Source organism: Streptomyces sp. NPDC001153 (assembly GCF_053598315.1).
Genome location: NZ_JBSFJZ010000004.1, coordinates 182,053 through 297,395 on the forward strand (window position 1 = coordinate 182,053; position 115,343 = coordinate 297,395).

At 71.8% G+C, this 115,343-nt stretch carries 92 protein-coding genes, 2 tRNA genes, 1 other RNA gene and 2 pseudogenes (2 of these 97 only partly in view); 34 read left to right on the forward strand and 63 right to left on the reverse strand.

Going from position 1 to position 115,343, the window contains the following annotated elements:
• Positions 1–106, reverse strand: partial view of a transglycosylase domain-containing protein gene (locus ACWDEN_RS06125; RefSeq protein ID WP_450857647.1) — the beginning only. 2,723 nt of this gene lie to the left of the window's left edge; the window shows 106 of its 2,829 coding nt (coding positions 1–106); its start codon is at positions 104–106; its stop codon lies off the left edge, out of view.
• Positions 107–1,292: 1,186 nt separating this feature from the next.
• Here ACWDEN_RS06125 and ACWDEN_RS06130 point away from each other — a divergent pair.
• The 4 genes from ACWDEN_RS06130 to ACWDEN_RS06145 are packed head-to-tail and all read left to right on the forward strand — an operon-like array spanning position 1,293 to position 4,579.
• Positions 1,293–2,093: an ABC transporter permease gene (locus ACWDEN_RS06130; RefSeq protein ID WP_450857538.1), complete on the forward strand. Its 801-nt coding sequence runs from the start codon at positions 1,293–1,295 to the stop codon at positions 2,091–2,093.
• A 37-nt stretch (positions 2,094–2,130) separates the two neighbouring features.
• Positions 2,131–2,907, forward strand: a complete 777-nt coding sequence (locus ACWDEN_RS06135) for an ABC transporter permease (protein ID WP_351619786.1) — start codon at positions 2,131–2,133, stop codon at positions 2,905–2,907.
• Positions 2,908–2,911: 4 nt separating this feature from the next.
• The gene (locus tag ACWDEN_RS06140; protein ID WP_351619724.1) at positions 2,912–3,880 is read left to right on the forward strand and encodes an ABC transporter ATP-binding protein; all 969 of its coding nucleotides are present in this window, start codon (positions 2,912–2,914) and stop codon (positions 3,878–3,880) included.
• A 9-nt stretch (positions 3,881–3,889) separates the two neighbouring features.
• On the forward strand, positions 3,890–4,579 hold the full coding sequence (locus tag ACWDEN_RS06145; protein ID WP_450857541.1) for a DUF1707 SHOCT-like domain-containing protein: 690 nt from the start codon (positions 3,890–3,892) through the stop codon (positions 4,577–4,579).
• Positions 4,580–4,606: 27 nt separating this feature from the next.
• On the opposite strand, the gene ACWDEN_RS06150 is transcribed toward ACWDEN_RS06145, so the two are convergent.
• The 3 genes from ACWDEN_RS06150 to ACWDEN_RS06160 form a co-directional block, all read right to left on the reverse strand.
• On the reverse strand, positions 4,607–4,999 hold the full coding sequence (locus ACWDEN_RS06150; RefSeq protein WP_450857543.1) for a hypothetical protein: 393 nt from the start codon (positions 4,997–4,999) through the stop codon (positions 4,607–4,609).
• A 116-nt stretch (positions 5,000–5,115) separates the two neighbouring features.
• A complete protein-coding gene (gene rph / locus ACWDEN_RS06155) occupies positions 5,116–5,853 on the reverse strand; it encodes a ribonuclease PH (protein WP_450857545.1) in 738 nt (245 codons plus the stop codon).
• 75 nt (positions 5,854–5,928) lie between these two features.
• Positions 5,929–6,162, reverse strand: coding sequence for a glucose PTS transporter subunit EIIB (locus ACWDEN_RS06160; protein ID WP_030782705.1), 234 nt, complete (start codon positions 6,160–6,162; stop codon positions 5,929–5,931).
• Between the two features lie 192 nt (positions 6,163–6,354).
• Between ACWDEN_RS06160 and ACWDEN_RS06165 the strand changes: the two genes are divergently transcribed.
• Positions 6,355–7,671: a PTS transporter subunit EIIC gene (locus ACWDEN_RS06165; protein WP_450857547.1), complete on the forward strand. Its 1,317-nt coding sequence runs from the start codon at positions 6,355–6,357 to the stop codon at positions 7,669–7,671.
• Positions 7,672–7,829: 158 nt separating this feature from the next.
• Positions 7,830–9,095, forward strand: coding sequence for a PTS transporter subunit EIIC (locus tag ACWDEN_RS06170; protein WP_351619738.1), 1,266 nt, complete (start codon positions 7,830–7,832; stop codon positions 9,093–9,095).
• Positions 9,096–9,311: 216 nt separating this feature from the next.
• Here ACWDEN_RS06170 and ACWDEN_RS06175 read toward each other — a convergent pair whose 3' ends face one another.
• A complete protein-coding gene (locus ACWDEN_RS06175; protein ID WP_351619741.1) occupies positions 9,312–10,064 on the reverse strand; it encodes an MBL fold metallo-hydrolase in 753 nt (250 codons plus the stop codon).
• 228 nt (positions 10,065–10,292) lie between these two features.
• Here ACWDEN_RS06175 and ACWDEN_RS06180 point away from each other — a divergent pair, with 228 nt between their 5' ends.
• Positions 10,293–10,751, forward strand: coding sequence for a type II toxin-antitoxin system PemK/MazF family toxin (locus ACWDEN_RS06180; protein WP_351619743.1), 459 nt, complete (start codon positions 10,293–10,295; stop codon positions 10,749–10,751).
• Here ACWDEN_RS06180 and ACWDEN_RS06185 read toward each other — a convergent pair whose 3' ends face one another.
• The 9 genes from ACWDEN_RS06185 to clpS form a co-directional block, all read right to left on the reverse strand.
• Complete coding sequence (locus ACWDEN_RS06185) at positions 10,752–11,252, reverse strand: hypothetical protein (protein WP_351619746.1); 501 nt, start codon at positions 11,250–11,252, stop codon at positions 10,752–10,754.
• Between the two features lie 127 nt (positions 11,253–11,379).
• A complete protein-coding gene (locus ACWDEN_RS06190) occupies positions 11,380–13,449 on the reverse strand; it encodes a putative Ig domain-containing protein (protein ID WP_351619749.1) in 2,070 nt (689 codons plus the stop codon).
• A 286-nt stretch (positions 13,450–13,735) separates the two neighbouring features.
• Complete coding sequence (locus ACWDEN_RS06195; RefSeq protein WP_351619752.1) at positions 13,736–14,686, reverse strand: PLP-dependent cysteine synthase family protein; 951 nt, start codon at positions 14,684–14,686, stop codon at positions 13,736–13,738.
• A gap of 17 nt (positions 14,687–14,703) precedes the next feature.
• Positions 14,704–14,982 (reverse strand): MoaD/ThiS family protein, encoded by a 279-nt coding sequence (locus ACWDEN_RS06200; protein WP_351619755.1) that lies wholly within the window; start codon positions 14,980–14,982, stop codon positions 14,704–14,706.
• 114 nt (positions 14,983–15,096) lie between these two features.
• Positions 15,097–15,192, reverse strand: a complete 96-nt coding sequence (locus ACWDEN_RS06205; protein ID WP_309550412.1) for a putative leader peptide — start codon at positions 15,190–15,192, stop codon at positions 15,097–15,099.
• 79 nt (positions 15,193–15,271) lie between these two features.
• Positions 15,272–15,694 carry a M67 family metallopeptidase gene (locus tag ACWDEN_RS06210; protein ID WP_351619758.1) on the reverse strand — a complete coding sequence of 141 codons (423 nt, stop codon included), beginning with the start codon at positions 15,692–15,694 and terminating at the stop codon, positions 15,272–15,274.
• A gap of 134 nt (positions 15,695–15,828) precedes the next feature.
• Positions 15,829–17,265: an amino acid permease gene (locus tag ACWDEN_RS06215; protein ID WP_351619761.1), complete on the reverse strand. Its 1,437-nt coding sequence runs from the start codon at positions 17,263–17,265 to the stop codon at positions 15,829–15,831.
• A gap of 346 nt (positions 17,266–17,611) precedes the next feature.
• A complete protein-coding gene (locus tag ACWDEN_RS06220; protein WP_351619763.1) occupies positions 17,612–18,217 on the reverse strand; it encodes a DUF2017 domain-containing protein in 606 nt (201 codons plus the stop codon).
• Positions 18,218–18,259: 42 nt separating this feature from the next.
• Positions 18,260–18,577, reverse strand: a complete 318-nt coding sequence (gene clpS / locus ACWDEN_RS06225) for an ATP-dependent Clp protease adapter ClpS (RefSeq protein ID WP_351619766.1) — start codon at positions 18,575–18,577, stop codon at positions 18,260–18,262.
• 57 nt (positions 18,578–18,634) lie between these two features.
• Between clpS and ACWDEN_RS06230 the strand changes: the two genes are divergently transcribed.
• Together ACWDEN_RS06230 and ACWDEN_RS06235 are read left to right on the forward strand one after the other, a co-directional pair.
• Positions 18,635–19,981 (forward strand): nicotinate phosphoribosyltransferase, encoded by a 1,347-nt coding sequence (locus ACWDEN_RS06230; protein ID WP_450857553.1) that lies wholly within the window; start codon positions 18,635–18,637, stop codon positions 19,979–19,981.
• Between the two features lie 98 nt (positions 19,982–20,079).
• Positions 20,080–20,673 (forward strand): nicotinamidase, encoded by a 594-nt coding sequence (locus tag ACWDEN_RS06235; RefSeq protein ID WP_351619772.1) that lies wholly within the window; start codon positions 20,080–20,082, stop codon positions 20,671–20,673.
• Positions 20,674–20,676: 3 nt separating this feature from the next.
• On the opposite strand, the gene ACWDEN_RS06240 is transcribed toward ACWDEN_RS06235, so the two are convergent.
• Positions 20,677–20,997, reverse strand: a complete 321-nt coding sequence (locus ACWDEN_RS06240; RefSeq protein ID WP_228621922.1) for a hypothetical protein — start codon at positions 20,995–20,997, stop codon at positions 20,677–20,679.
• Positions 20,998–21,118: 121 nt separating this feature from the next.
• Positions 21,119–23,479, reverse strand: coding sequence for an immune inhibitor A domain-containing protein (locus tag ACWDEN_RS06245; RefSeq protein ID WP_450857556.1), 2,361 nt, complete (start codon positions 23,477–23,479; stop codon positions 21,119–21,121).
• Between the two features lie 282 nt (positions 23,480–23,761).
• Here ACWDEN_RS06245 and ACWDEN_RS06250 point away from each other — a divergent pair, with 282 nt between their 5' ends.
• Positions 23,762–24,064 (forward strand): hypothetical protein, encoded by a 303-nt coding sequence (locus ACWDEN_RS06250; protein WP_351619778.1) that lies wholly within the window; start codon positions 23,762–23,764, stop codon positions 24,062–24,064.
• A 77-nt stretch (positions 24,065–24,141) separates the two neighbouring features.
• Here ACWDEN_RS06250 and ACWDEN_RS06255 read toward each other — a convergent pair whose 3' ends face one another.
• Positions 24,142–24,927 (reverse strand): RDD family protein, encoded by a 786-nt coding sequence (locus tag ACWDEN_RS06255; protein ID WP_351619780.1) that lies wholly within the window; start codon positions 24,925–24,927, stop codon positions 24,142–24,144.
• A 74-nt stretch (positions 24,928–25,001) separates the two neighbouring features.
• Entirely contained in the window at positions 25,002–26,648 is a 1,647-nt protein-coding gene (locus ACWDEN_RS06260) for an RDD family protein (RefSeq protein ID WP_450857558.1), read from the reverse strand.
• A 245-nt stretch (positions 26,649–26,893) separates the two neighbouring features.
• Between ACWDEN_RS06260 and ACWDEN_RS06265 the strand changes: the two genes are divergently transcribed.
• On the forward strand, positions 26,894–27,307 hold the full coding sequence (locus ACWDEN_RS06265; RefSeq protein WP_351620357.1) for an SsgA family sporulation/cell division regulator: 414 nt from the start codon (positions 26,894–26,896) through the stop codon (positions 27,305–27,307).
• Positions 27,308–27,324: 17 nt separating this feature from the next.
• On the opposite strand, the gene ACWDEN_RS06270 is transcribed toward ACWDEN_RS06265, so the two are convergent.
• A complete protein-coding gene (locus ACWDEN_RS06270; RefSeq protein WP_351620354.1) occupies positions 27,325–28,740 on the reverse strand; it encodes an FAD-binding oxidoreductase in 1,416 nt (471 codons plus the stop codon).
• A 170-nt stretch (positions 28,741–28,910) separates the two neighbouring features.
• On the reverse strand, positions 28,911–30,056 hold the full coding sequence (gene hppD, locus ACWDEN_RS06275; RefSeq protein WP_351620352.1) for a 4-hydroxyphenylpyruvate dioxygenase: 1,146 nt from the start codon (positions 30,054–30,056) through the stop codon (positions 28,911–28,913).
• A 122-nt stretch (positions 30,057–30,178) separates the two neighbouring features.
• Here hppD and ACWDEN_RS06280 point away from each other — a divergent pair, with 122 nt between their 5' ends.
• Entirely contained in the window at positions 30,179–30,655 is a 477-nt protein-coding gene (locus ACWDEN_RS06280) for an Lrp/AsnC family transcriptional regulator (protein ID WP_351620363.1), read from the forward strand.
• A 15-nt stretch (positions 30,656–30,670) separates the two neighbouring features.
• On the opposite strand, the gene ACWDEN_RS06285 is transcribed toward ACWDEN_RS06280, so the two are convergent.
• Genes ACWDEN_RS06285 through ACWDEN_RS06295 form a run of 3 tightly spaced genes read right to left on the reverse strand, consistent with a single transcriptional unit; the run spans position 30,671 to position 33,356 of the window.
• A complete protein-coding gene (locus ACWDEN_RS06285; RefSeq protein WP_351620349.1) occupies positions 30,671–31,462 on the reverse strand; it encodes a S16 family serine protease in 792 nt (263 codons plus the stop codon).
• A 32-nt stretch (positions 31,463–31,494) separates the two neighbouring features.
• A complete protein-coding gene (gene menC / locus ACWDEN_RS06290; protein WP_450857562.1) occupies positions 31,495–32,604 on the reverse strand; it encodes an o-succinylbenzoate synthase in 1,110 nt (369 codons plus the stop codon).
• Entirely contained in the window at positions 32,601–33,356 is a 756-nt protein-coding gene (locus ACWDEN_RS06295) for a chorismate synthase (protein WP_450857564.1), read from the reverse strand. Before ACWDEN_RS06295 ends, menC begins: the two co-directional genes overlap by 4 nt.
• A 101-nt stretch (positions 33,357–33,457) precedes the next feature.
• Between ACWDEN_RS06295 and ACWDEN_RS06300 the strand changes: the two genes are divergently transcribed.
• Positions 33,458–35,011, forward strand: coding sequence for a PucR family transcriptional regulator (locus tag ACWDEN_RS06300; protein WP_450857566.1), 1,554 nt, complete (start codon positions 33,458–33,460; stop codon positions 35,009–35,011).
• On the opposite strand, the gene dapE is transcribed toward ACWDEN_RS06300, so the two are convergent.
• The 5 genes from dapE to ACWDEN_RS06325 all read right to left on the reverse strand — a co-directional run bounded on the left by dapE (position 34,992) and on the right by ACWDEN_RS06325 (position 42,040).
• Positions 34,992–36,047 carry a succinyl-diaminopimelate desuccinylase gene (gene dapE, locus ACWDEN_RS06305; RefSeq protein ID WP_450857568.1) on the reverse strand — a complete coding sequence of 352 codons (1,056 nt, stop codon included), beginning with the start codon at positions 36,045–36,047 and terminating at the stop codon, positions 34,992–34,994. The genes ACWDEN_RS06300 and dapE overlap by 20 nt on opposite strands.
• Positions 36,044–37,504, reverse strand: coding sequence for an amino acid permease (locus ACWDEN_RS06310; RefSeq protein WP_450857570.1), 1,461 nt, complete (start codon positions 37,502–37,504; stop codon positions 36,044–36,046). Before ACWDEN_RS06310 ends, dapE begins: the two co-directional genes overlap by 4 nt.
• Positions 37,505–37,628: 124 nt before the next feature.
• The gene (locus ACWDEN_RS06315) at positions 37,629–38,270 is read right to left on the reverse strand and encodes an IclR family transcriptional regulator (protein WP_351620333.1); all 642 of its coding nucleotides are present in this window, start codon (positions 38,268–38,270) and stop codon (positions 37,629–37,631) included.
• A gap of 307 nt (positions 38,271–38,577) precedes the next feature.
• Complete coding sequence (locus tag ACWDEN_RS06320) at positions 38,578–40,377, reverse strand: DEAD/DEAH box helicase (protein WP_450857573.1); 1,800 nt, start codon at positions 40,375–40,377, stop codon at positions 38,578–38,580.
• A 232-nt stretch (positions 40,378–40,609) separates the two neighbouring features.
• Positions 40,610–42,040 (reverse strand): MFS transporter, encoded by a 1,431-nt coding sequence (locus tag ACWDEN_RS06325; protein WP_450857575.1) that lies wholly within the window; start codon positions 42,038–42,040, stop codon positions 40,610–40,612.
• 177 nt (positions 42,041–42,217) lie between these two features.
• Between ACWDEN_RS06325 and ACWDEN_RS06330 the strand changes: the two genes are divergently transcribed.
• Both ACWDEN_RS06330 and ACWDEN_RS06335 read left to right on the forward strand, forming a co-directional pair.
• Positions 42,218–42,315 (forward strand) — tRNA-OTHER (locus ACWDEN_RS06330).
• A gap of 18 nt (positions 42,316–42,333) precedes the next feature.
• Positions 42,334–42,405 (forward strand) — tRNA-Cys (locus tag ACWDEN_RS06335).
• A gap of 89 nt (positions 42,406–42,494) precedes the next feature.
• On the opposite strand, the gene ACWDEN_RS06340 is transcribed toward ACWDEN_RS06335, so the two are convergent.
• From ACWDEN_RS06340 to ACWDEN_RS06385, 10 genes are all read right to left on the reverse strand, one after another.
• The gene (locus tag ACWDEN_RS06340) at positions 42,495–42,743 is read right to left on the reverse strand and encodes a hypothetical protein (protein WP_450857577.1); all 249 of its coding nucleotides are present in this window, start codon (positions 42,741–42,743) and stop codon (positions 42,495–42,497) included.
• Positions 42,740–44,074: a S8 family peptidase gene (locus ACWDEN_RS06345; protein WP_450857579.1), complete on the reverse strand. Its 1,335-nt coding sequence runs from the start codon at positions 44,072–44,074 to the stop codon at positions 42,740–42,742. The genes ACWDEN_RS06340 and ACWDEN_RS06345 overlap by 4 nt, the downstream gene beginning before the upstream one ends.
• Before the next feature lie 372 nt (positions 44,075–44,446).
• Positions 44,447–44,686: a hypothetical protein gene (locus ACWDEN_RS06350; RefSeq protein WP_351620319.1), complete on the reverse strand. Its 240-nt coding sequence runs from the start codon at positions 44,684–44,686 to the stop codon at positions 44,447–44,449.
• Between the two features lie 273 nt (positions 44,687–44,959).
• The gene (locus tag ACWDEN_RS06355) at positions 44,960–46,120 is read right to left on the reverse strand and encodes an SUKH-4 family immunity protein (RefSeq protein WP_351620316.1); all 1,161 of its coding nucleotides are present in this window, start codon (positions 46,118–46,120) and stop codon (positions 44,960–44,962) included.
• 165 nt (positions 46,121–46,285) lie between these two features.
• The gene (locus tag ACWDEN_RS06360) at positions 46,286–48,595 is read right to left on the reverse strand and encodes a xanthine dehydrogenase family protein molybdopterin-binding subunit (protein ID WP_351620313.1); all 2,310 of its coding nucleotides are present in this window, start codon (positions 48,593–48,595) and stop codon (positions 46,286–46,288) included.
• Positions 48,592–50,529, reverse strand: a complete 1,938-nt coding sequence (locus tag ACWDEN_RS06365) for a 2Fe-2S iron-sulfur cluster-binding protein (RefSeq protein ID WP_450857582.1) — start codon at positions 50,527–50,529, stop codon at positions 48,592–48,594. Before ACWDEN_RS06365 ends, ACWDEN_RS06360 begins: the two co-directional genes overlap by 4 nt.
• Complete coding sequence (locus ACWDEN_RS06370) at positions 50,526–51,419, reverse strand: FAD binding domain-containing protein (RefSeq protein WP_351618419.1); 894 nt, start codon at positions 51,417–51,419, stop codon at positions 50,526–50,528. The genes ACWDEN_RS06365 and ACWDEN_RS06370 overlap by 4 nt, the downstream gene beginning before the upstream one ends.
• A 258-nt stretch (positions 51,420–51,677) precedes the next feature.
• On the reverse strand, positions 51,678–53,348 hold the full coding sequence (locus ACWDEN_RS06375; RefSeq protein WP_351618422.1) for a beta-N-acetylhexosaminidase: 1,671 nt from the start codon (positions 53,346–53,348) through the stop codon (positions 51,678–51,680).
• 223 nt (positions 53,349–53,571) lie between these two features.
• Entirely contained in the window at positions 53,572–53,850 is a 279-nt protein-coding gene (locus ACWDEN_RS06380; RefSeq protein ID WP_069780555.1) for a DUF3039 domain-containing protein, read from the reverse strand.
• Positions 53,851–54,348: 498 nt separating this feature from the next.
• On the reverse strand, positions 54,349–54,921 hold the full coding sequence (locus tag ACWDEN_RS06385; protein WP_351618428.1) for a YqgE/AlgH family protein: 573 nt from the start codon (positions 54,919–54,921) through the stop codon (positions 54,349–54,351).
• Positions 54,922–55,201: 280 nt separating this feature from the next.
• Here ACWDEN_RS06385 and murA point away from each other — a divergent pair, with 280 nt between their 5' ends.
• Positions 55,202–56,542 (forward strand): UDP-N-acetylglucosamine 1-carboxyvinyltransferase, encoded by a 1,341-nt coding sequence (gene murA / locus ACWDEN_RS06390; protein ID WP_450857585.1) that lies wholly within the window; start codon positions 55,202–55,204, stop codon positions 56,540–56,542.
• A gap of 117 nt (positions 56,543–56,659) precedes the next feature.
• Here murA and ACWDEN_RS06395 read toward each other — a convergent pair whose 3' ends face one another.
• The 10 genes from ACWDEN_RS06395 to ACWDEN_RS06440 all read right to left on the reverse strand — a co-directional run bounded on the left by ACWDEN_RS06395 (position 56,660) and on the right by ACWDEN_RS06440 (position 68,468).
• A complete protein-coding gene (locus ACWDEN_RS06395; RefSeq protein WP_023550134.1) occupies positions 56,660–56,941 on the reverse strand; it encodes an HU family DNA-binding protein in 282 nt (93 codons plus the stop codon).
• 393 nt (positions 56,942–57,334) lie between these two features.
• Positions 57,335–58,750, reverse strand: a complete 1,416-nt coding sequence (locus ACWDEN_RS06400; protein WP_351618434.1) for an NAD-dependent malic enzyme — start codon at positions 58,748–58,750, stop codon at positions 57,335–57,337.
• A 390-nt stretch (positions 58,751–59,140) separates the two neighbouring features.
• Entirely contained in the window at positions 59,141–61,495 is a 2,355-nt protein-coding gene (locus ACWDEN_RS06405; protein WP_450857587.1) for a HelD family protein, read from the reverse strand.
• Positions 61,496–61,564: 69 nt separating this feature from the next.
• Positions 61,565–62,347, reverse strand: coding sequence for an anti-sigma factor family protein (locus ACWDEN_RS06410; RefSeq protein ID WP_351618439.1), 783 nt, complete (start codon positions 62,345–62,347; stop codon positions 61,565–61,567).
• A gap of 50 nt (positions 62,348–62,397) precedes the next feature.
• Positions 62,398–62,982 carry a sigma-70 family RNA polymerase sigma factor gene (locus tag ACWDEN_RS06415; protein ID WP_030167252.1) on the reverse strand — a complete coding sequence of 195 codons (585 nt, stop codon included), beginning with the start codon at positions 62,980–62,982 and terminating at the stop codon, positions 62,398–62,400.
• A 237-nt stretch (positions 62,983–63,219) separates the two neighbouring features.
• The gene (locus ACWDEN_RS06420) at positions 63,220–63,813 is read right to left on the reverse strand and encodes a CGNR zinc finger domain-containing protein (protein WP_351618442.1); all 594 of its coding nucleotides are present in this window, start codon (positions 63,811–63,813) and stop codon (positions 63,220–63,222) included.
• Positions 63,814–63,918: 105 nt separating this feature from the next.
• Complete coding sequence (locus ACWDEN_RS06425; protein ID WP_450857590.1) at positions 63,919–64,662, reverse strand: SAM-dependent methyltransferase; 744 nt, start codon at positions 64,660–64,662, stop codon at positions 63,919–63,921.
• A gap of 50 nt (positions 64,663–64,712) precedes the next feature.
• Positions 64,713–65,873 (reverse strand): uroporphyrinogen-III synthase, encoded by a 1,161-nt coding sequence (locus tag ACWDEN_RS06430; protein ID WP_450857591.1) that lies wholly within the window; start codon positions 65,871–65,873, stop codon positions 64,713–64,715.
• A gap of 86 nt (positions 65,874–65,959) precedes the next feature.
• The gene (locus tag ACWDEN_RS06435; RefSeq protein ID WP_351618448.1) at positions 65,960–67,339 is read right to left on the reverse strand and encodes a nitrate/nitrite transporter; all 1,380 of its coding nucleotides are present in this window, start codon (positions 67,337–67,339) and stop codon (positions 65,960–65,962) included.
• A 157-nt stretch (positions 67,340–67,496) separates the two neighbouring features.
• A complete protein-coding gene (locus ACWDEN_RS06440; protein WP_450857594.1) occupies positions 67,497–68,468 on the reverse strand; it encodes a LysR family transcriptional regulator in 972 nt (323 codons plus the stop codon).
• 96 nt (positions 68,469–68,564) lie between these two features.
• Here ACWDEN_RS06440 and ACWDEN_RS06445 point away from each other — a divergent pair, with 96 nt between their 5' ends.
• Positions 68,565–69,809, forward strand: a complete 1,245-nt coding sequence (locus tag ACWDEN_RS06445) for an MFS transporter (protein WP_450857596.1) — start codon at positions 68,565–68,567, stop codon at positions 69,807–69,809.
• 81 nt (positions 69,810–69,890) lie between these two features.
• On the opposite strand, the gene ssrA is transcribed toward ACWDEN_RS06445, so the two are convergent.
• The 5 genes from ssrA to ftsE all read right to left on the reverse strand — a co-directional run bounded on the left by ssrA (position 69,891) and on the right by ftsE (position 73,793).
• Positions 69,891–70,259, reverse strand: a transfer-messenger RNA (tmRNA) gene (ssrA, locus tag ACWDEN_RS06450).
• Positions 70,260–70,351: 92 nt separating this feature from the next.
• A complete protein-coding gene (gene smpB, locus ACWDEN_RS06455) occupies positions 70,352–70,831 on the reverse strand; it encodes an SsrA-binding protein SmpB (protein WP_351618455.1) in 480 nt (159 codons plus the stop codon).
• A 56-nt stretch (positions 70,832–70,887) separates the two neighbouring features.
• Entirely contained in the window at positions 70,888–72,060 is a 1,173-nt protein-coding gene (locus ACWDEN_RS06460; protein WP_351618457.1) for a S41 family peptidase, read from the reverse strand.
• 91 nt (positions 72,061–72,151) lie between these two features.
• On the reverse strand, positions 72,152–73,069 hold the full coding sequence (gene ftsX, locus ACWDEN_RS06465) for a permease-like cell division protein FtsX (protein WP_351618460.1): 918 nt from the start codon (positions 73,067–73,069) through the stop codon (positions 72,152–72,154).
• A 34-nt stretch (positions 73,070–73,103) separates the two neighbouring features.
• Positions 73,104–73,793 (reverse strand): cell division ATP-binding protein FtsE, encoded by a 690-nt coding sequence (ftsE, locus tag ACWDEN_RS06470; RefSeq protein ID WP_031159396.1) that lies wholly within the window; start codon positions 73,791–73,793, stop codon positions 73,104–73,106.
• A 260-nt stretch (positions 73,794–74,053) separates the two neighbouring features.
• Here ftsE and ACWDEN_RS06475 point away from each other — a divergent pair, with 260 nt between their 5' ends.
• Positions 74,054–74,245, forward strand: coding sequence for a hypothetical protein (locus ACWDEN_RS06475; protein ID WP_023550109.1), 192 nt, complete (start codon positions 74,054–74,056; stop codon positions 74,243–74,245).
• A gap of 121 nt (positions 74,246–74,366) precedes the next feature.
• Here the strand turns inward: ACWDEN_RS06475 and ACWDEN_RS06480 are convergent, their stop codons facing one another.
• From ACWDEN_RS06480 to ACWDEN_RS06495, 4 genes are all read right to left on the reverse strand, one after another.
• Positions 74,367–75,299, reverse strand: a complete 933-nt coding sequence (locus ACWDEN_RS06480) for an LPXTG cell wall anchor domain-containing protein (RefSeq protein ID WP_450857599.1) — start codon at positions 75,297–75,299, stop codon at positions 74,367–74,369.
• 297 nt (positions 75,300–75,596) lie between these two features.
• A complete protein-coding gene (gene prfB, locus ACWDEN_RS06485; RefSeq protein WP_351618465.1) occupies positions 75,597–76,703 on the reverse strand; it encodes a peptide chain release factor 2 in 1,107 nt (368 codons plus the stop codon).
• A 216-nt stretch (positions 76,704–76,919) separates the two neighbouring features.
• On the reverse strand, positions 76,920–78,146 hold the full coding sequence (locus tag ACWDEN_RS06490) for a serine/threonine-protein kinase (RefSeq protein WP_450857601.1): 1,227 nt from the start codon (positions 78,144–78,146) through the stop codon (positions 76,920–76,922).
• Between the two features lie 144 nt (positions 78,147–78,290).
• The gene (locus tag ACWDEN_RS06495; RefSeq protein ID WP_450857603.1) at positions 78,291–79,982 is read right to left on the reverse strand and encodes a protein kinase domain-containing protein; all 1,692 of its coding nucleotides are present in this window, start codon (positions 79,980–79,982) and stop codon (positions 78,291–78,293) included.
• A 381-nt stretch (positions 79,983–80,363) separates the two neighbouring features.
• Here ACWDEN_RS06495 and ACWDEN_RS06500 point away from each other — a divergent pair, with 381 nt between their 5' ends.
• From ACWDEN_RS06500 to ACWDEN_RS06530, 7 genes are all read left to right on the forward strand, one after another.
• A complete protein-coding gene (locus tag ACWDEN_RS06500) occupies positions 80,364–83,885 on the forward strand; it encodes an FtsK/SpoIIIE domain-containing protein (RefSeq protein ID WP_450857605.1) in 3,522 nt (1,173 codons plus the stop codon).
• A gap of 182 nt (positions 83,886–84,067) precedes the next feature.
• Positions 84,068–85,453, forward strand: a complete 1,386-nt coding sequence (locus tag ACWDEN_RS06505; protein ID WP_450857607.1) for an ABC transporter substrate-binding protein — start codon at positions 84,068–84,070, stop codon at positions 85,451–85,453.
• Between the two features lie 73 nt (positions 85,454–85,526).
• A complete protein-coding gene (locus ACWDEN_RS06510) occupies positions 85,527–86,807 on the forward strand; it encodes a carbohydrate ABC transporter permease (protein WP_351615731.1) in 1,281 nt (426 codons plus the stop codon).
• On the forward strand, positions 86,804–87,643 hold the full coding sequence (locus tag ACWDEN_RS06515; protein WP_351615728.1) for a carbohydrate ABC transporter permease: 840 nt from the start codon (positions 86,804–86,806) through the stop codon (positions 87,641–87,643). The genes ACWDEN_RS06510 and ACWDEN_RS06515 overlap by 4 nt, the downstream gene beginning before the upstream one ends.
• 157 nt (positions 87,644–87,800) lie before the next feature.
• Positions 87,801–90,029 carry a bifunctional glycosyltransferase/CDP-glycerol:glycerophosphate glycerophosphotransferase gene (locus ACWDEN_RS06520; RefSeq protein ID WP_450857609.1) on the forward strand — a complete coding sequence of 743 codons (2,229 nt, stop codon included), beginning with the start codon at positions 87,801–87,803 and terminating at the stop codon, positions 90,027–90,029.
• A 139-nt stretch (positions 90,030–90,168) separates the two neighbouring features.
• Positions 90,169–92,379 carry a CDP-glycerol glycerophosphotransferase family protein gene (locus ACWDEN_RS06525; RefSeq protein WP_450857611.1) on the forward strand — a complete coding sequence of 737 codons (2,211 nt, stop codon included), beginning with the start codon at positions 90,169–90,171 and terminating at the stop codon, positions 92,377–92,379.
• Between the two features lie 5 nt (positions 92,380–92,384).
• Positions 92,385–94,595, forward strand: a complete 2,211-nt coding sequence (locus tag ACWDEN_RS06530) for a bifunctional glycosyltransferase/CDP-glycerol:glycerophosphate glycerophosphotransferase (protein ID WP_450857613.1) — start codon at positions 92,385–92,387, stop codon at positions 94,593–94,595.
• 58 nt (positions 94,596–94,653) lie between these two features.
• On the opposite strand, the gene ACWDEN_RS06535 is transcribed toward ACWDEN_RS06530, so the two are convergent.
• Entirely contained in the window at positions 94,654–95,067 is a 414-nt protein-coding gene (locus ACWDEN_RS06535; RefSeq protein WP_351615717.1) for an organic hydroperoxide resistance protein, read from the reverse strand.
• Positions 95,068–95,191: 124 nt separating this feature from the next.
• On the opposite strand from ACWDEN_RS06535, the gene ACWDEN_RS06540 reads away from it, so the two are divergent.
• A complete protein-coding gene (locus ACWDEN_RS06540) occupies positions 95,192–95,758 on the forward strand; it encodes a MarR family winged helix-turn-helix transcriptional regulator (RefSeq protein ID WP_450857615.1) in 567 nt (188 codons plus the stop codon).
• 889 nt (positions 95,759–96,647) lie between these two features.
• Here the strand turns inward: ACWDEN_RS06540 and ACWDEN_RS06545 are convergent.
• A pseudogene (locus tag ACWDEN_RS06545) lies at positions 96,648–97,166 on the reverse strand (glycosyltransferase family 39 protein); the annotation flags it as partial.
• Between the two features lie 176 nt (positions 97,167–97,342).
• Here ACWDEN_RS06545 and ACWDEN_RS06550 point away from each other — a divergent pair.
• The 4 genes and pseudogenes from ACWDEN_RS06550 to ACWDEN_RS06565 all read left to right on the forward strand — a co-directional run.
• Positions 97,343–98,620, forward strand: a complete 1,278-nt coding sequence (locus ACWDEN_RS06550; RefSeq protein ID WP_351615713.1) for a glycosyltransferase family 87 protein — start codon at positions 97,343–97,345, stop codon at positions 98,618–98,620.
• 42 nt (positions 98,621–98,662) lie between these two features.
• The gene (locus tag ACWDEN_RS06555; protein ID WP_450857618.1) at positions 98,663–100,354 is read left to right on the forward strand and encodes a glycosyltransferase family 2 protein; all 1,692 of its coding nucleotides are present in this window, start codon (positions 98,663–98,665) and stop codon (positions 100,352–100,354) included.
• A gap of 118 nt (positions 100,355–100,472) precedes the next feature.
• Positions 100,473–101,453, forward strand: coding sequence for a UDP-glucose 4-epimerase GalE (gene galE, locus ACWDEN_RS06560; RefSeq protein ID WP_351615707.1), 981 nt, complete (start codon positions 100,473–100,475; stop codon positions 101,451–101,453).
• Positions 101,417–101,885 (forward strand): annotated as a pseudogene (locus ACWDEN_RS06565) (ADP-ribosylglycohydrolase family protein); the annotation flags it as partial. The gene galE and the pseudogene ACWDEN_RS06565, both read left to right, overlap by 37 nt.
• A gap of 63 nt (positions 101,886–101,948) precedes the next feature.
• Here ACWDEN_RS06565 and ACWDEN_RS06570 read toward each other — a convergent pair.
• Positions 101,949–102,575, reverse strand: coding sequence for a TetR/AcrR family transcriptional regulator (locus ACWDEN_RS06570; RefSeq protein ID WP_351615704.1), 627 nt, complete (start codon positions 102,573–102,575; stop codon positions 101,949–101,951).
• Between the two features lie 210 nt (positions 102,576–102,785).
• Between ACWDEN_RS06570 and ACWDEN_RS06575 the strand changes: the two genes are divergently transcribed.
• From ACWDEN_RS06575 to ACWDEN_RS06590, 4 genes are all read left to right on the forward strand, one after another.
• On the forward strand, positions 102,786–103,700 hold the full coding sequence (locus ACWDEN_RS06575) for an ABC transporter permease (RefSeq protein ID WP_351615701.1): 915 nt from the start codon (positions 102,786–102,788) through the stop codon (positions 103,698–103,700).
• Entirely contained in the window at positions 103,693–104,529 is an 837-nt protein-coding gene (locus ACWDEN_RS06580) for an ABC transporter ATP-binding protein (protein WP_351615698.1), read from the forward strand. Before ACWDEN_RS06575 ends, ACWDEN_RS06580 begins: the two co-directional genes overlap by 8 nt.
• A gap of 175 nt (positions 104,530–104,704) precedes the next feature.
• Positions 104,705–106,912 (forward strand): CDP-glycerol glycerophosphotransferase family protein, encoded by a 2,208-nt coding sequence (locus ACWDEN_RS06585; protein WP_450857621.1) that lies wholly within the window; start codon positions 104,705–104,707, stop codon positions 106,910–106,912.
• Complete coding sequence (locus ACWDEN_RS06590) at positions 106,909–108,573, forward strand: glycosyltransferase family 2 protein (RefSeq protein ID WP_351615692.1); 1,665 nt, start codon at positions 106,909–106,911, stop codon at positions 108,571–108,573. The genes ACWDEN_RS06585 and ACWDEN_RS06590 overlap by 4 nt, the downstream gene beginning before the upstream one ends.
• A gap of 304 nt (positions 108,574–108,877) precedes the next feature.
• Here ACWDEN_RS06590 and ACWDEN_RS06595 read toward each other — a convergent pair whose 3' ends face one another.
• The 3 genes from ACWDEN_RS06595 to ACWDEN_RS06605 all read right to left on the reverse strand — a co-directional run.
• A complete protein-coding gene (locus ACWDEN_RS06595) occupies positions 108,878–110,389 on the reverse strand; it encodes a hypothetical protein (RefSeq protein ID WP_351615689.1) in 1,512 nt (503 codons plus the stop codon).
• Positions 110,370–110,771, reverse strand: coding sequence for a GtrA family protein (locus tag ACWDEN_RS06600; RefSeq protein ID WP_351615686.1), 402 nt, complete (start codon positions 110,769–110,771; stop codon positions 110,370–110,372). Before ACWDEN_RS06600 ends, ACWDEN_RS06595 begins: the two co-directional genes overlap by 20 nt.
• 257 nt (positions 110,772–111,028) lie before the next feature.
• Positions 111,029–115,343, reverse strand: the 3' portion of a protein-coding gene (locus ACWDEN_RS06605) for an NAD-glutamate dehydrogenase (RefSeq protein ID WP_351615683.1). 620 nt of this gene lie beyond the right edge of the window; 4,315 of the gene's 4,935 nt are visible here — the last part of the coding sequence; the start codon falls outside the window, past its right edge; its stop codon occupies positions 111,029–111,031.

Below are 115,343 nucleotides of genomic sequence, written 5' to 3' on the forward strand. Positions count from 1 at the left end.
GCCGGAGCACCTGCGTGGTCTCGGGCGCCTGGGCCTGCTCACCGGGCTTGCCGGGTTCCTTCGAGGACGCCTGGGGTCCCCGGGGCGGGGTGATGCGCCGGAGCACCTGAGTGCTCTCCGGCGACTGCGGCTCCTCGGGCGCGCGGGCTCCGGGAACCTGCGGCTTCTCCGAGGTGCCCGGGTTGCCGAAAATTTCCCCCTTGCCGGAAACGCTCTGATTGACGGAAGCACCGCGTTTGTCGGATTTTCCGTGCTCGGCCGCCGAAGCCGCACCCGAGGCCGACGCGTTCCCGGACACCGACGCGCCACTGGAGGCCGACGCGCGGCGGGAGTCGGAAGCGCCGCGGGAGTCGGAGGCACCGCGGGAGGGCGAGGCGCCATCAGAAGCCGACGCCCCACGCGAGGCCGAAGCGCCACCAGAGACCGAAGCGCCACCAGAGCCCATGGCCCCACCAGGGGCCGAAGCGTCACCGGAGGCGGAAGCGTCACCGGAGGCGGAAGCGCCGCCGGAGGGCGAGGCGCCACCAGGAGCCGACGCCCCGCGCGAGGCCGAAGCACGGCCCGAGGGCGAAGCGCCCCCAGAGGCCGGCGCACCGCCAGAGGCTGACGCGCCACCAAGCGCCGAAGCCCCACCCGAGGCCCCCACGCCACCCGAGGCCCCCACGCCACCCGAGGCCCCCGCCCTACCCGAGGCCCCCGCGCCATCCGAGGCCGGCGTGTCGCCGGACGGCGGCTCGTCAGTGGGTGCCGTCGGTCCGGGCTGGTCCGTGCGGGCGTCCCGGGCCGCCTGGCGGGCGCGGGCGATGGAGGCCGTGCGGTCCTGGGGCGCGGCAGCGGGACGCTTCCCGGCGGGCGCCTCGTCCGCGGGCTTCCGAGTCTCCGCGCGGTCGCTGTGGGCGCCCTCGGCGTTCCCGGCCCGCGGTGCGCCGGGCTCTGTCGCCCCCTTCACGTCGGCTGCGTTCCTCGTCCCCTTGTCCGGGGCGGCGGCCGTCTCCTCGTGGCCCCCCGGGTCGCCGGGGCCTTCAGCCGGCAGCGGCTTTCTCGGCGGCACGCCTTCGGTCGGCTGCTGCGGCTGCGGCTCGTCGCTCATGTCGTGCACGGACTCCTGTTTCGTCGTACGTTCCGGTACGCCTCGTACGCTCTTCTGCGCCCCCGGTTTGAAGACTCTCGCACCTGGCGTTCCGTTCCCGGATTCCAGCACGCTTCGGGCACGAAATTGCGTGGCCGGTCGCCGGGCCCCGGGACTAGGCTCCTGCGCTTCGGTGTCGAGCGGTCCCGGGAGGTTGACTGGCGTGGGCGCGGGACGGTTGTACGTGGCCGTCGCGGCGGGGGGATTCAGACGGTACGCGACGTATCGGGCCGCCACTGCGGCAGGGGTGTTCACCAACACGGTCTTCGGACTGATCCTCGTCTACACGTACCGCGCCCTGTGGGACGAGCGGCCGCACCTGGGCGGGTGGGATCAGGCACAGGTCGTGACGTACGTGTGGCTGGGGCAGGCGTTCCTGTCGACGCTCGCGATCGGCGGCGGGGGCGTGGAGAACGAGTTGATGGAACGCATCCGTACGGGGGACGTGGCGATCGACCTGTACCGGCCCGCCGACCTGCAGCTGTGGTGGCTGGCGACGGACCTGGGCCGGGCGTTCTTCCAGTTGCTGGGGCGGGGGCTGGTGCCCTTCGTCTTCGGTGCGCTGTGCTTCCCGGTGTACTTGCCGACGGACGTGGGCACCTGGCTCGCCTTCTTCGTCGCCGTTCTGCTGGCGATGATCGTCGGGTTCGGCCTGCGGTACCTGGTGGCGCTCAGCACGTTCTGGTTCCTGGACGGTACGGGTGTGACGCAGATGTCCTGGCTCGTCGGCTACTTCTGCTCGGGCATGCTGCTGCCGCTGAACATCTTCCCGGGGGCGCTCGGTGAGGTCGTACGGGCGCTGCCGTGGTCCTCGCTGCTGCAGGCGCCGGCCCAGATCCTGCTGGGGCAAGCGGATCCGCTGGGCACGTATGTGTTCCAGGGGGCGTGGGCGGTGGTGCTGCTGGGTGCCGGGCGGCTGGTGCAGTCGGCGGCGACGCGCAGGGTGGTGGTCCAGGGTGGGTGAGCACGGCCGGCTGCAGGAGGGGCTGCGGGCCTATCTGATGATCGCCGGGATGTGGATCAGGTCCACGATGACCTACCGCGCCTCGTTCGTGATGACCACGTTCGGCAACTTCTCGGCGACCCTCCTCGACTTCGTCGGGATCATGCTGATGTTCTCGCGGGTGAACGCGCTCGGCGGCTGGTCGCTGCCCGAGGTGGCCTTCCTGTACGGCCTGTCCGGTACGGCCTTCGGTCTGGCCGACCTGGTGATCGGCTCGATGGAGCGGCTGGGGCGGCGGGTGCGCGACGGCACGCTGGACACGCTGCTGGTGCGGCCGGCGCCGGTGCTGGCGCAGGTGGCGGCCGACCAGTTCGCGCTGCGCAGGCTGGGCCGGGTGGTGCAGGGCCTGCTGGTGCTCACCTGGGCGGTGGCGCGGCTGGACATCGCCTGGACGCCGCTGAAGCTGCTGCTGATGCCGGTGGTGGTGGTGAGCGGCTGCGGGATCTTCTGCGCGGTGTTCGTGGCGGGGGCGGCCTTCCAGTTCCTGGCGCAGGACGCCTCGGAGGTGCAGAACGCCTTCACGTACGGCGGTACGACGCTGCTGCAGTATCCGCCGACGGTGTTCGCGAAGGAGCTGGTGCGCGGGGTGACGTTCGTGCTGCCGCTGGCCTTCGTCAACTGGCTGCCCGCTACCTATGTGCTGGGGCGGCCGTATCCGCTGGGGCTGCCCGGGTGGCTGGCGTTCGCTCCGCCGCTGGTGGCGGCGGGGTGCTGCGGGCTGGCGGGGCTGGCCTGGCGGGCGGGACTTCGTTCGTATCGGAGTACAGGGAGCTAGCGCGGTGGCGGACGGCGATTTCATCTCACTGGAGAAGGTCGAGAAGGTCTTCGAGGTGCGCAGGAAGACCGGGTTCCTGAAGCGGGAGCGGCGCGAGGTGCGGGCGGTGGACTCACTCTCGTTCACGGTGGCGCGCGGGGAGATGGTCGGGTACATCGGGCCGAACGGTGCCGGGAAGTCGACCACGATCAAGATGCTGACCGGGATTCTGACGCCGAGTGCGGGCCGGCTGCGGGTGGCGGGCATCGATCCGTCGCGGGAGCGGCGGCGCCTCGCGCACCGGATCGGGGTGGTGTTCGGGCAGCGTACGACCCTGTGGTGGGACCTGCCGCTGATCGACTCCTACCGGCTGGCGCACCGCATGTACCGGATCCCTCAGGCCCGTTACCGCGAGAACCTGGACCGGTGCGTCGAACTGCTGGAGCTGGGCGCCCTGTTGGACGTGCCGGTACGGCAGCTCTCGCTCGGGCAGCGGATGCGCGGGGACATCGCGGCGGCCCTGCTGCACGACCCGGAGGTGCTGTACCTGGACGAGCCGACGATCGGGCTGGATGTCGTGTCGAAGGCGAAGGTCCGTGGTTTCCTGCGGGAGTTGAACGCCGAGCGGGGCACGACCGTGCTGCTGACCACGCACGATCTGCAGGACATCGAGCAGTTGTGCTCGCGGGTGATGGTGATCGACCACGGCCGGCTGGTGTACGACGGTCCGCTCGCGGGGCTGCACGAGGCGGGGGAGAGCGAGCGGACGCTGGTGGTGGACCTGGAGCGGGAACTGCCGCCGGTCGAGGTGCCGTCGGCGCGGGTGGTGCGGGTGGAGGGGCCGCGGCAGTGGCTGGCGTTTCCGGCGGGGCAGTCGGCCGCGCCGCTCGTCGCGTATCTCGCGGCGGAGTATCCGCTGGTGGACCTGTCGGTGCGGGAACCGGACATCGAGGCGGTCATCGCGAAGATGTACGCGGAGAAGGCGGTCTCGTAGGCTTCTGTCATGACCGACGACGCAAGTCCGGACCTCCGGGCGTCCGACAGCGACCGGGAACGGGTCGCCGAGGTCCTGCGGGACGCTCTGGCCGAGGGCCGGCTCGACATGGCGGAGTTCGAGGAGCGGCTGGAGGCGACGTACAAGGCGCGTACGTACGGCGAGCTGACGCCGCTCACCCGCGACCTTCCGGCGTCCGGCATACCGGCGCCCGCCCCCGTCTCCTTCACCAAGGAACCGGTGCAGGACGGGAGCTGGGCGGGGCGGATCGTCGGGGGTGAGGGGTCCTCGGCGGGTGCGGTCGCCATCATGTCGGGCTTTCAGCGCAGGGGTCGCTGGACGGTGCCGAAGCAGTTCAACTGCTTCGCGTTCTGGGGTGGCGGCGAGATCGACCTGCGGGAGGCGGACTTCGCGGACCGCGAGGTCGAGATCAACTGTGTCGCGATCATGGGCGGTGTGCAGGTCATCGTGCCGCCGGGGGTCGAGGTCGTCGTCCGCGGCATCGGCATCATGGGCGGCTTCGACCATCCCCGCGACGACGGCCCGCAGGGGCCGGGCGCTCCGCGGGTGGTCATCGGGGGTCTCGCGTTCTGGGGCGGGGTGGATGTGACCCGCAAGGTCACCCGCGCGGAGCAGCAGCGGCTGAAGGAGCAGCGCCGCCAGGAGAAGCTGGAGCGGCGCCGGGAGCCGGGGCACTGAGAGCACCGGCGTCCGCGGGTGCTGCGGCTACTTCGTGCAGACCTTGGTCAGTTCGCCGGCCGCGTCGGTCACCGGGTTGACGTCCGGGGTCCTGTCGCCGTTCCTGATGGCCGTACGCACGTTCCCCACGGCCTTCCGCAGATCGTCGACCGCCTTGTTGACGTCGGCGTTGTCGGTCCTGTCGCCGATCTTGTCGAGGTTCTTGTCGATGGCGTCGAGGGATCGGCCGGCCTGGGTGGGGTCGTTGGCCGCGTTCTCCACCGCCTGCTGGAGGTCGGTGACGCTGTCGGCGATGGAGTCGGCGGTCTGCACGCAGTCCAGGGCCTTGTTCACGGCGTCGCAGCCGGTGGTGAGGCCGGCGGTGAGCGCGGCGAGCGCCACGGCGGCGACGGCGGTGAGACGGCGTCGGCTGACGGCCATGGTGGTGTTCCCCTCCCGTGGCAGGGCCCCTGTGGCCCGGTAAGGCTGCCGTACCCCTAGGACGCCGGGGAGGGCGCGCGGGTTGCCCGCGCGCCCTCGTCCTTTTGGTCCGCCCTTTACTTCGCGAGCGTTGCTTCGAGGGCCGCGCGCTGGTGGGCGGTGAGCTCGGCGCAGCCGGTGACGGCGAGGTCGAGCAGGGCGTTGAGCTCGTCGCGGGCGAAGGGCTCGGCCTCGGCGGTGCCCTGGACCTCGACGAAGCGGCCGTCGCCGGTGCAGACGACGTTCATGTCGGTCTCGGCGCGCACGTCCTCCTCGTAGCAGAGGTCGAGCAGCGGGATGCCGCCGACGATGCCGACGGAGACGGCGGAGACGGTGCCGGTGAGGGGCTGCCGGCCGGCCTTGATCAGCTTCTTGCGCTGGGCCCAGCCGACGGCGTCGGCGAGGGCGACGTAGGCGCCGGTGATCGCCGCGGTGCGGGTGCCGCCGTCGGCCTGGAGGACGTCGCAGTCGAGGACGATGGTGTTCTCGCCGAGCGCCTTGTAGTCGATGACGGCGCGCAGGGAGCGGCCGATGAGCCGGGAGATCTCGTGCGTACGGCCGCCGATCTTGCCCTTGACGGACTCGCGGTCGCCGCGGGTGTTGGTGGCGCGGGGCAGCATGGCGTACTCCGCGGTGACCCAGCCCTCGCCGCTGCCCTTGCGCCAGCGTGGGACGCCCTCGGTCACGGAGGCGGTGCAGAACACCCTGGTGTCGCCGAAGGAGACGAGGACGGAGCCCTCGGCGTGCTTGCTCCAGCCGCGTTCGATGGTGACCGGGCGGAGCTGTTGGGGGGTACGGCCGTCGATGCGAGACATGGCAAGGAGCCTAGCCGTACATGGTGAAGGGGCTTCTCCCGCCTCGGGAGGAGCCCCTTCGTGAGCTGGCGGGGCTCACATCATGTCTTCGATCTCCGCGGCGATCGGGTCGGCGTCGGTGCCGATGACGACCTGGATGGCGGTGCCCATCTTGACGACGCCGTGGGCGCCGGCGGCCTTCAGGGCGGCCTCGTCGACCAGGGAGGGGTCGGACACCTCGGTGCGCAGCCGGGTGATGCAGCCCTCGATCTCCTCGATGTTGTCGATACCGCCGAGGCCGGCGACGATCTTCTCAGCCTTGCTGGCCATGTCCTGTCTCCCTGAATTCCCTGATGCGAACCGCTTTGTCGCAGTAACCCACAGTTGGCCCATCTTCGCGAGCGGTCATGCCGTGGGTGCCCCATGATGGCGATCACGACAGCGGAACCGTCCGCCGACTGGTCTACACCACAGGGGGTACGGTCGCCAAACCGCGTCCGAGTCGAGTGGCCGGAGGACGCCATGAGTGCCGAGAGCGCATCCGCCGACAGCACGGTCAGCCCGGCAAGGGAGCGCTGGAACCGCCTGTTCCAGGGCCTGCAGAAGATGGGCCGCAGTCTGCAGCTGCCGATCGCGGTGCTGCCGGCGGCGGGCATCCTCAACCGGCTCGGCCAGCCGGACGTGTTCGGCGACCAGGGCCTGGGCTGGACGGCCGTCTCCAAGGTCATGATGGGCGCGGGCGGCGCCCTGCTGGACGGCTCGCTCGGCCTGCCGCTGCTGTTCTGCGTGGGCGTGGCGATCGGCATGGCGAAGAAGGCGGACGGTTCGACGGCGCTCGCCGCGGTGGCGGGCTTTCTCGTCTACTACGGGGTGCTGCACCAGTTCCCGAAGTCCTGCCCCGGCGGTTCCAAGGCGATCCCGCAGGTCGGCTGCCAGGTGAGCGTCGGCGCGGGCACGGGTTCGGTGACGCCGTTCACCTTCCAGAACCCGGGCGTCTTCGGCGGCATCGTCCTGGGACTGCTGGCCGCCTTCCTCTGGGTCCGCTTCCACCGCACCCGGCTCGTGGACTGGCTGGGCTTCTTCAACGGCCGCCGGCTGGTGCCGATCATCATGGCGTTCGTCGCCATCTTCTTCGCGGCGGTGTGCCTGTGGATCTGGCCGCCGATCGGCGCCGGCCTGGAGAGCTTCAGCCGCTGGCTGCGGGACATCGGCTCCTGGGGTGCGGGCGTCTTCGGCGTCGCCAACCGGTCGCTGCTCGTCGTCGGCCTGCACCAGTTCCTGAACGTGCCCATCTGGTTCCAGTTCGGCAGCTACACCAAGCCCGACGGCACGGTGGTGCACGGCGACATCAACATGTTCCTGGCCGGGGACCCGCACGCGGGCCAGTTCACCTCGGGCTTCTTCCCGATCATGATGTTCGCGCTGCCGGCCGCCGCGCTGGCCATCACGCACTGCGCCAGGCCCGGCCGCCGCAAGGAGATCGGCGGGCTGATGCTGTCGGTGGCGCTGACGTCGTTCGTGACGGGCATCACCGAACCGATCGAGTACTCCTTCCTCTTCATCGCGCCCCTGCTCTACGCCGTCCACGCCGTGCTCACCGGTGTCTCGATGGCGGTGACGTGGGGGCTCGGGGTGCACGACGGGTTCAGCTTCTCGGCCGGCCTCATCGACTACGTGATCAACTGGAACCTGGCGACGAAACCCTGGGCGATCATCCCGATCGGCCTGTGCTTCGCGGCGGTGTACTACGCCGTCTTCCGCTTCGCGATCACCAGGTTCGACCTGCGGACACCGGGCCGGGAGCCCGAGGAGGAGGTCGAGGACGTGACCAAGGTCTGACGGCACACGGGGCGTAGCGCAGTCGTAGCGGATTTCGTGGTTCCTTATCCCGCCTTCATCGTGCTACAACAGGTCTACACCACTGGGTGGTGTAGACCAGAGACGCTGCCGTCCCCTTCCATGGTTCCCGGGCGGCGCCCTGCCCCCTGGAGGAACTTGTGACCACGGCGACCGCCGCTCCCGCGGCCGAGAAGAAGAAGGGCGCCGGCGTGATGGCCGTGCTGCAGCGCATCGGCCGCAGCCTGATGCTGCCGGTGGCGGTGCTGCCGGCCGCCGCGCTCCTCGTCCGGCTCGGCAACACCGACATGCTGGGCCGTCCGTCCTTCCCGGCGTTCCTGACGAAGATCGCGTCGTTCATGGCGGCCGGCGGCAACGCGATCCTCGACAACATGCCGCTGCTGTTCGCCGTGGGCATCGCGATCGGCTTCGCGAAGAAGTCGGACGGCTCCACGGCGCTCGCCGCGGTCGTCGGCTACCTCGTCTTCAAGAACGTGCTGGCCACGTTCACCGACAAGAACCTGCCGAAGGTGGCCACGGTCGTCGACGGCAAGATAGTCATGGCCAACGCCCCCGCGGACGCCAAGGTCCTCGGCGGTGTGGTGATGGGTCTCGCCGTCGCGCTGATCTACCAGCGCTTCTACCGCACCAAGCTGCCCGACTGGGCGGGCTTCTTCGGCGGCCGGCGGCTGGTGCCGATCCTGTCGGCACTCGCGGGCCTGGTCCTCGGTATCGTCTTCGGCTACATCTGGCCGGTCCTCGGCACCGGTCTGCACAACTTCGGCGAGTGGCTGGTCGGTTCGGGCGCCGTCGGCGCGGGCATCTTCGGCGTCGCCAACCGTGCGCTGATCCCGATCGGCATGCACCACCTGCTGAACTCCTTCCCCTGGCTGCAGGCGGGCACGTACCACGGCAAGAGCGGTGACATCGCGCGCTTCCTGGCCGGCGACCCGACCGCGGGCCAGTTCATGACCGGCTTCTTCCCGATCATGATGTTCGGCCTGCCGGCCGCCTGCCTGGCGATCGTGCACTGCGCCCGCCCGGAGCGCCGCAAGGTCGTCGGCGGCATGATGCTCTCGCTCGCCCTGACCAGCTTCGTCACCGGCGTCACCGAGCCGATCGAGTTCACCTTCATGTTCATCGCGCCGGCCCTGTACGCCATCCACGCGGTCCTCACCGGCGTCTCCATGGCGCTGACCTGGGCGCTGGGCATGAAGGACGGCTTCGGCTTCTCCGCCGGCGCGATCGACTACTTCCTGAACCTGGGCATCGCGCACAACCCGTGGGGCCTGGCGCTGATCGGCCTCTGCTTCGGCGCCGTCTACTACGTCGTCTTCCGCTTCGCGATCACCAGGTTCAACCTGCCCACACCGGGCCGGGAGTCGGACGAGGAACTCGCCGAACTCCAGAAGGCCGAGGCCAAGTAGCACTCTCGGGCCACGACCCGACACCGGATTCCCCGGCCACCACCGCACGGCCGGGGAATCCGGCGTTCCCGCACAGGGCGCGGACGCCACCTGCCGCCCGGACGCGATCTCGTCGTCTCGCCCGTGATCGCCGACCGCGGCGACCCGAGAAGGTGCGAAGGTGCGCTCGACGCTCGCGCTCGCCGGCGGGGTCGGCGGCCGGCCCCGCCCGGTCGGCTAGATCTCGTACGTCGTGCGTGGCACGGCCAGTTCCACCGGGCCTGCGAACACCTCGCGCGCGTCGCGGAGGTTGACCTCCGGGTCGGTCCACGGCGGAATGTGGGTGAGCACCAGGCGCCGCGCACCCGCCCGCGCGGCCGTCTCGCCCGCCTCGCGACCGTTGAGATGCAGGTCGGGGATGTTCTCCTTGCCGTGCGTGAACGCGGCCTCGCACAGGAACAGGTCGGTGTCCCGGGCCAGCTCGTCCAGCGCCTCGGTGACCCCCGTGTCGCCGGAGTACGTCATGGACCGCCCGCCGTGCTCGACGCGGATGGCGTACGCCTCCACGGGATGGCGGACCCGCTCGGTGTGCACCGTGAACGGGCCGATCTCGAACGTGGACGGCTTGAGCGTGTGGAAGTCGAAGACCTCGCTCATCGCGGAGGCGGAGGGCGTGTCGTCGTACGCGGTGGTCAGGCGGTGTTCGGTGCCCTCGGGGCCGTAGACCGGTATCGGGGCGCAGCGGCCGCCGTCGTGGCGGTAGAAGCGCGCGACGAAGTACCCGAGCATGTCGATGCAGTGATCGGGGTGCAGATGGCTCAGAAAGATCGCGTCGAGGTCGTAGAGACCGCAGTGGCGCTGCAGCTCGCCCAGGGCGCCGTTGCCCATGTCGAGAAGCAGCCGGAAGCCGTCGGCCTCGAGGAGGTAGCTCGAGCAGGCCGATTCCGCGGACGGGAACGACCCCGAGCAGCCGACGACGGTGAGCTTCATGAAGCAGAAACCTCCGTTGGCGGAAAGATCGAACGGCAAGATCGAAAGGGCAGGAAACGGGGGTCGTGCGGTTCGTCGAGCGTAAGGCGCGAAAGCGCGGGTCGCTCCTCCGCCAGGGGCCGTTGTGGGCGAACTCACCTGCGCTGTCACCGGTTCGGCTGGACCGGGGGGCGTAGAAGGATCCGCAGAGGGCGCGCAATCCTCGGCGCGCGCCGGTAACGTCGTCGTATGGACACGTCCTGGTGGCTGGCACTCGCGGCGGTGATACTGCTCGCGCTGGTCGCCACGCTCGTCGACGGCTGGGGGCGCGGCCGCCGGTACGCCGGACGGCGCCTGAGGCCGCTCGGCCGCGCGGGAACCCGCCCGGCGCGGGCCGCCCGGCCGGCCCCCGGGGACATCTGGTGGGCGGACGTCCCCTACGAGGACCGCGCCGACGCCAAGGACCGGCCGTGCCTGGTGCTGGCCGTGCGCGGGAACCGGGCCACGGTCGCCAAGATCACCAGCAAGTACCACGACGAGCGCGCGGGCGTGATCCCGCTGCCGCCGGGCGCCGTCGGTGACGCCCGGGGCCGGCCGAGCTTCCTGGAGACCGACGAGCTGCGCGAGGTGCCGGTGGGCGACTTCCGGCGCCGGGTGGGTGTGGTGGACCCGGTGCTGTGGGACCAGGTGCGGCACCTGGCCGGCTGATCACTTCACGTTCACCGTCACCGTCCACTCCTGGATGCCCTTGCAGGACATCTGGCCGGGCGCCGTCGGCTGGGCACACAGCGGCCGGGAGGACGTCAGTTTCTCGGTTCCCGTGGCCACCGCCCGGTACGCGGCCGTGGCCTGGCCCGGCAGGATGACGAAGCCCGCGTTGATGCCCCGCAGGGCCGTGCCGCTGGCCGTGACCGGCTTCCACGGCCGGGACTTGCTGCCCTCCAGGGTCAGACGGACCTCGCCGCCCTTGGCCACGCACACGGTACGGCCGCTGTCGGCGGCCTTGAGCTGGACGAGGGGGGCGCAGCCGGCGCCGCTCGGGGACGCGGACGGTGAGACCTTGCCGGACGGTGAGACCTTGCCGGACGGTGAGACCTTGCCGTCACCGCCGCCGGTGGCCTTGCCGCTCTGGGAGCCGCAGCCGGCGAGCAGCAGCGCGGTGGCCGCGAGGGCGCAGAGGGTCGTACGGCGCATGGGGGTGGGGCGCATGGGGGTTCGCCTTTCTGCCGTGGCCGTGAGGGGTCGGCCGCCTGGTGCAGATGTGACGTGCCGGCTGTCAAAAAGGATCCCGCACGCGGACGGTTTCCGCGTGCGGGATCCGGGGCCGTTCGGAGGATCAGCCGGTCGTCAGGGCGGTGTCGTCCACGACGAAGCTGGTCTGCAGCGAGGAGTCCTCCACGCCGTTGAACTTCAGGGTGACCGTCTGGCCCGCCAGCGAGGACAGGTCGAGGGTCTTCTGCGCGTACCCGGAGTTCGCGTTGAGGTTCGAGTACGTCGCCAGGGTGGTCGAACCGGCGGTCACGGTCAGCTTGTCGTACGCGGTGCTGCCGGTCTCGGCGGTGTCGACGTGCAGGTAGAAGGTCAGCGTGGCCTTGCAGCCGGCCGGGATCGTCACCGACTGGGACAGGCTGTCGGTGTGCGAGGAGCCGTAGCCGTCGAGCCAGGCGTAGTACGAGCCGCCGTGGGCCGCCTCACCGGTGTCGTTGGTGATGACGCCGCTGGAAGCGCTCCAGCCGGTGTTGCCGGACTCGAAGCCCGGGTTGGCCAGCAGCTGGGAGGAGGTGCAGCCGCCACCGCCGGAGCCGACGGTCCAGGTGAAGGAGGTCGAGCCGGAGGCGCCGGTGGAGTCCTGCGCGGTGACCGTCACCTGGTAGGTACCCGCGGTGGACGCCGTACCGGAGATCAGGCCGGTGGAGCTGTTGATGGACAGCCCGGTCGGCAGGCCGCTCGCGCTGTAGGTGAGGGCCGCGCCCGCGCTGTCGGTGGCCTGGATCTGCAGGCTGACCGAGCCGCCCGCGGTGGTGGACTGGCTGCCGGGGTTGGTGACGCTCACCGTGTTGCCGCCGGTGCTGCCGCCGGCGGTGAAGGCGGTGGTGCCGTTCGGGGTGCCCCAGCCGGTCGGGCCGTCGTAGCCGGTGCGGGCGGTGCAGAAGTACGAGGTGGAGCAGGAGCCGTTGGAGCCGCTGGTCACGTCGTACAGGTTGGAGGTGTGGGAGTACGGGTACTTCGCCGGGTAGTCGCTCGCGCCCGGGGTGCCCGCGAGGGCGTAGACGGAGGCGATGATCGGCGAGGAGGCGCTGGTGCCGCCGACGACGCCCCAGCCGGAGCCGCCGTAGGTGTCGTAGACCGCCACGCCGGTGGCCGGGTCGGCGACCGCGGAGACATCGGCCTCCATGCGCTTGGAGCAGCCGGTGTCGGTCTGCCAGCTCGGCTTCGGGTCGTAGGCCGAGCAGCCGGAGCCGGTGCCCTCGGTGGAGTTGGTGTACCAGACGGACTCGCTCCAGCCCCGGGAGTTGGAGGACTGGGAGAGCGCGGTGCCGCCGACGGCGGTCACGTACTGGGAGGTCGCCGGGTACTCGGCGCCGTAGGCGGAGTCACCCGAGGAGACCGTGATCGCGACACCCGGGTGCTTGAAGTACGAGGTGTCCTCGCTGGTCTGCGAGGACGACTCGGAGCCGCCCCAGCTGTTGGAGACGAACTTGGCGCCGAGCGAGACCGCCTCGTTCTCGGCGATGCCGAGGTCGGTGTCGTTGGCGGAGTTGGCCTCGACCAGGATGATGCTGCAGTTCGGGCAGACGGCGCTGACCATGTCGAGGTCGAGCATCTCTTCACCGGCCCAGCCGGTGTCGTTGGTCGGCAGCGAGGTGGTGGAACCGGTCTGGCTGACCTGCTTGAAGCAGCCGTTGGCCTTGGTGCAGGACGACAGGCCGTACGTGGAACGGTAGGTGGCCAGGTCCGACTCGGCGTTGGGGTCGTTGTAGGCGTCGACGATGGCGACGGTCATGCCCGAACCGCCCGTGGTGGGCAGGTTGTAGGCGCTGTGCAGGTTGGCCGGGGAGAGGCCGGAGGGCGCGGCGGCGGCGAGCGCCGAGGCGAGGCGCTGCTTGATGTCCGTGCGGCGCTGGGCGAAACAGGACGCGTAGCCCGGCCTGGCCTGGGCGCACAGGTGCTCGGTCGGCACCTTCTGGCCGGCCTTGCCGGTGGAGTGGAAGGTCTGCCGCTTCGGGTCGGTCAGCGCCTTGGCGTTCTGTGTGACCTTGGTGGTGTGCGGGTGCGCGCTGGTGGGCTGCGCCCCTGCCGTGGGCGCCGCGGTGAATCCGGCGACGGTCAGGGCGAGGGCGGGGAAGGCGACGGCGACGAGTCTTCGCAGACTCCGTCTCCGGCTGCTCGGGCGTGACTCACGCATGGGGTACTGCCTCCGGTTGACGTGGGGATTCGCACTGGATTGGCAGGCCCGTGACGCGCGTAGCGGCGGCAGAACCGCGCAGTCATGAGCATGACACTCTCAGGCACCTGTCATCGCCTGGTGAGCGTGACATGACAGGGTGCGGGAGGGACGGTAGCTCTGCCCTGAGCACCACTGGCAGTGGTGAAAGAATTTCTTTGCCTTGCCATAGGAATGGCTTAGCCCCCTCATAGGAGGGGGCTGGTGACCGCTTGATCCGCGTTAATGCGGTGTTACGGAAACCGTGCTACGCCCAGAGCTGGCCCTGCAGCGTCTCGATGGCCTCCTCGGTGGTGGCCGCCGTGTAGACGCCGGTGGACAGGTACTTCCAGCCGCCGTCGGCCACGATGAAGACGATGTCGGCGGACTCCCCCGCCTTGACCGCCTTCCTGCCCACGCCGATCGCCGCGTGCAGGGCGGCGCCGGTCGAGACGCCCGCGAAGATGCCCTCCTGCTGCAGGAGTTCACGGGTGCGGGTGACCGCGTCGGCCGAGCCGACCGAGAAGCGGGTGGTGAGGACCGAGGCGTCGTACAGCTCGGGGACGAAGCCCTCGTCCAGGTTCCTGAGGCCGTACACCAGGTCGTCGTAACGCGGTTCGGCGGCGACGATCTGGACGCCCGGCCTGTGCTCGCGCAGGTAGCGGCCGACGCCCATCAGAGTGCCGGTGGTGCCGAGGCCGGCCACGAAGTGGGTGATCGAGGGGAGGTCGGCGAGGATCTCGGGACCCGTGGTGGCGTAGTGGGCGCCCGCGTTGTCCGGGTTGCCGTACTGGTAGAGCATCACCCAGTCGGGGTGCTCCGCGGCCAGCTCCTTGGCCACGCGTACGGCGGTGTTGGAGCCGCCGGCGGCCGGGGAGGAGATGATCTCGGCGCCCCACATGCCGAGCAGGTCCCGGCGCTCCTGCGAGGTGTTCTCCGGCATCACGCACACCATGCGGTAGCCCTTGAGCTTGGCGGCCATGGCGAGGGAGATGCCGGTGTTGCCCGAGGTGGGCTCCAGGACGGTGCAGCCCGGGGTGAGCCGGCCGTCCTTCTCCGCCTGCTCGATCATGTGCAGCGCGGGACGGTCCTTGACAGAGCCGGTGGGGTTGCGGTCCTCCAGCTTCGCCCAGATGCGGACGTCGGCGGACGGCGAGAGCCGCGGCAGGCGCACCAGAGGGGTGTTGCCCACCGCGGCCAGCGGGGAGTCGTAGCGCATCGCTGCTCAGCGACCGATCAGCGCATGCCGCCGGCGACGGCCGGCAGGATCGTCACGGTGTCGCCGTCCGACAGCTTGGTGTCGATGCCGTCGATGAAGCGCACGTCCTCGTCGTTCAGGTAGACGTTGACGAAGCGGCGCAGCTTGCCCTCGTCCACGATGCGGGCCTGGATGCCCGCGTGCCGGGTCTCGAGGTCGGCGAACAGCTCGGCGAGGGTGTTCCCGCTGCCCTCCACCGCCTTCTCACCGTCGGTGTACGTGCGGAGGATGGTCGGGATGCGGACCTCGATGGCCATGGTTGCGGGCTCCTGTCGGAAGGTGTGTGGTCTGGGGGCGCACGGCTGGGGGTCCCCCCAGGCGTTCAGCACTGGGGGAGCGCCGCGGCCACGGCCGTACGGCGGCAGGGAACGTCAACAGATGGCGCTGTTCAGCCTGCACAGGTCGACGTGCAGCCGCGCCACGAGCAGCGTGCCCGGCGCCTTCTCGCTCACGTCGTTCAGAACCATGGGGTCATCGTATCGATTCCCGGTCCGGGTTCCCGAGTGTGATCTCGCATGCTGGATGAATTCCGGCCGGATCGCGAGATCAGTACGCCTCTACGATCCTGACCTCCTCCTCCGTGACCTCGCCTTCCACGATCCGGAACGAGCGGAACTGGAAGTCGCCGAGGTCGTCGGTGTCGCGGGTGGAGACCAGGACGTAGTGGGCGCCGGGCTCGTTGGCGTAGGAGATGTCGGTGCGCGAGGGGTAGGCCTCGGTGGCGGTGTGGGAGTGGTAGATGACCACCGGGTCCTCGTCGCGGTCGTCCAGCTCGCGGTAGAGCCTCAGCAGGTCGCCCGAGTCGAACTCGTAGAAGGTCGGCGACATCGCCGCGTTCAGCATCGGGATGAAGCGCTCGGGGCGGTCCGAGCCCGCCGGGCCGGCCACGACGCCGCACGCCTCGTCGGGGTGGTCCTTGCGCGCGTGGGCGACGATCTGGTCGACGAGGGCCTGGGTGATGGTCAGCATGCCGTCAGGATAAGCAGAAGGGCCGTTCCGTACCGAGGGTTGGTACGGAACGGCCCATATGCCGGACGTCCTGAGCGGCAGCCGCAGCGGGGCACCACGAGAGCCCCGTGCGGCTGGACGTCCCGGAGGGATGGTCAGCGCTTGCGGAAGGCCGCGGCCCCCGGGTTGCGGCGCCGGAGCACCCAGTAGGAGACGCCGAGGATCGCGGCCCACAGCGGTGCACAGTAAAGCGAGACCCGGGCGTCCTTGTCGATGCCCATGAGCACGATCACCATGAAGATGAACGCCAGCGCGAAGATGCTCGTGTACGGCGCTCCCGGCGCGCGGAACTCGCTCTGCGGCAGCAGCCCGACCCTTGCCCTGGCCCGGTACCGGATCTGGCAGACCAGGATGACGATCCAGGCCCACATGCCGGAGATGGTCGCGAAGGACACCACGTAGTCGAACGCCTTGCCCGGCCACTGGTAGTTGATCCAGACACCGACCAGCATCAGCGCGGCGGAGAACGTCGTGCCGAACAGCGGGGTACCGCTGCGCGTCAGCCTGGTGAAGACCTTCGGGCCCTGGCTGTTGAGCGCCAGGTCGCGCAGCATGCGGCCGGTGGAGTACATGCCGGAGTTGCAGGAGGACAGCGCGGCGGTCAGGACGACGAAGTTCACGATGCCGGCGCCGACGGACAGGCCCATCTTCTGGAACGCCGCGACGAAGGGGCTCACGCCCGGGTGGAACTCGGTCCACGGCACGACCGACAGGATCATGATCAGCGCGCCGACGTAGAAGACGGCGATACGCCACGGCACGGTGTTGATCGCCTTCGGCAGCACCGTCCTGGGGTCCTTGGACTCGCCCGCCGTGACGCCGACCAGTTCGACGGCGAGGAAGGCGAACATGACCATCTGCAGGGTCATCAGCGTGTTGCCGACGCCGTGCGGGAAGAAGCCGCCGTCGTTCCACAGGTGACTGACCGAGGCGGTCTTCCCCGCGTCGGAGAAGCCGACCGTGAGGATGCCGGCGCAGATCAGGATCATGCCGATGATCGCGGTGACCTTGACCATGGAGAACCAGAACTCCAGCTCGCCGAAGAGCTTCACGGAGATCAGGTTGGCGCCGTACAGGACGATCGTGAAGATCAGGGACGACACCCACTGCGGGATGTCGAACCAGTACGTCATGTAGGCGGCCGCGGCCGTGACCTCGGTGATGCCGGTGACCACCCAGAACAGCCAGTACGTCCAGCCGGTGACGAAGCCCGCGAAGGGGCCGATGAACTCGCGCGCGTACTCCGAGAAGGAGCCCGACACCGGGCGGTACATCAGCAGTTCGCCGAGCGCGCGCATGATCAGGAAGATGACGAGGCCCGCGACGGCGTAGGCCAGGATCAGACTGGGGCCCGCCTTGGAAATGCCCTTGCCCGCGCCGAGGAACAGGCCGGTGCCGATGGCCCCGCCGATGGCGATCATCTGGATCTGGCGGGAACCGAGCCCGCGCTGATACCCCTCGCCGCCCTCGCCGTCCGCGGTCCGCGCGGCCTCTTCGCCGTCGCGATGCTGGTCGACCTGCGCTGAGGTCATGTGTGGTGCGCCTTTCTCCATGCCGACCCGGGCCTTCGTCGCGTCGGCCGCGGATCGGGTTTCGATCCCCCCGGATGGATGGAGCAGGGCGGGATTCGCGGTCCCGCCCCCTGCCTGGCCGACGGTCGTCGGCTCGGTGGCGCACCCGGCCGGACATGGGTGGTGTCGGCCGGGCGGTCGTGAAGATTTATCACGGCCGCAATATTGATCACGGAGAAGGGTTGTGACGCACCCCACAGGAAAAGACGGACAAAGACCCCTCGAATGCGGCAAACCAGGCCGCAACGGTGACGGGATCGTTATCCGGATTTGAGCGTCCGCTGAGCGAACACGAAAACGGTCGGGACTATGACATAAGGGTCGTCACCAGGGTCTCCTGGAGGCCGCCCAGCCACAGATAGGCCATCACCATCGGCTTGCGTGGGTCCTCGTCCGGGAGCCGGTAGAGCAGGTCGGTGTCGTCCTCGTCGGTGATCTCCAGCCGGGCACCGATCGCGAGCCGGAGATCGTTGAGGGCGCCCAGCCACCGCCGGGACTCCTCCGGCGACAGGTTCAGCACCGCCCCGCCCTCGTCCACCGGCGCCAGCGCGTCCAGGCTGCGGATCACCGCGAGCGCGTTCTCCCGCTTGCCGGCCCTCAGGTCGTTCTCGGTGTAGCGGCGGAACTCGGCCGAGTGGGCCCGCTGCTCCTCGGCCTGGGCGGGCGAGTCCGGGGCCTGCTCGGGGTCGCTGTAGGCGTCCGGGAAGAGCCTTCTGAGCACCGGATCGGCGGGCGGCTCGCTCGGACCCTCCGCGAACAGCTCGGCGAGCGGGTCCTTCGGGCTGTCGGCGCCCGGCCCGGGGCCGATGAGCTCCAGCAGCTGGACGGCCAGCGACCGGATGATGGAGATCTCGACGTCGTCGAGTGCGACGGCCGCGCCGCCGCCGGGGAGCGGTTCGAAATGTCCGGGCATGTAAATGGGTTCGCTACTTCCGGTCCTGCGGACGGGGGCGGGTCATTTCCGGTCCTGCTGAAGGGTGGCCCACAGACCGTAACCGTGCATCGCCTGCACGTCGCGTTCCATCTCCTCGCGCGTGCCACTGGAGACGACCGCCCGGCCCTTGTGGTGGACGTCGAGCATGAGCTTGGTGGCCTTGTCCTTGGAGTAGCCGAAGTACGACTGGAAGACGTACGTCACATAGCTCATGAGGTTGACCGGGTCGTTGTGCACGATCGTGACCCAGGGGACGTCGGGCTCGGGTACGGCGAAGACCTCCTCCGCCGACTCTGTGCGTTCGATCTCTAGGGGCGCGGGTGACGTCACAGTGCCCATGCTGCCACGGCGAGGAAAAATCGTCACACCGACGAAAAGGGAGTACGATCAGTTGCCATGAACACAGCGGACCTTCGGCTGCCGGTGGATGTTCCCTCGACGGCGCTCTTCACGGACCAGTACGAGCTGACGATGCTGCAGGCCGCCCTGAAGGCGGGTACGGCCGAACGGCGGAGCGTGTTCGAGGTCTTCACCAGGCGGCTGCCGGACGGGCGCCGCTACGGCGTGGTGGCGGGCACCGGGCGCGTGCTGGACGCGGTGGAGAACTTCCGCTTCGACGCGGACGTCCTCGGCTTCCTGCGCGAGCGGAAGATCGTCGACGAGCAGACCCTGGAGTGGCTCGCCGGCTACCGCTTCGCCGGGGACGTCTGGGGCTACCCCGAGGGCGAGGTCTACTTCCCCGGCTCGCCGGTCATGCGCGTCGAGGGCACCTTCGCCGAGTGCGTGCTGCTGGAGACGGTGATCCTCTCCATCCTCAACCACGACTCCGCGATCGCCGCGGCCGCCTCCCGGATGGCCTCCGCCGCGGGCGAGCGCCCGCTGATCGAGATGGGCGCCCGCCGCACTCACGAACTGGCCGCGGTCGCCGCCGCGCGCGCCGCGTACGTCGGCGGCTTCGCGACCACCTCCGACCTCGCGGCAGGCTTCCGCTACGGCATCCCGACGGTCGGCACCTCGGCCCACGCCTTCACCCTGCTCCACGACCGCGAGCGGGACGCCTTCCAGGCCCAGGTCGACACCCTCGGCCGGGGCACCACCCTGCTCGTGGACACCTACGACGTCGCCGAGGCCGTCCGCACGGCGGTGGAGGTGGCCGGCCCCGAGCTGGGCGCGGTCCGCATCGACTCCGGCGACCTGCTGCTCGTGGCGCACCGGGTGCGCCAGCAGCTGGACGAGCTGGGCGCCACGAACACCAAGATCGTGGTCACCTCCGACCTGGACGAATACGCGATCGCCTCGCTGGCCGCCGCCCCGGTGGACGCGTACGGCGTCGGCACCCAGCTGGTCACCGGCTCCGGGCACCCGACCGCCTCCATGGTCTACAAGCTGGTCGCCCGTGCCGAGACCGCCGACCCGAAGGCACCGCTCGTGCCGGTCGCGAAGAAGTCCAGCGGCGGCAAGACCTCCCTCGGGGGCCGCAAGTGGGCGGCCCGCCGGCTGGACGCGGACGGGGTGGCCGAGGCCGAGGTCGTGGGCACCGGCGCGGTACCGGCGGAGCTCGCCGACCACCGGCTGCTGGTCCAGCTGATCAAGAGCGGGGACGTCGTCGCCCGCGAACCCCTGGACGTGCCCCGGGACCGCCATATCGCCGCCCGCGCGAACCTTCCCCTCTCCGCCACCCAGCTCTCCCGAGGGGAACCCGTCCTTCCGACGGAGTACGTCCAGGGGCCCTCGGGTAGCTAAAGCGGGACCGCCGCCCGTCCACGCCCCACGCCCCCTCCCCTACGGGGCCGTAAGTCTCTAGGCTCAGTTACTTGGACCTCAGTCGAAGGACACCCACCATGCGCCGCGCCTTGATCGTCGTAGATGTGCAGAACGACTTCTGCGAGGGGGGCAGCCTCGCGGTGGCCGGAGGTGCGGACGTCGCCGCCGCCGTCACCGAGCTGATCGGCCAGGCGGCGGGCACCGGATACCGCCATGTGGTGGCCACCCGGGACCACCACATCGCGCCCGGCGGCCACTTCGCCGACAACCCCGACTTCGCCCACTCCTGGCCCGCGCACTGTGTCGCGGGCACGGAGGGGGTGGGCTTCCACCCCAACTTCGCCCCCGCCGTCGCCTCCGGCGCGGTCGACGCGGTCTTCTCCAAGGGGGAGTACTCGGCGGCCTACAGCGGCTTCGAGGGCAAGGAGGAGAACGGCACCTCCCTGGCCGACTGGCTCCGCGCCCGCCACATCGACGAGGTCGACGTGGTCGGCATAGCCACGGACCACTGCGTGCGCGCCACCGCACTGGACGCGGTGCGGGAGGGCTTCCGCACCCAGGTCCTGCTGGACCTCACGGCCGGGGTGGCTCCGGAGACGACGGAGAGGGCCCTGGAGGAGATGCGGGAGGCGGGGGTGGAGCTGACGGGCAAGCCCGTGGTCAGTGGCTAGAGATCACTGCACCACCGCTGACCTGCGAAGAAGTGCCCGGATGGGATGCCACAGCTCGTTCACGATGACACCGTTGTCGGCCGGTGCCGTGCGCCATATCAGGCCGTCCGGGTGGTGCAGTACGGCGGTGATCTCGTCCGGTGTGGGAGGCGCGGCGTTCCCCCGGAGGTAGATCGCACGCAACCCCAGGTTGCGGAGCCTGGTCAGGGCTCGGGCGCGGTTCTGGGCGTGCACCAGTACCCGCACCGCGGCGGAGCCGTAGGGCAGGTTCAGCGCCACCACGACCGTGCCGTTCGGCAGCTTGCAGAAGCCTCCAGCGGCCATGCGGTCACATCCCCGTTTCGGTCGGTGTCAATAAGCGATCCACAGCACGCACCTAAACACGATCGGCGGCGACCCGCCAAGGGGTTGCCGCCGATACGCGTCTGACCTGCGAAAATGCGAACTACTTCACCGCTGGACCAACCTTGAGCAAGATCGTCGAGCCGTTCTTGGCCTGCTTGACGATGGTGATCCTGGTGTTGGTGTCAGTGACCCTCACACCCCCCGTGGGGTTCGACGGGTCGTAGTAGGTGCCGGTGTGGTCGTCGAAGACCGGCACCCCCTTCGACGCCTTGATCACCGTCGCGACGTCGGCCTTGTTCAGGGTGATGCCGTCCGTGCCGTACAGGCTGAACGGGGAGTCGTAGGCCTGCATGCGGTTGCGCATCAGCGTGCCGTCGGACCACTTCAGGGCCGTCGGGTGCGAGTCGATCGGCAGGATCAGACCGGAACCCGGGTGGCCGTTGGCGCTGTTGGTGTTGTTGTCCGCCTCGGAGGTGTCCCACTTCCAGATCAACAGGCCGTTCTGGTACGGGTAGTGCTCCACCCAGCCCGGACGGGTCGTGGAGAAGCCGAAGTTGTACGGGCCCGTCCTCAGCGTCCTGTCGTACGACACGTACTGCCGGTTCTCGGCGATGTAGTACTGCTTGTAGTCCTTGGTGAAGGACGCGCCGATGCGGGAGAAGCCCGCCGCGGTCCAACCGGCGTCCTGCGTCTCGGCGTTGTCCGAGAAGAGCGGCGTGCCGTCGGCGGTCACGGTGATCTCGTCGGCCGTGAAGCCGTTCCCCGCGACACCGCTGTCCGTGGCGTAGCGGAAGCGCAGGTCGATCTTCCTGCCCGCGTAGGCGTCCAGCGAGTACGACAGCTTCTTGTGGGTCTGCGAGAAGCCGGTCAGCGCCGGCTTGCCGCTGCCGTCACGCCCGATGGCCCGACCGTCCGCCGTGCCGTCCAGGGCGGTCCAGTTGGCACCGCCGTCGGTCGACGCCTCGGTGTAGACGAAGTCGTAGCCGTCCTCGGTGGCCCACCAGCCGTCCAGGTCCAGCTTCGCCGAGGACCTGCCGGTGAGGTCGACGGACCGGGTGAGCGTGTTCTTCAGGTCGTTGCCGCTGCCGCTCCACCACTGGGCCCTGCCCTCGGCGGGCTGGGTGATCGTGGTGGTGACCGCCTTGTCCGGCAGGTTGACCACGAGGGCCTGCTTGTCCCAGGTGTTGTACTCGGCGACGCCCAGCTTGTGCGTGGACTGCGTACCGGCCTCGGCGGTGTCGTAGTTCAGCCAGCCGAGCTGCAGCTTGTCCCAGGCGTTCATGTCGCCGGGCAGGTCGCCGATGGACTCCCGGCCGGTGCCGAGCCAGGAGCCGGAGGACATCAGGGTCCAGAAACCGGTGGAGTTGTCGCCGCCGGCGGTGTCGTACTCGTCGGGCAGGCCGAGGTCGTGGCCGTACTCGTGGGCGAAGACGCCGAGGCCGCCGTTCTCCGGCTGGATGGTGTAGTCGCCGACCCAGATGCCGGTGTCGCCGACCTGGGCGCCGCCGAGCTTGTTGTCCGCCGGGCCGGTGGAGCCGGCGTCGGTGCCGAAGGCGTACCAGCGGTGGGCCCAGATCGCGTCCTTGCCCTGCGCGCCGCCGCCAGCGGACTCGTCCTCACCGGCGTGCACGATCTGGAAGTGGTCGATGTAGCCGTCGGGCTCGTTGAAGTTGCCGTCGTGGTCGTGGTCGTACCGGTCCCACTGGTCGTACTGGGCGAGGTCCTTCTTGATGTCCGCGTCGGTCCGGCCGGCCGCCTTCTGCTGGGCGACCCAGGCGTTCAGGCCGTCGCTGACCACGTTCCACACGCTCGGGCAGTTGGTCTGACCGCAGGCGTTGTTGCCGTAACGGGCCTCGTTGTACGGGACCTTGACCCAGTCCGTGACCTCGCCGTCCACCGAGTAGCGGCCCGAGGACTGCTTCTCGTAGTACTTCTTCAGCGACTCGGTCTTGTTGCGGGTGCCGAAGTAGAGGTCCTGGTAGTGCTTCTGGTTGTAGTCCTGCTGCCAGGCCGTGGAGTTGTCCTTCTTCCGGTCCGGCGCGGCGATGGTGTTGTGCAGCGGGCCGGCCGTGCCGCCGAACTTCGGGTCGGTCCTGTCCCCGAACTCCACCAGGATCGTGAAGATCCTGTCGGTCTTCTCGCGGCTCAGCTCGACGTACTTGCCCTTGCCTTTACGGCTCTTGAGCTGGACCACCTTGGAGCCGTCGCGCTCCTGCGCCGTGGCCTTCCCCGATATGAGCTGGTTCAGCGCCTCTTGGCGCTGGGCCGCCTGGGTCTTGCTGAGCGGGCCGTCGAGGTCGTGTGCCCGCTGGTTCACCGGGGCCGGGTCGTGCCGGCCTGTGGCCGCGGACCGGGTCGGGGTGCTCGCCTCCGCGACGGCGAAGGTGGCGAACGTGGCGGAGGCCGCGGCGAGCGTCACGCCGATCGCGGCCGCTCTGAACGTCCAGGATCTGCTGGTCACTTGAGTTCCTCCCCTGCGCCTGTTCGGCGCATGTCAAGTGACGACATTTGACTAGAGGTTTAGAAGAAAAGACAGATCTTGACTCGGCCACTTCCTCTGCACTATGCGCAGATGGCGTCCGCTTTACGGTTACCGTGCTTCCTGTGCGCCCCCCGTGCACCGGTACCGTGGGTTAGGTCACGCTTACCGGGGGTCCCCTTCGGGCATGCACGCGAAGAGAGTCGAATGGCACGCCCCGATCCCCCGAAGAATCCCCCGAAGAGTTCCGAGGACACGATTGCCATGCCTCGTCCGACTGCCGCACAGCTCGTTTACGGTTCGTGCACCGTGATCTTCTCGACGCTCGCCATGCTGCTGCTGTCCCAGACGAGTTCAGGCCTCGGGGTCACCGTCATCGCCCTCGCGGCGCTGGCCCTCGGGCTGCTCGTGGCGATGACGGTGCCGCTGCCGAAGGTCCGTACGACCGAGGCGACCACCGAGGCAGCCACCGACGCACCGGCCCAGGCACCGGCCGACGACCGGCCTGTGCGGGGGCGCGGCGCCGAACCCGCGCCCCAGGAGCAGCCGGTGTCCACCGCCCTGTGAACAGCGGGCACACGAAAGCGGCGGGTCCGTGACGGCGCGGACCCGCCGCTTTCGCATGGGCACCCAGGACGGTTCGCTCAACCGGTGCTGACCACCACCGTCCTGGCCGCCTTGTCGTGCAGCCCCTGCTTGTAGGGCTTGTCGAAGTAGCTCCAGCCGCCGCAGATCGCCGTCCAGATGCAGGCACAGCAGAAGGCGAACGGCACCCACAGCACCAGGGCGCGGATCAGGTTCGTCTGCACCGAGGGGGTGGCGCCGTTGTCCAGGTTCGCCACCCGCATGTTGAACCACTTCTTGCCGAGGGTCTGGCCGTACCGGGTCATCATGAACGTGTCGTACGCGACGTACAGCGCGACCGCGATGAAGGACTGTCCCACGGACTTGCCGACCTCGACGTGATCGCCGTTGACCTGGTACTCGCGCACTCCGAACGCCCAGGTGAGCAGCCAGACGACGATGCCGACCAGGATCATGTCGACGATCCGCGCGACCGTCCGCCTGGCGCTGTCGGCGAGCGGGGGCATGCCGGCGAGCGGGTCGGCGGGGTAGCCACCGGCACCCGCGCCGTAGGGGCCGGTGCCGTAGGGCCCGCCTCCGTGGGGGCCGCCGCCGTAGGGAGGGGGCTGGTCCCCGCCGTACGGGGGCGGTGGCTGGTCGCCGTACGGCGGCGGTGGCTCGCCGCTCCCGTACGGGGGTGGCTGGCCGCCGCCCGGGGGTTGCCCGCCGCCCGGCGGCGGCTTCTGCGCACCGCCGTACGGGGCGTCGTACGGCGAGCCCGGCCCCTGGTCCGACGGGGGCCGCTTCCTGAACGGGTCGTCCTCGGGGGGCTGCTCTCCGGAGCCGGGGGGCGGTTCGCTGCTCATGGCCCGAGTGGACCGCGAACGCCCCGGCTCCGCACCCGGCGGACGGCCGTACGGAGTACGGCCGTGCCCCGCGCTCAGCCCGCGACGAACGTGTGCGCCGCCTTGTCGTGCCAGCACTGGCGCCAGGGCCGGTCGAACAGGCACCACAGCACGCCCACGATCCCGATGCCGAGCAGCCCGGGCACGCTGTACACCAGCCAGCGGCGCAGCGCCGGGCCGAAGGTCGGAGGCTCGTGCGCCTCGATGTCCCGGACCTCCAGACCGAGCAGCTTCTTGCCCAGGGTGCGGCCCCACTTGGCGGTCGGCAGCACCTCGTACCCGACGCCGGCCAGCAGCAGCACGGCGAGCACGATGCCGAGGCTGGTGGCGGTCGTGCCGTCGAGCAGCCAGACGGTGACCTCGCGGCCGGACAGCCTGGCCGCGTCGATCTTCTGCTGGACATGGTCGAGGGCCTTGGTGCCGAGCGGTACCGCGGCGGCGGCCATCACGGCGCCCACGACCAGGGTGTCGATCAGCCGGGCGGCGCACCGCTTGCCGAGCCCGGCGGGACGGGCGGCGGCCTGCCGGCGCGCGGCGGCCTGGAACAGGTCCTCCACCGGCGGTTTCCACGGCGCCACGGGCTGCTCGTCCCCGCCGCCGGCCAGCTGGTGCACCTGCTGCGCCCAGGACGCCTGTCCGCCACCGGGCCCGCTGGTCACCGGGGTGACCGGGACTCCGCCCTGCGCCGGTACCGAGGGCGCGACGGCCGCCTGGGCGGGGGGTGCGGGCTGGGCCTGCGGTGCCTGCCCGGCGGCGGCACGGGCGGCGGCGGCCTTGCCGGCACCGAAACCGGGGCCTCCGGCCGGGGAGGCGGGGTTCGGGGAGGCAGCGGCGGGGTTCGCGGTGGGCGGGGTGGGAGCGCCGACGGGGCCCTGGGGGCCGAAGCCGCCGGGCGCCGGCCCCGCGCCGGAGGCGTGCGGGCCGAAACCGGCACCGGCGCCGGGGGTCTGCGGCCCGAAGCCGCCGGGCGCCGCGGGCGAACCGGCCGCACCCGCGTCGTGGCCGGCCGCGCCCGTGCCGGAGCCCGCCGGTCCCGTGTCGGACGCGGGCGTGGCGAAGCCGGGGCCCTGGGCCGCGCCGTGCGGTCCGAAGCCGGGACCTGCCCCGGCTTCGGCGCCGGAGGCCTGCGGGCCGGACCCGGGCTGCCCGCCCCGCCGGCTCTGGCCGGGCACCGGGCGGAACGTCATCGTGCCGTCGTCCCTCACGGCCGCGGGCCCCGGGACCGGCCGGCGGAAGATGAAGGTACCGCCGGGGTCCTGGTCGTCGCCCTCCCCCGGCGGTACCGAGGCCGTGCCGTCGGGGCGGCCTGCCTGGCCGCCCGGCCCGGCCGAACCCTCCGCGGGCACCCGGGGGTCGGCGCCCCAGGCGGTACGACCGTCGCCGTCACCGGCGGAACCGAACCGGCCCGCGGACCGGCCGGCACCACCGGCACCGGGCTGCCCGGAGGGAGCCGGGGCCGGGTCCTCGTCGAAGAAGTGCGGGCCCGTCTCCTCGACGGCCGGGGCCGCGGGACGGACACCGGGCGGCGCGGTGAGCCGTTCGCCGTCCTTCGGCGCCGGACGGCTGGTGCCGGGCACCCAGGAGGCGCCGTTCCAGTACCGGACGTATCCGGGGATGGACGGGTCCGGGTAGTAGCCCTCGCGGGGCGTGTCGTCACCTGGGGCCGGGGTTGGGGCGCTCATGTCCGTCGTCCCGTATCTGCTCGGGGGTGGGATGGGGGCCTCCACATCTATCAGACCGCGGCAGTCCGCAGCGCCAGTCCCGCAGGACCCACCCCTTTCCGGGCAACGCCGTACCCGGCTCTCACCCGGGCCCGAAAAAAAATTTCCCCGAACCCGCGTAATGGCCCGGCCCCTGCCCCCTCTCCCCCGGCGCGGGCCCGTTCCGAGGGGCCCCGGCAGGACCCCGACAGAAAGGACAGCAGGTCATGCATCACACCGTGGTGGAGCGGGAGCTGGAACTGAGGCTCATCCTGTCGCCGGAACGCGGCATCCCGGTTCCGGCCCGGCTGAGCTACCGCTCCGACGATCCGTACGCCGTCCACATCGCCTTCCACATCAACTCCGCCTCCCCCGTCACCTGGACGTTCGCCCGCGACCTGCTGGTGGAGGGCGTGTTCCGGCCGTGCGGGCAGGGGGACGTGCGGGTGTGGCCGTCGAAGGCGGAGGGGCGCGGCGTCGTGCTGATGGCGCTGAGCTCACCGGACGGGGACGCTCTGCTCCAGGCGCCGGTCCCGCAGGTGTCGGCCTGGCTGGAGCGGACACTGCGGGCCGTGCCCCCGGGGACCGAGGGCGGGCAGCTGGGCATCGACGACGCGCTCGACCAGCTGCTCGCCCAGTGAGTGGCCGTACCGAGGGCTCAGAGGACCTTGCCCGGGTTGAGGAGGTTCAGCGGGTCGAAGGCGTGCTTCACGGCCCGCTGCATCTCGACCCCGACCGGGCCGATCTCCCGGGCGAGCCACTCCTTCTTCAGTACGCCGACGCCGTGTTCGCCGGTGATGGTGCCGCCGAGCCGCAGGCCGAGGGCCATGATCTCGTCGAAGGACTCGCGGGCCCGCCGGGACTCGTCGACGTCCTGGGCGTCGAAGCAGACCGTGGGGTGGGTGTTGCCGTCGCCGGCGTGTGCGCAGACGCCGATGGTCAGGCCGTAGGTGGCGGCGATCCGCTCGACGCCTTCCAGCATCGCGCCGAGCTGCGAGCGGGGCACGCACACGTCGTCGATCATCGTCGTGCCCTTGACCGCCTCCAGCGCGGTCAGCGAGAGCCGCCGGGCCTTGAGCAGCAGCTCGGACTCGGCCGCGTCCTCGGCCGGGACCACCTCGGTGGCGCCGGCGGCCTCGCACAGCGCGCCGACGGCGGCGAGGTCGGCGGCCGGGTCCGGGGTGTCGAAGGCGGCCAGCAGCAGCGCCTCGGTGGTCTCCGGCAGGCCCATGTGGGCCAGGTCGTTGACCGCCTTGACGGTCGTACGGTCCATCAGTTCGAGGAGGGAGGGGACGTGACCGCCCTCCATGATCCGGCACACGGCGTCGCAGGCGGCCGCTGCGGAGGGGAACTCGGCGGCCAGCACCAGCTGCTGCGGCGGCTTGGGCCTGAGCGCCAGCACGGCCCGTACGACGATGCCGAGCGAGCCCTCGGAGCCGACGAACAGGCGGGTGAGGTCGTAGCCGGCGACGCCCTTGGCGGTGCGGCGGCCGGTGGACAGCAGGCGGCCGTCGGCCAGCACCACGTCCAGGCCGAGCACGTACTCGGCCGTGACCCCGTACTTCACACAGCACAGGCCGCCGGACCCGGTGCCGATGTTGCCGCCGATGGTGCACATCTCCCAGCTGGAGGGGTCCGGCGGGTAGTACAGGCCGTGTTCCTCGACCGCGCGGGACAGCGTCGCGTTGATCACTCCGGGTTCGACCACCGCGATCCGGTCGACGGGGCTGATCTCCAGGATGCGGTCCATCTTGGTGAGGGACAGCACGATGCAGCCGTCGGTGGCGTTGGCGGCGCCGGACAGGCCGGAGCGGGCGCCCTGCGGGACCACCGGGACGCGCAGTTCGGTGGCGGTACGCATGACGTGCTGCACGTGTTCGACGGTGCGCGGCAGGACGACGACGGCCGGGGTGCCGGCCGGGCAGAAGCTCGCCATGTCGTTGGCGTAGGCGGCGGTGACGTCGGGGTCGGTCAGGACGGCCTCGGCGGGCAGGCCGGCCAGGAGCCGGTCGGTGAGGCTGCCGGTGTCCATGGCGTCTTCGGAGCGGGGCGCTTCGATGCGGCTCATGATCAAAGGGTCGCACTCACGGCCATCGGTGTGAACCGTTCCTGGAGACTGAGTCACGCTCCGGGATCGGGCCCGCCTGATGCGCGGGCCCGCCCCGACCGCGGCGAGGCCGACCGGGCGAGACGGCCACGCGATCAACCGCGCGATGGCCCTCTTCTACGCCTGGCGGCCACGGCTCACAGGTTGCCGCGCTTGGCCTGCTCCCGCTCGATCGCCTCGAACAGGGCCTTGAAGTTGCCCTTGCCGAAGCCCATGGAGCCGTGGCGTTCGATGATCTCGAAGAACACCGTCGGGCGGTCCTGGACCGGCTTGGTGAAGATCTGCAGCAGGTAGCCGTCCTCGTCGCGGTCGGCGAGGATCTTCAGCTCGCGCAGCGTCTCGACGGGCACCCGGGTGTCGCCGACCCACTCGCCGAGGGTGTCGTAGTAGGAGTCGGGGGTGTTGAGGAACTCCACACCGGCCGCGCGCATGGTGCGGACCGTCTGCACGATGTCGTTGGTGTTCAGCGCGATGTGCTGGACGCCGGGGCCGCCGTAGAACTCCAGGTACTCGTCGATCTGGGACTTCTTCTTGGCGATCGCGGGCTCGTTGAGCGGGAACTTGACCTTGAGGGTGCCGTCCGCGACGACCTTCGACATCAGCGCGCTGTACTCGGTGGCGATGTCGTCGCCCACGAACTCCTTCATGTTCGTGAAGCCCATGACCCGGTTGTAGAACCCGACCCACTCGTCCATCCTGCCGAGTTCGACGTTGCCGACGCAGTGGTCGATGGCCTGGAAGGTGCGCTGGGCGGGCGGGGCGACCATCGGCCGCGCGGCGACGTAACCGGGCAGGTAGGGGCCGTCGTAGCCGGAGCGGTCGACCAGGGTGTGGCGGGTCTCGCCGTAGGTGGCGATCGCGGCGAGGACGACGGTGCCGTGCTCGTCCTTGACCTCGTACGGCTCGGCGATCGAACGGGCGCCGTGCTCGACGGCGTAGGCGTGCGCGGCGCGGGCGTCCGGGACCTCGATGGCCAGGTCGATGACGCCGTCGCCGTGCTCGGCCACGTGCCGGGCGAGGAAGCGGCCCCAGTCGCTGCTCTGCTTGATCACCGAGGTGAACACGAAGCGGGCGGAGCCGTTCTCGAGCACGTAACTGGCGGTCTCGCGGCTGCCGTTCTCCGGTCCGGAGTAGGCGACCAGCTTCATGCCGAAGGCGGTGGAGTAGTAGTGCGCGGCCTGCTTGGCGTTGCCCACGGCGAAGACGACCGCGTCCATTCCCTTGACCGGGAAGGGGTCGGCCTGCCGGGCGGTGTCGGGAGTGTGGTGTGTGGTCTGCGTCATGGCGGAAGCGTGGACCCGCTCTGCAAGGTGCGCAATAGTTTCCGTATTCACTGGGCAATCTGTTCAGTGATATGACCGAACTGGCGGTCTTTCTGTACAGGATGCTCATCCCTGGGGGTGCCGTGGCGATCGATCATCTGGACGGGCGGATCATCGTGCTCCTCGCCCGGGAGCCGCGCATCGGCGTGCTGGAGATGTCCCGGCGGCTCGGGGTCGCCCGGGGCACGGTCCAGGCGCGCCTGGACCGGCTTCAGTCGAACGGCGTCATCCGGGGATTCGGCCCCCAGGTGGACCCGGCGGCCCTCGGCTACCCGGTCACCGCCTTCGCCACGCTGCAGATCCGGCAGGGCCAGGGCGCCGACGTCCGCGCACACCTGGCGACCGTGCCGGAGGTGCTGGAACTGCTCACCACCACCGGCAGCGGGGACATGCTGTGCCGGCTGGTGGCCCGCTCGAACGCCGATCTGCAGCGGGTCATCGACCGGGTCGTCGGTTTCGACGGCATCGTCCGGGCGTCCACGGCGATCGTGATGGAGAACCCGGTTCCGCTGCGGATCATCCCGCTGGTGGAGCAGGCGGCCGGGCACGATGACGCGTGACGCGCCGGCTGAGGCTCAGCAGCCCGGCACGGACCCCTTGCCGCTCTCCAGCGCCTGAAGGGAGTTCACGGCATCCTTGAGCGTGGTCACCGGGACCAGGCGCAGGCCCTTGGGGAGTTCCGCCCGGGCGTCGGTGCACTCGGCCCTAGGGACCAGGAAGACCGTGGCGCCGTCGCGTCGGGCGGCCTGGGTCTTCAGGGCCACCCCGCCGACCGCGCCGACGGTGCCGGAGGCGTCGATCGTGCCCGTACCGGCGATGGTGCGCCCGCCCGTGAGGTCGCCGCCGCTGCCGTCGCCGTGCAGCTTGTCGATGATCCCCAGGGTGAACAGCAGGCCCGCGCTCGGCCCGCCCACGTCGGCGAGCTTCAGCGTGACCTTGACCTTGTCGGCGCTCAGCCCGAGGTACTTCAGCGCCGCCTGGGTCGCCGCGTCCTGGGACTGCTTCATCTGCGCCGCGTTGTGCTTCTCGATCTCCTTGACGGTGTTGCCGCTCGGGTAGACCGCGTCGCGGGGCATGACGGCCCGGTCGGTGCGGAACCAGTTGCCGGCCACGTCCCCGAGGGTCACCGTGGCGTCCGGGCCGGTCGCCTCGATCGTCACCATCCGCAGCTGCCCGCTGGTCCTGCGGGCCTGCGCGCCGGAGACGGTGATCACCTGTGCGCCCTTGTTCTCGCCGAGCACGTTCGCCGTCATCCCGGGCTGCGCCACCGAGAACGGCAGCGGCGCGAACGCCGCCGTGGCCAGCAGGGCCACGACGGGCAGCGCACAGACTGCTACGGCCTGGAGACGCGTGAGACGTGAGAGCACGGGATCAATCTAACGCGACCACAGGTCGTGCCTTATGCCGCGTACAGGTCCCGTCGCCGACGGGTGAAGCGGCGCAGGGCCTCCGGAAGGGGCTCGATGCCGATCCCGGGGGCGGTCGGCACCGGCAGGTGGCCGTCCCGCAGCACGAACGGCTCGGTGATGTCCTCGGCGAAGTAGCGGGCCGAGGCGGAGGTGTCCCCGGGGAGGGTGAAGCCGGGCAGGGCTGCCAGGGCCAGGTTGGGGGCGCGGCCGATGCCCGTCTCCAGCATGCCGCCGCACCACACCGGGACGCCGTGCGCGTGCGCCACGTCGTGGACCCGGCGGGCCTCGAGGTAGCCGCCGACCCGGGCGGGCTTGACGTTCACCACCCGGCAGGCGTCCATCGCGATCGCGGCGGCGGTGTCGGAGGCGTGGTGCAGGGACTCGTCCAGGCAGACGGGGGTGCGCAGGCGCTTCTGCAGCTGGGCGTGGGCGTACAGGTTGTTCTCCTCCAGCGGCTCCTCGATCAGCAGCAGCCCGAAGTCGTCCAGGCGCCGCAGATGTCCGGCGTCCGCGAGGGTGTACGCGGTGTTGGCGTCCACCTGGAGGGGCAGGGCGTCGCCGAAGCGGTCGCGGACCGCGCGCACCGGCTCCACGTCCCAGCCGGGCTCGATCTTCAGCTTGATGCGCACATACCCCTCGGCGAGGTAGCGCTCGACGTCGTCCAGCAGCTCCGGCACCGAGTTCTTGATGCCGACCGACACCCCGGCGGGCACCCGGTCCCGCACCGCGCCGAGATACGTCGCGAGCGGCATGCCGTACGACCGCAGCTCGGCGTCCAGCAGCGCCGTCTCCAGGGCCGCCTTCGCCAGCTCGTGGCCCTTGATCTTCGCCACGGCCGGGGCGAGGGCGGCCGCCGTGACCTCCCCCAGCGCCGCCACGCGCGGGATCAGGAAGTCGCGCAGCACGATCTCGGCGCCGGCGACGAACTCCGAGCAGTACAGCGGCTCGGGGTCGGCGGCGAACTCCGACCAGCCCTCGGCGGAGTCGGTGACGACGTGCAGGAGGAAGGTGTCCTTCGTCGTCATCGTCCCGAAGGACGTACGGAACGGGGTGACCAGCGGGATCGCCACGTGCACGATCTCGACGCGCTCCAGCTTCACGCGGCCTCCTCCGTCCGGGTCAGGGTGTACCAGCCGTCGCGGGACATCCCGGTGGCCCGGAACCCCTCCGCGAAGGCCGTCAGCAGCACCTCGCGCACCGCGTGCCGCCAGCGCAGCGCCAGCGCCGGGTCGGCGGCGCGCAGCTTGACGACGTCCTCCGGCACCCGGCACCAGACGTGCCGCTCGTCGCGGCGGGCGAGGGGGTCGCCGTCGGGCGCGGTGGCGGTGACCGGTCCGCGGGGTGCGTACGGCGCCGCGGGCGTGCGCGGGTCCCCCGCCAGGTCCCAGGTCACCGTCAGCCGGTCGCTCTCGTCGCCGTCGTTCACGCCGTCGGTCATCGGGCCGTAGAAGTCGACCAGGTACTCCGTGCCGGTGGCCCCCAGCTTGGCCAGGTTGAAGCGGGCGTTGCGGCCGACCAGCGGGTCGAAGGTCCAGCGCATGGTGCGGGCGCCCGCCCCGAGGGCCCAGTCCCGCTGGGCCTGCTTCACGGCGTGCCCGAGCCCCCGCTCGGCCGCGGCCACCAGCGAGTACGTGCTGCGCTCGGCGCCGAGGACGGCGACGGAGGCGCCCGCGAGCCGCTGCCCGTCGTACGCGCCGTGCACCGCGCCGCCGGCGTGCACCAGGCTGTGCAGAACCTCGGCCGGGTAGGGCGGGGCGGTGCGGGGGGTCCGCCAGACGTCGCTGAAGTAGTCGGCCACGGCCGCGAGGGAGGCGACGTCGTGGACGGTGCGGATGGTGACTCCTGCTGTCATGGCACGAGTCTCGAAGGAGCCGGACCGGCGTGTGTTGTGCGAGCGGCCAACGCCCGCGTACGTTCGTTTCACCATCCGCCAACCGCCCGCTGGGACCCCTCATGAGCGCCTGCACCCTCGGTGACCTCCTGGACGTCGTCGGCGGCCCCGCCCTGCGTCTGCACACGGCCCCCGCCGGGCAGGCCGTCCCCGTGACCGAGGCGGTGCTCCACGACGGCCGCACCCCGCTTTCCCGGCAGCCCGGCGCACTCCTGCTCGCGGTCGGCGTCCCGGCGGCGGAATCCGGGCCGCTGCTGCGGGCGGCGGCCGAGGCCGGGCTGACCGGAGTGGTGGTGCGCGGCGCGGACGGCCCGGTCGCGCAGGCGGAGGCGCACAGCGTGGCCCTGCTGTCGGTCGCCGAGGACGCGGCCTGGCACCACGTCCATCTGCTGCTGGCCTCCGCCATCGCCGCCGAGCCCGCCGCCGTGCCCTCCGACACCGGGCTCGGCGACCTGTTCGCGCTGGCCGACGCGATCGCGACGGCGACCGGCGGGGCCACCGCCGTCGAGGACCCCCGCCAGCGCATCCTCGCCTACTCCACCGTCCCCGGACAGCCGGTGGACGAGGACCGCCGGCAGGGCATCCTCGGCCGCCAGGTACCGGCCAGCGCGGAGAACACCGAGCAGTACCGCCGGCTGTTCGCCGCCGACCGGCCGGTCCGGCTGCCCGCGCTCTCGGCCGGAGACCTGCCCCGCCTCGCCATGCCGGTGCGGGCCGGCGGGGAGACGCTCGGCTCGGTGTGGGTGATCGACGGCGGCTCGCTCGCCCCGGACGCCGAGGACACCCTCACCCAGGGCGCCTCCACGGCCGCCCTGCTCCTGCTGCGGGCGCGCGCGGCCCGGGAACTGGCCCGGCACCGGGGCAGCGAGCTGCTGCGCCGGCTGCTGGACGGCTCGGCGGCGGACGCGGCGACGGCCGCCGAGCGCCTGGGCCTGGCCGGTCCCGCCCGGGTGGCGGCCTTCGTGCTGGACTCCGCCGTCGGCGTCCCGGACGCCGAGCGCACGGCGCTGCGTCTGCTGGACGTCGTACGCCTGCAGTGCGAGGCGCGCTACGGGCGGCACGCGGGGGTGCTGGTGGACGGGGTGGTGTACGCGGTGCTGCCCGGTTCCGGTGAACGGCACAAGCGGCTGGCCGAGGACATCGTGGCGCGGGCGGGGCAGGCGCTGCGGGTGCCGGTGCGGGCGGCGCTCGGCGAGGTCGTGCCGGACGCGGCGGGGCTGGCCGGCTCACGGGCGGACGCGGACCTGGTGCTGCGGGTGCTGGACGCGGACCTGCCGGTGGCGGTCGTGGACGAGGTACGGCCCCGCGTCACGCTGCTGCGGCTGGCCGAAGTGATGGGTGAGCGGCGGGAGTTGAGCGCGGGCGCCTGGCGCCGGGTGCTGGCGTACGACGCCGCGCACGGCACGGAGTACGCCCGCACCCTGGTCTGCTGGTTCGACGCGGGCTGCGACATGGCGGGCGCGGCGAAACTCCTCGCCGTCCACCCCAACACCTGCCGCTACCGCCTCCGCCAGCTCCAGCAGCACGCCGGGGTCGACCTGGACGACCCCGACGAACGGCTGGTGCTCTGGCTGCAGTTGAGGGCACTGGGCGGGCTCAGCTCAGCCACGCCCTGAGCCTGGATTCACAGCGCTCGAGGTGCTCCACGGGGACGTACTCCCCCGCCGTGTGGGCGAGGGAGGGGTCCCCGGGGCCGTAGTTGAGCGCGGGCACGCCCAGCGCGGCGAACCGGGCGACGTCCGTCCAGCCCAGCTTGGGCCGCGGCTCGGCGCCGAGCGCGGCGACGAGGTCGCCGACCCGGTCCAGGTGCGGCGGGGCACCGCCGACGGCCTCGGTGACACGCACCTCGTACTCCGGGAAGAGCGAGCGCACGTACGCCTCCGCCTCCTGGGGCGAACGGCTGGGCGCGAAGCGGCAGTTGACGGTGACGACACACTCGTCCGGTACGACGTTCCCGGCGACCCCGGCCCGTACGGCGACGGCGCTGAGCCCCTCCCGGTACTCCAGCCCGTCGACGCGGATCCGCTCGGGCCGGTGCGCGTCGAGCCGCTGAAGGACCCGGCCGGCCTTGTGGGCGGCGTTGACGCCCTGCCAGGCGCGGGCGGTGTGGGCGCGGGCGCCCTCGACCACGATCTCGGCGGTGAGGATGCCCTGGCAACCGGCCTCCACACCCGCGTCGGAGGGTTCCATGAGGATGGCGAGTGAGGCGTCGGCGAGCAGCTCGGGCCGCTCGGCGCCGATGCGGGCGAGCCCGTTGCGGTCCCCTTCCACCTCCTCGCACTCGTAGAAGACGTAGGTGAGGTCGCGGGCGGGCGCGGACACGGTGGCCGCCAGCCGCAGGGCGACGGCCACCCCGCCCTTCATGTCACAGGCGCCGAGCCCGTGCACGCGGCCGTCGGCCAGCCGGGAGGGCAGGTTCCCGGCGGCCGGCACGGTGTCCAGGTGCCCGGCGATCAGGGCGCGTTCGCCGCGTCCGAGGTGGGTGCGGGCGACGACGGAGTTGCCGACCCGGTCGACGGCCAGGTGGGGCAGGGCGCGCAGGGCGGTGTGGACGGCATCGGCGAGCTCCGCCTCCCGCCCGCTCTCCGAGGGCAGGTCGACCAGGGCGCGGGTGAGGGTGACGACGTCGGCGGTGAGGTCGAGGGCGGTCATGCGAGGTCTTCCGGGGAGGTCCGGGCGAGCTTGGAGTGCCGGATGCCGTAGAGGCCGTAGATGACGAGCCCGGCCGCCATCCAGGCGCCGAAGGCGATCCAGGTGTCGGCGCCCAGGCTGCCCAGCATGTAGACGCAGAAGCCGACGCCGAGCAGGGGCGTGACGGGCGAGAACGGCACCCGGAAGGAGCGCGGGATGCCGGGGCCGCGCCGGCGCAGCAGTACGACCGCCAGGTTGACCAGCATGAACGCGAAGAGGGTGCCGATGCTGGTGGCGTCGGCGAGGCTGCCGAGCGGGACGAGGGCGGCGAGGACGGCGATGAACACCGACACGATCACGGTGTTGGCGCGGGGCACGCCCGTGCGCGGGTGCACCTTGGCGAACAGGGGCGGCACGAGCCCGTCCCGGGCCATGGCGAAGAGGATGCGGATCTGCCCGTACTGCACGGTGAGCACCACGCTGGTGGTGGCGACGACCGCGCCGACGGACAGCAGGATCGGCCACAGGTTCCCGCCGCCGACGGACCGTACGAGCACCTCGCTGAGCGTGGCCTCGGTCCCCGCGAACTGCTTCCACGGCATGGCGCCGAGCGCGGCCACGGCCACGAGCACGTACAGGGCGGTGACCAGGATCAGCGACAGGATGATGGCGCGCGGCAGGTCCCTTTGGGGGTTGCGTGCCTCTTCCCCCGCGGTGGAGGCGGCGTCGAACCCGATGTAGGAGAAGAACAGCGAGGCCGCCCCGGCGCTCATGCCGGCGGTACCGAGCGGGAAGAGGGGGTGGAAGTTCCCGGCGCGGAAGGCGGTGAAGGCGACGGCGCAGAACAGCACGAGCGCGGCGATCTTGATGCCGACCATGACGGTGTTGGCGACGGCGCTCTCCTTGGCCCCGCGCAGCAGGACGACCATGGCGAGTACGACGATGAGGGCGGCGGGGATGTTCAGGGTGCCGCCGGCCCCGGGCGGGGCGCTGAGCGAGTCGGGGAGGGTGACGCCGAAGGTGAGGTCGAGCAACTCGTTGACGTACTGCCCCCAGCCGACGGCCACGGCGGCGACCGAGACCCCGTACTCCAGGATCAGACACCAGCCGCAGACCCAGGCGACCAGCTCGCCGAGGGTGGCGTAGGCGTAGCTGTAGGAGGATCCCGAGCCGGGGATCATGCCGGCCAGCTCGGCGTACGACAGCGCCGAGAACAGGGCGGTGACGCCGGCCAGCACGAAGGAGACGACGATCGCCGGCCCCGCCTCCGGCACCGCCTGGCCGAGCACCACGAAGATGCCGGTGCCGAGGGTGGCGCCCACGCTGAGCAGCGTCAGCTGGGCCACGCCCATGGTCCGCTTCAGCGGGCTGCCGGCCGCTTCGCCGACGAGGTGTTGCACCGGCCGGCGCCGGGTGAGCCGACGTGTGGTGCTTGCTTCTTGTGCTGTGGCCTCCGGCCGGGTGCCAACTGTGTCCACCGCGCTCTTCCCTCCGCCTCGGGGCTGTATGGCCCTTGATGATGCGGAGGGGGAGGGACGGCGGGGTGTGCGGATCGGCCAAAGGTGCGGGGCGGGGATTGGCCGGACGGGCAAAGCAGACGGGTCAGCGCAGGGCCTCTGCGACCTCCTTCGCCGCTTCCACCACCCTCGGTCCCACCCGCTCCGGCACGGAGTCCGCCAGCATCACGACCCCCACACTGCCCTCGACGCCCGTGACCCCCACCAACGGCGCCGCAGCCCCACTCGCCCCGGCCTCCAGCTCGCCGTGGGTGAGGGTGTACCCGGGATCCACGGACGGCGACTGCCGCGCGGACAGGATCGCCTTGCCGGCCGCCCCCCGGTCCAGCGGATGCCGGAACCCGGCGCGATACGCCACGTGGTAGTCGGTCCAGGTCGGTTCGACCACGGCGACCGCCAGCGCCTCCGTCCCGTCCACCAGCGTCAGATGCGCCGTGGCCCCGATGTCCTCGGCGAGCGACCGCAGCGCCGGCAACGCGGCCTCCCGCACCAGCGGATGCACCTGCCGGCCGAGCCGCAGCACCCCGAGCCCGACCCGGGCTCGCCCGCCCAAGTCGCGTCGTACGAGGGCGTGTTGTTCCAGCGTGGCGAGCAACCGGTACACGACGGTACGGTTCACGCCCAGTTTCATGGACAACTCGGTGACGGTCAGCCCATGGTCGGTGTCGGCCAGCAGCTTGAGGACCCGCAGTCCCCGGTCGAGCGTCTGAGAGGTCTCCGCGGTCACGACGCCCACTCCTTTGGTGGTGAGGTCGACGGCCCTCTGAACGGCGGATGCGTCACCGAGTCCCGTCGGCGACGCGCTTCAGAGGCCGCCGATCGGCAGGACGCCCGGCGGCTCCGGGCCATGTCGCTTCACGGCTGCGCTCCGCGGCGGCGCTGCCACGGGGCGTGTGCGTAGCGGGACAGTAGCGAAGCAGGTTCGCTGAGCGGAAGTCTTCGTCCAGAATCCGGTCAAGCCGAGATCCGGCCTGCCGTCATTCGTCCGGAAACGCACAGGCCCCAGGAACTGACACGCGCCAGTCCCTGGGGGGTCACCGCATGCGTGTGGCCCACTCCTGCACCTTGGCGATGCGCTGCCGCAGCTGCCCGGCCGTGGCCTCCGCGCTGGGCGGTCCCCCGCAGACCCGGCGCAGCTCGGTGTGGATCACCCCGTGCGGCTTGCCGCTCTGGTGGACGTAGGCGCCGACCATCGTGTTGAGCTGCTTGCGCAGCTCCATCATCTCCTTGTGCGTGACCACCGGCCGCCGCTCGGCCGGCAGCTCCAGCAGGTCGGCCTCGCTGTCCGGCTTCTTGCGGCTGTGCGCGATCTGCCGGGCCTGCCGCTTCTGCAGCAGCAACTGCACCTGCTCGGGCTCCAGCAGCCCCGGAATGCCGAGGTAGTCCTGCTCCTCCTCGCTCCCCGGGTGCGCCTGCATACCGAACTCGGCGCCGTCGTACAGCACCCGGTCGAAGACGGCGTCGGACTCCAGCGCCTCGAAGGGCAGCATGTCCTGCTCGCCGGTGTCCTCGTCCTGCTGCTTGTTCGCCTCCTCCATCTCCTTCTCGGATTCGGCGTACGGGTCCTCCTCGCCCTCCTTCTTCGGCTTGTCGAGGGCGTGGTCCCGTTCCTTCTCCATCTCATTGGCGAAGGTCAGCAGGTCGGGCACGGTCGGCAGGAACACGGACGCGGTCTCGCCGCGGCGCCGGGACCGCACGAAACGCCCGACGGCCTGCGCGAAGAAGAGAGGGGTGGAGATCGTCGTCGCGTACACGCCCACGGCGAGCCGGGGCACGTCGACGCCCTCGGACACCATGCGCACCGCGACCATCCACCGGTCGTCGCTCTCGCTGAAGTCGTCGATCCTCTTCGAGGCGCCGGCGTCGTCGGAGAGGACGAGCGTCGCCTTCGTGCCCGTGATCTCACGGATCAGCTTGGCGTAGGCGCGGGCGGAGTCCTGGTCGGAGGCGATGACGAGGGCGCCGGCGTCCGGGATGGCCTTGCGGACCTCGGTCAGCCGCTGGTCGGCGGCGCGCAGCACGCTGGGCATCCAGTCGCCGCGGGGGTCGAGCGCCGTACGCCAGGCCTGGCTGATCGCGTCCTTGGTCATCGGCTCGCCGAGCCGGGCGGCGATCTCGTCACCGGCCTTGGTGCGCCAGCGCATGTTGCCGCTGTAGGAGAGGAAGATGACCGGCCGGACGACCCCGTCCGACAGGGCGGACCCGTACCCGTACGTGTAGTCGGCGGCGGACCGCCGGATGCCGGCGTTGTCCTCCTCGTACGTCACGAAGGGGATGGGGTTGGTGTCGGAGCGGAACGGCGTACCGGTCAGCGCGAGCCGGCGCGTGGCGGGCTCGAAGGCCTCCAGACACGCCTCACCCCAGGACTTGGAGTCACCGGCGTGGTGGATCTCGTCGAGGATGACGAGCGTCTTGCGCTGCTCGACCCGGTTGCGGTGCAGCATGGGCCGCACGCCGATGCCGGCGTAGGTGACGGCGACGCCGTCGTACTCCCGGCCGAGGGGACCCGCGCTGTACTCGGGATCGAGCTTGATCCCGATCCGGGCCGCCGCCTCCGCCCACTGCTTCTTCAGGTGCTCGGTCGGCGCGACCACGGTCACCTGCTGCACGACATGGTGGTGCAGCAGCCAGGAGGCCAGCGTCAGCGCGAAGGTGGTCTTGCCTGCGCCGGGCGTGGCGACGGCGAGGAAGTCACGCGGCTGCTCCTGTACGTACTTCTCCATCGCCCCCTGCTGCCAGGCACGCAGCTTGCTGGCGGTACCCCAGGGCGCGCGGCCCGGGAAGGCGGGCGACAGGTGGTGGGAGTGAGCGGAGGAAGCGGCGGTAGTAGTCACGGTCTCCGTTTTTTGGGGCTGGAATTCAGGGGCCGCGCGCGGCGCGTCCGTTGGGGCGGTGGTGGGTGACGGGCGGGATCGGCTACGTATGACAACCGGGCCACCCTACCGGCGCCCCGACGGTGTCAACGCGCGAACGGGGCCGGGTCGCCCGTGGGTGGGACCCACGTCACAGCCGCCGCAGGCGCCCCGCGCGTACGGGTCCTCGCAGGCGGCGCCCCGATGTCCCACGTCACCGTGCCGCCCTGAGCCGGGTCGTGACCCAGGCCCCTGCCAACGCCACCCCCGCCATCGGCAGGAACACGGCGGCGAAGGCCGCGGGATGGGCGCCGCCGGCCGACGCGGGGACCGCCGTGCCGCCGCCGCCCAGGGCAGCGAAGGCGGCGCCGGTCGCGGCGAGGAGGACGACGTTGGAGAGGGCGTCGGAGATCTGGAGCGCGGCGGAGTTGGCGCCGGCCTCCTCCGGGGCGGACAGCTTCAGCAGCAGCACGCTGGTGGAGGAGATCACCAGGCCCATGCCGAAGCAGCCGAAGCCCCAGGCGACGGCGACGGTCCAGACGGGCACGGAGTGCACGAGCACACTGGGCGCGGCGGTGATCGCGGCGGCGACCAGCACCATCCCGGCGGTCATCAGCCGCTCCCGGTACGGCTGCACGCGCGGCCGGGACTGCACCCACGAGCCCAGCGCCCAGGTGCAGCCGCCCGCCGCCAGCGAGAACCCGGCGAGCATCGGGGACAGTCCGCGCTGGGTGACCAGCATCAGCGGGACGAAGGACTCGGCGGCGATGAAGGACCCTGCGGACAGCCCGCGCAGCAGCACGACGGAGGGCAGTCCGCGGGCCGCGCGGTAGGTGCCGGGCGGGAGGAGACCGTGGACGGCCGGCACCAGCAGGGCGGCGCCGGCCAGCCCGGGGAGGAGGGCGAGGGGACGCAGGTCCTGGGCGGCGTACTGGAGGAGGCCGGCGCCGAGGGAGATGCCGAGGGCGAGGCGGATCCGCCGCCGGTCGAAGGAGCCGGCGCCGGTCTCCTGGTCCACCGGGCCGGAGGCCCTGCGGCGTATCTGCGGCAGGGCGAGGGCGAGCGGGAAGACGACGAGGACCGGGATGCCGAGGAAGACCCAGCGCCAGCCGAGGTGCTCGGTGACGGCGCCGGAGGCGAGCGGGCCGACGATGGACGGTACGACCCAGCCGGCCGCGAACGCCGCCATGATCGCGGGCCGCAGCCGCTCGGGGTAGGCGCGGCCGACGACGACGTACAGGGCGACGATGACCAGTCCGCCGCCGAGGCCCTGCACGGCCCGGCCGAGGATGAACACCCACATGACCTGCGCGGTCCCGGCGACGACGAGTCCCGCGGCGAAGGCCCCGATCCCCGTGGTCAGCGCCCCGAGCGGCCCGCGCCGGTCGGACCACTGACCGGCCAGCACCATGCCGAACAGGCTGGTCGTGAAGTACCCGGAGAAGGCGAACGCGTACTGGGCCACGCCGTCCAGCTCTCGCGCCGCGACCGGCATGGCGGTGCCGACGGCGGTCGCCTCGAAGGCGATCAGCAGCACGACGGAGACGATCCCGACACTGAGCGCCCGGTAGGCCCGGCTCAGCACGCCGTCGCCCTGCCCGACGGAGCTCACCACAGCGGCATCACGGGATTCGAGGGCACTCATGGTCGCCAGAGTAAGGCGCACAGTGCGGTTTGACCCCTGTCGGTGGTCCTGCTCGTACTCCGACCTTGGTCGTACGCCCCAGGTCGTTCATGAACGCGGTATGGCAGTCGCATTGCAGCACCGCCGTCCGCCTTGAGCCCCCGGAGCCCCTCCCCATAACGTCGTTTCCACGAACACGGCCGTGTGCCCGAGTGGTTCAGGGGCTCGCCTGCGCTGCATCCATCAGCGAGCTCCGCTCGCGGGGAGTCACGTGGGTTCGCCTCCCGTCACGGCCGGGAAAGACAACTCAACACGGCCGTGTGCCCGAGTGGTTCAGGGGCTCGCCTGCAAAGCGAGTTACGTGGGTTCGAATCCCGCCACGGCCTCTGCCTTCCTGACCGGGTAGGACGAAAGGGTGGCACCCCGGGAGGGGTGCCACCCTTGTGTCCGTCCGTCTCGGTTCCCGGCTCGGTTGTCACTGGATGGGGGAGTCGGGCGGAGGAAGCCGGACCGTGCGCTCGCGGTCGACGGATTCGACGCCGTCGAGCGCCGCCAGGGCCGGTATGCGGTCCTCTGCCACGGTGCCGGAGAGCGTGCCGACGATCGGCTGTTCCGCCGTCACCGTCAGCCCGGCCCCGCGCAGGGCCTCAACCACCTCCGCGAACCGGTCGGGGTCGACCGCGAGGATGACCCCGACCGGTTCGGAGGAAGACGACTCGCTCATGGCGCCTGGAGCAGACCTGCGCCGACATCTCTGACGGGCTGCATCAGCGGGAACGCACCGGACTGCAAACCGGCCACGAGGGCGGCCGCGGTGGCGTTGGGGTTCGCCTGGACGAGCAGGGCGAGGACACCCGCAGCGTGCGGTGTGGCCATGCTCGTGCCGCTCAGGACCTGGTACCCGCCGCCCGGGGCGGCCGAGCGCACGTCCCTGCCGGGCGCGGCGATGTTGATCTCGCCGCCCTGGCCGTTGATGCCGCCGTTGGAGAAGAACGACGTCGTGAGCGCCTTGTCGAGCGAGGCGACCGCGAGGATGGAAGGACAGTTGGCGGGCCGGCTGACGGGTTGGATGCTCGGGGGCCGGTTGCTGTCGTTGCCCGCGGCGGCGACGATCACGGTCCCGCGCTGGAGCGCGCGCTGGGCGAGAATCTCGTAGGTCTGGGGGAAGAGTTCACCCGGTTGGACCGGGGCGCCGAGCGACATGGAGATCACGCGTGCGCCCTGGGCGATGGCCCACGCCATGCCGGCCAGGATCTGGCCGTCGGTGCCGCTGCCGGCGTTGCTGAGCACCTTTGCCGCGAGGATCCGGGCCTCGCAGGCCACGCCGTAGCGGGGTCCCTGCTGGGGGTGGGCGGGGCCCGCGGCGGTGCCGATGCAGTGCGTGCCGTGGCCGTTGCCGTCCTGGACGGTCTGGCCGGGCACGAAGGAGACCGTGGCCTCGATGCGCCCCGCCAGGTCCGGGTGGCCGGTGTCCACACCGGTGTCGAGGACGGCGATCTTCACGTCGCGTCCGGTCAGGCTGGAGAGGTTGGCCCGGATCGCCTGCAGGCCCCAGGTCCAGTTCTGCTCGTCCCAGGCCGGACCGTGCGCGGCGGCGATCTCGGCCGTGGTGTGGCGGGTGACCACGTCCTCGTCGCTGCGGTAGGCGGGGAAGAACTCGGTCGGCGCCTGCTGCGGGGCGGTGATGGGCGAGGCGTAGACCATGCGCTCCGGTTCCGCTGCCATGATCGAGGATTCCGCCTCGGCCGTGGTCACCAGCGCGTGGCGCTGCTCAGGCCGCACCTCGACGACGGCGGCACCGAGTTCGTCGAAGTGCACCGAGACGTCAGGGCGCTCGAGGAGTTCTGCGACGTTCGCGGCCTCGGTGCCGCGCACGCGCTCCACAGGCGCGATGTCGGCGGCGGAACGCAGTGCGTTCAGTCCGTTCTCCTGGTTGTTCGGGTCGAGTAGCACCACATATCGGCCGGTGTACTCGGAGTTCCGGCCCGTGACGGGGCCGTTGGGCCGGCCGGGCAGCTCGCCGAAGTCGCGCCTGTCCATGGGTCCGTTCGCCATTGATGTTTCCTCTTTCTGTTCGCTTCCCCCCAGCCGAATAGGCGCGCCGGCACCCGGCTTCTCGGGCAACGGGGATACCGGGCGCCAAGTGGTGCCAGGCCTCTGGCATATCCCCCTGGAAAACCGTCACACCGGAACCGGAAGCTCGCAACACAGGCAGGACCGTTGTCGTGCACAAGTCCCCACGGCAGGCAAAAAGGCGGGCGGCATCCCGGAAGGGGAGCCGGCCCGCGGTGACGCCACCCCCGGTCGTGGTCGGCAGGGCGGTCAGGGAGGGGGTCCTGCCCCTGTTCCTGACCGCCCTGGGGGTGGGTGGACTTCTTCCATGTGCGGTTGTGTGGTTGATGGACAGGAACTGCCTTCGGTTGCCGGTCAGTTGCAGAAGTTGAGGATGGGGAGGAGACCGTTGCCGCACTGGTTCTCTTCGCCACCGCCACCGCCACCGTGGCCGTAGGCTGGGGCGGCCTTGGCGACGTGCGTGGCAGGCGTCGCGGCCACGGCGGATGTGGCGGTTGCCACCCCCGCCGCACAAGCGATGCCCAGGGCGGCGGTCACCGCGAAGGCTCGCGGCATCAGGGAAACGGTCTTCTTGGGGTGAGGTGCAGTGTTCATGCACTCACCATGCACACCCTCGCCACCAGTTGCCCGCCGAGCGCATCCGAGCGAGTGAGCCACCCCGGGCCGCTCGGAAACGGCAGGGCTCCGTGCCGTCGACGGAGGTACGCGAAGTCCCGGATGCCGTCCAGCCCGGCCGGTTTCTGCGCCGGCCGGGGCGTGGACGGCGAGGAGGCGGCACCCCACGGGTCAACTGCGCGTCGGTGGCCGCGGCTTACGCCGCCCTGAGCGAAAAAGGCCGGGGCGATCGGATGGCGCGGGCGGGCCGGGTCACAGGACGCCGCCCGCCTCGTCCTGGAACAGTTCCGTCCAGTAGTGCCAGTCGGTGCCGGGCACCGTGCCCGTGGGGTCGACGGCCGACAGGGTGTGGATCATCGCCGCGGCCAGCTGGTCGTAGGCCACCGTCGTCAGTTCGTTGGCGAGGTGTTCGTCGATGGTGCGCTCGTGGTGCAGGAGCCAGAGCGTGAAGGCGAGGGTGGAGACGTCGGTGTTGAGGGGATGGAGTGTCGCGTCCGGCTCGCTGAAGGTGAGGACCGCGCCCGTTCTGCCGTCGACCACCAGGCTGTGGTCCTCGACCAGGCGGCCGAGCCGGATCAAGTGGTCGGCGTGGGCGGGGAGTTCGTCCCACGCGCAGACGTCCGCGCCCTCCTCCGTGACGTACTCGCGGAGCGTGGGCAGCGGGACGTCCGTGTCGGTGTGGAAGAGGACCGCCTCCTCCGGCAGCCCGGTCTCGCGCAGGAAGCGGCGGGTCGGCTCGTGCGTGAGCGTGGCGGGGAAGTCGACCTCTTCGAAGCGGACCACCCGGCCGTGCCCGAACTCCTGGTCCAGCAGTCGGGCGGGGACGTCCAGGGTGAGCCCGGAGGTGGTGCCGGGGCCCGCGGCGAGGGCGAGCGGGCGGATCAGGGCCGCCGCCTTCCAGTACGGCGGGACCTCGCCGCCCGCGCCCTCCTCGAAGAGGGAGAGGAGGCGGCGGGTCGCCTCGGCCGCCGTCTCGGGGCCGTACCGGCCCGCGAGGGAGGCGAAACGGCCGCGCAGGCCCGCCAGTTCCTCGGTGGCCGCGGCGAAGCGCAACAGCGTGGCCAGGGAGGGCGCGAAGGGGCGGGGGCGGGAGGGATCGACGAGGTAGGCCGTCGTCAGTTCGCCGGTGCCGCCGTCGAGCAGGATCGACTCGCGGTCCATGCCCGCCGGGTTGAGGAGTTCGCCGATCACCAGCCGGTCCCGCAGCTCGTCCGCCACCCGGAACGGCGCGTCCGTGGCATCGGCGAGCGTGCGCAGGCCGTGCGTGCGCAGCGGGGAGAAGGTCAGCAGGCCGGTGGCCGGGGGCAGCCCGGTGCCGCCGAGCAGGCCGCGCGTCGGCGCGTGCGAGACATACCGGTCCAGCTCCGCCTCGGTCAGCGTGATCGCCGGAACCCCGGCCTCGGTCGTGCTCATCGCTCCCCCGCGATCTTCCCCATGTGCGCCGGCGTGCGTACGTCGTCGGGCAGTCGCCCCCAGCGCTCAGCACATTACGCCGACCCACTGACAACGGCCCGCACCAGCAAGGACGTCGGGCGCCCCGGGCACGTTGCGCGGCGCGAGGCGGTGTCCCCCGCTGCCCTACGGGGCCGTGACCACCGCCGCCTGCGGGCGGATCGGGAGCCGGTTGACCGGGCGGCCGGTGGCCGCGCGGACCGCGGAGGCGACCGCGGCCGGTGCCGTCACGACCGGGACCGCGCTGACGGACTTGGCCCCGAAGGGGGCGACCACGTCCCGTTCCTCGACCAGTCTGACGATCCGGATGTCCGGGGCGTCCAGCGCGGTCGGGAGGGCGTAACCGGTCAGGTCGGGGTGGCGGATCAGGCCGCGCGGGGTGCGCAGGTTCTCGGTGAGCGCGATGCCGACGCCCTGGGTCACGCCCGCCTCGATCCGGGCGGCCAGCTGCGTGGGGTTGAGGACCCGGCCCACGTCCTGGGCGACCGCCAGCTCCACCACCCGTACCGAGCCCAGCTCGATGTCGACGTCCACCACCGCGCGGATCGCGCAGAAGGCCAGGCCCACGAAGGCGTCGCCCTGGCCGGAGGCGTTCAGCGGCTCGGTCGGGTGCGGTCGGCACTGGGCCGTCGCCCACAGCTCCTTGCCGTCCAGCGCCTCGGTGACGGTGGTCGACAGCACGCCGTCGTACGACGTGATCTTTCCGTCGGTGATCTGGAGCAACTCCGTCGACATGCCGAACTTGTGGGCGAGCGGCTGCAGGAGCTGGGTGCGGACCATCTTGGCCGCGCGCTCCACCGCGCCGCCCGACACCCAGGTGTGGCGGCCGCGGCAGCCCGCTCCGGCCGGGGGCTGGTCGGTGTCGACCGGCGCCACGTGGACTTCCTCGATGCCGAGGGTCTCCTGGACGATCTGCCGGGCGAGGGTGGTGAAGCCCTGGCCGGTCTCCACGGCGGCGCAGAGCACGGTCGCGACGCCGTCGTGGACCTTGACCGTCGCCGTGGACACCTCGTCGGCGCCCTCCGCGCCGAGCATGTGCACCATGCCCAGGCCGTAGCCGACGCCCCGGCGCACCGCGCCCGGTTCGCCCGCGCCCTCGGGGCCGCCGGGCAGCAGCCACTCCTCCTCGGGCGTGTCCTTGGGCAGGGCCGGGAGCGGGAAGTCCCGGACCGCCTGGAGCAGTTCGGCGACCGGTGCGGGGCAGGTCACCGTCTGGCCGATCGGGAGGACGTCGCCCGTCGCGAGGGCGTTGCGCAGGCGCAGCTCGGCCGGGTCCAGGCCCAGCTTCTTGGCCAGCTTGTCCATCTGGGCCTCGTAGGCGGCGCACACCTGCATCGCGCCCTCGCCGCGCACATGGCCGGAGGGCGGGTTGTTGGTGCGTACGGCCCAGCCCTCGATGAAGGCGTTCGGGACGACGTACGGGCCGCACGCGAAGGAGACGGCGGCGGCCAGGGCGTCGGACGAGGTGTCGGCGTACGCGCCCGCGTCCAGCAGGATCTGCGCCTCCACCTTCACCAGCTTGCCCTCGGCGTCCGCGTGGTGGCGGTACCTGAGCAGCGTCGGATGGCGGTGGGTGTGGCCGAGGAAGGACTCCTCGCGGGTCGCGGTGAGCTTCACCGGGCAGCCGGTCTTCAGGGCGAGCAGGCCGAGCGGGAGCTGGAAGCCCTGGTCCTCGCGGTCGGCGGTGGCGCCCGGCACCCCGGTGACGACGATCTTCACCCGATCCGGGGACAGGCCGTAGCAGGCCGCGGCGGTGTTGCGGTCGGTGTGCGGGTCGGTGGAGGCCAGGTACAGCTCCACGCCGCCGTCGGGCCGCGGCACGGCGAGGCCCGCCTCGGCGCCGATCGGGGCCGGGTCCTGGCGCCCTATGCGGTACTGGCCCTCCACGACGACCTCGCCGACCGCCTCCGGGTCGCCGTGCCTGAGCGGGATGTGCCGGATCAGGTTGCCGTCGGGGTGCAGCGGCTCGGCCTCGAAGGCCTGCTCGGGGTCGGTGACCGGGTCGAGTACTTCGTACTCGACGATGACGGCCGCCGCGGCCATCCGCGCGGTGTCCGGATGGTCGGCGGCGACGGCCGCGATGGGCTCGCCGTGGTGCCGTACGACCTCGGAGGCGAACACCGGACGGTCGGGGGTGCCCCGGCCGTGGCGCGGGGTGCCGGGCACGTCCTCGTGCGTGACGACGGCCCGTACGCCGGGCATCTCGCGCGCGTGGCTGGTGTCGATGGACACGATGCGCGCGTGCGCGTGCGGGGAGCGCAGGACGGCCGCCCAGAGCAGGCCCTCGGCCCACAGGTCGGCGGCGTACGGGAAGGTGCCCTCGGTCTTGGCGCGGGCGTCGGCGTGCGGCAGGGAGGCGCCGATGCCGTGCGGCAGTGCCTCGGCCTCGGGGGCGGGTTCCGCGGCGGTGGTCGCCGTGGCGGCTTCGTTGCTCACGCCTGGCCTCCGTCCTGGCCGTAGTGCGGGTCGTGCGGGCCGTGCGGTCCCGGGGTGCCGTGCGGCGGTGTGCCGTACGGGTCGGGCGTGCCGTACGCCGGCGTGTCGCCGTAGCCGCCGGGAGCGGCATGCGGCGTGGCGAACGCGCCCGGCGCCTCGAACGCCGACGGATTGACCCCGCCGGCACCCGGGCCCGCCTGATGGGGAATACGGGCCTCGTCCGCGTCCGTCTCGACGTCCACGGCGTGCGCGGCCTCGCGTTCGGCGACGACCTCCTTGACGGCGTCCAGGACGCCCCGGTAGCCGGAGCAGCGGCACAGGTTGCCGCACAGAGCCTGCCGGGTCTCCAGCTCGGTCGGCGCGGGGTTGCCCTCCAGCAGGTCGTGCACGGTCATCGCCATGCCGGGCACGCAGAAACCGCACTGCACGGCACCGCACCGGGCGAGCGCGCGCTGCACGTCGGAGGGCTGTCCGTCGCCGGCCAGGCCCTCGACCGTACGCACCTCGCTGCCGGCGGCGGTGACCGCCGGGACCAGGCAGGAGGCGACCAGACGGCCGTCGACCTGGACGTTGCAGGCCCCGCACTCGCCCTGCGAGCAGCCGTCCTTGGCGCCCGCGAGCCCGAGGCGCTCCCGCAGGACGTACAGCAGCGACTCGCCGATCCAGGCGTCGGTGACGGGCCGGTCGACGCCGTTGACGCGCAGGACGTAGGAGGCCAGCGGGTGGTCGTCGGGCGGCGCGAGAGGGGCGGTGTGCTCCGCGTGTCCCTCGGCGGCGGCCTCCTGCGCCGGGGGCGCGGTGTCCTCGGTGGCGTCCCCGGGCGCGTCGTCCGTCCCGGGCGCGGCCGCCACGGCGGCCTCGGGTGCGTCGGCGGCGTCGTCCTGTACGGCTGCGGGGGCCGGGGTGAGGCTCGTGGGCGTCCTGGGCCCTGTGGCCGCCTGTGGGGCCCCGTCGGGGGTCGTGCGACTCTGGGGACCCTCGTGGCCTGCTGGGCGGTCTGCGGGGCGCTCAGGGGCCTTCGCGGGGCCGTGGCCGTCCGTGTCCGGTCCCGGTCCGCGTCCCGCCGCCGACTCGGCCCGCTGCTGCGGGAACGCGGTCGGTGCGCCGGGCCGCGCCGGCTCCGCGGACTCGCCGAACCCGGCGGGCTCGGCCGGCTCACCGGAGTCGTGCGTGCCGGGGTGGCCGGCCTCGGCGCGGCGGCCGTCGCCGTGACCGTTCGGCCGGTGCCCGGCACCCCCGTGCCCGGGCTCTCCTGCCCCGGTCTCCTCGCGAGCGGCCGGGGCGTGCTCGGCCGGGGCCTGCCCGTACCGCTCGTCCGGTGCGGGTGCGTAGCCCGGTGCCGCGTCGGCGTGGTCGGGCAGGCCGGTGGGGCCGGGCTCGGCGGGCCGGTCCCAGGGGCGGGCCGCCTCCTCCGTCGCCCAGGGCGCGGGCGCACCGCCGGGCAGGGTGGCCGGCGGGGTGCCGCCCCACTGCTCGACCAGGGACGATGTGGTGAACTCGCCCGATTCGTCCGGAAGGTCGCCACCGGCGACCGGGATCGACCACTGCCCGGTGACGTCGTGCCCGGGAGCGGCCGGTGCCGCGGGCTCCTCGAAGGTCCAGTGCTGGGTGGCGCCGGGGTTGTAGGTGAACCGGTCGTCCGCTGCCTGCGTCCGGGGCAGGGCGTTCGGGTCGGGCCACTCGGTGCCGCCCGCGGGCGCGGTCCAGGTGCCGGTCGCGGCGGGGTCACCGGTGCCGGGGGCGACCGCTATCGGCGGCGGCACATAGCCGTGACCCGGCGCGGCCAGCGGGCTGTCGCCGGACAGCAGGGCGTCGATGCCGCCCTCGGGGAGCTTCACGAAGGCGGTGGCGCCGTCGTCGTAGTCGCCCTGGGGCAGCGGGTCCCAGCGTCCACCGCCCCGGGGCGTGCCCTCTCCGTGCTGGTCGTCGGTCACGACAGCGCCCTCCCCAGTGCTCGTCGGGCCAGTGCGGCGACGGTGCGCCGCAGGTGCAGTACGGCGGGCGGAAGCGGGGCCACCGAGCCGTCGGGCTCCGGCGCCGGGTCCGGGATGCAGGCGGCGGCGACGTACTCGCCGAAGGCGTTCAGGGCCTCCGGGACGAGCGCGCGGTCGTTGTCCCAGTCGATCAGCTGGGCGACCCACTGCTCGGCCTCAAGGGGCCTGAGCGGCATCGGCGCTATGGCACCGACGGCGCACCGCACTCCGCGCCGGGCGGGGTCGAGGACCAGGGCCACGGAGGCCAGCGCGCGGCCCGGGCCGGTGCGTCCGGTCGCCTTCAGGAAGACCTGCGGGGCGTGCAGCAGCGGCACGCGCACGTAGCCGATGAGTTCGCCGCCGCGCAGCATCTCCATGCCGGCCAGCAGGTGCGACACCGGGACCTCCCGGCGGGCTCCGCCCGGGCCGGCGATGATCAGCGTCGCCTCCAGGGCGGCCAGCACCGGCAGCGCGTCCCCGGTGGGGGCGGCCGAGGCGATGTTGCCGCCCAGGGTGCCCGCGTTGCGGATGTGCGGCGGACCCGCGGCGCGCGCGGCGGCGGCCAGCGCCGGGATCAGGGCCGCGAAGTCGGGGCGGCCCATGCGTGCGTGCGTGAGGCCCGCGCCGAGCAGCGCGTGGCCGTCCTGGTACTGCCAGCCGCGGATCTCGCTGATCCGCCCGAGCCCCACCAGGGCGGCGGGCCTGAGCTGGCCGGAGTTGACGGCGGCCATCAGGTCGGTGCCGCCCGCGACGGGCACGGCGGTGGGCATGGCCCCGAGGGCCGCCACGGCCTCGTCCAGCGTCGTGGGCAGCGTGACGGCCTGCTCCGCCTGCGGTGCGTGCGTGGTCAAACCGGCTGCCCCTTCCCGCTGCCCCACCTGGTCCCACCTGTGTGGCCGTACGGTACGTGCTCACAGGGCGGACGTGGCAACTCTGGCACATCTTCGCAAGGCGCGAAGACGGGGGTCCCTTAGGAGGCATTCGCCCACCTCATCGCGGAGATGGTCCGTTTTCTCACGGCATCACCGGTGCGCACCGATTGACACTCTTCGGTGACCCTTGGCGCTGTTTTCCGGCACTTGTTCGACAGGATCGGCCGGACCGGGCGCTCACCTGTTCGGCGGCGGTCCCTCGATCGGGCGACCGGGCACACCGGGGCGTTTCTGCCACGGCCGGGGTCCGGTGGGCGGCCGGTAGGCGACGCCGAGGGCGTCAAGTCGCGCGTAATGGGCGGTCATACGGCGTTCGAAGCCGGCGAAGTCCCGTTCCGCGGGGGCGGGCAGCCGGCTCCAGGCCACCTCGGCGAAGGCCGCGAGCCGGGGGAAGGTCTGGTAGTCCACGCGCGCGGTGTCCTCCAGCACCTCGGTCCAGACGTTGGCCTGAGTGCCCAGCACATGCCGGGCCTCGTCCTCGGTGAGCCCGTCCGGGACGGGTTCGAACCGGTAGACGTCCTCCAGGGTGCGCACGAAGCCGATCGGCACCGGTTCGTCCTCGCCCGGGGCCTGACGGTGGTCCAGATACACGTACTGTTCGGGGCACATGACGACGTCATGGCCGGCCCGCGCGGCCGCGATCCCGCCACCGTAACCGCGCCAGGACGACACCGCGGCGCCCTTCGCCAGTCCGCCCTCGAGGATCTCGTCCCAGCCGATGAGCCGGCGCCCGCGTGCGGTGAGCCAGGCGTCGAAGTGCCCGATGAACCACGACTGCAGTTCGTCCTCGTCGGCGAGGGCGAGTTCCGCGATGCGGGACTTGGCCGTCACCGAGTCCGTCCACTGCTCCTTGCGGCACTCGTCGCCGCCGACATGGACGAACCGGGAGGGGAACAGCTCCAGGACCTCCTCGAACACCCCCTCGTAGAAGCGCAGGGTGGTGTCGGTGGGGGCGAGTACGTTGGCGGAGATCCCCCAGTTGTCCCAGACGGTGAGGGCGGTGGTGTCGATGACGTCGGTGTTGCCGAGTTCCGGGTACGCGGCGATGGCGGCCTGCGAATGGCCCGGTACGTCGATTTCCGGGACGACGGTGATATGCCGCTCGGCGGCATAGGCGACGATCTCCCGGATGTCGTCCTGGGTGTAGTAACCACCGTGCGGTTTCTCCTCCCACAGCGGGGAGGCCCGGTGACCGAATTTCGACCGCGTCCGCCAGGAGGCGGTTTCGGTCAGCTTCGGATACCGCTTGATCTCGATCCGCCAGCCCTGGTCGTCGGTCAGATGAAAATGGAAAACGTTGAGTTTGTGGGCGGCCATCAGGTCGAGATAGCGCAGCACGCCTTCCTTCGGCATGAAGTGCCGTGCCACGTCGAGAAGTAGACCGCGCCAGCCGAAACGCGGTGCGTCGCGGATGGTGACGGCCGGGAACTCCCACTCGGTCCGGCCGGTGACGGGGGCACGCCGGAAGGCCTCCGGGCCGAGCAGTTGACGGAAGGTCTGGGCGCCCCAGAACAGGCCGGCCTCGCTGGCGCCGTCGATACAGATGAGATAGCCGTCGGCGCACAGCTGATAGGCCTCGGGGCTGCCGAGTCCGTCCTCGAGTGCGGGGTTGATCCGCAGCAGGATGCGGGAGCCGCTGTCGCGGTGCGGGGCCAGGGGCAGTCCGGTGGCCGCGCCGACGGTCGTCCGCAGCCAGCGTGCGACCCGCTCGGTGCCCTCGGTGGCGTCGATCTCGGTGTCCGCGTCGATGACGAATCCGGTGCCGCCGCCGGGCAGCGAGGCCGACACGCCGGCCGGCGCGGGGATCAGCGCCGCATCCGGTTCCGGGAAGAGGGGTGTGTCGCTCATGCCGCCCGTCGCACCTCCGCCAGGCGTTGCACAGAGTGCAACGGCCGTTCCACTGCGTACAACTGTGACGGAGGCTACAGGTCTCGACCACTCATGGCCAGAGACCACTCATGACCTCGTGACCAGAGCACACTCACGGCCGGAGACCACTCACGCCCGGAGAACGCGAAGACCCCGGCATGCGCGCAGGCACACCGGGGGCCTCCCGTACGCGGACGGACCCCTACTTGTCGCCGCCCTTGTCCTCGCCGCCGCTGCCCATGGACTCGTAGATCTCCTTGCACATGGGGCACACGGGGTACTTCTTCGGGTCGCGGCCCGGCACCCAGACCTTGCCGCACAGCGCCACGACGGGGGTGCCGTCGAGGGCGCTCGCCATGATCTTGTCCTTCTGGACGTAGTGGGCGAAGCGCTCGTGGTCACCGTCGCCGTGGGACACCTGCGGCGTCGGCTCTACGAGGGTCCCCGTACCAGTCCCGCGCTCGGGCTCGAGAGTGCTCATAGAGCCCAGGGTAATCAACCGCCCGGGGCTGCGGGCCCAGGGCTTGCGCAACGATCATCACTGGCTGTGAGACGCCGTTTGCGTCCAGTCCCGTCCGGACACTTCGCGGGCAGGTCAGGGGCGGTTGACTGCGCCCCGCGTCGCCACAACGCCCACGCTCTGGCGCGGATGTTGCGGGAGCTGTTCCGATCCGCGTGATCAACGAATCCGCAGGACCGACGCACGAAGCGGGCCTGCGAGACCCGGCCGTCGCGCGGGCGCGGCAGTGGACGCCACGTCCTTCACCCGTCCCGCCACCGTCCAGATCGACACCCGGCGCTCGGGGATCCGCCAGGACAGCATCCGGTCGTCGTACGGCTGCGCCCCCTCCGGTCGGAGAGCAATCGGCTTCTCCAGAGCCCGCCGATACCGCTTTCATCGAAGACGGCCCCGGTCGAAAGGGCAGGCGATCACTCGAACGAGTGATCCACGCTCGCGGACCTCACGTCCACGCACGCATCAGTTGAGCGACGGGTCGTCCGGATACGTGGCCACCATCGCCAGCTCGTTGCGCTGGCGGCGCAGCACCTCGCGCCAGAGTCTCTCCGGGGCCGGCGAGGAGACGTCCCCGGGTTCCGACTCGACCACGTACCAGGCCCCCTCGATCAGCTCGTCCTCCAGCTGGCCGGGGCCCCAGCCGGCGTATCCGGCGAAGATCCGCAGGGAGCCGAGGGCAGAGGCGAGCAGTTCCGGCGGGGCCTCCAGGTCGACCAGACCGATCGCGCCGTGCACCCGGCGCCAGCCGAGCGGGGCGAGGTCGCCGTTCGCGCCGCCCGGGATGACCGCGACGCCCAGCGCCGAGTCCAGCGAGACGGGGCCGCCCTGGAAGACCACGCCGGGCTCGCCGGTGAGGCCGGCCCAGCCTTCCAGGATGTCGCCCACGTCCACCGGGGTGGGGCGATTGAGGACGACACCGAGGGAACCCTCCTCGTCGTGGTCGAGAAGGAGCACCACCGCGCGGTCGAAGTTCGGGTCCGCCAGGGCGGGAGTGGCCACGAGCAGCCGCCCTGTGAGCGAGGACACCTCGGTCATGCCAGACATGATCCCGCATCTTCCCCTTCGGTGGGGAGCCAATCGGGGTGCGGGAGTGAACGCAGCTCAGGGAGCACGGAAGCGCCCCGGGCGCACTCCCCGGGAACCGGTGACCCCATGTGTCCGGTGGCGCACGGTTCGTGTTGTGACACAGATATGACGTTGCTGGGCGGTCCATGGGCTTACGGACGGGGGGTGATCGGCGATTACCCTGTCTCTCCCGGCCCCCGCGCAACAGTGATCGGCCGCCCCCTGACCCACTCATCGGAACGCGAGATACATGACCGTCAACGACGATGTCCTGCTTGTCCACGGCGGAACCCCGCTGGAGGGCGAGATCCGTGTCCGCGGTGCGAAGAACCTCGTACCGAAGGCCATGGTCGCCGCCCTGCTGGGCAGCGCGCCGAGCCGCCTGCGCAACGTTCCCGACATCCGTGACGTGCGGGTCGTCCGCGGCCTGCTGCAGCTGCATGGGGTGACGGTCCGCCCGGGCGAGGAGCCCGGCGAGCTGGTGATGGACCCGACGCACGTCGAGAGCGCCAATGTCGCTGACATCGATGCCCACGCGGGTTCCAGCCGTATCCCGATCCTGTTCTGCGGCCCTCTCCTCCACCGTCTCGGTCACGCGTTCATCCCCGGTCTCGGCGGCTGTGACATCGGCGGCCGGCCCATCGACTTCCACTTCGACGTGCTGCGGCAGTTCGGCGCGACCATCGAGAAGCGCGCGGACGGCCAGTACCTGGAGGCGCCGAAGGGCCTGCGGGGTACCAAGATCCGGCTGCCGTACCCGTCCGTCGGCGCGACCGAGCAGGTGCTGCTGACGGCCGTACTCGCCGAGGGCGTAACGGAGTTGTCCAACGCGGCCGTCGAGCCGGAGATCGAGGACCTCATCTGCGTGCTGCAGAAGATGGGCGCGATCATCGCGATGGACACCGACCGCACGATCCGCATCACCGGTGTGGAGCGGCTCGGCGGTTACGCCCACCGCGCCCTCCCGGACCGCCTGGAGGCCGCCTCCTGGGCTTCCGCCGCGCTCGCGACCAACGGCAACATCTACGTCCGCGGCGCCCAGCAGCGGTCGATGATGACGTTCCTGAACACCTACCGGAAGGTGGGCGGCGCCTTCGAGATCGACGACGAGGGCATCCGTTTCTGGCATCCCGGTGGGCAGTTGAAGTCCATCGCGCTGGAGACGGACGTGCACCCCGGTTTCCAGACCGACTGGCAGCAGCCGCTGGTGGTCGCGCTGACCCAGGCCACGGGCCTGTCCATCATCCACGAGACGGTCTACGAGTCCCGTCTGGGCTTCACCTCGGCCCTCAACCAGATGGGCGCCCACATCCAGCTCTACCGCGAGTGCCTGGGCGGCTCCGACTGCCGCTTCGGCCAGCGCAACTTCCTGCACTCCGCGGTCGTCTCGGGACCCACCAGGCTGCAGGGCGCCGACCTGGTCATCCCCGACCTGCGCGGCGGCTTCTCGTACCTCATCGCGGCCCTGGCGGCCGAGGGCACGTCCCGTGTCCACGGCATCGACCTCATCAACCGCGGCTACGAGAACTTCATGGAGAAGCTCGTGGAGCTGGGCGCGAAGGTCGAGCTGCCGGGCAAGGCGCTCGGCTGACGGGTTCTGGCGCCGTACGACGAAGGGGCGGCCCTCCGGTGAAGGAGGGCCGCCCCTTTGACGTCATCGTGCGTCAGAACGCACCGTACGTCGTCCCGTGACGTACGAACGACAAGGTCACTTGCCCTTGGCGGCTTCCTTCAGCTTGCTGCCCGCGGTGACCTTCACGCTGTAGCCGGCGGGAATGTTGATCGGCTCGCCGGTCTGCGGGTTGCGCGCGGTGCGAGCGGCACGGTGGGTGCGCTCAAAGGTCAGGAAGCCGGGGATGGTGACCTTCTCGTCGCCCTTGGCGACGATCTCGCCGACGGTCTCGGCGAACGCGGCCAGCACGGCGTCGGCGTCCTTGCGGGTCACCTCGGCGCGGTCGGCCAGCGCGGCCACCAGCTCACTGCGGTTCATGTTGTTACTCCCGTGTATTTCTTGCCGTTGGGGTGTGCCACGCGACGGATCCGCCCGAGGCACTGCGATGCCGATGCGCTCGCGCCCAGGGACGCATCCTGCCCCTACCTGCGGCGGTAAAGCCAATCCGGCACCCGTAGGAGTCGTGAGAACACCCTGGGGAGTCACACGAAAAGCGCCTGCTCGGCGTCACCCTAGAGTGCGCCCGGCATCGGCTGGTTCCACGACGCGCCGGTGCGGCGGCCGCCGTGGTGATCCTCACAGCCTCTGCACAGTACGGCACGCCGTCACCGGGCCGACGCCCGGCCGCCGCTTTTCCTTCACCCGGGCGGAGCCGGCGGCGCCCGGACCGCGGCCCCGGCCCGCCGTCCCGGCCGGGGCGAGCCGCTGTGCCTAGGCCGTGGCCCCGGCCGCCTTCGCGGCCTCGCGGACCGCGCCGGCGACGGCGCCCGCGACCTTGTCGTTGAAGACGCTCGGGATGATGTAGTTCGGGTTCAGCTCGTCCTGTCCGACCACGTCGGCGAGGGCCTTCGCGGCGGCCAGCATCATCTCGGTGTTGACGGTGCGGGACTGGGCGTCCAGCAGGCCGCGGAAGACGCCCGGGAAGACCAGCACGTTGTTGATCTGGTTCGGGAAGTCGGAGCGGCCGGTGGCCACAACGGCCGCCGTCTGACGGGCGATTGCGGGGTCCACCTCGGGGTCGGGGTTCGCGAGCGCGAACACGATGGCGCCGTCGGCCATGGCGGCCACGTCGTCGCCGTCGAGGACGTTCGGGGCGGAGACGCCGATGAACACGTCGGCGTCGCGCACGGCCTCCTTGAGGGTGCCGGTGAGGCCCTCGGGGTTGGTGTTGTCGGCGATCCAGCGCAGCGGCGAGTCGGCCGGGGCGTTCACCAGGTCCTCGCGGCCGGAGTGGACGACACCGTGGATGTCGGCGACGACGGCGTTCTTCACGCCCGCGGCGAGCAGCAGCTTGAGGATGGCCGTACCGGCCGCGCCGGCGCCGGACATCACGACCCGGATGTTCTCGATGGCCTTGTCGGTGACGCGCAGGGCGTTGGTCAGGGCGGCGAGGACGACGATGGCGGTGCCGTGCTGGTCGTCGTGGAAGACGGGGATGTCGAGGGCCTCGCGCAGCCGGGCCTCGATCTCGAAGCAGCGCGGCGCGGAGATGTCCTCCAGGTTGATGCCGGCGAACCCGGGGGCGATCGCCTTGACGATCTCCACGATCGCGTCGCTGTCCTGGGTGTCCAGGCAGATCGGCCAGGCGTCGATACCGGCGAAGCGCTTGAAGAGGGCCGCCTTGCCCTCCATGACGGGCAGGGCCGCCTTGGGGCCGATGTTGCCGAGGCCCAGCACGGCGGAGCCGTCCGTCACGACCGCAACGGAGTTGCGCTTGATGGTGAGGCGGCGGGCGTCCTCGGGGTTCTCGGCGATCGCCATGCAGACGCGGGCCACACCCGGCGTGTAGACCATGGACAGGTCGTCACGGTTGCGGATGGGGTGTTTCGACGCCATCTCGATCTTGCCGCCGAGGTGCATCAGGAACGTACGGTCGGAGACCTTGCCGAGGGTGACGCCCTCGATCCCGCGCAGCTTCTCGACGATCTCCTCGGCGTGGGCCGTGGAGGTGGCCGCGATGGTGACGTCGATACGGAGCTTCTCGTGGCCGGACGCGGTGACGTCGAGGCCGGTCACCGAGCCTCCGGAGGACTCCACCGCGGTGGTGAGCTGCGAGACGGCGGTTCCGCTCGCGGGCACCTCCAGCCGGATGGTCATCGAGTAGGAGACGCTGGGCGCCGTTGCCATGGCCGACTTCCTCTGCTTTCACCGTGTCGCGAGTTGTGCCGTCCGATCGTCGCACCTACCGCGGAGTACGCGGTAGTCGCCCTGGATTGCGGACGTTGTGTTCATGAGCGGTGCCTGCTTGATGCCTGGTTTTCGGAAAACCACTTCCACCATACGAGAAACGATCAGGCGGGAAAAGGGGCGCACAGGGCAAAGAAAGAGACCCACATCACGTCCGTGATGTGGGTCTCCCCCACGCTCATGACACCGACCCGCCATGCTCGCCTCGCGGCAAGTGGTCCCTCGCAGGGACAAAGGTTGGGCCCGGGGGCTTGGATCGGGCCGGTGCCACACCAAGGCTAACAAACCGGCGCCCCAAGGCCATTCCCGTACGGGAGGTTCACAGGAAACTCAGTCCCGCAGCAGGTCCGGCACCCCGGCCGCGTCCGGCTCGTCCCGCTCCCCCGACACCACCGTCAGCTGCTGGGTGGCCCGGGTCAGCGCCACGTAGAGCACGCGCAGCCCGGCCGGCGACTCGTCGGCGATCTCCGCGGGCGACACGACGACCGTCGCGTCGTACTCCAGCCCCTTGGCCTCCAGGCTGCCGAGCGCCACGACCCGGTCGCCGAGCCCGGCGAGCCAGCGCCGGGCCTCCTCGCGCCGGTTCATGGCGACGACCACGCCGACCGTGCCGTCCACCCGCTCCAGCAGCCGCTCGGCCTCGGCCCGCACGGTCCGCGCCAACGACTCCCGTACCACGGTGAAGCGCGGCTCGACCCCGGTGGACCGCACGGCGCTGGGCGCCTCGGAGCCGGGCATGGCGAGCGCGAGCACCTTGGCGGCCAGCTCGGCGATCTCGGCGGGGTTGCGGTAGTTCACCGTCAGCTCGAAGCGGCGCCGGGGCCGGGTGCCCAGGGCCTCGTCGCGGGCCTCGGCCGCCTCGTCCGGGTCGGACCAGGAGGACTGGGCCGGGTCGCCGACCACGGTCCAGGTGGCGTGCCGGCCGCGGCGGCCGACCATGCGCCACTGCATCGGCGTCAGGTCCTGCGCCTCGTCCACGATGACGTGCGCGTACTCGGTGCGCTCCTGCGCGAGGCGCTCGGCCCGCTCCCGCTGCGACTCCTCGCGCACCGGCATCAGCTCCTCCAGGCCGGTGAGCTGGTCCAGCGGGTCGAGCTCGCGCTTCTTCCGCGGCCGGGCCGGGGCGCCGAGGATCGCCTGGAGCTCGTCGAGCATGGCGATGTCGTGCACGGAGCACCCGTCCCGCTGGAGCGAGCGGGCGACCTTGCGGACCTCGCCGGGGTTGAGGATCCGGCGGGCCCAGCGGCCGAGCCGCCTGTCGTCGGCCATGGCGGCGAGCACGGCCTTCGGGGTGAGCTCGGGCCACCAGGCGTCGAGGAAGGCGATGAAGGAGTCCTCGGACGTGACGTCCTCGTCGAAGGAGGAGCGCAGCTCGGCGGCCAGCTCGGGGTCGGTGTGCCGGGCGGCCGACCCCGACTTGGCCCACAGCGCGTCCAGCAGCAGCTTGCGGGCGCGCGGACGCAGCAGGTTGACGGGCGCGGTGCCGCCGAGGGCGGTGCGGCGGATGCGTTCCAGCTCCTCCGCCTCCAGCTCCAGCCGGCGTCCGAAGGCGACGACGCGGAGGCGGGAGGGCGGGCCGCCGAAGGCCCGCGGCCCGGTGTCCTCGGCAGCGGCGGGCCGGGGGGCGGGCCCCAGTTCCAGGGCGCCCCGGGCGGCCTTCCGCAGCACCTTCAGCATCCGGTACGAGCCCTTGGCACGGGCCACGGCCGGGGAGTCGTACAGCGTGGCCTCGGCGCCGTCGACCAGCGAGCCGATGGCACGGATGGCGACCTGGCCCTCCTCGCCGAGCGAGGGCAGCACGCCCTCGGTGTAGGCCACGAGCAGCGGGGTCGGCGAGACGATCAGGATGCCGCCCGCGTACCGGCGTCTGTCCTGGTAGAGCAGGTAGGCGGCGCGGTGCAGGGCGACGGCCGTCTTTCCGGTCCCCGGGCCGCCCTCCACATAGGTGATGGAGGCGGCGGGGGCGCGGATGACCAGGTCCTGCTCGGCCTGGATGGAGGAGACGATGTCCCGCATGGTGTGGCTGCGGGCCTGGCCGAGGGCGGCCATGAGGGCGCCGTCGCCGATGACGGGGAGCTCTCGGCCGTCGAGGCGGGCGGTCAGCTCGGGCCGCATCAGGTCGTCCTCGACACCGAGGACCCGGCGTCCCTTGGACCGGATGACCCGGCGCCGCACGACCCGCCCGGGGTCCACCGGAGTGGCCCGGTAGAAGGGGGCGGCGGCGGGCGCCCGCCAGTCGATGACCAGCGGCGCGTAGTCCTCGTCGAGCACGCCGATACGCCCGATGTGCAGGGTCTCGGCGATGTCGGCGGTGTTGTCGTCCCGCACGGCGCCTTCGGCGGGCTCCACGGCGGTGTAGGCGCCGTCGGGCCCCTTCTTGCCGTCCTTGCCGAGCAGCAGGTCGATGCGCCCGAAGAGAAAGTCCTCGAACTCGTTGTTGAGCCGGTTCAGATGGATGCCGGCCCGGAAGACCTGCGCGTCCCGCTCGGCCAGCGCGCCAGGGGTGCCGACCTGGCCGCGCTTGGCCGCGTCGTGCATCAGGAACTCGGCCTCGTGGATCTTCTCCTCGAGACGCCGGTACACCCGGTCCAGGTGTTCCTGTTCGACGCCGATCTCCCGGTCACGGACGGAATCCTGTCCGTCGTGTGCCGGGCCGACCGCGGACTGCTGAACCTGAGCGGCCACCGGGCCCCCTTCTGACGTGCTGGGCAGCCGTCAACCGTACGCGAAGGGGGCCCGTCGAAGCTACGGCAGCTACGCGTTCACCTGCACCAGCTTCTTGCCCTGGAAGGTCACGACCTCGAAGTGGTCGATCTCGTTGGGCTTGAAGGCCGCCGCGCCGCCGATGTAGAGCGGCTTCTTGGACTCCGGTGTCTTGCCGTTCGGGATGCCGTAGCCGGCGTCCGGTACGGACCAGGAGGACATCGTCACCCGCTGGCCGTTCTTCGCGACGAGCACCAGGGAGCACTTGATCGGACCCGTGGCGTTCTTCAGCTCCAGGACCGTCTGGGTGCCCCAGTCCTTCTGGGCCATGGCGACGGTGGCGCTGATCTGGGACGACGGGTCCGTGGCCGATTTCTTGTCGGGCATGGCCTCGAAGGTCGTCTGCGCCGAGGACGCGGTGACCTGGCCCCCGCTCCCGCCCGAGCCGCTGTTGACCGCCACCGCGGCCAGCGGCCCGGCGATGATCAGCGCGGCGGCCGCGGCGATCATGTAGAAGGAGCGCCGGCGCTTCTGGGCGCGCTTCTCCGCCACCTCGTCGACCAGCTTCTCCACGATCCGCGGGCTGGGCTTGGCGGACAGCGACTCGCCGATCGCGGGGGTGCTGCCGGAGCCCGGCAGGTCCGCGAGCGCGGCCAGCATCGGCTCCATCCCGGCCAGCTCGTCGAGCTGCTGGGCGCACCACTCGCAGCCGGCGAGGTGCGCCTCGAAAGCGGTTGCCTCGGCGTCGTCGAGAATCCCGAGGGCATAGGCGCCGACGGTCTCGTGCTCGCTCGGCACGGAAGATCCCGATTGGGGGCTCATGGGCCCAGACATACCCGGACCGCCTGCACCGAATCCCTGCATACCCCCGTAACCACTGCTCATCACGCCGTCACCCCCCGCTCCTCCAGTGCCAGCTTCATCGATCGCAGGGCGTAGAACACCCGAGAGCGCACCGTGCCGCTGGGGATGCCCAGCGTCTCGGCCGCCTCATTGACCGTACGCCCCTTGAAGTACGTCTCGACCAGTACCTCCCGGTGGGCCGGGGTCAGGTCGTCGAGCGCGTCCGACAGCGTCATCAGCCACAGCGCCTTGTCGATCTCGTCCTCCGCGGGGATGACCTCCAGCGGCGACGGATCGACCTCCTGCGGCCGGGCCTGCCGGCTGCGGTGGCCGTCGATGACGATGCGGCGCGCGACCGTCACCAGCCAGGGGCGTACCGAACCGGTCGCCCGATTGAGCTGACCGGCGTTCTTCCAGGCACGGATGAGCGTTTCCTGCACGACGTCCTCGGCGCGCTGCCGATCACCGGCGACCAGCCGCAGGACATACGCGAGCAGGGGTCCGGCGTGCTCTCGATACAGCGCACGCATCAACTCCTCATCCGGCTCCGAGGGCTGTGAGGACATGCGATGTCGGGCCCTCGATCCACGTTCATTGGCCACGGCCGCATCCTTGCGCACGCCCACCTCCGGTGTCCGGGGGTTCCCCCAGTCGGTCGCTCGCCCACCCGTACGGAAGGAAGCGGCGCAGTGTTCAAACGGAGGGGACAATTTCTCGGGGGCTGACGTGACGACAGGGACATGCGAGCACATTCCCCCCGCTCGATCTTTACAATTCCGGCACATCGCCGGGACTTCCGGCACACCACCGGGGGCGGCTCGCGATTCCCGTGTACGGGGCACCAAAACCCGGTGTTACGAAGATCACGCCCGAGAGAGCGCGGCCCGCCGCCGGTGCCGGGCCACCCGCTCCCGGTTCCCGCACACCTCGCTGGAACACCATCTCCGGCGCCGCCCCCGGGAGGTGTCGAGGTACACGAGCGGGCAGTTGTCCCCCTCACACTCCCGGACGGCGGCCCGGGCGACGGGATCGGTGAGCAGCTCCACGGCGTCCCGCGCGACGAGCGCGAGCAGGGCGGCGCAGGCCGGCGGGTCGGCCAACTCCCTTGTGAGCCCGCCGTCCGCACCGCGTACCGCACGCGGGACGGGGGTGGCGGCCCGGGCAACCTCGTTGACCCGCCGGAGCGCGCTCTCGTACGACGGCGTGTCCGGCGCATGTGGGGTGCGCACCAAGATCCCGATGTGGGCGCGCAGTTCCCGGAACGCGACGAGCCAGGAGGCGTCGGCATGCCCGAGCGCCGTCCCCTCTGGCACGAGCCCCACCCCACCGATCCACGCGCACAACGCCTCGACGCCGTCCAGCCGTTCGCCCGGATGCGTGGTCGCGAGGAGATCGAGACAGATCCGTCCGGCGTCGAACCGTGGCTCGTAAGGGGGTGTCGCCGTACCCAGTGCCATGCGCCTGTCACCGCCTAGGCAGGAAGCGTGGGGCTCTTCTCCGTGAGGTTCTCCACTTCACAGTGCCCGCCCGGGGGCCGGGCCGGAACCCCTCGTACCTGTCCTTCAGCCGACGCCGGGGGTCCGGCGCAGGACCAGGGAGACGAAGCCGAAGGCGTCCCGGTAGACGCGCAGCCATTCGGTGCGACGGGCGGTGGCGGTCTCCAGCACCTGCGAGCTGTCGGGATCCTCGGGATGGTCCAGGGCCCATGCGGCCAGCGAACCCCAGCAGGCCCACTCGTAGTCGTCCAGCTCCCGACGCGTGCTGACGTGCCCGTCGACCGGGGTCCAGCCGTCGGCGACGACACGGTCCACGGTGGTCGCGAGGTCGGTGAAGTCCCCGAGCATCTCGACGGCCTCCGGAGACGGAGGGCGCTCCCAGAAACCGTCACCGATGAGAACACGGCCGCCGGGAGCCAGGTGCCTGTGAGCCGCGGCCAGGGTGGGGAGCAGGCCGCCGAAGGCATGCGCGGCCCCGAAGCTGAGGATCACGTCGAACGGCTCGGTGGACGCGAAGTCCCCGGCGTTCTGCCGATGGAGGACCAGTCGCTCCCGCACGCCGCGTTCGCGCGCCGCGGTGGCCGCCCGGGCCAGGTCCTCCTCGGAGATGTCCACGCCCTCGGCGTGCACCCCCGGTCGCATGGCCAGGGCCCGCAGGAGCCATTCCCCGCCACCGCAGCCGAGGTCGAGCACCCGCTCGTCGCCCCTGACGAGGCCGCGCTCCAGCAGCCGGCGGACCGAGTCGTCGTCGAGCGGGGACTTGACGGGGTGTCCGCGATGCGCGATCCGGGACATCTGTTCACGATCCATCGGTGCAGCGTGCCAGCACCGGAGGTCGCGCCGCACCCCATTTGCGGCGCCTACGCGTCCGCGTACTTCGCGTCCGTCGCCGGGTCCAGGGCCAGGCGGTAGCCGCGTTTGACCACCGTCTGGATCAGCTTGGGGGCGCCGAGGGCCGTGCGGAGGCGGGCCATCGCCGTCTCCACCGCGTGTTCGTCCCGCCCGGCGCCGGGCAGCGCGCGCAACAGGTCCGCCCGCGCTACCACCCAGCCGGGGCGGCGGGACAGGGCCCGGAGCAGGGACATGCCGGCCGGGGGGACCGGCTTCAGGGCGCCGTCGACCAGGACCGCGTGACCGCGGATCTCCACCCGGTGGCCGGCGATCGGCAACGCCCTTGACCGGTTGGGCAGTTCCTGGCACAGGAGTTGGACCAGGGGGCCGAGGCGGAAGCGTTCCGGCTGGATCGTGTCCACGCCCTGGGCCTGGAGCGGGATCGCCGTGACCGGGCCCACGCAGGCCGGGAGGACGTCGTGGGCGAGGGCCGACAGCAGCTCCTCCAGCAGGCCCCGCGTCGTGGCCCGGGAGAGCAGGGACGCGGCCGCGGGCGCGCTGGTGAAGGTCAGCGCGTCCAGGGAGCGGGAGACCGTCGCGTCCAGGAGGCGGTCCAGCGGGGTGATGTCCTCCGGGGGCATCCAGCGGTACACCGGGACCGGGACCACCTCCGCTCCCCCGGCCCGCAGGGATTCGACGAAGCCGGGCAGCGGCTCGCCGTGCAGCTGTACGGCGACACGGCGGCCGGCGACGCCCTCCTCCAGCAGCCGGTCCAGGACCTCGGCCAGGGACTCCGAGGACGGGGACCACTCCTCCGTCAGACCCGCCGCACGGATCGCTCCCTTGACCTTCGGCCCCCTGGCCAGCAGCTCGGCGCCGCGCAGCCCGCCGAGCAGCTGCTCGCCGAGGCCCCAGCCGTCGGCGGCCTCTACCCAGCCCCGGAAGCCGATCGCCGTGGTGGCCACGACCACGTCGGGCACCTGGTCGATGATCTCCTTCGTCGCGGCGAGGAGTTCGCCGTCGTCGGCCAGCGGCACGATGCGCAGGGCCGGTGCGTGCAGGACGGCCGCACCGCGCCGCTGGAGCAGGGCGCCCAGCTCGTCGGCCCGGCGCGCGGCGGTGACGCCCACGGTGAATCCCGCGAGCGGACCAGGCTCGACGGCTCCGGGGTGCTGCTCTTCGTCGTCCATGGGCTCTCCTAGCTGACCGGCGCGCGGATCGAGCCTGTCAACGGCGCGTCACAGGCTCGGTTCGGCTTCATTGCACCGGTGTTACGTCACACTTCGGCGTAGCTGAGCTGCGCCTTTGTCTCCGAAGCCGCCACCGGCACGGCCTGTCGCGCCGGGCGGCGAAGGTATACGGCCCACGTCACCACGAAGCAGAGTCCGTAGAAGGCGAGGAAGGCGACGAACGCTCCGGTGCCGGTGCCGTAGGACAGGAAGGACTGGCGGAAGGCGAGGTTGATGCCGACTCCGCCGAGCGCGCCGACCGCGCCGATCAAGCCCATGGAAGCACCGGACAGCCGGCGGCCACAGGCCACGGCCTCCTCCCCCTCCAGGCCCTTCGCCAGGGCCTTCGCCTGGAAGATGCCCGGGATCATCTTGTACGTCGAGCCGTTGCCGAGCCCGCTGAGCACGAACAGGACGACGAAGACGGACACGAACAGCGGCAGCGACTTCTGCCGGCTCGCGGCGATCAGGACGCCGGTGGCGGCGGCCATGGCGACGTAGTTCCACAGGGTGATGCGGGCGCCGCCGAAACGGTCGGCGAGCCGCCCGCCGAGGGGGCGGATCAGGGAGCCGAGCAGCGGGCCGATGAAGGTGAGGTACGCCGCCTGCAGCGGGGTGCGGCCGAACTGGATCGTCAGGACCTGGCCGAAGGCGAAGCTGTAGCCGATGAAGGACCCGAAGGTGCCGACATAGAGGAAGGACATGATCCAGGTGTGGCCGTCCTTCGCGGCGTCCTTGGCCGCGCCGGTGTCGTTCTTCACGGAAGCGAGGTTGTCCATGAAGAGAGCGGCCAGAACGGCGGCCACGACGATCAGCGGGATGTAGATGCCCAGCAGGACCCGCGGGCCGCCGCTCGCGCCGATGACCGCGAGGGCGACCAGCTGGATGACGGGCACGCCGATGTTGCCGCCGCCCGCGTTCAGGCCGAGCGCCCAGCCCTTCTTCTTCAGCGGGAAGAAGGCGTTGATGTTGGTCATGGAGGAGGCGAAGTTGCCGCCGCCGATGCCTGCCAGGAGACCGACCACGAGGAACGTGGTGAAGGACGTGCCCGGCTTCATCACCGCGAAGGCCGCGATCGTCGGGATCAGCAGCAGGCTCGCCGAGATGATCGTCCAGTTGCGGCCGCCGAACACGGCCACGGCGAAGGTGTAGGGGACGCGTACGACCGCGCCGACGAGGGTGACCATCGAGGTCAGCAGGAACTTGTCGGCGGGCGTGAGGCCGTACTGCGGGCCCATGAACAGGACGAGGACGGACCACAGGGTCCAGATCGAGAAGCCGATGTGCTCGGAGAGGACGGAGAACCAGAGGTTCCGGTTGGCGATCCGCTGCCCGGTCGCCGTCCAGAATCCCTCGTCCTCCGGGTCCCAGCGTTCGATCCAGCGGCCACTGCGACGGGTTGGGGCTGTTGGGGCTGGGGCTGTCATCACGCCTCCACTGGGCTCCGGCTGCTCGGTCTGCCGTCGACCTGCCATCGACCGGCTCAGCCCGAAGGTAGGGAGGGCGCGTTTCCTGCCTGTGGCTGTGAGTGACCGGAAGGGAACGTTGCTCTCACTCGGCGCGGGGGCGGCCGGTGAGGGCCGCTCAGGGCTGCATGACAGCGGCGTCGGCGGCCGGAATCCATCCCTCGGCCGGTCGCCGCAGCCACCCCTCCGCCGCCGCGAGCCCGGCCGCCGCCCGCCGCAGCGCGTCCAGTGCGGGATGGACCAGCCCCTTCCGCCACACCAGGGAGACCGGCGACAGCGGGACCGGATCGACGAGCGGGCGGCGGACGGTGCGGGGCATGGCCGGAAAGTCGACCACGGCCAGCACCGGATGCCGGGTCTTGGCCATGATCCGCTCGAACTCCTCGTCCCCGACGGCCAGCGGCAGGGGCGCGGCGAGCCGGATGCCACGCTCCTCGAAGAGGCGCCTCGCCAGGTCGGTCCACTCCAGGGTGCGCGGGTTCCCGGCGCCGGCGTACACGGTCTCGCCGGCCAGCGCGGCCACCGGCACCTCGGCGCGGGCGGCCAGCGGATGGTCCTCGGGCAGTACGACGGCCATCGGCTCGTAGCGCACCGGCTGCTGCTCCAGACCGGAGCGCAGCGCCGGGTCCAGGCCGGCGAAACGGCCGAAGGAGGCGTCCAGCCGGCCGGCCAGCACGTCGGCGGCGGCCCCGGTCAGACCGCTCTCGTAGCGGGCCATCAGCTCGCAGTCGGGGGCGAGTTCACGGGCCCGGTGCAGCACGCGGCGGCCGGTGACCAGACCCGGTGAGTTGAGGTCCACGAGCAGCGGGCGGGACCGGCCGGGGGCGAAGGCGGCGAGCAGGTCGTCCTGGGCGGCGAGGACCCGCCGGGCGTACGGCAGCAGACGCTCACCGTCAGCGGTCGGCGTCACCTGCCGGGTCGTCCGCAGGAACAACTCGGCACCCAGCTCCCGCTCCAGGCGGCGTACGTCCCGGCTGAGCGCCTGCTGGGCGACGTACAGGCGGGCCGCGGCGCGGGTGAAGTGCAGTTCCTCGGCCACGGCGACGAAGGCGCGCAGGAGGCGGGGCTCTATGCCGGCGGGGACGGACATGACCGTGAACTTACAACACAGGTGCGTGAATCGGCACGGAGAAGGTGTTGGACCCCGTGATCCCCTCGGGGCGAGGGTGAGTCCATGTCCTCGGTCATGTCCACAACCAGCGGCTACCGCCGCCTCCTCGGCCTCCCCGGCGCCCGCGCCTTCACCACCGGCAACCTCCTCGCCCGGCTGCCCATGGGCATGTTCAGCGTGAGCGCCGTCGTGATGATCGCCGGCTCGCGGGGCTCGTACGCCCTCGCCGGTGCCGTCACCGCGACCGGCCTCGCGGCGACCGCGCTGGCCGGGCCCTGGATCGCCCGGCTCGTCGACCGGCACGGGCAGGCCCGGATCGCCGTACCGGCCACGCTCGTCGCCGTGCTCGGCAGCCTCGCCCTGCTGCTGTGCGTGCACTACGACGCCCCGGACTGGACCCTGTTCGCCGCCTACGCGCTCACCGCGGCCACCCCGAACATCGGCGGCCTGTCCCGCGCCCGCTGGGCCCATCTGCTGCGCGACGACCCGGGCGCGCTGCACACCGCGAACTCCTTCGAACAGGCCGCCGACGAGCTGTGCTTCATGCTCGGCCCGGTGCTGGCCTCCTTCCTCACCGGCACATTCTTCCCGGAGGCGGGCACGCTCACGGGCGCGGTGCTGCTGCTCGCCGGCATGCTGCTGTTCACCGCCCAGCGGGCCACCGAGCCGCCGGTGCGGGCCCGTTCACAGGCGTCCTCGCCGCTGCGCAGCCCGGGCATCCCGCCGCTGCTGGCCTGTTTCACCGCGACCGGGGCGGTGTTCGGCTCGATGGAGGTCGTCACCCTCGCCTACGCCGACGCGCAGGGGCATCGTGCGGCGGCCGGTGCGGTACTCGCGCTGCAGGCGGCGGGGTCGTGCGCGGCGGGTCTGCTGTACGGCGCGCTGAAGCCGACGGGGGTGCGGCTGGGGCACTGCCTGGCGGGCATGGCCGTACTGATGACACTGCCGTGGGCTGCCGCGGGCCTCGCCGGTTCGCTGTGGGCGTCGGCGGGTGCGCTGCTGGTGGCGGGGATGGCCACGGCGCCGACGATGGTCACGGCGATGACGCTGGTACAGCGGCGCACCCCGGCCGACCGTCTGAACGAGGGGATGAGTCTGATGGTGACGGGACTGCTGACGGGGATCGCCTGCGGCTCGGCGGTGGGGGGCTGGGCGGCGGAGCACTCGTCGCCGGCCTCCGCGTACGTCGTACCGGCGGCCGCCGCTGCCCTGGCCCTGGGGGTGGGCACGCTCAGCCGCGCCGGCGGGGTGCCGCTGCGAGGGCCCGTAAGGGGCGCGGGGAACTGCGCGACCAGCCAGAGCGCACCCGCAGACGCATGACGGCGCCCGACCCAAAGACAATGGCCCCGTCGCCAGAAGCGACGGGGCCGGTGCCCACATGGGGTAACCCCCGGAGGGGCTTGGTGGAGATGGCGGGAATCGAACCCGCGTCCAACGGTGCGGAATCAGGGCTTCTCCGTGTGCAGTCCGCTTCGCTTTTCTCGGCCCCGGCGATCACGCGAACAAGTCGCCGACGGGCTCAGTCACTGTTTGGTTTCCCTCTTCACCCCGTGACCGGGATCAAGGTTTAGTTCCCTAGCTGATGCCAGGATCCGGGTCGGGAACAGCCCCGGGCTGACACTTCGCAAGTCGCTACTTAGGCAGCGAGGGCGAAGGAATCGCGCTTGGTGTTGGCGATTATTTTTTTCGGCCTGTGGTTTACGAGATCATGGCCGCTTCCTCGACACGCTTCCCCTGCTTCGACAGCCGCTGTCGAAACCGATCATCCCCATGTTGATTTCTCAAGGTTCACACCGGCCGCTGACGTCCGGTGCTGATGCCATCGTACGGGAACAACGCAGGTCGGTGCCAGCGTATTCCCGCTAGCCCCGCTGCTTGCGGCGCGCCGCCGACATCGCGCGGTCCGCCTCGCGCCGGTCCTGCTTCTCGCGCAGGGTCTGGCGCTTGTCGTACTCCTTCTTGCCCTTGGCGAGCGCGATCTCGATCTTGGCGCGGCCGTCCTTGAAGTACAGGGCGAGGGGCACGATCGTGTGCCCCGTCTCCTGGGACTTGGACTCCAGCTTGTCGATCTCCGTGCGGTGCAGCAGCAGCTTGCGCTTGCGGCGGGCGCTGTGGTTGGTCCAGGTGCCCTGGCTGTACTCGGGGACGTGCACGTTGTGCAGCCACGCCTCGTGACCGTCCAGTTGCACGAAGCCGTCGACCAGCGAGGCCCGACCCTGACGCAGCGACTTCACCTCGGTGCCCATGAGGACCAGACCGGCCTCGTAGGTGTCGAGGATGTGGTAGTCGTGCCGCGCCTTCTTGTTCTGCGCGATCAGCTTGCGCCCTTTTTCCTTAGCCATAGTGCCGACCATTTTGGCACCACACCGGGGGTGGGAGTACAGCCGATTACGCGTGGCTACGAGGGGTCACCCAGGCCGGTGAGGACCGTCTCGGCCCGGGGCAGGGCCTCCTCCGGGTCCGCGTCCAGGTCCGGGGTGATGCCCCGGGCGTCGACCGCGTGGCCGGAGGGGGTGCGGTAGTGGCCGACGGTCAGCTCGGCCACCGAGCCGTCGGGCAGCTCGCTCGGCATCTGGATGGAGCCCTTGCCGAAGGTGCGCGAGCCGATCACCACCGCGCGGCCCCGGTCCTGCAGGGCCCCGGTGAGCATCTCGGCCGCGCTCATCGTGCCGCCGTCGACCAGGGCGACCAGGGGCCGGGTGGTGTCGCCGCCGGGGTCGGCGTGCAGGGAGCGCTGGGCGCCGTCGACGTCGTACGTGGCGACCAGGCCGCCGTCGAGGAAGGCGGAGGCGGTGTCCACCGCCTCGGTGACCAGGCCGCCGGAGTTGCCGCGCAGGTCGAGGACGATCCCGTCGCCGGCCGGGGCCTGCCGCACCGCGGCGCGCACGGTGTCCCCGGAGCCCTTGGTGAACGCGGCGATCTTGATGACGGTGACCCCGCCGGGCAGCCGGCGCACGGTCACGGAGTCGGTGGACAGGCTGGCCCGGTGCAGGGTCTCGGTCCACGCGCGCGTGCCGCGCTGCAGGCCGAGGGTGACGGCCGTGCCCGCGGCCGCTTCGTCGGCGTCGCCGCGCAGTAAGGAGACCACCTCGGTGACCGGCCGCCCGTCGACCTTGCTGCCGTCGACGCTGCGCAGCCGGTCGCCCTTGCGGATCCCGGCCGCGGCGGCCGGCGAGCCCGGCTGCACCCTGGTCACCTCGATGCGGCCGTCCCGCTCGCGCCGCGCCCACAGGCCGACGCCGGTGTAGCGGCCGTCGAGGGACTCCTGGAACTCCTGGTACTCGCCCTCGGAGTACACCGCGCCCCAGCGGTCCCCGCTGCGGCTGACGGCCCGCTCGGCGGCCTCCATCGGGGACTTGCCGTCGGCCATCGCCTCGGCGGCGGCCCGCTGGACGTCCTCGTGGCTCGTGGCCGTACGCGCCGGCCCGGTGACGGGTCTGCGCGCGGTGGCCTCGGGCTCCGGGAAGGAGCCGGTGGCGGCGCCGGTGACCAGGACGCCGGCGAAGACCAGTGTCAGGGCGGCCCCGCGGCGGATGCTGCGGGGCCGGCAGAACAGGTCTCGGCCTGGCACGGCGGGGAGTCCTCGGCCTGACATGGCGGTGAGTCTAGGACAACGCGAAGGGCCGTACGGGCGGATGCCCGTACGACCCTCTTGGCATGCGTCACACCTTCAGGTACTTGCGCAGCGCGAAGAACGCCGCAAGTGACGGCATGAGAACGCTGGTTGCGAGGATCAGCGGCAGCTTGGTCAACACCGCGTCCCAGCCGACGAAGTTGATGAGCGTGAGGTGGTGGGAGAGGTCCATGCCGTGGTCGATGGTGAAGTACCGGCCGACCACCAGGGCCACACAGGCGAGTCCGCCGCCGATGAGTCCGGCGACCGCGGCCTCGGCGATGAACGGCGCCTGGATGTAGAAGCCCGAGGCACCGACCAGGCGCATGATCCCGGTCTCGCGCCGGCGACTGAACGCCGAGACGCGCACGGTGTTGATGATCAGCAGCAGCGCGACGATCAGCATCATCGCCATCACGCCGAGCGCGCCGCGGTTCATCAGGTTCAGCAGCGTGAAGAGGTTGTCCAGGATGCCCTTCTGGTCCTGCACGGACTGCACACCGGGACGGCCGTTGAAGGCGGACGCGATCACCTGGTACTTCTGCGGGTCCTTCAGCTTGATCCGGTACGACTCCTGCATCTGGTCCGGCGTGAGCGAACTGGCCAGCGGTGAGTTGCCGAACTGCTCCTTGTAGTGCTTGTACGCCTCGTCCTGCGACTCGTACGCCACCTTCTCGACGACCGGCATCTTCTGCAGGTCCGAGAGGATCTGCTTCTTCTGGTCCTCGGTCACCGCGCCCTTGGCGCAGTTGACGTCCGAGTCGGCGTCGTGCTTGTTGCACAGGAAGATCGAGACGTTGACCTTGTCGTACCAGTAGCCCTTCATGGTGCTCACCTGGTCGCTCATCAGCAGCGAGCCGCCGAAGAGCGCCAGGGACAGGGCGACGGAGACGATGACGGCGAAGGTCATCGTCAGATTGCGGCGGAGACCGACACCGATCTCCGACAGGACGAACTGGGCGCGCATGGCGTCTTGTCGAGCCTTTCGGTCGTGAACTTGCTTAGTGCTGGTAGCCGTAGACGCCGCGGGCCTGGTCGCGGACGAGGCGGCCCTTCTCCAGCTCGATGACGCGCTTGCGCATCTGGTCCACGATGTTCTGATCGTGCGTCGCCATGATGACCGTGGTGCCCGTCCGGTTGATGCGGTCGAGCAGCTTCATGATGCCGACGGAGGTCTGCGGGTCGAGGTTGCCGGTGGGCTCGTCGGCGATCAGCAGCTTGGGCCGGTTGACGAAGGCCCGCGCGATGGCCACGCGCTGCTGCTCACCACCGGAGAGCTCACCGGGCATCCGGTCCTCCTTGCCGCCGAGCCCGACGAGATCGAGCACCTGCGGCACGGACTTGCGGATCTCGCCGCGGGACTTGCCGATGACCTCCTGGGCGAAGGCCACGTTCTCCGCGACGGTCTTGTTCGGCAGGAGCCGGAAGTCCTGGAACACCGTCCCCAGCTGGCGGCGCATCTGCGGCACCTTCCAGTTGGAGAGGCGCGCGAGGTCCTTGCCCAGCACGTGCACCTGGCCGTGGCTGCACCGCTCCTCGCGGAGGACCAGCCGCAGGAAGGTGGACTTTCCGGAGCCGGAGGACCCCACGAGGAACACGAACTCGCCCTTCTCCACCTCGAGGGAGACATCCCTGAGTGCGGGGCGGGTCTGCTTGGGGTAGACCTTGGAGACATTGTCGAATCGGATCACGGATGCACCACGCGTCGCCGGGGGTAGATGAGCGTGACCATACGCGAACCGGGTGTGCAAGTGCAGTCGCAGGTCGAGGTTGGGTAAGGCTTGTACGTTTTTGTACCGGCCCCGGTTCTCTCCTGGTTCCCCCTCGGTTCGCTCCCGGCTCTCCGAGGCCCCGCGCACGCTCCGCGGGAACCTGGCACAGTGGAGGGGGGAACGTTCTCGGTCCCGTGAGCGTTGATACGAGTGATGGCCGGTGCGAGGAGGGCGAGCGCATGACGTACGACCGGTTGGTGTGCGCGAACTGCGCGGCGCCCGTGAGCGAGGGCCGGTGCCCGGTGTGCCGTGCCAACCGCGAGCGACTGCAGCAAGAGGGTTTCCTGGGCGGGGTGAACCCGATGGCGCTGATCGCGCTGCTGGCGGTGCTGATCGCCGCCGTGGCGCTGCTGGCGCACCAGACCGCGTGAGACCGGCGTCCGGTAACCGGCACGTGTAAGAAAAGCCTCAGAAACCCGTCAGGGCCCGGAGCGTCGGCTCCGGGCCCTTCCGCGTGCGCGGCGAGCGCGCCGCGTCACCGTGGGGTCACGCTCAGGCGGCAGCGCCGCCGCGGCCGTTGACCAGACGCGGCAGAACGCGGAAGCCGATACCGCCGGCGATCATCGTCGCGGCGCCGATCAGCAGGAACGCGGTCTGACCGGCACCGGTCTCGGCGAGCTGCTTGCCGCCGCCCTGGGGCTGGTTGTCGGAGCCGGTGTCGGTGAGCTGCGAGGAACCCTGGTCCTGGGTGGCGGGGCCGTTGCCGCCCTGCGGGTTGTCGTTGTTGCCACCGGTGGTGCTGCCGCCCGTGGTGGAGGAACCGCCGGTGGTGCTGCCACCCGTGGTGGAGGAACCGCCGCCGGTGGTGCTGCCACCCGTGGTGCTGCCGCCGCCGGTGGTGCCGCCGCCGGTGGTGCCGCCGCCGGTGGTGCTGCCGCCACCCGTGGTGCTGCCGCCGCCAGTGGTGCCACCGGTGCCGGTCGTGCCACCAGTGCCGGTCGTGCCACCAGTGCCGGTCGTGCCACCAGTGCCGGTCGTGCCACCAGTGCCGGTCGTGCCACCAGTGCCGGTGGTGCCACCGGTGCCGTTGTCACCGCCGGTGGTCGTGTCGCCACCGGTCGTGGTGTCGCCACCGCCGATGACGCCGCCGATGGTGACGTCACCGCCAGTGGTCGTGTTGCCACCGGCGGTCGTGTCGCCGCCGGTCGTGGCGTCGCCACCGGTGGTCGTGGCGTCGCCGCCGGTGGTGGTCCCGGCGGTGGTGGTCCCGCCGGTGGTGGGGCAGACAGCGAGGTCACAGCCGCCGTCACCGCCGTCGGTACCGCCGTCGCCCTCGCCGTTCGCGTGTGCGCCCAGGCTGATCGGGCCCGCCTGGACCTCGAAACCCGCGGCGGAGGCCGCGCCGGCTGCGGTCAGTGACGCACCGGCCGCGATCACGGCGCCGGCGGCTATCCGCGCGACCCGGATCCGCGTCTTCTTCGTCATATGGTTGCTACCCCCAGTAGCTGTTCGTCAATGAGGCGGCGCATGGGGCGTTGCCGTGATCGACGGGAGGCAGCCGGTGACGAAGTCGCGTCAACTCATTCCCCCGGTTCACATGCGCCCCTGAAGTACGCATGCCACGCTTAACCCTTCCGATTTTTCAAAGCAACGTCAAGGCCGTTGCGGGCGCAATGTCCTGTCGGGGGGTGTTTGCGGCGAGTTGAAGCCTGTGAGTGTGATGTAGAACCCAGACAAAAGACAACTGCCGCCCCTCGGGCGGCAGTTGTCATGTCGACAAAGTTACTTCTCCTGCTGCTTGCGCCAGCGAATACCGGCCTCCAGGAACCCGTCGATCTCACCGTTGAACACGGCCTCGGGGTTGCCGACCTCGTGCTCGGTGCGCAGGTCCTTGACCATCTGGTACGGGTGCAGCACGTACGAACGCATCTGGTTGCCCCAGGAGTTGCCGCCGTCGCCCTTGAGGGCGTCCATCTTGGCCTGCTCCTCCTGCCGGCGCCGCTCCAGCAGCTTGGCCTGGAGGACGTTCATGGCGGTGGCCTTGTTCTGGATCTGCGACCGCTCGTTCTGGCAGGAGACCACGATGCCGGTGGGGAGGTGGGTGATGCGGACCGCGGAGTCGGTCGTGTTGACACCCTGGCCACCGGGCCCGGAGGACCGGTAGACGTCGATGCGCAGGTCGCTCTCGTCGATCTCGACGTGGTCGGACTGCTCGACGACGGGCAGCACTTCCACGCCCGCGAAGGAGGTCTGGCGGCGGCCCTGGTTGTCGAAGGGCGAGATGCGCACCAGGCGGTGCGTGCCCTGCTCGACGGAGAGGGTGCCGTAGGCGTACGGCGCCTGGACGGCGAAGGTGGTCGACTTGATGCCGGCCTCTTCGGCGTACGACGTCTCGATCAGCTCGGTCTTGTAGCCGCGCTGCTCGGCCCAGCGCAGATACATGCGCTGGAGCTTCTCGGCGAAGTCCGCGGCGTCGACGCCGCCGGCCTCGGCGCGGATGTTGACGAGCGCCTCACGGGCGTCGTACTCGCCGGACAGGAGGGTACGGACCTCCATCTCGTCCAGCGCCTTGCGCACCGCGACCAGCTCGGACTCGGCCTCGGCGCGGGTGTCCGGGTCGTCCTCCTCCTCGGCCATCTCGAAGAGGACGGCGAGATCGTCGATCCGACCGCGCAGCGCCTCCGCCTTCCTGACCTCGGCCTGGAGGTGGGAGAGCTTGCTGGTGATCTTCTGCGCCTCGTCCGGGTTGTCCCAGAGGGACGGCGCGGCCGCCTGCTCCTCGAGCACGGCGATGTCTGCCCTCAGCCTGTCGAGGTCCAGGACGGCCTCGATCGACTCCATGGTCGAGGAGAGGGACTTCAGCTCTTCGGATACATCGACGACTGCCACGCATCCAGCGTAACGGCTCCGCCGAGCGGCGAGGGCCGGGAGCTCGCGAGCTGCCGGGGTGCCCGGCGCTGCCGTGCCCCTGCCGGGGTCCCCGCCCCCGGACCTCCGCCTTCGCCCGCCCACCAGCCGTCTCGGCCGGCCGGGAGGACACCGTCCCGGGCGACCGAGCCGCGAGGCGCCGCAGGGGCCCCTTCCCGGCCGGCCGGGCCGGGTGGGTCACGGGGTCGACGTGCTGTGCGTGTTGCGCGGCGCGTCCGAGCCCCCGTCGGCGGAGGCCAGCCACGCGCCGACGCCCACGACGGCCGCCAGCACCACCCCGGCCACCCCCAGAGTCACCCGGCGCCGCCGCACCGCGGCCTTGTGCCGGGCCGACCCCGGCCGGGGCGCGCCGGGGGCCCGGGGAACGCGAGCGGTCCCGTGCGCGCCGCCCGCCAGCTCGTCCGGCCCCGGCACCCTCATCGACGTGTGCGTGTCCCGGTTGGAGTCCGGCTTGGCCCCGGGGACGAGGGAGACCGCCCCCCGCCGTCGTACCGGCTCGTCCCCCTGCGGAGCCGACGGCGCGGGCTCGTCCACGGCCTCCTCGGAGAGCTCCGGCTCGTCCACGTCCAGCGGCGGCATCCCGGCCAGCGTCGGCAGCTGCTCCCGCAGCCGCGCCGCCAGCTCGGAGGCGCGCAGCCGGGACGCCGGCGCCTTGGCCAGGCACTGCACGATCAGCTGCCACAGCTCCTCCGGGATGCCGGGGAGAGGTACGACGGTCTCCGTGACGTGCCTGCGCAGCACCGCCCCCGGATGCCCCCCGCCGAACGGCGTGAACCCGGCCAGCAGCTCGTACAGGACCGTCGCCAGGGCGTAGATGTCCACGGACGCGCGCGGCGGCAGGCCCTCGACGATCTCGGGGGCGAGGTAGTCCGGCGTACCGATGATCTTCGTGGCCCGCGTCCGCTTCGGCGTGTCGATCAGCTTGGCCACGCCGAAGTCGGTGAGCAGGGCGGGGTGGGCGCCGCCGGGTCCGAGTGGGCCCTGCATGTCGAGGAGCACGTTCTCGGGTTTGACGTCCCGGTGGACGACCCCGGCCGCGTGGGCCGCCGCCAGCGCGTCGGCGACGTCGGAGACGATCGCCACGGCCGCCTCGGGGGCGAGCCGCCGCTCGCGCTCCAGCCGGGTGCGCAGGTCGGTGCCGCGTACGAGGTCCATGACCAGGGCCAGGTCGTTGCCGTCGACGACCAGGTCGCGCACGGTGACGATGTGCGGGTGCTCCAGGCCGAGCAGCGCGGTGCGCTCCTGGACGAAGCGTCCGACGAGCTCCTGGTCGGAGGCGAGGTCCTCGCGCAGCAGCTTGACGGCGACGGGGCCCTCCGGCCCCTCGCCCAGCCACACCGTGCCGGCGCTGCCCCGCCCCAGGATCTGGTTCGCGGTGTACCGGCTGCCGATCTTCCGTGCCAAGACTGCTCCTACAGACGCGCGTTGTCGCGTGGTGTCGTTAAAACTACGCGTCCGACGAGCCAACCTTCACCGCGGAGACGGAAATCACCCGTCAGATGTCGACAAATCCGCAAACTCGCGGTCAGTTACCGTGAGTACACGGGGTCAGTTGCCGCCGCCCGAAGAGCCGCCCAGGTCCTTGACCCACTTGCTGACCTGACCGGCCCAGTGGCTCACCTCGTGCCAGTAGCTGCGACCCTGGCCGATCCACGTGTGCAGCGGGGTCAGCTCATAGATCAGCCAGCTCGCCACGACCAGGATGACGATCGTGAACAGGCAGCCCTTCAGGCAGCCGAGACCCGGGATCTTCATCGGGTTGGCACTGCGCTGCCGGGGCGCCCGGGGCTCGCGGGCGGGCCGCTGCGGCTCCGGCGCGGGCGGCGCGTACCGCTGCGGCTGCTGCGGCGGGGCGTACTGCTGAGGCTGCTGGGCCTGCTGGGGCGCATAGCCGTACCCCTGCTGGTACCCCTGCTGCCGACCGCGCGGCTGCGGCTGCTGGGGGCGGCCCTGCGGGGCCTGGCGCGGCTGCTGCCCGGGCCGGGCGACCTGCCGCTGCGGCCGGTGGTACAGCGGGTCGTCCTCCGGGGACAGGAACTGCTGGACCTGCGTCTGCTCGTTGCGGTCGCGGGCCGCGCGCAGCTGGGTCTGCCAGGGGTGCGGCTGCTCGGGCTGCGGACCCTGCGGGCCGGTGTTCGGCAGCACCGCCGTCGGGTCCGCTGCGCCCGTGTTCGGCAGTACGGCGGTGGGGTCGGCGGCGCCGACGGGGCCGCCGGTGTGCGGCAGCACGCTCGTCGCAGCGTTCGGGTCGTACGCGCCCCGGGGGCCGGTGTTCGGCAGCACCTGGGTGGGGTCGGCGGCGCCGGGCACGCCCGGCACGGCGGTCGGGGCCGGGTCGGGGGCCAGCAGCGCGCCCACCCCCTCGGCGGCGGCGATCTGCGCGGCGTTCGCGTGCACCCCGATGCCCTCGGCGACGACCCTGAGGCCGCGCGCCAGGTTCTCGGCGCTGGGCCGTTCGTCGGGGTTCTTGCGCAGGCAGCGCTCTATGACCGTCCACAGCGGGTCGGGGACGGTGGAGGGGCGGCGCGGCTCGGCGCTCAGGTGCTGGTGCAGCACCTCCAGCGCGGTGCTGCCGGCGAACGGCGGGTGGCCGGTGACCAGCTCGTACAGCAGGATGCCGGCGCCGTAGATGTCCACGGCGGAGGTCTGCGGGCGGCCCTCGGCGGACTCCGGTGCCACGTACGCGGGCGTGCCGACGAACTCCTGGGTGCGGGTAAGGCCCGGGGAGTCGGCGAGGCGGGCGATGCCGAAGTCGGTCAGCATCGGGTGCAGCCGGCCGTCGTTCTGCTGGAGCAGCACGTTGGCGGGCTTCAGGTCGCGGTGGACGACGCCGTCGGCGTGGCTCGCGGCGAGCGCGTCGGCGATCTGCGCGGTCATCAGTGCGGCGGCGACCGGCGTGAAGGGGCCGTTCTCGCGCAGGTGGCGGTGCAGGTCGGGGCCGTCGACGAGGTCCATGACCAGCGCCAGCAGATCGCCCTCGACGACCAGGTCGCGGACCCGGACGACGTTGGGGTGGGTGAGGCGGAGCAGCACGGACCGCTCGCGCAGGAAGCGCATCACGATGTCCGGGTCGCTCGCCAGCTCCTCCTTGAGGACCTTGATGGCGACCGTCTCGCCGGGCTGCCCGGCCACGGCCGCCTCGGCGCCCGCGGTCTCGCGCTGGCGGGCACGCCAGACGGTGCCTGTGGCGCCGCGTCCGAGCGGCTCCTCAAGCAGGTACTTGCTGCCGACTGGCCGCACGTCACGCGCTCCCTGCTGCTTGCTGATGCTTGCTTGCCTGCATTCCGGTTGTCGTTCCGGTTGTCGTCCGGTGGTCATTCCGGTTGTCCGACCCACTGTAGTGCCGCCGTTGCGGGCACCACGTGTCGACGGAAAGACGCGCGTCCCGGTCTCCTGGTTGCCGGGACCGGACGTGACCGATCTCAAGTGATCGCGGGTACGGCACTGGTCAGGCACTTTTGGGGGCAGAGCCGACCAATCAAGATCACTTGTCACCGGGTCCGGGGCGCGTTGTCGGTGGCAGGTGCGAGGATGCCTTCCAGTACTGGCCGACGTGCTCGTGTGTGGGGTGGGGGGAAGTCCGTCCCGCGCAGACCCGCGCAGAAGGGACCGCTGACGCCGATGCAGATCCGGCTGACCGTCGTAGACCCGCTGGGCCCGTCCCCGCAGCGGGGCCGCGCCGCGAGCCGCGACGTGCTGGTCACGGCGCCCACGGGCACGGACCTGGCCGCGGTCGCGTCGGCGCTGGCCGGGGCGGTCACCGGGGAGGGCCGCGAGGCCGCCAACTCCTCCGTCGTGCTCTACGCCGGCACCGAGCGGCTGGATCCGCGCCGCTGCACCCTCGGCGAGCCTCCGCTGGTCGACGGCGCCGTGCTGTCCCTGGGCGCCCCGGCGGCCGCCGAGCCGCATCCCGAGCTCGACGACGCGCCGACCCAGCTGCATGTCGTCGCGGGCCCGGACGCGGGCGGGGTCCATCTGCTGCACGGCGGCCGGATCACCGTGGGCCGCTCGGCCGAGGCGGACGTGCCGCTGGACGACCCCGACGTGTCCCGGCTGCACTGCGCGGTCACCGTCGGGGCGGACGGTCGCGTGTCCGTGGCCGACCTCGGCTCCACGAACGGTACGGCGCTGGACGGGGCGCGGGTGGGCGAGCGTCCGGTGCGGGTCCCGGCCGGGGGCCTGCTGCGGATCGGGGAGTCGGCGCTGCGGGTTGCTCCGTCCGGGGGGCTCGCCGCGCGGGCGCGGACCGTCTGCGACGGTGAGGGATGCCTTCGGGTCGTCCGGGACGCGCTGCCGGGTGCGGGGGCGTCGTCTTCGGGTGCGGGTGGCCCTGGCGGGGGTGCCGGGGAACCTGTGCGAACGGTTCAGCACGGCTATGGCTCTGCCGGCTGGGGAACCTCCGGCAGTGGCGGCCAGGAGCACCGGCGGGGGAACCCGGCCGTGGTGCCGGAGCAGGCCGGGGCACCGTGGGTCGAACAGCGAAGCGGTGACGCGGCCGGCGGGGACACCCACGCGGGTCGCCTCGGCGTCGGCGGCACGGGCGAGGAGCCGCTGGACAGTGGCCGCGACGGCACTCCTGTTCAAGGCATCGACGTCCCGCAGGGCGCCCGGCGGCGTGGCCTCGGCGCCTGGGCGCGCCGCCTGGCCGGCGGGCGCGGCGAACAGTCCACCGGTCCCGAGGCGTACGACGGCACGAGCGCCCGGGCCGGCGCCGGCCCGGCGGTCACCGCGCCGCAGCAGCCCGAGACCTGGCCGGATCCCGCCGCACTGTTGCTGACGGCACTCGGCCCGGGGCCCCGGCTGTGGGAGCGCGGGCCCGGTCATCCCGAGACGCTGACCGTGCGGCTCGGCACGGCGGACCGGAGCGCTCCGGACGGCTCCGGCGTGGTGCCCGCGGTGCCCGTGACGGCGGCACTGCGCGAGGCGGGCGCGCTGGGCCTGGCCGGACCGCGCCCCCGGCTGTCCGGGCTGACCCGCGCGGTGCTGGCCCAGCTGGCCGCGCTGCACTCCCCCGACCTGCTGGAGATCGTGCTGATCAGCGCCGACCGCTCCCGTCCCGTGGAGGAGCGCACGGCCGAGTGGTCCTGGCTGGGCTGGCTCCCGCATGTCCGACCGGGCCACGGCCAGGACTGCCGGCTGCTGCTGGCCTACGACCGCGAGCAGGCGGCGGCCCGCACGGAGGAACTCCTGCGCCGGGTCGACGACCACGCGACGACCGGCCGAACCGCGGCCCACCCCACCCGGGTCCCGGCACCGGGTATCGCGCCGGGCGCCCCGACGCACAGCGAGCCCACCGCCACACCCACGCCCGACTCCCCCACGGGCATGCCGGTGGGGGGCATCCCCGCCGAGGCCTCCGGGGCCCAGGCCCTTGCCACCGGCGGGTGGGACACCCCCGCCCAGGAGGGGCTTTCCAGCCACCCCGGCACCCCCACCGCCCCCGGCGCATCCACCCGGGGGCCCGCTTTCGGCCACACCGGAGCCACCGCACACGCCACCCCTGCCGCGCCGAGCCGCACCCACCCGTCGGCCGCCCTCTCGGCCCCCACTCGCCGCCCCTCCTGGGCCAAGGAGGACGCCGAGGTCGGCGGGGTCGGCGGGGCTCCGGCTCTCCACACCGTCGTCGTCCTGGACGGAGACCCCGGTGGCGGCGCGCTGCGGGACGCGCTCGCGCGGCTGGCCGTGGCCGGGCCGCGGGCCGGGATCCATGTGGTGTGTCTCGCCGAGACCGAGCCCGCCTCGCCCGCCTCCCCCATGGCGCGGACGTACGAGGCCGCGTGCGCGGTGACGCCGACGTTCCGGCACTGCGGTGCCGTGGCGCTGCTCGGCGGGGATGTCGCGACGGCGCTGCGGCTGCTGCGGGTGGCGCCGGGCGGACCCGTCGGACCGGGGACGCTCGCCGCCGTGGACGCCGTGTCCGTCGCCTGGGCGGAGCGGTTCGCCCGGGCGCTGGCGCCGCTGCGGCCGGACGGCCCGGCCGGCGCGCGGGACACGCGCGTGGCCGCGCCGTTGCCGCAGTCGGCGCGGCTGCTGGACGAGCTGGGGCTGGCCCGGGCCACCCCGGCGTCACTGATGGCGCGCTGGGCCGACGCGGCCGACGACACCCAGGCGCTGGGCGGCCGGGCGCGGGCGGTGCTCGGTGCCGGGCCACGCGGGCCGCTCACCGCCGACCTGGTGACGGACGGACCGCATCTGCTGATCGAGGGGCCGGCCGGCAGCGGTCGCACGGAGTTGCTGCGGACCGTGGTGGCCTCGCTGGCCGCCGCCGAGCGGCCGGACCGGCTGGGCGTGGTGCTGATGGACGGCCGGGACGGCGTCGGGACGGGCGCGGCGCATGGCGAGGGCCTGCGGGTGTGCACCGACATACCGCATGTCACCACGCACCTGATCGCCAACGACCCGGTGCGGATGCGGGAGTTCGCCCAGTCGCTGACCGCCGAGCTGAAGCGGCGGGCGGAGCTGCTGGGCCGGACGGACTTCGCGCAGTGGCACGCGGGGCGTGAGGTGTCGGGCCGGATCGTCGCCCAGCGCACGCCGGCCCCCGCCACCGGTGACATAGACACGCCGCCCAGCTCCACCCTGCGGCTGCGGCCGGGGGCGGCCGCGCGGCAACGGGCCGAGGCCTCGCCGCCGCTGCCACGGCTCGTGGTCGTCGTGGACGACCTGGACGCGCTGGTCTCGCCCCCGCTCGGCTCGCCGGGCAGGCCCGCCGCCGGTTCGGTGATGCGCGCGCTGGAGGCGGTGGCCCGGGAGGGCGAGCGGCTCGGGGTGCACCTGGTGGCGGCGGCCGGGACCGGCGGTCGTACGGCGGAGACGGAGCCCGCGCGGCGGGCGGCCCTGCGGGTCGTGCTGGACGCTCCCCAGCAGGGGCCGGACGAACCGGCACCGGGGCGCGGCCGGCTGGCGCACGCGGACGGGCGGGTCGTCGGCTTCCAGGGCGGCCGGGTGACGGGCCGTATCCCGCGTACCGCGACCCAGCGGCCCACGGTGGTCCCGCTGGACTGGCAGCGCATGGGCGACCCCCCGGCCCGCCGGCCGGTGCGGGAGCTGGGCAACGGCCCCACCGACCTGGCCCTGCTGGCGAGCGCGGTGGAGCGGGCGGCCCGGGAGGTCTCGGCGGCCGAGGTGCCGTCCCTGCTGTAGCCGAAGAGACTGTTGTAACGAAGAAGGACGCATACACCCCCGGTCACGAGCCGGTCACGATGCGCGGCTGGACACCGCAGGCGCTCTTGCCGCCCTCCAGCGGCCCGGCGTAGACCGGACCGCACGGCACAGTCTTCTTGACGTTCATTCACGTTCAACGGAGAACGACGAACGGGGAAGTGATGCGCAGCAAGAGCAGCACCATCCGGACACGCAGGACCGTCACCGCACTCGCCGCGCTGCTCGCGGGGGCCCTCACCCTGAGCGCCTGCTCCAGCAGTGACAACCACAAGAAGAGCGGCGGCGGCGACAGCGGCAGCGCCGCCCCGAGCGGCTCGACCGTCAGCCTGCCGAAGCTGAACGGCGCGAACCTGGAGATCGCCGCCGTCTGGACGGGTCAGGAGCAGAAGAACTTCAAGCTGGTCCTGGCCGAGTTCGAGAAGCGCACCGGCGCGAAGGTCACGTTCGTGCCGGCCCAGGACCCGATCATCAACTTCGTCGGTTCGAAGATCGCGGGTGGCCAGCCCCCGGACGTGGCGATGCTGCCGCAGCCCGGCGCCATCAAGCAGGCCGTGCAGCGGGGCTGGGCGAAGCCGCTCGGCCCGGACGCCCTGAACGAGCTGCAGAAGAACTACTCGCAGGGCTGGCAGGACATCGGCAAGGTCGGCGGCAAGCAGTACGGCATGTACTACAAGGCCGCCAACAAGTCGCTGATCTGGTACAACGCCAAGGTCTTCGCGAACGCGGGCGCGAAGGAACCGAAGACCTGGCAGGACCTGCTCACCACCACACGGGCGGTGTACGACTCCGGTGTCACGCCGTTCTCGGTGGCCGGGGCGGACGGCTGGACGCTGACGGACTGGTTCGAGAACGTCTATCTGTCCCAGGCGGGCCCGCAGAAGTACGACGAGCTCGCCCAGCACAAGATCAAGTGGACGGATCCCTCGGTCAGGCAGGCGCTGACGACGCTCGCGCAGATCTGGGGCAAGAAGGACTACCTCGCGGGCGGCCAGGACGGCGCGCTGCAGACGGAGTTCCCGGCCTCGGTCACCCAGACCTTCACCGGCGGCGACCAGCCGAAGTCCGCGATGGTCTACGAGGCCGACTTCGTGCAGGTCAACATCGGTGAGACCAAGGCGAAGGTGGGCACGGACGCCAAGGTGTTCCCGTTCCCGACGGTCGGCTCCACCGCGCCGGTGGTCTCCGGCGGTGACGCGGCGGTGATCCTGAAGGACTCCAAGGCGGCGCAGGCCCTGGTCACCTTCCTCGCCTCGCCGGACGCGGCGACGATCCAGGCGAAGCTCGGCGGCTATCTGTCGCCGAACAAGAACGTGCCGGTCTCGGCGTACCCGAACCCGGTGCAGCAGAAGATCGCCAAGGCGCTGATCGCGTCCGGCGACGACTTCCGCTTCGACATGTCCGACCAGGCCCCGCAGGCCTTCGGCGGCACCCCCGGCAAGGGTGAGTGGAAGGACCTGCAGGACTTCCTGAAGAACCCGGCGGACGTGGCGGGCACCCAGGCGAAGCTGGAGAAGGACGCGGCGGCCGCGTACGGAAGCGGGAGCTGAGCCGGCGATGGCGTCGGCGGCAGCGGCGGCCGGGGCCCCACCGGGTCCCGCCGCACCCCGCAGTCGTAGGAGCGTGACCGGCACCCGGAGGACGGTGGCAGCGCTGTTCCTGCTGCCCGCCCTGGTGCTGCTCGGCGCCCTCGTGGTCTACCCGATCGGGTACTCCGTCATCCGCAGCTTCTACAACGCCTCCGGGGACGGATTCTCCGGCGTCGACAACTACCGGACGCTCTTCACCGACGACGGCATCCGCACCGCCCTGAAGAACAACGTCATCTGGGTGGTGTTCGCGCCCACGGTCTCCACCGCGCTCGGTCTGGTCTTCGCGGTGCTGACCGAACGGGTGCGCTGGGGAACGGCGTTCAAGCTGGTCGTCTTCATGCCGATGGCGATCTCGATGCTGGCGGCCGGGATCATCTTCCGGCTGGTGTACGACCAGGATCCGCACAAGGGGGTCGCGAACGCGGTGTGGGTGGGTGTCCACGACACCTTCGCGCAGTCCTCGGCGTTCCCGAAGGCCCACCCGGGCCGCGAGTCGCCGCTCGTGGCCCAGGGGGGCGGCTTCATCACCAAGGCCCCGGTGCGTGCCGGGCAGCCGGTCGCCCTTCCCCTCGTCGGTGTCGCCCCGGACCAGATGCCGGACAGCGCGAAGAAGGCCGTGGCCGCCAGGCCGGAGCCGGGCAGGATCACCGGCACGACCTGGCAGGACTTCACGCGCGGCAAGGGCGTGGGACGGCTCGGCACGCCCGACCCGTCCGAGCTGGGCTACGCCGGGATGCGGATCGAGGCGGTGAAGGACGGCAAGGTGGTCGCCTCCACCAAGGCCGCCGGCGACGGCACCTTCACGCTGCCCGCCTCCGCCGACGGAGCCCGGCTGCGGCTGCCGGCGGGCAACTTCAAGGAGCCGTACAACGGCGTCGAGTGGCTCGGCCCGGCCCTGGTCACCCCGGCGATCATCGGGGCGTACGTGTGGATGTGGGCGGGCTTCGCGATGGTGCTGATCGCGGCCGGGCTCGCGGGTGTGCCCCGGGAGCTGCTGGAGGCCGCGCGGGTGGACGGCGCCAACGAGTGGCAGGTGTTCCGCAAGGTCACCGTGCCGCTGCTCGCGCCGGTCCTCGCGGTCGTCACCGTCACGCTGATGATCAACGTGCTGAAGGTGTTCGACCTCGTCTACATCATCGCGCCGGGCTCCTCCCAGGACGACGCCAACGTGCTCGCCCTGGAGCTGTACCGCAGGGGCTTCGCGGAAAACCAGCCGGGCGTCGCGAGCGCGATCGCGGTGCTGCTGCTGGTGCTGGTGATCCCGGTGATGGCGTTCAACATCCGCCGGCTGAGGCGGGAGGTGCGGCGATGACCTGGCTGCTGGAGAAGATCAACGGTGGTCTGGTCCGTGTGTTCCTGATCGTCGTGGGCCTGTTCTGGCTGGTGCCGACGATCGGGCTGCTCGCCTCCTCCCTGCGCTCGCCGGAGGACATGAGCGCGAGCGGCTGGTGGAAGGTGTTCACCAAACCGTCCCAACTCACCTTCGCCAGCTACCAGAAGCTGCTGCAGAACGGCGACATCACCCACTCCCTGTGGAACACCGTGCTGATCACCGTCCCGGCGACGGTCCTGGTCGTCGCGGTCGGCTCCCTCGCGGGTTACGCGTTCGCGTGGATGGAGTTCCCGGGCCGGGACTGGTGGTTCCTGGGCGTGGTGAGCCTGCTGGTGGTGCCCGTGCAGGTGGCGCTGATCCCGATCGCCGAACTGTTCGGCAGGCTCGGGCTGTTCGGGAGCATCCTCGGCGTGATCCTGTTCCACACCGGCTTCGGTCTGCCGTTCGCGGTGTTCCTGCTGCGGAACTTCTTCGCGGAGATCCCGCGCGAGCTGCTGGAGGCGGCCCGGCTGGACGGCGCCGGCGAACTGCGGCTCTTCGCAAGGGTGGTGCTGCCGCTCGGCGGGCCGGCGATCGCGAGCCTCGCCATCTTCCAGTTCCTGTGGGTGTGGAACGACATGCTGGTCGCGCTGGTGTTCACCAAGTCGGGCACCCAGCCGATCACGGTCGCGCTGCAGACGCAGGTCAGGCAGTTCGGCAACAACATCGACGTGCTGGCACCCGGCGCGTTCATCTCCATGGTGATCCCGCTGGCCGTGTTCTTCGCGTTCCAGCGGCAGTTCGTGTCGGGGGTGATGGCGGGCGCGGTCAAGTAGCCGCACGACGGTCACTTCCGGGAGGGCGGGTCGCAAGGGGCCCGCCCTCTCCCGTTCACCCGGCGTCCCCCACATGCCGTACGAACCGTAACCAATTCACCCCATCGGCCGTTTCCGGTCAGAACCCCCGCGTCGGCCGACGACCCATGGATGCCCCTTGCCCAGGTTCAGTGTCATTGTTCCCGCGTACGAGGTCCAGGCGTATCTCTCCGAGTGCCTGGACTCGGTGCTCTCGCAGTCGTATCCCGATCTGGAACTGATCGCCGTGGACGACTGCTCACCGGATGCCTGCGGGGCGATCATCGACGAGTACGCGGCCCGGGACGCGCGGGTGCGGCCCGTGCACCTGGCCCGGAACCAGGGGCTCGGGCGGGCCCGGAACGCGGGGATGGCCGAGGCCACCGGCGACTACCTGGTCTTCCTGGACAGCGACGACACGCTCACCCCGGACGCGCTGCGCTCGATCGCCGACCGGATCAAGGAGTCCGGGGAGCCGGACGTCCTGGTGTACGACTACGCGCGCACGTACTGGGACGGCCGGGAGGTGCGCAACCAGCTGTCCGCCCCGCTCGCCGAGCAGGGCCCGGCGCCGTTCCGCCTGGAGGACCGGCCGGGGCTGCTCAGGGTGCTGATGGTGGCCTGGAACAAGGCGTACCGGCGGGAGTTCGTCGAGAGCCACGGCTTCGCCTTCCCGCCGGGCTACTACGAGGACACCCCCTGGACCTTCCCGGTGCTGATGACGGCGGAGTCGATCGCCACCCTGGACCGGGTGTGCGTGCACTACCGGCAGCGCCGGCAGGGCAACATCCTCGGCACCACGAGCCGCAGGCACTTCGATCTGTTCGAGCAGTACGACCGGGTGTTCGCCTACGTCGCCGAGCATCCCGAACTCGCCCGCTGGCGGCCCGAGTTGTTCCGCCGGATGATCGACCACTACGCGACGGTGTTCACCAAGCGGGACCGGCTGCCGCGCGGCAGCCACGGCGAGTTCCTGCGCCGGGCGCGCGCCCACTACCGCCGCTACCGCGTCCCCGGCACCCGGATGCGCCGCCGGAACATCCTGGTCCGCTTCGGTCTGCACCGCACGTTCCGCGTGTTCCGGCTGGTCTCGGCGGTGCGCCGGCGCACGTTCAAGGCGGCGGTGAAGCTGGCCCGCGCCCTGCGGACGGGGGTGCTGCGGCTGCACTACCGGATCCAGCTGCGGCTGCCCGTCCGCGCCGACCGGGCGGTGTTCACCTCCGGTGCGGGCCGGGGCCACGGCGGCGACCCGGGCGCCCTGGAGGAGGCGTTCCGCACCCACGTCCCGCACATCCGCACCGCCTGGATCGCCCGCGCCGAGCACCAGCACACGGTCCCGCCCGGCCCGCGCCGGCTGCGGCCCGGCACCGCCGCCTGCTGGACGGCGCTGGCCCGCGCCAAGTACCTGGTCACCGACGACGTCCTGGACCCGGGCCTGCGCAAGCGGCCCGGGCAGATCCTGGTGCACACCGGGCAGGGCACACCGCTGGGGCACACGGGCCTGGACCTCCAGGAGCGCCCGGCGGCGGCCCGCGGCACCGACTTCGCCCGGCTGCTGCGCGGCGTCGACCAGTGGGACCTCGTCCTGTCCGGCAACCGGCACTCCACCCTGACCTGGGAGCGGGTCCTCCCGGGCCGGTACCGCACGCTGGAGTACGGGGCGCCGCGCAACGACGTCCTCCAGCGGGCGACCTCGGCGGACGTGGCCCGGCTGCGCGAGGCGCTGGGCATCCCCCAGGACGCGGTCGCGGTCCTGTACGCGCCCGCCCACCGGGACTACCTGCGCACCCAGCGCCCCCTGCTGGACCTGGAGCGGATCCTGCGCCGCCTCGGCCCGCGCTTCGTGATCCTGGCCCGTACCCACGGCGACCGGTGCCCCAAGGGACCCCGGATCATCGACGTCGGCGACCACCCGAACGTGCAGTCGCTGTGTCTGGCCTCGGACGTCCTGCTCACCGACTACTCGTCGATCATGTTCGACTACGCCAACCTGGACCGGCCGATCGTGGTGCACACCGGCGACTGGGAGGCGTACCGGGCGGCCCGTGGGACCTACTTCGACCTGCGCGCCTTCCCTCCGGGCGCGGTCGCGCGCACCGAGGACGAGCTGATCGACATCTTCGCGAGCGGGCACTGGCGCGGCTCGCGCTCGGCCCAGCTGCGGGCGGCGTTCCGGCAGCGGTTCTGCCCGTACGACGACGGACGCGCCGCCGAGCGGGTCGTACGGCATGTGGTGCTGGGCGGGACGGGGCTGCCGCGGGTGGTGCCGCTGGAGGAGCGCAAGCCGGTGCCGTCGGCCTGTGCGTGCTCTCCGCTGGCCACCGTGCCGCAACCTGCCGGTTCCCTCCCCGTCACCGGGATGCGCTGAACGGCGTTGGTTCCTCCGGGAGTTCCCGTGCCCCTCGGCTCGACGCGGCCCACCCCGAGCCGGCCGTCCACCTGGCGTCCGGCGGGGCGGCCCGGTCGCGTGGCAGGACACGCGTCCGCAAGACACCAGAAAGAGCAGAATGCCCCGATTCAGCATCATCGTCCCCTCGCACGGGGTCGCCGCCCGGCTGTCCCAGGCGCTGGACTCGGTTCTCGGCCAGTCGTCCGGCGATCTGCAGCTGATCCCGGTCTGCGACGCCTCCGACTCCCCGGCCGCCGCCGTGGCCGCCGGATACGCGGAGCGGGACTCCCGGGTGACCCCGGTCCACTCGCCGCCGTCCGCCGGGCTGAGCGGGGCGCGCAATGCGGGGATCCGGGCGGCGACCGGCGCGTATGTGCTGTTCCTCGACGGCGACGACCTGCTGCTGCCGGGCGCGCTCACCGCGCTGGACGCCCGGCTGACCGAGATCGCCGGCGTGGACGTGCTCTACGTCGAGCACGAGCGCGCCCCCTGGTGGGAGGGCGAGCCCACCAACCCGGCCCAGCCGCTGCTCGCCGGGGCCCCGAAGGGCGCCTTCGCCCCCGCCGACCTGCCGGAGCTGACCGGCGTACAGCTCCCGGCCTGGAGCGCGGTCTACCGCCGCGACTTCCTCACCGAGCACGAACTCGCCTTTCCCGACAGCCACTTCACCGACCTGGGCTGGGGCGGGCTGACCACGCTCGCGGCCGGGCGGATCGCGGTGCTGCGCCGGGTTGTCGTACGGCACCGGCTGCGCCGGCAGGGCAGCAGGCTGAACCTGCCGGGGCCGCACCAGCACGACGTGCTCGACCAGGTGGACCTGGTGCTGACCCGGGCCGCCGAGCGCGCGCTGCCCGCCGAGCGGATCCGGCCGCTGTTCGAGCAGCTGTTCACCCAGGTGCTGAAGACCGCGTCCCGGCCCGAGCGGCTGCCGTCCGGGCACCGGGCCTTCTTCCGCCGCGCCACCCGTCTCTACCGGACCCACCGGCCGGCCGGTTTCCGGGCGCCCGGCGGCAGCCTGGGCGTGCAGCACCGGCTGCTGGCGACCGGGGCGTACAGCGCGTTCCGGGCGCTGCGCGGCGCCAACCGGATCGCCGCGAACACCGCGGAGAGCCTGCCGCGCACCCGCGTGCTGCGCACCCGGCTGCGCTACGCCCGCGAGCTGCGCCGCCCGCTCGATGACAACCTGGCCGTGTACTGCGCCTACTGGGGCCGGGGCTACGCCTGCAACCCGGCCGCGATCCACGCCAAGGCCCGCGAACTCGCCCCGCACATCCGCTCGGTGTTCCTGGTCGAGGCCGACCAGGCGCACGCGATGCCCGAGGACGTGGAGTACGCGGTGATCGGCTCCCGCCGCTACTGGGAGGTGCTGGCCCGGGCGAAGTACCTGATCAACAACGCCAACTTCGCCGAGGGGATCGTCAAGCGCTCCGGCAGCGTGCACCTGCAGACCCAGCACGGCACCCCGCTGAAGACGATGGGCGTGGACCAGTCGCCGTACCCGGTGGTGGCCGCCCGGTCGGGCAGTTTCACCCGGCTGCTGGGCCGGGTGGACCGCTGGGACTTCAACCTCTCCGCCAACCGCCACTCCACCCAGATGTGGGAGCGCGCCTACCCCGGTTCCTGGGAGGCGCTGGAGTACGGCTATCCGCGCAACGACGTCTACTGCACGGCGACCGCCGAGGACGTGGCCCGCGTCCGGCGGGAGCTGGGCGTCCCCGAGGGCGCGACGGCCGTCCTGTACGCCCCCACCCACCGCGACCACCACACCGGCTTCGAGCCCGGCCTGGACCTGGAGGCGTTCTGCGAGGCGGCCGGCGAGGACGTGGTCGTGCTCCTGCGCGCCCACTACTTCTACGACCGGGGAGCCGCGAAGAGCTCCGGCCGGATCAGCCGCGTCATCGACGTCACCGCGCACCGCTCCTCCGAGGACGTGTGCCTGGCGGCGGACGCGCTGGTCACCGACTACTCGTCGATCATGTTCGACTACGCCAACCTGGACCGGCCGATCGTCGTGTACGCCGACGACTGGGACGTCTACCGGGAGACGCGGGGCGTCTACTTCGACCTGATGGCCGAGCCGCCGGGGCCGGTCGCGCGGACCCCGGAGGAGCTGGCCGCCGTCTTTGCCGACGGCTTCTACGCGGGCGAGGAGGCCACGGCCCTGCGGACCGCGTTCCGTGAGCGGTTCTGCGAGTTCGACGACGGCCTGGCCGCCGAACGCGTCGTACGGCGGGTGCTGCTCGGCGAGCCGCCGGAGGCGATCCCGCCGGTGATCCCGCTCCCGGAACGCGTCCCCGCCCCCGCCGCCGCGACCCTCGTGAGGAGCTGACCGCCGTGCCCCGCTTCAGCCTGATCGTGCCCTGTTTCAAGGTGCAGGGCTTTCTCCGCGAGTGCCTGGACTCCGTGCTGCTGCAGTCCTTCGGCGACTTCGAGCTGATCGCCGTGGACGACCGCTCCCCGGACGGCTGCGGCGCGATCCTCGACGAGTACGCCGAGCGCGACCCGCGCGTGAAGGTGCTGCACCTGCCGGAGAACGTGGGCCTCGGCCGGGCCCGCAACGCCGGGATGCCGCACGCCACCGGCGACTACCTGTTCTTCCTGGACAGCGACGACACCCTCACCCCGGGCGCGCTGCGGGCGATCGCCGACCGGCTGGCGGAGGCCGGGGACCCGGACGTGCTGGTCTTCGACTACGCGCGCACCTACTGGTGGGGCGGCACCCGGCGCAACGCCCTCGCCGAGATCCTCGCCGAGGCCGGCCCGGGCACCTTCGCCGTGGACGAGTTCCCGCGGATCCTGGACCTGCTGATGGTGGTGTGGAACAAGGTCTACCGGCGCGAGTTCGTGGAGGCGGAGGGCTTCGCGTTCCCGCCCGGCTACTACGAGGACACGCCCTGGACCTTCCCGGTCATGCTCAGCGCCCGGCGGATCGCCGCGCTGGACCGGATCTGCCTGAACTACCGGCAGCGCCGGCAGGGCAACATCCTGTCCACGACCAGCCGCAGGCACTTCGACATCCACGACCAGTACGAGCGGGTCTTCGCGTTCGTCGAGCAGCACCCCCGGCTCGCGCACTGGCGGCCGTATCTGCACCGCAGGATGGGCGAGCACTGCCTGGACATCCTGGCCAAGCCGGACCGGCTGCCGCCCGCCGACAGGGCCGAGTTCTTCCGGCGCACGCGGGAGGTCCTCCGGCGTCACAAGCCGGCGCAGGGCGCCCCGGCCGACGGCGGGGCCGGCCTGCTGGAGGGCTCCTGGACGGCGTACCGGATCAGGCGGCAGGCGGCGCGGGCCGGGCAGGAGGCGGCGCAGCGGGCCGGTGTGGTCCGTGGCGCGGTGGCCGCCCGGGCCCGCTCCGGCTGGGCGGCCGTGCACGCGCTCCGCCCGCTGGACCCGCACCTGGTCGTCTACTCGGCGTCCTCGCACCGGGGCATGCTCGGCGACCCGGCCGCCGTGTACGCCAAGGCCCGCCAGATCGCCCCGCAGCTGCGCGGGGTGTGGGTGGTGAGGGACGAGGAGACCGCCGACCTGCTGCCGCCGGAGGTGGAGCACGTGATCATGGGCTCCCGGCGCTGTCTGGAGGTCACCGCGCGGGCGGCGTTCTTCGTCAACGACGTCAACTGGCCCGGCGCCCTGGCCAAGCGGCCCGGCAGCGTGCACATCCACACCCACCAGGGGACCCCGCTGAAGTACATGGGCGCCGACCTGCTGGACAAGCCGGGCGCCCGGCTCGGCTTCGACGTGCCGCAGATGCTGCGCCGGGCCGACCGCTGGGACTACAGCCTGGTCGCCAACCGCCACTCCGAGCTGGTGTGGGAGCGGGCCTACCCCTGCCACTTCACCTCGCTGCGCACCGGCAGCCCGCGCAACGACGTGCTGGTGAACGGCGCCGACAGCGGCTTCCGGCAGCGGTACGGCATCCCGGAGACGGACACGGTCGTGCTGTACGCGCCGACCCGCCGGGACTACCGCCGCAGCGGGCACGTGGACCGGATCGACCTCGCCCGGTTCGCGGCGGACCTCGGCGCGGGGCACACCCTGGTGGTCCGGCTGCACCCGTCGCTGGCGACCGGTCCGGCGCGGGGCATGGGTCTGGCCGAGCTCGCCCGGCGCGGCATCGTGGTCGACGCGACCGACGAACCGCGCGTGGAGGACGTCCTGCTCGCGGCGGACGTGCTGGTCACGGACTACTCGGCCGTGATGTTCGACTACGCCAACCTGGACCGGCCGATCGTGGTGCACGCCGACGACTGGCCCGCGTACCGCGCGAGCCGGGGCGCCTACTTCGACATCACCGCCGAGCCGCCGGGCCATGTCGCGGGCTCCTACCGGGAGCTGGCCCGGCTGTTCGCCTCGGGCTCCTGGCGGGACGAGGAGTCGGCGCGGCTGCGGGCGGAGTTCCGCCAGCGGTTCTGCGAGTTCGACGACGGCCGGGCCGCCGAGCGCGTCGTCCGGACGCTGCTGCTGGGCGAGCCGATGACCGGTCCGGGCGCGGCCCGGATCCCGGGCCAGGCGGCCGGACGGGACGCGCTGGCGCCGGCGTAGGGGGCACGCGCGAGGGTGCCGGCCCGGGACCGGCGCCCTCGGACGTACCTCGGGGGGACTACTCGATGACGAGGTCGACGTCGATGTTGCCGCGGGTGGCGTTGGAGTAGGGGCAGACCTGGTGGGCGGTCTCGACCAGCTTGCGGCCGGTCTCCTCGTCCACGGTGTCGGGCAGCTCGACGCGCAGCGTCACCTTCAGCCCGAAGCCCTCGCCCTGCTTGCCGATGCCGACCTCGGCGGTGACCGCCGCGTCGCTGACGTCGACCTTGGCCTGCCGGCCGACGAGGCCGAGCGCGCTGCCGAAGCAGGCGGCGTAACCGGCGGCGAAGAGCTGCTCGGGGTTGGTGCCCTGGCCGTTGCCGCCCAGCTCCACCGGCGGGGCGAGCTGGAGGTCGATCCTGCCGTCGGAGGAGACGGCGCGACCGTCACGGCCGTGGGTGGCGGTGGCGACTGCGGTGTAGAGCGCGTCCATGGGGACCCGTCCTCTCGGTTCGATGCGGTGTCCGTTGCGGGGTTGCCGCGGGCTTGCGAGCACAAGTAGAGCACACAATTAAGTTGTGCACAACTAAATGGCTTGCAAGAGCTACCCTGGAGCCATGACCGCCTCGCCCACCGCCGCCGACGCCGACTGGCTCCGCCTGGACCGCCAGATCTGCTTCTCCCTGCACGCCGCCTCCCGCGCCTTCAACGGCGTTTACCGGGTGATCCTCAAGGACCTCGGTCTCACCTATCCGCAGTACCTGGTGATGCTGGTGCTGTGGGAACAGGGCGACCTGCCCGTCAAGAAGCTCGGCGAGCATCTGCGGCTCGACTCGGGCACGCTGTCCCCGCTGGTCAAGCGGCTGGAAGGGGCTGGACTGGTGCACCGGGAGCGCAGCGCCGAGGACGAGCGCTCGGTGCGGGTCCGGCTCACCGAGGAGGGCGCGGCGCTGCGCGAGCGGGCCCTGGAGGTGCCGCGCCGCATCGCCCGGGCGACCGGCTTCGAGCTGGCGGAGATCACCGAGCTGCGCGAACGCCTCGACCGGCTCACGACCGCGCTGGACGCCGCTGCCGTGGCAGCGGGGCACGAGGAGAACCAGCCGACGCGGACGGGGAATTCACCGGGTCACGGACGTACAGCCGTACGGCCGTCCCGCCCCGCAGGACCACCTCCCGCCCGCTGAAGTCCCGCCGCAGCACGGCCAGTTTGGCCCGCTCGGTGCGGCTACGGGGGAGCCGGCGCCCGGCGAGCAGAGCCGGGTCCGCCACGACCCACACCCGGTCCAGCCGCTCCATCCGCCGCCGCACCCGGCGGGCCCCGGCCTCCCGCCCGTACAGCGTCCCCGACCCGGCGGCCCGCTCCGCCAACGCCACGTCCCGCGCGCCCCGGAACGCGCCCGGATAGGTCAGGGCCACGTTCCGCAGGTGCGCCGGCAGGAACAGCACGGCGTCACCGGGCGCCAGCTCCCGCGCCACCACCCGGGAGACGGCACCGAGATCGTCGGGCCGGGTGGCGGGGTCGCGGTCGGCGCGCAGGAGGGGGAGCTGGTGCAGGAAGGAGAGGGCGATCGCGAGGACGCCGGTGAGGGTGACGAGGGGGCTCCGCGCGACCGTGCGGGGCCGCGGCAGAGGGCGCCTTTCCGCCCGGCCGTCGCCGTGCGGGCACCCCACCACCCCGGCCACCCGCTCGGCCCCTGCCGCCACCAGCAGCGGCGCCCCGCCCAACGCGTAGAGCACATACCGGTCGACGAACAGCGGCGAGGCCTGGGAGGCCAGCATCAGCACCCCGGGCGGCACCACGGTCAACGGCAACGCCATCCCCGCGAGAGTGATTTCCCCCCGCCGCCCCACGACTCCCGCCAGCCCGGCCAGGGCGAGCAGGAGAGACACCCAGTACACAGCCGAGCTCGGCCCGAGAAACCCCCGCACCAGCCCCTCCGCCGTAGCCGCCGTGGGCCTCTGCAACCACGCCACCTGCGCCGCCTGGCTCCGCGACACGAGCACCATCGGCACCAGCGACACCACGACCGCACCCGCCGCACACCCCCACCCGCGCCACACCCGCCCCTCGACCCGGGCCAGCGCCAGCGACCCCGCGTGGGCGCACAGCAGCAGCACCGCGAACTCGTGCAGCCAGCAGGTGAGGCCGAGGACGGCGCCGTACGCCACCCACGAGCCCGCCCGGGAACCCCCCTGCACGGCCCGCACGAACAGCAGCGTCGCACCGGTGGCCCCGGCGGCCACCAGGGCGTAACTGCGGCCCTCCTGCGCATAGTGGCCGGCCATCGGTGCGACGGCGTACAGCAGCCCGGCCCACAGCCCGACGCGCGGCCGGACCAGCCGCGCGCCGAGCGCCGCCACCAGCCCGGCCGTCACCGCCGCCGCGCACACCGACGGCAGCCGCAGGACCACCTCGCCGGGGTGGACGGCGAGGACGGCGTGCACGAGGAGGTAGTACAGCCCGTGCACGGCGTCCACGTCGTGCAGCAGCAGCCAGATCTGCGGCACCGTACGCCGCCCGGCCTGGAAGCTGACGGCCTCGTCGCGCCACATCCCGTCCCGGTCCAGCCCCCAGAGCCCGACCGCGAGCATCACCAGCGCGGGCACTCCCACGGCGGTCCGGCGGCGGATCCGGGCCGACTGCGGTTTCACAGGAAACCCGACGTTCACCACGATGCGCCCGATCTTGTGCGATTAACGAACCTTTTTACGGTCATGACGGCGTATCGGCATGGATGCACCGTCCGCGGCGCTTAGGCTCCCATGCGATGAACCGTCTCCGTGCCAACTCCGGTCCGGTCCTCGGCGTCACCGCCCTCTGGCTGGCCACCCGTGCCCTGATGCTGTGGCTGCTCACCCACGACAGCACTCCGCTGCTCGGCGGGGGCACGGTGACCCGTGAGGTGTGGCGGCTGTACGCCGACTGGTACGGCGTCCTCGTGCACGGCTCGTTCCCGGCGCACGACACCCTGTGGCAGTACCCGCCGGGCGCCGGCGCGGTGCTGCTGGCGCCGCACCTGCTGCCGTGGCTGACGTACTTCCAGGCCTTCGTGCTGCTCACACTCGCCGTGGACGCCCTGGTCACGGCGGCGCTGACCCGCGCGGGCGGGCTTCCCGGGCGCAGCCTGCTCGGCGCGGCCCTGTGGACGGGCGGCCTGCCGCTGCTGCTGCACCTCCCGCTCGCCCGGTACGACGTCCAGGTCACCGCCCTCGCCGTGCTCTCCCTGCTGGCGGTGGGCCGCTCCCCGCGCGCGGGGAGGGTGTGCGGGGCACTGGGCGCGCTGGGGGCGCTGGTGAAGGTGTGGCCGGCGCTGGTGCTTCTGGGCACGCCCCGGGGCAGAGTGACGCGCCGGGCGTGGGGATGGGCGACGGCCGCCGGAGCCGCCGCGTTCGGTGTGCTCGCCGTGCTGTTCGCCCATCCCCTGTCGTTTCTGCGCGAGCAGGGCGGGCGGGGCGTGCAGATCGAGTCGCTCGGCGGTACGGCGCTCAACCTGGCGCGGCACGCCGGCTGGCCGGGCCGCTCGCGCTACCGGTACGGCGCCACCGAGCTGGTCGGCCCGCATGTGCGCGCCGTCGCCACCGCCTCCCTCGCGCTGACGGTGGTCGCCTTCGCGCTGCTGGTGCTGTGGCGGACGCGGGCACGGCGGTGGAGCGAGGCCACGCCGTTCGACGCGGCGCTGAGCGCGGTGCTGCTGTTCACGGTCACCAGCCGGGTGATCAGCCCGCAGTACATGATCTGGCTGCTCGGTCTCGCCGCGGTGTGCCTGACCTCGCGGCACACCAGCCAGCGGCCGGTGGCGGCACTGCTCCTGGCGGCGACCGCGCTGAGCACCCTGGCCTTCCCGACGCACTACGCCGAGGTGGTCGACGGCACCTGGACCGGCTGTCTGCTGATGCTGGCCCGCAACGGGATCCTGGCGGCCGCGTCCGTGCTGTCGTTCGTCCGCTTGTGGCGATCGACCGGTCCGGACGGGAAGAGCGTGCGAACCACGCAACCCCGGCTCGATTCCCACCGTCTTCCGGACCGGGCGCTAAGCGTCTCTTAACCGAGTATTACCGAAAATTTTTACGCTCCGCCGGTGGACCCGATGCGACCAGACCCGCCAGATAGGCCCGACACGACAGACCGGCCGGGCCGGTCCGGTACCGCTGAGCCGCCGCGCGCGGGGCAGGTCGGTGTGGTCGTCATCGGTTACAACGACCTTGCCCATGTGGGTGACGCCGTGCGTTCGGCGCTCGCGCAGGGGCCCGCGGTCGCCGAGGTCGTCGCCGTGGACGACTGCTCCACGGACGGCAGCGCCGAGCTGCTCGACCGGCTCGCCGCCGACGAGCCCCGGCTGCGGGTGGTGCGCCGGAGCGAGAACAGCGGCGGCTGCGGCAGCCCGCGCAACACCGGGATCGACGCGCTGACCACGCCGTACGTGATGTTCCTGGACAGCGACGACGTGCTGCCGCCCGGCGCGGTCGACGCGCTGCTGGCGGCGGCCACGGGGGCGCACGCCGAGGTCGCGAGCGGGCTGTGCGTGCGCCGGGAGCTGCCCTCGGGGCGCGAACAACCCTGGCAGGCGCCCCTCTACACGGCGCACACCGTTCTCGCGCGCCCCACGCAGCAGCCCCGCCTGGTCCACGACACGCTGTGCGTCAACAAGCTGTACCGCACCGACTTCCTCCGCGAGCAGCGCATCCGCTTCCCCGAGGGCCGCTTCCTCTACGAGGACATCGTCTTCACCGCGCGCGTACTGGCCGCCGACCCGCGCATCGCGGTCGTCCCGGACCTCGTGTACGTGTGGCATGTGCGCCGTGCCGCCGAGCAGCTGTCGCTCTCGCTGGACCGGGAGCACATCGACAACTGGAAGGCGCGCGTGGAGGCGTGCGCGCTGGCGTACGAGATCCTGCTGAGTGCCGGGCACAAGGAGCTGGCGCGGGCGGCGCGGGCCAAGTTCCTCGACCACGAGGTGCGCATGTACGCGCGCGAGCTGGGGTTGCGCGACGCGCACTACCAGCGTGCGTGGTGGGCGCACACCCGGGAGTGTCTCGCGCGCTACGACGCCACCGACTGGGAGCTGAACCCGGGCGCCCCGGGCCCGCTGATCGCGCGGGTCGTCCTGGAGTCGCCCGAGCCCCGCGACCTGCCCCGGCTGCGCGAGCTGGCCGCCCGCCCGGCGCGCCTGCTGCCCTCCTACGCCCGCACCCCCGACGGCGTGCCGGTCTGGTCCGCCGACCTCCCCCAGGTCACCCTCACACCGCTCCTGGCCCGCCCCACCGGCCTCCTCCCGCTCGCGGTCGACGCGGAACTGCTGCCACGCCCGCGTGCCTCGCTGCTCCGCCTGCGACTGCACGAGCTCTACGGCAGGCTGGCCGAGGCGGGCCCGCGCGAGGTGGACGTCGAGTGGCGGTCCCGGGACGACGACCGGACGCGGGGGCACACGACGGTCCGGCTCACGCCCTCCGGGGCGGGGACCGGCTCGGAGACCGGCGCGAAGGCCGGCGCGGACAGCTGGTCGGCCGCGCTGCCCGTCGACCTGGCCGGGCTCGGCGCCGGCACCTGGGACCTGCGGCTGACCGTACACTTCGCCGACGGCACCCGGCGGGAGGTGACCGCGCACGCCCTGACGGGCGCCGGCCGGCTGCGCCGGCGCGCCGTCCCGAGCGCGCGGCGCGGTGTGCTCCTGGTGCAGCCGTACACCACGCACTCCGGCGCGCTGGCCGTGCGTGTGGCGACCGGCGTGCGCGGGGTGATGCAGGTGGCGCGCAGCAGACTCCGCCGCCTGCTTCACTGAGACGCCCGCTGATTCACCGAGGCGCCCGCTGACCCGGCGGGACGCCCACTGCTTCACTGAAAGACGCCCGCGCTCCACCGAGCGGCTGAACGGGCCAACTGACGAGGAGACGGCCGCAATGACCTGGCTGATCACCGGCGGTGCCGGATACATCGGGGCACACGTCGTACGGGCGATGACCGAGGCGGGCGAACGCACGGTCGTCTACGACGACCTGTCCACGGGCGTCGCCGAGCGCGTCCCGGCGGAGGTCCCCCTGGTCCGGGGCTCCGTCCTGGACGCGGAGCTCGTGGCCCGCACGCTCGCCGAGCACGAGATCGGCGGAGTCGTGCATCTGGCGGCGAAGAAGCAGGTGGGCGAGTCGGTGGAGCTCCCGCTGCACTACTACCGGGAGAACGTCGAGGGCCTCCGGGTCCTGCTGGAGGCGGTGACGCGGGCGGAGATCCCCTCCTTCGTCTTCTCCTCCTCGGCCGCCGTGTACGGCATGCCGGACGTCGACCTGGTGACGGAGGAGACCCCCTGCCTGCCGATGTCCCCCTACGGCGAGACGAAGCTGGCCGGCGAGTGGCTGGTCCGCGCGACGGGCAGGGCGACCGGCATGTCCACGGCGTCCCTGCGCTACTTCAACGTGGCGGGCGCGGGCGCCCCCGAACTCGCCGACACCGGCGTCTTCAACCTCATCCCCATGGTCTTCGAGAAGCTCACCGAGGGCGCGTCTCCGCGCATCTTCGGCGACGACTACCCGACGCCGGACGGCACCTGCGTGCGCGACTACATCCACGTGGTCGACCTGGCCGAGGCCCACGTCACGGTCGCCCGCGCCCTGGCCTCCTCCCCCGGCACCGACCTGACCCTCAACATCGGCCGCGGCGAGGGTGTGTCGGTCCGCGAGATGGTCGACCGCATCAACGCGGTCACCGGCTACGACCGCGCGCCGACCGTCACCCCGCGCCGCCCCGGCGACCCCGCCCGCGTCGTCGCCTCGGCCAGCCGTATCGCCACGGAACTGGGCTGGCAGGCCAAGTACGACGTCCAGGACATGATCACCTCGGCCTGGGAGGGCTGGGTGCACCACCACCCGGAGGCGGCCCGGTCGTAGGCTCCGCCGTCGGCGACGCGCTCGGAGCACCCTTCGGGTTCGGCCCCGAGGGTGCCTTCTCCGCCCGTTTTCCCTGGGAGCCGGGCGAGGCGACGGACGACACCCGGATGGCAGTGCCGGCCGCCGAGTCCCTGCTGGACCACGGCGGTCTGGACCTGCCGGACGTCTTCCGCCGCTTCCTGCGCTGGGCCGCGGCCGGCCCGAAGGACATCGGCCTCCATACGGAGGCCGTCCTGACCGGCGGCGCCCCCTGGGACACGGCCGCCCCCTGCACCTCCAGGTCGGCCGACGGGCGGCAGGAAACGGCGCGCTGATGCGAGCGGCCCCTCGGCGGTGCACTTCGCCCGCGACGGCCGCGAGCCCACCAGGGACGCCGCCCGCCGCCTCTCCGCGCTCACCCACGGCGACGCCGCGGCGTGGGAGGGCACGGCGGCGCTGTCCTCTCCCCCGACTGGCGACGGCGTCGCCCCCGCCCAGCCGCAACGCCAGGCCCCGTCACAACGCCTTGAGCGCCCCCGCCGTAGCCCGGGCCAGCTTCTCCAGGTAGCCCTTCGGCAGCTTCGGGGAGCGGATGACCACCGCGCGCCAGTACAGCGGGCCGGAGATCAGGTCGAGCGCGAGGTCGGGGTCCAGGCCCGTCCGCACCTCCCCGCGCTGCTCCGCCGCCGCCACGATCTTGCTGGCCACGCCCTCCTGGCCGTCGCGCAGGGCCTTCTGGAAGGCGTCGGCGATGTCGGGGTTGCGAGCCGCCTCCGCCTGGAGGTCGGGGATGATCTGCGAGGCGACCGGGTGGCGCAGGGCGCGGGACGTTACCTCGTACAGGAGGCGGAGGTCGCCCTCCAGGGAGCCCGTGTCGGGGACCGGCAGGCCCAGTACCGCCATGGCCGACACGACGTCGAGGACCAGGTGCAGTTTCGAACGCCAGCGCCGGTACACCGCGGTCTTGCCCACCCCCGCCCGCCGCGCGATGCCCTCGATGGACATCCGCGCGTAGCCGACGGCCGCGAGTTCCTCGAAGACCGCCGCCCGGATGGCTTCGGTCACATCCTCCCGGAGTACGGCGGCCCCGGCAGGGGTCCGGCGGCGCGGGCGCGTCGCGGGCTCGTCGGCGTTCGTCGTCATGACCCACAGCATAGGGCGTTACGACGAAACGGTTGCGTTCCGACGTCGATTGGTTCTACTCTCACGATGCGACGATACGGTCCCGTTCCGACGTAAGAGAACGTGAAGAGAAGCGTAAGGAAACGAACGCACGTCGGACGACGGGCCGACGACGCGCCCCGGCCCCCCAGCCGGACGCGCCACCCCCTCCCCCGAGCGAAAGCAGCGGATGTGAGCCAGGTCCTCGACACACCGCCCCCCACCCAGGCCCCGGCCGACGACGACCTCGCGGCACTGGCCGCCCGCCACGGCCTGACGGTCAGTGGTGCCCGCCCCTCCCTGCCGGAGTACGTCCGCCAGCTGTGGGCCCGGCGCCACTTCATCACCGCCTTCGCCACCGCCAAGCTCACCGCGCAGTACAGCGAGGCCAAGCTCGGCCAGGTCTGGCAGGTCATGACCCCGCTGCTGAACGCGGCGGTCTACTACTTCATCTTCGGTGTGCTGCTCGGCACCAAGAAGGGCGTCCCGGACTACGTCCCGTTCCTGGTCACGGGCGTGTTCGTGTGGACGTTCACGCAGAGCTCGATCCAGGTCGGCACCCGGGCGATCTCCGGCAACCTGGGCCTGGTGCGCGCCCTGCACTTCCCGCGGGCCGCGCTGCCGATCTCCTTCTGCATCCAGCAGCTCCAGCAGCTGCTGTTCTCGATGGCCGCGCTGGTCGTCATCCTGCTCTGCTTCGGCCTGCCGATCACCGTCGGCTGGCTCCTGGTGATCCCCGCGCTGATCCTGCAGTTCCTGTTCAACGCGGGCATGGCGATGATCATGGCGCGGATGGGCGCCAAGACCCCGGACATCGCCCAGCTGATGCCGTTCATCCTGCGCACCTGGATGTACGTGTCCGGTGTGATGTGGAGCATCAGCAAGCTCACCAAGAAGGACCACCTGCCGCACATCGTCACGACGCTGCTCGAGACCAACCCGGCCGCCGTCTACATCGACCTCATGCGATTCGCCCTGATCAAGAGTTTCCACGCCAAGCAGCTGCCCCCGCACGTGTGGCCGACGGCCATCGGCTGGGCCGTGGTCGTCGGCATCGGCGGATTCATCTACTTCTGGAAGGCAGAGGAGAAGTACGGCCGTGGCTGAGCAGACCCCCACCGAGAAGATCCCCACCATCGTCGTCGACAACGTCGACATCGTCTATCGCGTCCACGGCACCGGATCCGGCCGCGGCTCCGCCACAGCCGCCCTCAACCGCATCCTGCGCCGCAAGCAGGCCGAGAAGGCGGCGGGCGTGCGCGAGGTGCACGCCGTGAAGAAGGTCTCGTTCGTCGCCTACAAGGGTGAGGCGGTCGGCCTGATCGGCACCAACGGCTCCGGCAAGTCGACCTTGCTCAAGGCGATCGCCGGCGTGCTCCCGGTGGAGAACGGCCATATCTACACCAACGGCCAGCCCTCCCTGCTCGGCGTCAACGCAGCGCTGATGAACGACCTCACCGGCGAGCGCAACGTCTGGCTCGGCGGCCTCGCCATGGGCATGTCCCGCGAGGAGGTCAGGGAGCGCTACGAGGACATCGTCGACTTCTCCGGGATCAACGAGAAGGGCGACTTCATCACCCTTCCGATGCGCACGTACTCCTCCGGTATGGCCGCCCGGCTGCGCTTCTCCATCGCCGCCGCCAAGGACCACGACGTGCTCCTCATCGACGAGGCGCTGGCCACCGGAGACCGCAGGTTCCAGATGCGCTCCGAGGAACGCATCCGCGAGCTGCGCGAGAAGGCGGGTACGGTCTTCCTGGTCAGTCACAACAACAAGTCGATCCGCGACACCTGCGAGCGGACCCTGTGGCTGGAGCGCGGCGAGCTGCGCATGGACGGGCCGACCGAGGACGTCATGAAGGAGTACGAGGCCTTCAGCGGCGACAAGAGCGACAAGACGACGAAGAAGAAGCCGACACCCGACAAGGCGGCCTGAGGGAGCCCGGAGTAAGAAGACGGCATTAAAGTTACCGAGAGGGAAACCGTAGGCCACGGAACGCCCTCTTCCTCCTTGGGCCGTTCTTACTCTGAACGCCATTATCCCTTTCATCCGCTTAGTAACAGTATGTTATGAAGGGTGATCCCCCGATCAACCGAAGGAGTCCACTGCGATGCCCCAACTCAGCGTCATCGTCTACGGACCGAACGCACAGGGGCATCTGACGGAGTTGCTGGACTCCCTGGAAGCCCGCCCGCTCCCCGACGCCGAGGTCGTCGTCGCCGCGGTCGGCGACTGGGCGCGGGAGACGGCCGAGGGCCACGCCCCCGAGACGGTGGTCGTACCGCTGCCGGAGGGCACCGGTGACGCGGCGGCCCGGGCCGCCGGCGCCGCCCGCGCGACCGGCCGCTGGCTGCACTTCGTCCACGCCAAGGACAGCCTGCCGGCCGGCGCCGCCCGGCTGATCGCCGAGCGGACCGCCGAGCTGGACGCCACCGACGGCGCCGGGGTGGACGTACTCGTCTTCGACCACGCCACCACCACCTGGCAGACCGCCGCCACGCCCTCCCGCGACGGCCGGCTCCTCGCCGCCGTCGGCCGCGAGAGCCTGCCCCTGGACGAGGCCGCCGACCTGCTGCGCCTCACCCCGCTGCTCGGCAACCGCGCCCTGCGCGCCGAGTTCTGGCGGGCGCACGAGGAGCGCCTGACCACCGACGACGAGCCGCAGGCCGCGTACGCCGCCCTGCTGCACGCCGGCCGCGTCGCCTGCCTGAACCAGGCGGCGTACGAGAGCCGCGAACTGCGCCCCGAGAGCCTGCCGCCGCTCGCCCCCGAGGACCGGTTCGAGCTGATCGAGCGCTACGAGTCGCTGCTCGCCCTCGCCAAGGACCGCCGCGCCGCCCGCGGGGTGCTGTACGACCTGATGATGCGCGACCTCGTGCGCACCTTCGCCGGCGAGAACCTGCCCGACGCGGTGGCCCGCGAGTTCTTCCGCCGGGCCTCCCTCGCCGCGGTCCGCTGGCGCCCCGAGAACCACGAGCGCCCGGCCGGTGTGGAGGGCGTACGGCACTCCCTGCTGGAGGAGGGCGCGTACACCAAGTACCGCGCGTTCCAGGCCGCCAACCGCACCCGCCGCGCCGCCAAGAAGGCCGTGCGGACCCGCAAGAAGCAGGTCGGCGCCAAGCTCCGCGACCAGCAGTACCGCCGCGCCCTGACCCGCCCGGTCGACCCGAACCTGGCCGTGTTCGCCGCCTACTGGGAGCGCGGAGTGGCCTGCAACCCGGCCGCGATCGCCGCGAAGCTCCGCGAACTCGCCCCGCACATCCGCCCGGTGTGGGTGGTGTCGAAGAGCAACGAGGCCCTGCTGCCGCCCGGCACCGACCATGTGATCCCCGGCACCCGCCGCTACTGGGAGACGCTGGCCACCGCCAAGTACCTGGTCAACAACGTCAACTACCCCAACGCGGTGGTCAAGCGCCCCGACGCGATCCACCTCCAGACCCACCACGGCACCCCGCTCAAGCGCATGGGCCTGGACCAGATGGAGCACCCGGCCGCCGCCAAGGGCCTGGACTTCGACGCCCTGCTGGCCCGCATCGACAAGTGGGACTACAGCGTCAGCGCCAACAGCCACTCCACCCGTATGTGGGAGCGCGCCTACCCGGCCCGCTACACCTCGCTGGACTACGGCTACCCGCGCAACGACGTCTTCTACTCGGCCACGGCCGCCGACGTCCGCGCCGCCCGCGAGCGCCTCGGCATCCCGCGCGGCAAGACGGCCGTCCTCTACGCGCCCACGCACCGCGACTACGAGGCCGGCTTCACCCCGCGCCTGGACCTCGCCGCCCTCGCCGACCGCCTCGGCGAGGACACGGTCCTCCTGGTCCGCGCCCACTACTTCTACGGCGGCGCCGCCTCCCCGCTGACCGGCCTGCGCCGCTCCGGCCGGATCATCGACGTCTCCTCCTACGACCCCGTGGAGGAGCTGTGCCTGGCCGCCGACGCGCTGGTCACGGACTACTCGTCGATCATGTTCGACTACGCCAACCTCGACCGCCCGATCGTCGTCTACGCCGACGACTGGGAGACCTACCGGACCACCCGGGGCGTCTACTTCGACCTCATGACCGACCACCCCGGCCAGGTCGCCCGCACCCAGGAGGAGCTGACGGAGATCTTCGCCTCCGGCGCCTGGCGTGACGAGAGCGCGACCAAGGCACGGGCCGCCTTCCGGCGCCGGTTCTGCGAGTACGACGACGGCCGCGCCGCCGAGCGGGTCGTACGACGGGTGTTCCTGGGCGAACCGGAGGAGTCACTGCCACCGGTGATCCCGCTCGAGGAACGCACCCCCGCCCCGACCCCCGAGGAGGCCTCGGCATGACGACCCCCGACGTGACGGTGACGGTCATCGTCTACAACGACGCCGCCCGCCTGCCCCGGGCGGTCGCCTCGCTGCGCGCGCAGACGCACGCGAACATCGAGATCATCATCAGCGACGACCACTCCACGGACGACACGCCCGCGGTGGCGCGCCGGCTGGAGTCGGAGGACGCCCGCGTCCGCTACCTGCGCCTGCCGGAGAACAGCGGCGGCTGCAGCGCCCCGCGCAACCGCGCGATCGAGATCGCCAGGGCGCCGTACCTGATGTTCCTCGACAGCGACGACGAACTCCCGCCCCGCGCGGTCGAGTTGCTGCTCGCCGCGCACCGCGAGCGCGAGGTGGACTTCACCATGGGCGCGGTGCGCCGGCACCGCGAGGACACCGGCCGCCGCTCGACGTGGATGCCGCACCTCGTCGCCGAGCGCCGCACGGTGCAGGGCATCGAGGAGGACCCGCGGCTGCTCTTCGAGCACCTGTCGACGAGCAAGATGTACGCCCGCTCCTTCCTGGACCGCCACGAACTCCGCTTCCCGGAGGGCATCCACTACGAGGACCAGCTGTTCTCGGCGCAGGCGTACTGCCTGGCACGGGCGTTCACGATCATCCCGGACCCGGTGTACGTCTGGTACATCGACCCGTTCGCGGCGGCGGCCTCGGCCTCGATCTCGAACCAGCGGCACAAGGTCACCAACGTCCGCGACCGCGTCCACGTCCAGCGTCTGATCGACGACTTCCTGGTGGAGAGCGGGCATGCGGGGCTGCGCGAGGACAAGGACTTCAAGTTCCTCAAGCACGACTTCCGGATGTACGCGGGCGACCTGCCCTACCGGGACGAGGAGTGGCTGACCGCCTTCGCCGACATCATGAACCCGTACCTGGAGACGCTGTCCCCGGGTGCGTACGCGCGCCTGCCCCGCCCCGAGCGGGTGGTGCTGGAGCTGCTGCGGGAAGGCCGCCTGGACGACGTCCGGCTCGCGGCCCGCGGCCTCGGGCACGGGGTGGCACCGCGGCAGGTCACGGCCGACGCCTCCGGTGTCCCGTACTGGGGCGACAGCGTGCCCTCCTCCGACCGCGCCCGGCGCGAACTGGAGGTGTCCGACCTGGAGTTGGACACGCGTCCGTTCCCGAGCGCGCAGTTCCGCCACGAGATCACGGAGCTGACTCCCGGCCCCGGCGCCTCGCTCACCCTGGCCGTGCGCACGTACGACCCGGGTCTGCGCCTGCCGGTCGGCCCGCAGCGAGCCGGCCTGCTCCTCTCCCCCGGCAACCGCCGGATGACGGTCCCCTTCCGTCTGGACCCGGTCCGCCCCGGCCTGTTCGAGGGCACGGTCCATCTGGACCTGACCGAGGCCCCGCTCCCCCTGCAGGGCTTCGCCGGTGTACGCCACCCCCTGGTCCGCCTCCAGCAGCAGGGCCTGTCCAACGCCGGCCTCCTGCTGGCCCCGCTCACCTTCCCCACCCTCACCGCCCGCATCGACTACCGCTCCGGCGCGGCCCCGCACGAGGTCACCGTCGAACCCGAGGGGCGCAACCCGGGCCGGCTGCAGGTCCGCTGGAATCCCGTCGGCGTGACGGCAAGCGTCATCCGCCCGGTCATCCGCAAGATCGCCCGCCCGCGCGTCCGCAAGGCGGCGAAGCTGGTGACGAGCGTGCTGAGGTGAGGACGGCCGTGTTCTGGCGCCGCTCAGCCGCCTTCAGTGAAGGTGGCTGAGCGGCGCCAGAGGTGTCCGCGGCCGCTCGGTCAGGCGCGTGGGTGACCCTGCCGCGGGTGGCCGCGGCGAGCACCGCACCCGCGCAGAGCAGTCCCGGTCCGGTCAGCGGACAGCCATCCGGCGCGGGGCGGGCGGTGGACTGGGCCGGGTTCCACGGACAGGCACCCCGAGCCCGACGGCGTAGTACCTGATCTCCCGAAGGTCACCGACCGCAGGAACCGGTCAAGCGCACACGCCCCCGTCCGGCGACAGCTCAGGGCACCACTCGGTACAGGATCTGACTCTCCGGGCCCGTGGTCACCTTCCGAAGCCCCGGTCCCGCCAGGCTCTTCGGGCCCACGACCCACTTCACGCGGTACTCCCGCAGAATCCCGGCCCGGTCGGCAGCAGACGTCCCCGCGGCGAAGTAGCGGGTGACCGCATCCTCCCGCCGCGCGGCGTCCGGCAGGAACACATCCGGATAGCCCGGCGCCACGGTGTACGGCCCGTACGCGGGGATCTGCCGAGCCGGCGTCGTCCCGGCCATCACCACGTCCCCGTACTTCACCCACGGCGTGATCCAGCGGTACCCCACCCACGGCGTGTGGTACTTCGACGCGACGGCCGAAGGCAGTGCCGACCTTCCGGTCACATAACCGAGCGTCCCGGCCTGCGTCCAGGCGCCGACGAGCAGGGCGGCACCCAGCACACAGGCCCAGCCCACCCGTACGGCCCGCCGCCCGGCCGAGACGACCTCCAGCGCGGCCGCGAGCTGCGCGGGGATCAACGCGGCGGGCAGGGCGCGGCCCCAGGAGTAGTGGCCGGACAGCCCGCCCGCGGCGAACACCAGCACGCCGAGGGCGAAGAACAGGACCAGCGGGTCCCAGCGGTCGCGGCGGAAGCGCAGCACCAGCGCCGCCACCCCGAGCAGCACCAGGCCGAACCGTGCGGCCAGGTCCTCGTACAGCGGCTTGTGGATGGCCTCCAGGTCCGCGCCGGCGGAGAAGAGGGAGAAGAAGTCGTAGTACGGCCACAGCCACAGCAGGAGCAGGCCCAGGGCGAGCGCGGCGGACAGTCGCAGCAGCACCGGGCGGGTCGGTCGCGCCGCGATCACCATCGCCAGGGCGCCCAGAGAGGCCACCACGCCGGTGAACTGGTGGCACAGCAGGATCAGTGCCCACAGCACACCGAGCCACAGCCACCTTCCCCACGCGGTCTCCTCCCGCGTCGCCCGCGTGACCCAGGCCCAGAAGTGGAAGGTGAGGCCGAGCGCGAAGGCGCTGGGGTACGACACCGTCAGCGCGAGTGAGTTCAGGCCCAGGAAGCCGGACCAGTTGAACAGCACCGTGCCCCAGAGGAAGAGCAGGCTGAGCAGGGCCAGGGCGGGGGCCGCGCGGTGCGGGGACAGGGTGCGGACGTACCGCCAGACGCCGGTGACCAGCAGGGTGAGGCCGACCAGCGCGGCCAGCCGCAGGACCACGAACACCGACAGGCCGGTCAGCTTGGCGACCACGCCCAGGACCAGCATCCACGGCGAGTAGTAGGGGCTCGGCGTGTCCGCGTCGACCAGCGGGTTGCCGGGGTGGAACAGGTTGTGGCTGAGGCGCTGGACCGTGGCCGCGTGCATGCCGAGGTCGCCGGCCCAGGGCAGGCGGACGATCACCAGGAGCAGCAGTACGACGACGAGCGCGGCGGCGGCCTGCGGCAGGGCGCGGCCGGCCCGCGCGGCGCTCGGCGGGGACGGTGTACGGCTCACCGGATCAGTATCAGGCGGTGCGGTGTGCATCCTGCTGGAACACCCAAGTGCGGTAGACGAGGAAGCGGAAGGCGGAGGCGAGCACGATCGACACGGCCTTCGCCGCATTCGACGCGAGCACGCTGTGCAGGCCGAGACCGTGGTAACCGACCCAGAACAGGCCGATTTCCATCACGACACCGAGGCCGCTGAAGACGAAGAACAGGGTGATCTGACTGCTCGTGCGCGAGGACCGGTCGCGATAGGCGAAATAGCGGAAGCCCAGGTAATTGGTCGCCATGGCGATACAGCTGGCCAGGACGGTCGCGGTCATCGCCTGCCAACCCAGGCCGTGCAGCAGCAGGTTGAAGATCAGGAAATTGACGAGGACCCCACTGCCGCCGACGATCCCGAATTTCACGACCTCCAGCACGACCCGCTTGACGGGCCGCCGGGCCGGAGCCGGCGCGGGGGGCGCTGCCGGGCGGGTCTCGGTGATCTCGGTGAGTTGAACAGTCACAGCGCCGACCCTATCCGAAGGCCATCGATTAGCAGGAAACGGTAAATTCGCTGATCGTTTTTGGCTAAGGGTCGGCAAGAAACGGAACGCCCCGGTCCGCTCTGTCGTCGGCCCGGGGCGCTCTCACCGTCGTACGGCTATGCCCTCACTGTCGTACCACTCTCGTACGGCTACGAGTGCGTGCGCAGCAGCGTCCGCATCGTCCGCATCGCCACCGACAGGTTGGCGAGGTCGAAGGTCTCCGAACCGCGGATCTCCTCCAGGGTGGTGCGCGCCCGGCTCAGGATGGGCGCGTTCTTCTGCTCCCAGGCCTTGAAGCGCTGCTCGGGAGTGGAGGTGCCGTTGCCGACCGCGAGGACGTCCGCGGTGAGGGCCGCGTGCGCCGCGTACAGGTCCTCGCGGATGGAGGCGCGGGCCATGGACTGCCAGCGGTCGGCACGGGGCAGCTCGATGATGCGGTCCATCAGCTGCGTGATGTTGAGCCGGTCGGCGAGGTCGTAGTAGATCTCGGCGACGTCGAGCGGCTCCTTGCCCGTGCGGTCGGCCACCGACACGATGTCCAGCGTCGGGAAGGCGGAGGAGAAACCGGCCACGCGCGTGGCGAGTTCGTCCGGGACACCGGCCGCGGACAGCTCGTCGTACACGTGCTGGTACCACTCCAGGTCCGCGCCGCGCAGCAGCTTCGGCAGCTCCTGCCAGACCCGCTCGACCCGCTCGGCGAAGAACTCGACCGTCTCGGCGAGCTGCAGCGGCTGCGGCCGGTTGTTGAGCAGCCAGCGGGTACCGCGCTCGACGAGTCGGCGCGAGTGCAGCCGGATCCGGGTCTGGACGGCCGCGTCGACCTTGTTGTCCAGGGCCTCCACCGCGTCCCACACCGGTGCCGAGGAGAAGATCGCGCGGGCCGCGGTCTGGGCGCGGACGATCTCCTCCAGGGAGGCGCCGGTCTCCTCGCGCAGACGGTGCAGATACGTCGTACCGCCCGTGTTGACCGTGTCGTTGACCAGCACGGTCGTGGTGATCTCACGGCGCAGGGGGTGGTTGTCGATCGCGTCCGCGAACCGCTCGCGCAGCGCCGTCGGGAAGTAGGCGTGCAGCAGGGTGCGCAGGTACGGGTCGTCCGGCAGCGAGGTGTGCAGCAGCTCCTCGGCGACCGTGATCTTCGTGTACGCCAGCACGACGGCCGTCTCGGGACCGGTCAGGCCCTGGCCCTGGGCGAGACGCTCACGGATCTGGCGGTCGGCCGGCAGGAACTCCAGCGCCCGGTCCAGGTGGCCCTCGCGCACCAGGTGGCGGATGAACCGCTGCTGGGCGTGGAGCATGTCCTTGGCCTGGAACAGGGCGTTGGCCAGGGCGGTGTTCTGCGCGTAGTTGTTGCGCAGGACCAGCGCGCCGACCTCGTCGGTCATCTCGGCGAGCAGCTTGTTGCGCTGCTTGACGGTCATGTCGCCGTCCGCGACCAGGCCGTTCAGCAGGATCTTGATGTTCACCTCGTGGTCGGAGGTGTCCACGCCGGCGCTGTTGTCGATCGCGTCGGTGTTGATCTTGCCGCCGTGCATGGCGAACTCGATCCGGCCGAGCTGGGTCAGGCCCAGGTTGCCGCCCTCGCCGACCACCTTGACCCGCAGGTCGGCGCCGTCGACGCGGATGGCGTCGTTGGCCTTGTCGCCGACGTCCGCGTTGGACTCCGCCGACGCCTTCACGTACGTGCCGATGCCGCCGTTCCACAGCAGGTCCACCGGGGACTGCAGGATCGCCTTCATCAGGTCGGCCGGGGTCATCTTGGCGACCTTGCCCTCGATGCCGAGGGCCTCGCGGATGTGGGCGTTGACCGGGATCGACTTGGCGCTGCGCGGGAAGATCCCGCCGCCCGCCGACAGCAGTTCGGTGTTGTAGTCGGCCCAGCTGGAGCGGGGCAGCTCGAACAGGCGGCGGCGCTCGGCGTAGGAGGTGGCCGCGTCCGGGGTGGGGTCGATGAAGATGTGCCGGTGGTCGAAGGCGGCGACCAGGCGGATGTGCTCGGACAGCAGCATGCCGTTGCCGAACACGTCGCCGGACATGTCGCCGATGCCGACGACCGTGAAGTCCTCGGACTGCGTGTCCACGCCCAGCTCACGGAAGTGCCGCTTCACGGACTCCCAGGCGCCGCGCGCGGTGATGCCCATGCCCTTGTGGTCGTAGCCGGCCGAGCCGCCGGAGGCGAAGGCGTCGCCGAGCCAGAAGTTGTACTTCTCGGCGACCCCGTTGGCGATGTCCGAGAAGGTCGCGGTGCCCTTGTCGGCGGCGACGACGAGGTAGGTGTCGTCGCCGTCGTGCCGGACCACGTCCTGCGGCGGCACGACCTCGCCGGCGACCATGTTGTCGGTGATGTCGAGCAGCGCCGAGATGAACGTCTTGTAGCTGGCGATGCCCTCGGCCAGCCAGGCGTCGCGGTCCACCGCCGGGTCCGGCAGCTGCTTGGCGACGAATCCGCCCTTGGCGCCGACCGGCACGATGACGGTGTTCTTCACCATCTGCGCCTTGACCAGGCCCAGGATCTCGGTACGGAAGTCCTCACGCCGGTCGGACCAGCGCAGACCGCCGCGCGCGACCTTGCCGAAGCGCAGGTGCACGCCCTCGACGCGCGGGGAGTACACCCAGATCTCGTACGCCGGGCGGGGCGCCGGCAGGTCCGGGACGGCCTGCGGGTCGAACTTCATGGAGACGTAGTCGTGCGGCTTGCCGCCGAGCGCCTCCTGGAAGAAGTTCGTGCGCAGGGTCGCCTTGATGACGGTGAGGAAGGACCTGAGGATCCGGTCCTCGTCCAGGCTCGCCACCTGGTCCAGGGCCGCGTCCAGCTCCTCCAGCAGGGCGTCCGTGATCTCCAGGCCGGCCTTCTGCCGGTCCGGCGACATCCGCGCCTCGAACAGCGAGACCAGCAGACGCGTGGTGTGGACGTTGTTGCGGAGGGTGTCCTCCATGTAGTCCTGCGAGAAGGTCGAACCGGCCTGCCGCAGGTACTTGGCGTAGGCGCGCAGCACCATCGCCTGCCGCCAGGTCAGCCCGGCGCTCAGCACCAGGGCGTTGAAGCCGTCGTTCTCCGCCTTGCCGGTCCAGGTGGCGGCGAAGGCCTCCTGGAAGCGCTCGCGCGCGTCGTCGGCGAGGTGGTCGCCGCCGACCGCCTTGGGCATGCGCAGACCGAAGTCGTAGATCCAGGCGGTGGTGCGGTCCGCGCAGCGCAGCTCGTAGGGCCGCTCGTCGGTGACCTCGACGCCGAGGCGGCTGAGCACCGGCAGCACCTTGGAAAGGGAGACGGTGCCGCCCTTCTGGTAGATCTTGAACCGGCGCTCCTCCGGCCCGGCACCCACCGGCTCGTACAGGCTCAGGCTGAACGTCTTGTCCTCGCTGAGCTGCTCCAGGTGGACCAGGTCGGCGACCGCGGCGCGCGGGGTGTGGTCGGCCTTGTAGCCCTCGGGGAAGGCGTGGTTGTAGCGGCGCAGCACCTCGGCCGCGCGCTCCTCGCCGCACTCTGCGGTCAGCGCCTCGGCGAACGCGTCGGCCCAGGACCGGGCGGCCTCGACCAGGCGGGCCTCGATACGGTCCTTGTCGGCGTCCGACAGCTCGGGCAGCACGGTGCCCGGCGGGACGCGGACGACGAAGTGCAGCCGGGACAGGATCGACTCGGTGTTCCAGGCGGTGAAGTCGACGCTGACGCCGCCGAGCTCCTCCTTGAGGATGTCGATGATCCGCAGCCGGACACCGGTGGTGTAGCGGTCGCGCGGGAGGTAGACGAGGGCCGAGTAGTAGCGGCCGTACTCGTCCTGCCGCAGGTAGAGCCTCAGCCGCCGCCGCTCCTGCAGATACAGGACGCTGGTGACGATGGACTGCAGCTCGGCGACGGGCGTCTGGAACAGCTCGTCGCGCGGGTAGGTCTCCAGGATCTGCAGCAGGTCGCGGCCGTCGTGGCTGTTGGGCGAGAACCCGGCGCGCTCCAGCACCTCGTCCACCTTGCGGCGGATCACGGGGACCCGGCGCACGGACTCGGTGTAGGCGGCGGAGGAGAACAGCCCGAGGAAGCGCCGCTCACCGACGACGTTGCCGTCCGCGTCGAACTTCTTGACGCCGATGTAGTCCAGGTACGACGGCCGGTGCACGGTGGCGCGGCTGTTGGCCTTGGTCAGCACGAGCAGCTTGTGCTCGCGGGCCTTGGCGCGGGCGTCGGCCGGCAGCCGCTCGAAGGAGGGGCTGACCGGGTGCTGCTCGTCCTCGGCGTGGTGCGGGTCCGAGCGCAGTATGCCGAGACCGGTGCCGGGCACGGCGGCGAGCGTGTCGTCCTCGCGCAGCTGGTACTCGCGGTAGCCGAGGAAGGTGAAGTGGTCGTCGGCCAGCCAGCGCAGCAGCTCGCGGGCCTCCTCGACCTCGGGCCGGGGGAGGTCGCCCGGGGCGGGCTCGCTCGGCAGCTCGTCGGCGATCCGGGTCGCCGTGCTCCGCATCTTCTCCCAGTCCTCG

Bases quoted from the DNA above. Each gene is read 5' to 3' on its own strand.
- galE (WP_351615707.1), top strand. From the start codon at position 100,473: ATGACCTGGCTGATCACCGGCGGTGCCGGATACATCGGGGCACACGTC.
- ACWDEN_RS06440 (WP_450857594.1), bottom strand. From the start codon at position 68,468: ATGTCCGTCCCCGCCGGCATAGAGCCCCGCCTCCTGCGCGCCTTCGTC.
- ACWDEN_RS06195 (WP_351619752.1), bottom strand. From the start codon at position 14,686: ATGCGCTACGACTCCCCGCTGGCCGCGGTGGGCAACACCCCTCTGGTG.
- ACWDEN_RS06325 (WP_450857575.1), bottom strand. From the start codon at position 42,040: ATGAGTGCCCTCGAATCCCGTGATGCCGCTGTGGTGAGCTCCGTCGGG.
- clpS (WP_351619766.1), bottom strand. From the start codon at position 18,577: ATGGGCACTGTGACGTCACCCGCGCCCCTAGAGATCGAACGCACAGAG.
- ACWDEN_RS06475 (WP_023550109.1), top strand. From the start codon at position 74,054: ATGACGTACGACCGGTTGGTGTGCGCGAACTGCGCGGCGCCCGTGAGC.
- ACWDEN_RS06595 (WP_351615689.1), bottom strand. From the start codon at position 110,389: ATGCACACCGCACCGCCTGATACTGATCCGGTGAGCCGTACACCGTCC.
- ACWDEN_RS06160 (WP_030782705.1), bottom strand. From the start codon at position 6,162: ATGGCCAGCAAGGCTGAGAAGATCGTCGCCGGCCTCGGCGGTATCGAC.
- ACWDEN_RS06445 (WP_450857596.1), top strand. From the start codon at position 68,565: ATGTCCACAACCAGCGGCTACCGCCGCCTCCTCGGCCTCCCCGGCGCC.
- ACWDEN_RS06235 (WP_351619772.1), top strand. From the start codon at position 20,080: ATGCGCCGCGCCTTGATCGTCGTAGATGTGCAGAACGACTTCTGCGAG.
- ACWDEN_RS06205 (WP_309550412.1), bottom strand. From the start codon at position 15,192: ATGGTTCTGAACGACGTGAGCGAGAAGGCGCCGGGCACGCTGCTCGTG.
- ACWDEN_RS06505 (WP_450857607.1), top strand. From the start codon at position 84,068: ATGCGCAGCAAGAGCAGCACCATCCGGACACGCAGGACCGTCACCGCA.
- ACWDEN_RS06200 (WP_351619755.1), bottom strand. From the start codon at position 14,982: ATGGCCATCGAGGTCCGCATCCCGACCATCCTCCGCACGTACACCGAC.
- smpB (WP_351618455.1), bottom strand. From the start codon at position 70,831: ATGGCTAAGGAAAAAGGGCGCAAGCTGATCGCGCAGAACAAGAAGGCG.
- ACWDEN_RS06265 (WP_351620357.1), top strand. From the start codon at position 26,894: ATGCATCACACCGTGGTGGAGCGGGAGCTGGAACTGAGGCTCATCCTG.
- ACWDEN_RS06430 (WP_450857591.1), bottom strand. From the start codon at position 65,873: ATGGACGACGAAGAGCAGCACCCCGGAGCCGTCGAGCCTGGTCCGCTC.
- ftsX (WP_351618460.1), bottom strand. From the start codon at position 73,069: ATGCGCGCCCAGTTCGTCCTGTCGGAGATCGGTGTCGGTCTCCGCCGC.
- ACWDEN_RS06255 (WP_351619780.1), bottom strand. From the start codon at position 24,927: ATGAGCAGCGAACCGCCCCCCGGCTCCGGAGAGCAGCCCCCCGAGGAC.
- ACWDEN_RS06585 (WP_450857621.1), top strand. From the start codon at position 104,705: ATGCCCCAACTCAGCGTCATCGTCTACGGACCGAACGCACAGGGGCAT.
- ACWDEN_RS06260 (WP_450857558.1), bottom strand. From the start codon at position 26,648: ATGAGCGCCCCAACCCCGGCCCCAGGTGACGACACGCCCCGCGAGGGC.
- ACWDEN_RS06550 (WP_351615713.1), top strand. From the start codon at position 97,343: ATGAACCGTCTCCGTGCCAACTCCGGTCCGGTCCTCGGCGTCACCGCC.
- ACWDEN_RS06210 (WP_351619758.1), bottom strand. From the start codon at position 15,694: ATGCTGACCATCACCCAGGCCCTCGTCGACCAGATCGTCGCCCACGCG.
- ACWDEN_RS06215 (WP_351619761.1), bottom strand. From the start codon at position 17,265: ATGACCTCAGCGCAGGTCGACCAGCATCGCGACGGCGAAGAGGCCGCG.
- ACWDEN_RS06400 (WP_351618434.1), bottom strand. From the start codon at position 58,750: ATGGCAACGGCGCCCAGCGTCTCCTACTCGATGACCATCCGGCTGGAG.
- ACWDEN_RS06590 (WP_351615692.1), top strand. From the start codon at position 106,909: ATGACGACCCCCGACGTGACGGTGACGGTCATCGTCTACAACGACGCC.
- ACWDEN_RS06380 (WP_069780555.1), bottom strand. From the start codon at position 53,850: ATGAGCACTCTCGAGCCCGAGCGCGGGACTGGTACGGGGACCCTCGTA.
- ACWDEN_RS06350 (WP_351620319.1), bottom strand. From the start codon at position 44,686: ATGAACACTGCACCTCACCCCAAGAAGACCGTTTCCCTGATGCCGCGA.
- murA (WP_450857585.1), top strand. From the start codon at position 55,202: ATGACCGTCAACGACGATGTCCTGCTTGTCCACGGCGGAACCCCGCTG.
- ACWDEN_RS06375 (WP_351618422.1), bottom strand. From the start codon at position 53,348: ATGAGCGACACACCCCTCTTCCCGGAACCGGATGCGGCGCTGATCCCC.
- ACWDEN_RS06535 (WP_351615717.1), bottom strand. From the start codon at position 95,067: ATGGACGCGCTCTACACCGCAGTCGCCACCGCCACCCACGGCCGTGAC.
- ACWDEN_RS06570 (WP_351615704.1), bottom strand. From the start codon at position 102,575: ATGACGACGAACGCCGACGAGCCCGCGACGCGCCCGCGCCGCCGGACC.
- ACWDEN_RS06540 (WP_450857615.1), top strand. From the start codon at position 95,192: ATGACCGCCTCGCCCACCGCCGCCGACGCCGACTGGCTCCGCCTGGAC.
- ACWDEN_RS06345 (WP_450857579.1), bottom strand. From the start codon at position 44,074: ATGGCGAACGGACCCATGGACAGGCGCGACTTCGGCGAGCTGCCCGGC.
- ACWDEN_RS06220 (WP_351619763.1), bottom strand. From the start codon at position 18,217: ATGCCCGGACATTTCGAACCGCTCCCCGGCGGCGGCGCGGCCGTCGCA.
- ACWDEN_RS06295 (WP_450857564.1), bottom strand. From the start codon at position 33,356: ATGACAGCAGGAGTCACCATCCGCACCGTCCACGACGTCGCCTCCCTC.
- ACWDEN_RS06250 (WP_351619778.1), top strand. From the start codon at position 23,762: ATGCCTCGTCCGACTGCCGCACAGCTCGTTTACGGTTCGTGCACCGTG.
- ACWDEN_RS06555 (WP_450857618.1), top strand. From the start codon at position 98,663: ATGCGACCAGACCCGCCAGATAGGCCCGACACGACAGACCGGCCGGGC.
- ACWDEN_RS06230 (WP_450857553.1), top strand. From the start codon at position 18,635: ATGAACACAGCGGACCTTCGGCTGCCGGTGGATGTTCCCTCGACGGCG.
- ACWDEN_RS06515 (WP_351615728.1), top strand. From the start codon at position 86,804: ATGACCTGGCTGCTGGAGAAGATCAACGGTGGTCTGGTCCGTGTGTTC.
- ACWDEN_RS06340 (WP_450857577.1), bottom strand. From the start codon at position 42,743: ATGAGCGAGTCGTCTTCCTCCGAACCGGTCGGGGTCATCCTCGCGGTC.
- ACWDEN_RS06145 (WP_450857541.1), top strand. From the start codon at position 3,890: ATGACCGACGACGCAAGTCCGGACCTCCGGGCGTCCGACAGCGACCGG.
- ACWDEN_RS06420 (WP_351618442.1), bottom strand. From the start codon at position 63,813: ATGGCACTGGGTACGGCGACACCCCCTTACGAGCCACGGTTCGACGCC.
- ACWDEN_RS06395 (WP_023550134.1), bottom strand. From the start codon at position 56,941: ATGAACCGCAGTGAGCTGGTGGCCGCGCTGGCCGACCGCGCCGAGGTG.
- ACWDEN_RS06525 (WP_450857611.1), top strand. From the start codon at position 90,169: ATGCCCCGATTCAGCATCATCGTCCCCTCGCACGGGGTCGCCGCCCGG.
- ACWDEN_RS06355 (WP_351620316.1), bottom strand. From the start codon at position 46,120: ATGAGCACGACCGAGGCCGGGGTTCCGGCGATCACGCTGACCGAGGCG.
- ACWDEN_RS06435 (WP_351618448.1), bottom strand. From the start codon at position 67,339: ATGACAGCCCCAGCCCCAACAGCCCCAACCCGTCGCAGTGGCCGCTGG.
- ACWDEN_RS06185 (WP_351619746.1), bottom strand. From the start codon at position 11,252: ATGCGCCCCACCCCCATGCGCCGTACGACCCTCTGCGCCCTCGCGGCC.
- ACWDEN_RS06180 (WP_351619743.1), top strand. From the start codon at position 10,293: ATGGACACGTCCTGGTGGCTGGCACTCGCGGCGGTGATACTGCTCGCG.
- rph (WP_450857545.1), bottom strand. From the start codon at position 5,853: ATGTCTCGCATCGACGGCCGTACCCCCCAACAGCTCCGCCCGGTCACC.
- ACWDEN_RS06410 (WP_351618439.1), bottom strand. From the start codon at position 62,347: ATGTCTGGGCCCATGAGCCCCCAATCGGGATCTTCCGTGCCGAGCGAG.
- ACWDEN_RS06500 (WP_450857605.1), top strand. From the start codon at position 80,364: ATGCAGATCCGGCTGACCGTCGTAGACCCGCTGGGCCCGTCCCCGCAG.
- ACWDEN_RS06300 (WP_450857566.1), top strand. From the start codon at position 33,458: ATGAGCGCCTGCACCCTCGGTGACCTCCTGGACGTCGTCGGCGGCCCC.
- ACWDEN_RS06480 (WP_450857599.1), bottom strand. From the start codon at position 75,299: ATGACGAAGAAGACGCGGATCCGGGTCGCGCGGATAGCCGCCGGCGCC.
- ACWDEN_RS06165 (WP_450857547.1), top strand. From the start codon at position 6,355: ATGAGTGCCGAGAGCGCATCCGCCGACAGCACGGTCAGCCCGGCAAGG.
- ACWDEN_RS06425 (WP_450857590.1), bottom strand. From the start codon at position 64,662: ATGGATCGTGAACAGATGTCCCGGATCGCGCATCGCGGACACCCCGTC.
- ACWDEN_RS06385 (WP_351618428.1), bottom strand. From the start codon at position 54,921: ATGACCGAGGTGTCCTCGCTCACAGGGCGGCTGCTCGTGGCCACTCCC.
- ACWDEN_RS06175 (WP_351619741.1), bottom strand. From the start codon at position 10,064: ATGAAGCTCACCGTCGTCGGCTGCTCGGGGTCGTTCCCGTCCGCGGAA.
- ACWDEN_RS06135 (WP_351619786.1), top strand. From the start codon at position 2,131: ATGATCGCCGGGATGTGGATCAGGTCCACGATGACCTACCGCGCCTCG.
- ACWDEN_RS06190 (WP_351619749.1), bottom strand. From the start codon at position 13,449: ATGCGTGAGTCACGCCCGAGCAGCCGGAGACGGAGTCTGCGAAGACTC.
- ACWDEN_RS06150 (WP_450857543.1), bottom strand. From the start codon at position 4,999: ATGGCCGTCAGCCGACGCCGTCTCACCGCCGTCGCCGCCGTGGCGCTC.
- dapE (WP_450857568.1), bottom strand. From the start codon at position 36,047: ATGACCGCCCTCGACCTCACCGCCGACGTCGTCACCCTCACCCGCGCC.
- ACWDEN_RS06240 (WP_228621922.1), bottom strand. From the start codon at position 20,997: ATGGCCGCTGGAGGCTTCTGCAAGCTGCCGAACGGCACGGTCGTGGTG.
- hppD (WP_351620352.1), bottom strand. From the start codon at position 30,056: ATGACGCAGACCACACACCACACTCCCGACACCGCCCGGCAGGCCGAC.